This is a genomic window from Microbacterium sp. Root553 (assembly GCF_001426995.1).
Lineage (GTDB): Bacteria > Actinomycetota > Actinomycetes > Actinomycetales > Microbacteriaceae > Microbacterium.
Map to the genome: position 1 here is coordinate 1,699,354 of NZ_LMFY01000001.1, position 114,320 is coordinate 1,813,673.

Consider the following 114,320-nt stretch of genomic DNA (forward strand, 5'->3'; position numbering starts at 1 on the left):
ACGCCGCCCAGGATCCAGGGGCGAGCGCGCTTCATCGCGCATCCTCCGCGGCGACGGTGATGCGCGCGCCGACTTCTGCGGCGCGCCAGCTGACAGCGTTCGACGAGAGGATCACCGTTCCACGACGCACCTCCGCCTCGTGGACATCGAGAGAGACCTCGCCGTCCGAGAGCGCCTCCTCCGGCACGGTCCAGGCGAAGGTGACCTGACTCGGTACGCCCGGCTGGAGGATCACCTGTCCGGCTGAACCGTCGGCGCGCCAGACCGACACGGAGTCGGTCGCCGTCGCATCCGCCAGCTCGAGGAGGGGACCGGCGGTGTTGATGAAGTTGGCCTTCGTGCGGTCGGCGGTGGTGCCGACGCCGATCGGCGCATCCGTCAGGTTCTCCATGCGTGTGGTCATCACGAGGAGCTTTTCGCCCGGGTCGGCGCTCAGATACTCGGATTCGATCTCCGTGGCGACCTCGGCGCCGAGCACCGTGATCGCGTAGGTCGACATGCGTGCCTCGTCGCCGACGCCGAGTTCGGGCGGGTGCACGGTGGCCCGGGTGAAACCGCCCGTCACGCCCACCACGAGCAGGACAGCGGTGGCCGTCGACGCGGCGATCCAGATTCCCCGTGGTACGTCGAGGATCGCCCGACCCCATCGCGCGATGATCGCGCGCGCGGACAGCACGGGCGGGGCGGTGTCATGACCCGCTCCCTCGTGATCCCCCGTCATGCTCACGGGGTCAGCCTACTCACGCCCGTCGCCCCGCGACGATTACGGGCAGGTCTCGAACACGTACCCCTCGACATCCGGAGTGACGAGGTCGCGATCGCGCAGCACCATCGAGGCGGGGGACTCGGGATCGGCGCACATCTCGTCGAACGACCGCGGGAGCTCGTCGCTGTACTCGATGTCGATCACGGCATCGCCGTAGACGGCGGCGTAGACGCCGCATTCCTCGTAGACCGCGCACTCTTCGACCACGGCGAAGTCGAACCCGGCGCGCTCGTGCAGGACCACCGCATCCTCCGCCGCGTTCTTCTGCCCTGCCGCGAGCCCCGAGGCGTGGGCGACATCGACGAGCAGGGTGGCGAGGGCGAGGTTGTCGTCGAGAGTGAGCGCGTCATGAGATCGCGTGTACGAGTCGAGATTGTCGAACTCGACCGCGTCGAAGCCCGACGTCGCACACCCCTCGATCCAGGCCCCGACGGTCTCGGCGATGCGCTGACGCCGATCGTCCGTCGACGTGTCGAGCAGCGCCTCATCCGGCCAGTCCGGATCGAACACCGGCTCGCCGTCGCGCTGCAGCAGCAGGTCGCTCGGCCAGGACTCGAGCTCACCGGGCTGCGTCTGGAACCCGTTGACGTAGCAGACCGAGTACAGTCCGTCCGCCGGTTCGTCCGACCGATCGCGGCCCACGATCCCGACGCCGTCTGCCGGATCGTAGCCGCCGCCGAGCTGGTAATCGGGGGTGGCGCCCGCCGGCGGGAGAGCGGCATCCGGTGCCGCCGGTGGCGCGGCCGCCGCGCACCCGGCGAGAGCGAGGGCGAGCAGGGCCGCGGCCACCGCGGCCGCCACGCGCCTCAGTTGCCGGCCCCGTACAGTGCGGCGATCTCTTTCGAACCCATCCCCTGATCGTACGTGCCGTGCTGTGGCCATCCGGCGGGCGAGTCCTCCCACTCCTCCTGGCGGCCGTAGGGGAGGAGGTCCACCAGGCCGTGCAGGTGGCTGAGCCGCTCGGTGCCGCGGCCGTTCGTGTGCCACGTGCGGTACACGGTGTCACCGTCGCGCAGCAGGACGTTCACCGCGAAGCCCTCGTTCGGCCCGGCATCCATGTCCGTGCCGAAGGTGCTGTCGGCGCTCGAGTACCAGTCCATCCGATTGCCGACCCGGTCGCGATACGCCAGGGCTTCGTCGATCGGTCCGTTCGTCACGATCACGAAGCGCGCGTCGTAGTACCGCTCCAGCACGTCGAGCCGTGTGAACTGCGAGGTGAAGCCGGTGCAGCCGGGGCACTGCCACTCGTTGCCGTCGGACCACATGTGGTTGTACACGATGAGCTGCGGATGCTCGCCGAAGATCTCGGCGAGACCCACCGGCCCGTCGGCGCCGATGAGCGTGTAGGGCGGCAGCTGCACCATCGGCAGACGACGCCGCTGCGCGGCGATCGCGTCGAGTTCACGGGTCGCCGCCTTCTCGCGCACACGCAGTGCCTCGAGATCGCGACGCCACGTCTCGGCATCGACGATGGGCGGAAGGGGAGACGGGGTGCTGCTCATGACGGACCTCCGGATGCTCGGGCGGTGAACTCAGTCTGCGCCCGGCCACCGACACGGTCAACCGATGGGCGTCGAGGCTCCGTCGACCGTCTCGGCGGGCGCGTCTTCGGCCGGGTTGCGACGGATGCCGATCCACGACACCACGCCACCGAGCACGAGCAGGCTCGCGGTGACCAGAGCGGCGTTGTGGAAACCCGCGAGATCGAGGGTGCCGCCGATGATGGTCGACAGCATCGCCACGACGAGCAGGCCCGCGACACGGGACACGGCGTTGTTGACGGCGGATGCGATGCCGGAGCGCGACTCGTCGATGGCCCCGAGGATCGCCGAGGTGAGCGGCGCGACCGTCAGAGACAGACCGAGTCCCATCACGATCATGGCCGGCAGCACCTGCCACCAGTAGTCGAAGCTCTCGGCGACAGTCAGCAGAAGCAGCGCACCCGCGGCCATGACGATCGGTCCGACCGTCATGAAGATGCGGGGCCCGAACCTGCCCGCCCACGATCCGGCGCGTGAGCTGAGGAGGATCATCAGGATCGTCAGCGGCAGGCTGGCGAGACCCGCGGCGGTGGCGGCGAGCCCCGCACCCTGCTGCAGGTAGACGCCGACCACGAAGCCGTTGAGCGAGAGGGCGGCGTACACGAACAGGGTCGCCACGTTGCCCCAGGCGAAGTCGCGCACGCGGAACAGCGAGAGCGGCATGAGGGGAGCGGTCGAACGCTGCTGGCGCACCAGGAACCACGCGAACAGGGCCGCCCCCGCGAGGCCGGGCACCCAGATCGCGGGGGACTGCCAACCGAGGTTCGGCTGCTCGATCAGCGCGAACACGACCGCACCGAGGCCGATCGCGCACAGGGCGCCGCTGAGCCAGTCGACCTTCACGCCGCTCGGCTTCTCGGCGAGCTTCAGACGCGACAGCAGCACCAGCGTGACGGCGATCGGGAGCACGTTGATGAGGAACACGAACCGCCAGGACAGGAAGTCGACGAACAGTCCGCCCAGCAGCGGGCCGACCAGCTGAGCGCCGGTCGTGAACGCCGTCCAGGTGCCGATCGCGCGTGACTGCACGTCGGCGCGCATGGTCGCCGTGATCAGGGCCAGTGAACTCGGCACCAGCAGAGCACCGGCCGCTCCCTGCGCAGCCCGGGCGATGATCAGGATGAGCGGATCGGGCGCTGCGGCCACCGCGACAGACGCGACGCCGAACGCGATCAACCCGATGCGCATCACGAGCACCCGGCCATAGGCGTCGGACAGCGACCCCGCGAGGAGGATCAGGGCGCTGAGGGTGATCAGGTACGCGTCGACCACCCACTGCTGGGTCGTGATGCCGCCGCCGAGCTCCCTGCTGATCGCGGGCAGCGCGACGGTCACCACCGTCCCATCGAGGAACGTCACGAACGAGGCGAGCACGGCGACCGAGATCACCAGACGTTGGAGCGGGGCGAAGCGGGAGGTGGCCACAGCCAGACACTACTCCCGCCCGGGGACGGCCGGGGCGGCGCCGCCGACGCGCGCGTCAGAGCGTGGCGGTGCCCTCGAGGTAGAGGTCGCGCAGCCCCGCGGTGCCGTTCTCGGCGTAGGCGCGCAGCTGCCGCTGCGCTCCGGTGCCGTCCGTCGCGACGCGCGCGAGCCCCTCGGCGACGAGATCGGCGTCGCCCAGTCGATCGAGGGTCGGGGTGAGACGGTCGAGCAGGCCCGCGCTGATGCGTCGGACGGAGGCGACCTCGCCGGTGAGCGGATCGACGAGTCGCGCATCCGGCCCGAATCGTGCGGCTGTCCACAGTGACGCGTCGATCACGTCGAGCGGCATCGGTGCCGCTGCGTCGAAGGCGTCGCTGGTCATGATGCCGCGACACAGGGCGGCGGCGAGAAGGGTGTCTTCGGCATCGAGCTGCGCGTCGAACACCCGCACCTCGACCGTCGGGAAGCGCTCCGACAGTCGCACCGTCCATGACAGCGAGCTCGCATCCGCGATCGCCCCCATCGAGACGAGCTGATCGATGCGGGTGCGGTAGTCGTCGAGGTCCTCGAAATGCGGAGGGCTCCACGACGACGGCAGCCTGTGGATCAGGATGCTGCGCCAGCTCGCGAATCCGGAGTCGCGGCCGTGGGTGAAGGGGGAATTGCCGGTCAGTGCGAGCAGGGTGGGCAGCCAGGCGCGGATGCGGTTGAGCACGCGTACGCGCTCCTCGTCGCCGTCGACCTCGACGTGCACGTGCACCCCGTTCACCTCGTGCTCGCGCGTGATCTCGCCGAGCTGCGCCGAGACGGCGTCGTAGTGGGGGGAGGACGAGACCACGAAGCGGTTGGGGGAGATGAACGGTGTGCCGGAGCAGGCGACGATGGCGCCGTGCATCGCGGCCGCGCGGCCCAGCCGACTGCGCGTTCGCCGCAGATCCGCCCTGGCCTGCTCGGTGGTGGTGACGGGCGCGGTGGCCGACTCGAGCTGGCACGTGAGGTACTCCGCGGTGAGGCCGGGACCGACCTCTCGCAGGATCTCGTCGCGCGCCTCGACGCTCATGCCCGAGGGGACGAGGGTCTGCTCATCGAGCAGTACGAACTCCTCTTCGATGCCGAATCGGGCCACGGGGGTGAACCTAGTGGTCCCTGAGCGTGGAGATCAGCTTCTCTTTGCGCATGCGGCTGTAGCCCGACAGACCCAGCTCCTTGGCGCGGGCGCGCAACTCCGAGACCGTCCAGTCCTCGTAGTCGCCATGCTCTCCGCCGCGTCTGCCGACCGCGCTGCGGCCGTCCCTCGCCGCCGCATTCGAGATGCGCGCGGCCTTCTCCTTCGAGGCGCCGTCGTCTCGGAGCTCCTCGTAGAGCTCCGGATCCTTGAGCGAACTGTTCCTGCGTCCGGGCATGACCTCTACTCCTCTCTCGTCGGCGGGACTGCACCGGCGGGCTCGCGCCCGCCGGTGGGGGACACTCAGTCCTTGAGACCGTCCCGAAGGTTCTCGCCGGCGTTGTGCGCGGCATCCTTCACGTTCTCGCCGGCCTGCTTGGCCGACGCCTTGGTCTGGTCGGAGCGGCCTTCGGCCTCGAGCTTCTCGTTGTCGGTGACCTTGCCGACGCCCTCTTTGATCTTGCCGCCGACCTTCTCGGCCGAGTTCTTGATGTCGTCTGCTCCGCTCATGGCGTGCCGTCCTCTCATCTGTCGATCACTGTCCGACCAACCTCGCACGGGCCACGGATGCTGCACACGGGATTGACAACGAGCGCGGCTCGTGAGAGCCGCGGATCGACCGTCGACGTGGACGTCCGGGCGGACTAGCCTGGCCCTCAGGCGGGTGGTCCTGCCCGTTCTCACCCCGGCTGCGGCCGACGACGGAGGCGGTACAGATGGACTCGATGATGATGGGCGCCATGACGCAGAGCATGAAGTCGATGCCCGACATGGCGGCGATGGACATGTCCGTCCTGCAGGCGTGCATGGACGCCTGCGCGGCATGCGAGCAGGCGTGCACCGTGTGCTCGACGCAGATGATGGACTGCAGCCCCGCGTGCATGAACTGCGCCGACATGGCGGGCACCATGATGAGGTCGATGCTGCGGATGCAGGGGATGACCCCCGCGTCGATGATGGCGATGCTCGACGCCTGCATCGCGATGTGTCAGACCTGCATGGACGAGTGCATGCAGCACGCGGATCACAGCGACGTCTGCCGGATGTGCGCCCAGGCCTGCAAGGACTGCATGGATGCCTGCATGGCAGTGAAGGACATGATGATGGCGAGCGCCTGACGCTCGCTCTCCGAAGGTCTCAGACGAGTGCGATGTTGAACTGCGTCCGCCCCACGGACAGGACGCCGTAGCGCACGTGCAGCGCGACCGGGGTGCCGATGGGAGCTTCGAGAGCGGCCCCCGCCGCACTCCAGATCTCGTGGGCGGTGCCGTCGAGTGTGCGCACGGCGAGGGTTCCCGAGAGCGCGTCGGCGTGCTCCACGACCGCATCGACCCAGTCGCTCGGAGTCGCCGATGCCATGCGCGCCCGGATGAGGTGCAGGGCGTGGCCGTCGGCGAAGGAGGAGCACGCGAAGCCGTGCCGGCACATGCACGCGGAACGCTCACGCACCGAGAGGGGCGGAAGGCTGTTCAGCGGCGTGGACACGGTGGTCTCCTTCGTGAGTGGACGTTCCGGCAAGAGTAGGTCGGTCGCGACACCGAGGGAACCGGGACCGACACGCGGTGAAACAAACGGGCGTAGACTCTCCGGGTGCTGTTGTCGAAGAGTGCTCCCCGGACGCCGGGTAGAGCGCGGAACGGAGCCGTGGGCGCACTCAGCGCCGCGGGCAGAGGCTGACGATCGGCCGGAGGCGGAACATCCGTCCCCGGTGGCCCGTCGTACCCCGCATCCGTCGTGATGCGCTCCCTCTTCTCCTGCCGCCGCTCGGCGGCCCGCCGCTTCGCGCGGCCGACACGAAAGTCTGCACCCTCATGCGTCCCATCGACGAGCGCACCCTGCGCGCCTCCTTCCTCAACGCCTCCCGCAAAGAGGTCTCCGACCTGACCCTGCCCCCGGGCTTCGCCGACCTCGACGTCGAGAAGCTCGACTACCTCGGCTGGGTCGATCCGAAGCTCCCCCGTCGCTCATACGTCGTCGCCTGGGTCGACGACGTCGTCACCGGCGTCATCCTGCAGCGGGCGGAGCAGCGCGTTCTCGCCAGGGCGCAGTGCTCCTGGTGCGAGGACGTGACGCTCCGCAACGACGTGCAGCTCTACGTCGCACGCAAGGCGGGCCCCGCCGGCCGCAAGGGCGACACCATCGGCACCCTGCTGTGCGCGGAGTTCGGATGCTCGCAGAACGTGCGGATGCTGCCGCCCTTGGCCTATGAGGGATACGACCGGGAGCTCGCCCGGGAGATGCGCATCCTCAGGCTGCAGGAGCACGTCGGGTCCTTCATCGCCGCCGTGCGCAGCTAGAGCGAGGCGCTTCCGCGGCCAGGGGGGCGGACGATGTCGGGGGCGATTCGTACGCTGGACGGATGAAGCTCCTCCTCCTCTCCCGCAATCCCGGGGCGATGCGTCCGTTCCTCGACGGCGTGCGCCCCGGGGCACCCCTGCGCGTCGGCTACATCCGCGATGCCCAGGTCGCGTATGCCGGCGCGCCCTTCGTCGCCGCCGAACGTCGCGCCGTCGAGGCTCTCGGGCACGAGATCGTCGACATCACGGTGCGGGATCTCACGTCATCCGCTTTCGCGGCGACGCTCTCCACCGTCGACGCCGTGTATGTCGCGGGCGGCAGCACGTTCGCTCTGCTCGAGGCGCTCACGATCACGGGGAGCGACGTCGTCCTCGCCGAGCGGGTGCGCGACGGGATGCCGTACATCGGATGCAGCGCAGGGTCGATCATCGCCGGGCCCGACATCACCCCCGCCTCGCTCATGGACGATCCCGCCGATGCGCCGTCCCTCACCGAGTTCGCAGGCCTGGGGCTGATCGACCGCACGGTGATCCCCCATGCCGACGGACTGCTCGAGCCCTACCCGTCCTCGCTGATCGACGAGACCATCGCACGGTACGGATCGAGTCACCGGCTTCTGCCGCTGCGCGACGATCAGGCGCTGCTCGTCGACGGCGATCGGGAGACGGTGATCGACTCGGCGGACTGAGGGGACGACTAGGGAGCAGCGCTGCGGCGCGACATCCGTCTCGTCGTGCGTCGGACGATCTCGAAGCGGGCGGGGCTCTCCGTCGCGGCGGTGGGTTCTGACCTGATCGGAAGTTTCGCCGATCGGCGACTCTGGGCGCCGTCGTCGTAGTTCCTGATCTTCGCCCTTGGCGGCGTGATCCACCGGAAGTGCGTCGCCGCTGTTCTCCTGGTCAAACAGGTCCCGCAGGGCTAAATGAGCAGGTGACCGGCGTTCGTGAGTGCGTCCTCTGCACGATCCGCGTCTCCGCGGGGAACCATCAGTACATCGCCGTCGTAGGTGGAGACGACGAACACAGGGCAGCCGATCGCCGACAGCGGAGACACCAGCGATGTCACCACTCCCGTCAATCCGAAGGGGATGGGGCCACCGACGTACAGGGCGGCCCAGGGCCCGTCGATCTCGGCGTCGGGCGGTGCGGAGCCAGCGGGGCACACGATGGATATCTCCTGCGGGGTGCGCGTGATCGAGACGAAGGGGCCTTCGCCGATCACGTCGACCAGGAGGGAACGGACGTCGGACGACACAGGAAAACGCGCGACGACGTATTCGCCCGGGAGGCGCTGCAGCGTGACGGGGGAAGTGGGCATGAATGCGACCCTTCACTACATTGCGCGGAAGGCTCTCAGCTGGAGCCACTGCATTCGCGCGGTCCTACGATACGGCACTGCCCCGGAGTGCTCAGGGTCTCGGAGCACGAGTGGGCGCGCCGAGACTCGATCTCGTCGCGCGTCACACGATCTCGAAGCGGGCCACCGTCTCCTCCTCGTCGCAGGCACCGCCGACCCACAGTCGGATCGTGCCGGGCTCGACGCGCTTCACGCCGTCGAGCCCGGTGAACGCGAGACGGTCGATCGGCACCTCGAAGCGCACGACCACCTCGGCGCCCGGCAGCAGCGCGACCCGGCGGAAGTCCAGCAGCTGGGCGACCGGACGGGCCACGCTCGCGACCTCGTCGTGCGCGTACAGCTGCACCACATCCGTGGCCGCCACCGCACCGGTGTTGCGCACCCGCACGGAGGCGTGGAGTGTCTCGCCGGCGGCGACCGATGCGGGGGCCGTGAGCCCCTCGTGCGCGAAGGTCGTGTAGCTCAGGCCGAACCCGAAGGGCCGCACGGGCGTGGGGTCGGCGCTGGTCACATCGGTGCGACCGCCCAGCACCGCGTGCAGGTACGAGTACGGCTGCGCCCCCGCCGAGCGGGGCAGCGAGACCGGCAGTCGACCCGACGGCACCACGCGTCCGCTCAGCAGACCCGCGAGCGCCGGAGCGCCCTCCTCTCCGGGGAAGAACGTCTGCACGACGGCCGCCGGTCGCCGGGGCGCGGCGGCGGGAGCGGATGCCGGGGCGGTCGCCGGCGCCGGGGCGTTCACGGCCCCGAGTCCGACCATCGTGCCCGTGGCGCCGGCGCGCGCGGGCAGCGCCCAGTCGAGCTCGTAGGGGCGACCGGTCATGGCGATCAGGACCACCGGTGTGCCGGTCGCGACGATGCTCTCGACGAGCTCGCGCTGGATCCCGGGGAGCCCGAGATCCTCGACGTCGTTGCCCTCGCCGACCGTGCCTCGCCCGAACAGCCCGGCGCGATCGCCCACCACGACGATCGCCAGGTCGGCTGCGTGTGCGGCCGCCACCGCGTCGGGGATGCCGGAGCGGTCGGCGCCCTCGACGTCGCACCCGAGGGTCGTGGTGACCTCCGCGAGCGGGAACTCGTCGCGCACGGCGTCGACGACCGTCGGCAGAGCGATGCCGGCGGGCGTGCCGGGGTGGTGCGCGAGCACGTGGTTGACGAACGAATAGCACCCCATCAGCGCGTCGGCGCTGTCGGCGTTGGGGCCGATCACCGCGATGCGCGAGGGGGCGCTCCCTTCGAGCGGCAGCACGCCGTCGTTGCTGAGCAGCACGATGGATTCCTCGGCCAGGCGCCGGGCGAGTTCGCGATGCTCCGCCGGGTCGAGGTCGATGTCGGTCGGGGGCGAGGTGAAGTCGGCATCCAGCAGCCCGAGCTCCTCCTTCTGCGACAGGACGCGTGCGACCGCGCGGTCCAGGTGCACCTCGGAGACTCGGCCGTCGCGCACCTGCGCGGCGAGGGTCAGATAGGCGTCGGGAGAGGGGAGCTCCACGTCGAGGCCCGCGGTGAGGGCGAGTCGCGCCGCCTCCGCCTTGTCGGCCGCGACGCGGTGCATGGTGCGCAGGAAGTCGACGGCGAAGTAGTCCGACACCACCACGCCGTCGAACCCCCACCGGTCGCGGAGGATCTCGGTGAGGTAGTGGGCGTCGGCGGTGACCGGCACACCGTCGATGTCGACGTAGGAGTTCATCACGCTGCGCACCCCGCCCTCGCGGACGGCCATCTCGAACGGGGGGAGGAGCACGTCCTCGATCTCGCGCCGACCGGCGCTGACCGGGGCGTGGTTGCGTCCGGCGCGAGACGCGGAATAGCCGACGAAGTGCTTGAGCGTCGCGTGCACCCCCTCGGACTGCAGCCCTCGGACGTAGGCGGTCCCCACCCGTCCGACGAGCAGAGGATCCTCGGCGATGCACTCGTCGACCCGCCCCCATCGGGGATCGCGGATCACGTCGAGCACCGGGGCGAGCCCCTGGTGCACCCCCAGCGTGCGCATCGACGACCCGATCGCCCGGCCGACCTCCTCGACGAGTTCGGAATCGAAGGATGCGCCCCACGCCAGCGGCGTGGGGAAGGTCGCGGCCTTCCAGGCGGCGAGCCCGGTCAGACACTCCTCGTGCACGAGGGCGGGGATGCCCAGTCTGGTCTCCGTCTGCAGCCGACGCTGCTCCGCCCAGAGCCAGGCCGCCCGTTCGGCGGGGTCGACAGGGCGGGTGCCGTAGACCCTCGTCAGGTGACCGATCCCGTGCGCGGTCGCCTCGTCGTACCGGGTTGAGCTCTGCTTCTCGCCGGCCATCGGGGCGACCACCTCATCGCCCTGATCGACCCAGAAGCCGACCAGCTGCGCCTGTTTCTCGTCGAGCGTCATCTCGGCGAGCAGCGCATCGACGCGGGGGGAGTGGCGTGCTTCGCCAGGGGACTGCGACATCGTGGTCTCTTTCTCGTTCTCTTCGTCGTCGGCGATCGCGCGCTCGACGGGATCAGCCCTTGACGGCACCGGTGAGCCCTCCGACGATGCGCCGCTCGAACAGGCTGAAGAAGATCAGTGCGGGGATCATCGACAGCGACGTGAAGGCGAGCACCTTGGCGGTGTCGACGGAGTACTGCGACGCGAACGACTGCACCCCGAGCGGCAGGGTGAAGGTCGCGGCGTCGTTCAGGATGAACAGCGGCAGCAGATAGCCGTTCCAGCTGCCGATGAAGGCCAGGATGCCGGTCGTGATGACCCCCGGCAGCGACAGGGGCAGGACCATCCGCCAGAAGAAGCCGATGCGACTGCAGCCGTCGATGAACGCCGCCTCCTGGATCTCGTCGGGGATCGCCCGCAGGAACGGCACCAGGATGATGATCGTCGTGGGCAGCGCGAAGGCGATCTGGGGCAGGATCACCCCGCCGAGGGAGTTCATCAGGCCGAGGCTGCGCACCACGATGTACAGCGGGGTGATCGCCACGGTCAGCGGGAACATCAGTCCGGCGGCGAAGAACGCGTAGAGCACGCCTCGGCCCGCGAACCGGTATCTGGCCAGCACGTACGCCGCCATCAGCCCCAGTGCGACGACGCCCACGGTCGTCGCGAGCGCGACGATCGTCGAGTTCAGCACCTGGCGCCAGAAGATCCCGCCGGTGAGCACGTCGAGGTAGTTCCCGATGGCCCACGGCTGGGGCAGACCCGCGGGATCCGTGGTGATCTGCGCGTTCGTGCGGAACCCGCCGACGATGATGTACGCGATCGGCGCGAGCATCAGGCCCACGGCGATCAGCGCCACGAAGTACACCGTGGGGTTCGCCCAGGGAAGCCGCGGCCTGGACGGGCGTCCCGGACGCTGGGTGACGAGCACCGAGGTGGCGGTCATCGGACGGACTCCTTCTCGAGTTCCGGCGCGACCGGCGCGTCGGGGGTCGTGCGCGTGCGGGGCCGACCCGACGCTCCGGTGAGCGCGCCGTCGGTGTCCTTGCGAAGCACGGCGCGCTGGTAGACGAGCGCGACGACGAGCGAGATCAGGAACAGCACCACGGCGACCGCGTTGCCGTAGCCGAAGTTGCCGGCGTTGCGTCCCTCCGAGACCATGTACGTCGCCATGGTCGAGGTGCCCGCGGTCGAGGCGATGTACTGCCCCCAGATGATGTAGACGAGGTCGAACAGCTGCAGCGAGCCGATGATCGACAGGAACGCCCAGATGCGCAGTGTCGGGGCGAGCAGCGGCAGTGTGATCTGCCACTGGATCTGCCAGTAGGACGCGCCGTCGATGGCCGCGGCCTCGTGCAGCTCCTCGGGGATGCCCTGGAGTCCTGCGAGGAAGAGGATGACGGCGAATCCGACGTATTTCCAGGTGATGATCGCCATCAGGGTCCAGATCGCGATGTCGGGGTTCGAGAGCCAGTCCGTGGCGAGGAATCCCAGGCCGATCTTCTCGAGCAGGTCGTTGAACGCGCCGTTCGTCTGGAGCATCAGGCTCCAGCCGGTGCCCACCACCACCTCGGAGATCACGTACGGGACGAAGATCAGCACACGGATCAGCGACTGCCCGCGCATCCGCCGGTTCAGCAGCAGCGCCAGCGCGATGGCCGCGGGTCCTTGCAGCACCAGGGACAGGACGAGGATGAACCCGTTGTGCGCGAGCGCGTCGAGGAACAGCGGGTCCTGCACGATCGTGAGGTAGTTCTTCAGGCCGACGAAGTCGGTCGGCGGCCCGTATCCCTGCCAGCTGAAGAAGCCGTAGAACGCGGCCATCAGCACGGGGAAGATCACGAACGCGAGGAAGACGACCAGGGCGGGCCCGGCCAGAAGGATCACTTCCAGCCGGGCTCCTGCCTCACGCCTTCGCCGCGGCATCCTGAACGGCCTTGACGATGTCTTCGGGGGTTCCCTGACCGGCGAGCATGGTGACGACGGCGACGTTCAGCGCGTTGCCGACGTTCTGTCCGTAGACGGTGTCGAGCCACTGGGTCGCGTAGGGGGCGGAGTTGTACGCCTCGAGGATCGACTGGAGGTAGGGCTCGGTGACGGCCTCCTGGGCGACGGTGTTGACCGGCGGCGCGTTGAACGCCTGGTAGTACGCCGTCTGCACGTCGGAGGTGCCGAGGTAATTGAGGAAGTCGACGCAGGCGTCGGGCGCATCGACCGAGCAGGAGAAGCCGTCGACACCGCCCATCATCGAACCGGGCTCGCCCTCGCCGCCCTCGATCTCGGGGAACGGGAACCAGCTGAGATCGGCGAGCGGCTCCTCGTCAGGGGTCAGCGAGGCGATGACTCCGGGGTTCCACGCACCCATGAGCTCCATCGCGGCCTGGTGGTTCGCGATGAGGCCGGCGGAACTACCGGCGCCCTGCTGCGCGGGGGTGGTCAGGAAGCCGGAGTTGAACGGCTCCGTGGCGGCGAAGGACTCCAGGTCCTCCCCGGCGCGGATCCAGCACTCGTCGCTGAAGTCCATCTCGTCGGCGGCTGCGGCGAGGGTGTCGGAGCTGCACTCGCGCAGAGCCAGCCAGTAGTACCAGTGCGCCGCAGGCCACGCATCCTTCGCCCCGAGCGCGATCGGGTCGATGCCCGCGGTCTTGAGCGTGGCGGCCGTCTTCTCCAGCTCGTCGAGCGTGGTCGGGTTCTCGGTGATGCCCGCCTCGTCGAACAGATCCTGGCTGTAGAAGAGCCCGCCGGGCAGCACGGCGACCGGCATGGCGTAGATCTTGCCGTCGAGGCTGTTGGCGGAGTACGCGGCGTCCGGGATCTCGTCCGCGGCCGCACCCGTGATCTCGTCGGTGAGGTCCTTGAGCTGCCCGGCCTTCACCATCGCGGCCATCTTGCCGCCGCCGCGCTGCAGGAAGATGTCGGGGGCGTCGCCGGAGTTCAGCGCGGTCTGCAGCTTGCCGTCGAGGTCCTCGTTCTGCACGGACTGGATCTCGATCGAGACGCCCGGGTTGTCGGCCTCGAAGTCGGCGACCGTCTTCTCCCAGAACTCCACGCCGGGTCCGGTGGTCGAGTTGTGCCAGAGGGTCATGCTGGTGTCGCCGCCGTCACCGGTGCCGGATGCGTCTGCCGTGCAGCCCGAGAGGGCAAGCGCTCCCACGGCCAGGACGGTGACCGCGGAGGCGAGGGGGAGCCTTCTGCTGTTCATGTGATCGTTCTCCTCATCGAGAGTTGCGCACCGCGTCGCTGCGGGCGCCTGCGGACGCTCGGGGGTGAGACCGCAGTGGGATGCAGTCTTCTGCCGTGCTCGAAGGGCGTCAAACGTTTTCGAAAACAGTTTCCATGCGGGAGCGCGCGGGGCTACGCTGGCGTCTCATGGGGGCTCGCACCACGATCCACGACGTCGCTCGGGCGGCCGGGGTGTCGGTGTCGACGGTGTCGAAAGCGGTGAACGGCCGATACGGCATCGCCGATGCCACCGTGCAGCGGGTCCTCGACGCCGTGAAGGATCTCGGATACGAATCGAGTCTCGTCGCGAGCAGCATGCGGGCCCGCCGCACCGGGGTCATCGGTGTGCTGCTGGCCGACTTCGAGCCGTTCAGCGCCGAGATCCTCAAGGGCGTCGGCACCGCCGTGCACGACACGGCCTTCGACCTGCTGGCCTACAGCGGCTCGCACCGCGGCGCGGGGGACGGCTGGGAGCGACGCTCGTTGAGCCGGCTCTCCGGCACACTCATCGACGCCGCGATCCTCGTCACCCCGACCGTGGTCAGCGCGGGGACCGAGATCCCGGTGGTCGCGATCGACCCGCACACGGGACGCGCCGATCTTCCGACGGTCGAATCCGACAGCTTCGGGGGAGCGCTCACGGCCACCAGGCACCTGATCGGGCTGGGCCACCGCCGCATCGGCTTCCTCGCCGGGCGCCCCGACCTGCGTTCGGCAGGACTCCGAGACGCCGGGTACCGGCGGGCACTGGCCGACGCCGGCATCGTCCTCGACCCGTCGCTCATCGGCATCGGCCGCTACGAACTGGACGCGACCAGGGAGTCCGCGCGGGTGATGCTCAGCGCGACGAACCGTCCGACGGCGATCTTCGCCGCCAACGACCTGTCGGCGATCGCGGTGATCGACGTCGCCCACGAGCTCGGACTGCGGGTGCCGGCGGATCTTTCGGTGATCGGCTTCGACGACGTGCCCGAGGCGACCCGCCGAGCGCTCCCGCTCACCACGATCCAGCAGCCCATGCGCCGGCTGGGGTCGGTGGCGGCGGAGATGGTGTTCACGCTGCTGTCGGGGCAGGCGATCGACGAGATGAACGTCATCCTGCCGACGCGTCTCGTGGTGCGGGCGACGACGGCGCCGCCGTCGCGGTGACCTCGCGCACTCGCCGCCACGCGGCATCGGCCAGCGCTGCGGACAGCCGGGTGAACTCCGCCACGCTCGCGCCGCCGGGCCAGTCCTCCGGCAGCATCGACGGCGGCAGGCCGGGGTCGAGATAGGGCAGCACGCGCCAGCTGTCGATCAGGCGCACGTACCCCGCGAAGGGGTCGTCGGGGAGTGCCGCGAGCGCCGACTGGAAGGCGAGGTGCTCGGCACGCAGCGCATCGAGATCCCACCAGGCCGCGGCGGCCTCGTGTGGCGTACTCGCCATGACCGGACTGTGCGCCTGGAACAGCGTGACCCAGGGGTGCGCGTCGAGATCGGCGACGATCTGCCAGGCCTCGTCCTGCAGGTGACCGGGGCAGATCCAGAGAGCGGGCGACACCACCCCCGCGCCGATCCAGTGCAGTCGGCGGCGCAGCTGATGGCGCACACCGCGGGCGCTCTCGGGGATCGAGAACGAGATCAGGCACCAGCTGTCCGCATCCGTCATCTCGCGCATCTCGAAGATGCGGCGGTCGCCCCGCTCCAGCATCGTCGTGGCCGCCGGGTTCAGGCGATATCCGACGGCGTGCCGACGCTCGGCCAGCAGCAGGCCCTTCTGCTTGAGCCGGGTGATGCCGGTGCGCGCCTGCGCGGCGGGGATGCCGAGGTCGTGGGCGAGCGCGATCAGATCGGCCGTGGAGACCCACTCTCCGAGCGGACGCAGATACAGGCCGATCAGCGTGCGCAGCAGCGAGGCGGTGCTGCCGGGGCGCGCATCGATGTCGTCGAGCACCGCGTCGTCGACGACCCGACGACCGGGGTCAGCGCTCATGCGACTCCAGGGCATCCCGCACCGCGAGCACGCCGGTGATCGTCTCGACGTGCGAGGTGCTGAGGGGCGACAGTCCCAGGCGGATGCCGTCGGGAAAACGGAAGTCGGGGATGATGCCCTGCGCCCACAACCGCTGCGTCACCGCGCGGAAGTCGGGGTGCCCGATCGTGACGTGTCCGCCGCGAAGGGCGGAATCCCGAGGGCTCAGGAGGCGCACGCCCAGGGGTGCGAGAGCCGCGTCGTAGGCGCGGACGGCGAGATCGGTCAGCGAGACCGACTTCTCGCGGACGCCCTCGATCGTCGACAGCTCGAGGAGGTCGAGCATCCCCTGCATGGCGAGCATCGAGGTGATCGGGGGTGTGCCGCTGAGCAGCTGGCGGATGTCGCCGGCCGGCACATACTCAGGGCCCATCGCGAAGATGTCCGCCGCACTCCACCAGCCCTGGATCGGCTGGCGCAGCACGCCCTGGTGGTCGTGGCGCAGGTAGGCGAACGCCGGAGAGCCGGGTCCGCCGTTCAGGTACTTGTACGTGCATCCGACCGCCATGTCGACGCCCCAGGCGTCGAGCTGCATCGGGATGACGCCGGCCGAGTGGCAGAGGTCCCACATCATCAGCGCACCCGCCTCGTGCACAGCGGCGGTGATGCCGGGCATGTCGGCGAGCGCCCCGGAGCGATAGTCGACGTGGCTGAGCGACACGAGCGCCGTGCGCTCGGAGATCGTGTCGCGCACATCGGCGATCTGCACTCCGCGCACGGGGTCGGGCTCGATCCACCGCACGGTCATCCCCGTCTCGGCTGCGACACCGGCGGCCAGGAAGCGGTCGGTGGGGAAGTTCCCGGCCTCGATCACCAGTTCGGTGCGGGTGGCGTCGGCGGTCGCGGCGGCCCGCATCAGTTTGTAGATCAGCACGCTGGTCGAGTCGGCGACGACCGTCTGACCGGCTGCGGCGCCGAGTGTCAGGGCGCCGATCCGGTCGCCGAGCTCCATCGGCAGCGCCATCCACTGCTCATCCCAGGAGCGGATCAACCGCGTGCCCCAGTCGTCGCGCACGAACGCGGCGAGCTTCTCGGGGATGTCGCGCAACGGGCGACCGAGAGAGTTCCCGTCGAGGTATGCGTCGACGCCCGGTGCGTCGGCGAACGCGTCGAGGTGCCTGCGCAGGGGGTCTGCGGCGTCGAGGGCGCGGGCTTCTTCGAGAAGTGCCGTCTCGAGACGGGCGGAATCGCGGGGGTCGGTCATGTCACACCTTCAGATCGGCGGGGGTGAGCGGGCGGGCGGAAGACGGGGTCGCGGTGACGTCGGCAAGGTGCAGCAGCACGGATGCGGGGTCGCGGGGGTCCTGTGGGGCGAGGGAGCGCAGCAGGTCGTCGCCGTCGATGCCCGCGTCACGGAGGGCGTCGAGCTCGGCGGGGTTCAGCCCGACGGGCGTCGGGCCGTTGCCCATGTCGGTGCCGTAGAGCACGGCGCCGCAGGCGGCATGGAAGCGGCGGACGTTGTCGACCGCCGTGGCGAGCGTGTCACCGTCATGGATGGAGAGCGTCGAGATCCAGGCGACGGATGCGGCCTGCGCCGCGATCTCGGAGTCGTCGAGGCGCTCGGTGAAGGGTGCGTGAGCCTGACGGGTGGCGCCGAGGCGCGCGACGCGCTGGGCCTCGCCGGAGCCCTGGGCGTGGGCGACGACGGGGAGTCCGCGGCCGGAGGAGGTCTCGACGATCGCGCGGAACAGGTCGTCGGCGAAGACGGGCCCGGCGTCGGCGTTGCTCGCGACCTTGATGAAGGATGCTCCGGCATCCGCCATCTCGGCGACCGCCGCGTGCGCCGTCTCGGCGTCCGCGAACTCGCGGAATGACCCTGCAGGTGCCCAGTTGCGGTCGCTCGGATACCCGCCGACCGGCGTGAGGAACGCGCCCGCGAAGTCGATCGCGACGCGGTGGGGGGCGCGTTTCGTCTCGCTCCGCTCGCTCAACGAGCGGGTGCTGTCGCCTTCCCGGTCCGCGAGCGTGCAGGCGTCGGCGTGGTCGCCCTCCTGGTCCGCGAGCGTGCCGGTGGGGGCGCGTTTCGTCTCGCTCCGCTCGCTCAACGAGCGGGTGTCCGTGTCGTCAACACCCCGCTCGTTGAGCGAGGGAGCGCCAGCGACCGAGACGAAACGCGCTGCGGCCAGTGCGGCGATGGCCTCCGGGGTCGCGCCCAGATCCACCACGCGTCCGAGCGTCGAGCGGCCGAGAAGGGTGTGGTCGACGAGCTGCAGGTGCACGTGGTGGTCGGTGAAGCCGCCGATGATCACGCCGTCGAGACGAGGCACGCCGGGCGCGGGACGCTCGTCGCGCAGCAGCATCCGTCCGTCGATCAGTTCGACGATGCCCTCGCGCCATCCTTCGCCGTCGAAGAAAGTCGCGGCGTGCATCAGCTGCCGATCTCGGTGCGGACGGTGTAGAGCTCGGGGAAGAACGTCAGATCGAGGGCGCGCTGCAGGAACCCCACTCCGCTCGACCCCCCGGTGCCGACCTTCATGCCGATCGTGCGGGCGACGGTCTTGAGGTGGCGGAAGCGCCAGAACTGGAAGTTGTCCTCGAGGTCGACGAGGTCTTCGCAGGCCTCGTAGAGGTCCCAGTGCTGCTGGTGGTTCTGGTAGATCTCGCGGATCGCAGGCACGAGTTCGGGCGTCTCGCGGTAGGGGAGGCGCACGTCGCGATCGAGGATCTCGGATGGGATCGGCAGCCCGCGGCGTGAGGCGTAGCGCAGAAACTCGTCGTAGAGCGTGGGCTTGTTCCACTCGGCGGTGAGCAGCGCGAGGTTGGCGGGATGGTCGCTGAAGACGCTCAGCATCTTCTCGTTCTTGTTGCCGAGCGCGAACTCGACGGCGCGATACTGCACCGACTGGAAGCCCGAGGAGTTGCCGAGCGCGCCGCGGAACTGCGCGTACTCGGTGGGCGTGAGCGTCGCGAGGATCGCCCACTGCTGGGTCATGACGTCCTGGATGCGCTTGACGCGCGCGACGCGCTTCAGGGCCTCGCGCAGATCGTCGCTGGCGAGGAGCTCGCGGGCGGACGACAGCTCGTGCAGCAGCTGCTTGAGCCACAGCTCGGTGGTCTGATGCTGGATGATGAACAGCAGCTCGTCGTGGTGCTCGGGCACGCTGACCGGGTTCTGCGCGGTGAGCAGCTGGTCGAGCGACAGGTACGACCCGTAGGTCATCCGGCCGGACAGATCGGTGACGATGCCGGCCTCGAGCTCGCGCTCGTTGTTCTCGGTGCTCATGGGTCGCTTCCTGTCGTGACGGACACGGCAAACATATAACAATCATGGCGAGCGTCACAATAATGAAATATGGAGAGCCTTCCTCGACGAGGCGGCGCACGGTGGATACCGTCGGCGTATGGGCGACAGCATCGAGGCGCGGACGTTCACGCGCCAGGACCGCACGCAGTTCCGCGCCAAGGCCGAGCGGTGTCTCGAGGCCCTGGCATCCATGCTGGCGGACGGCCGATTCTCCGCCGTCGACGCCCCGGATTCGCAGCTCGGTCTGGAGATCGAGCTGAATCTGGTCGACGAGCAGGGCGCACCCGCCCGGGGGAACGACGCGGTGCTCGAGGCGATCTCCTCGCCGGCGTTCCAGACCGAGCTCGCGCGCTTCAACGTCGAGATCAATGTGGCCCCGCGGCCGATCGGAGACGGGCATCTGCAGGAGCTCGAGACCGTGCTGCGCGGCTCGCTCGATGTCGCCGATCGCCGGGCGCGGTCGGCCGGCAGCAGTCTGGTGATGATCGGGATGCTCCCGACGCTCGACGAGACGCACTTCACCGAGCGCTGGTTCTCGGCAGACCCTCGATACAGCCTGCTGGGTCAGCAGATCCTCTCGGCGCGGGGCGAGGACATCGAGCTGCAGCTCGACGGCGTCGCCCTGAACGATGACCGACCCGTCGAGCGGCTCGCGATGGTCTGCGACACGATCCTGCCCGAGGCCGCATGCACCTCCGTGCAGCTGCATCTGCAGGTCGCACCGGAGTCGTTCGCCGCGTACTGGAACGCGGCGCAGGCGATCGCCGGTGTGCAGGTGGCGCTCGCGGCGAACTCCCCGTTCTTCGCGGGCAAGGCGCTGTGGCACGAGACGCGGATCCCGATGTTCGAGCAGGCGACCGACACCAGGCCGCAGGAGCTGAAGAATCAGGGCGTGCGTCCGCGCGTCTGGTTCGGCGAGCGATGGGTGACGTCGATCTTCGACCTCTTCGAGGAGAATTCGCGGTACTTTCCTGCGCTGCTGCCGGTGTGCGCGGAGGAGGATCCCTTCGAGGCGCTGGCCGAGGGGCGTGCACCGGAGCTCGCCGAGCTGCGCATGCACAACGGCACCGTCTATCGCTGGAACCGCCCGGTCTACGACGTCGAGGGCGGGACCGCGCATCTGCGTCTCGAGAACAGGGTGCTGCCGGCGGGGCCGAGCGTCGTCGACGTGGTGGCGGACGCCGCGTTCTACTACGGCCTCGTGCGCAGCATGGCCGAGGCGGATCGTCCGATCTGGACGCAGATGACCTTCGACGCCGCGGCCGAGAACCTTCAGGCCGCGGCCCGCGGCGGCATCGACTCGCGGCTGTACTGGCCGGAGGTCGGCGGGATCAGCCCGAGAGAGCTGGTGCTGCGACGACTGCTGCCCGCGGCGGCCGAGGGATTGGACGCGTACGGCGTCGACCCCGAGGTGCGTGATCGGTATCTGGGCATCATCGAGCAGCGATGCCTCACGGGACGCAACGGCGCCGTCTGGCAGCGGGAGAACGTCGCGGCTCGCGAGCGCGCCGGCGCGTCACGGCCCGAGGCGCTGCACGGCATGCTCGCGGACTACCTGGAGCGGATGCAGGCCGGCGAGCCCGTGCACACCTGGACGCACTGACACCCGCCCAGAACGGGAAGACGAACAGCGCGAAAGGAATCGCTCCGTTGTCCATGGGTCAGAGCAGACCGTGGGGCAGGGTGTCGCGCTGGTGCTTGCGCACATAGGTGCGCGCGCTGCGGCCCGCGTGGATCACGGTCAGGCGGTCGACCATGACGCGGATCAGCAGGTTGATACCCGCCACGATGAACCAGGCGAGCGCGAACAGCGCGGGACCGAACAGGATGTAGAAGATCAGCCCGCTGTCCATGCGCTCAGAGTAGACCCACGCCCGAGCGCGTCACAGCCTCGGCGTCCGCGGCGGCGGCGTGCGCCGCGCGCCGGGAGCGCCGATCGTCTCGAACGCCGCAGCGAGACGCAGCAACGCGGAGTCGTCGTAGGCGCGGCCGGCGAACGTCAGACCGATCGGCATGTCGATGTCGGACATGAGGCCCATGGGCACCGTGACGGTCGGGATGCCGAGGTGGCGCACGGTGAGGTTGCCGTTGGCGATCCACGTGCCGTTGCGCCAGCCGAGGTCGGCCGAGGCCTCGTTCACGTCCATGTCGGCGGGGCCCACGTCGGCGACGGCCGGGAAGACGACGGCCTCGAGCTCGTGCTCGTCCATCCACTCCTCGAGGTCGACGCGACGGGTCTCTTCGAGTCCGCGCAGTCCGTCGGGGAGCTCGGCCAAGTCCTCGAATCCGACGCCCGGATTCGCACGCACCCAGCCCGGGTACTCGGCGATGTCGTCATCGAACCCGGTGTAGCGGTCGGGGAGTGCTCCGTCGGGATGCGGGAAGATCGATGCGCCGTCGACCTGCGCGAGCGTGTGCAGCCGCGGGTCGCCGTTCGCCTGCAGGAAGTCCTCCCAGCCCCACGCCGACAGGTCGACGATCTCGCGCTGCAGGTATGCCGGCGACACGAGTCCGCGCGTCGCGATGGTGGGGGCGCCCGGACGGTCGCCCTCGTAGTTCGACACCACGGGGAAGTCGACTTCGACCACCGTCGCTCCGGCGGCCTCGAGGTCGCGGCGGGCCGCCTCCCAGCGCTCGATCACCGAGGCGCGGGTCTCGATGCGCTGCCCGGTGGGGCCGCCGATGCCGGGCGCGTCGGCGGTGCCGGCCTCCGGATCCGCGTTGATGTACATGCGCGGGATGCCGATGCGCACGCCGCGGAGGGCAGCCGTCGCATCGACCGTCAGCGCCGGATACGACTCGGGCCGTACCTCGGAAGACACGGGCAGCGTCACCCACGGCTGGGCGCGCCAGAAGTCGCCGCGCACCTCGGCATCGTCGGCGACGATCACGTCGAGGACCTCGAGCAGGTCGGCCATGGTGCGGGCATGCGGCACGACGACGTCCATGGTCGGCACGAGAGGCCAGTTGCCGCGGGTCGAGATCACCCCGCGGGAGGGCGTGTAGGCGCAGAGGGCGTTGTTCGTGGCGGGACCGCGGCCGCTCGACCAGGTCTCCTCGCCCAGGCCGAACGCCCCGAGACTCGCGGCCGTCGCCGTGCCCGACCCGTTCGACGACCCCGATGCGAAAGGTGCGGTGAGGAAGCCGGGGTTGTACGGACTCTCGGCGCGGCCGTAGACACCGCGCTGCATTCCGCCGTTCGCCATCGGGGGCATGTTGGTCAGACCCAGGCAGATCGCCCCGCCCGCACGCAGCCGCTCGATCGTGAACGCGTCGCGCTGGGCGACCAGCTCGGCGAAGGCGGGGCTGCCGGCGGCGGCGGTGAGTCCGCGCACCAGGTAGCTGTCCTTCGCGGTGTAGGGGATGCCGTCGAGCGGTCCGCGCACGGCGCCGCGCGCACGCCGTGCATCCGCCGCCTCGGCCTCGGTGCGCGCGTCGGGATTCGCGACCACGACCGCGTTCAGCGCCGTCGCGGTGTCGGGCCCGTCATAGGCGGCGATGCGCGCGAGGTACGCGTCGACGAGCTCGACGGCGGTGGCGGTTCCGGTCTCGAGCGCTCGCCGCAGATCGGCGATGGAGGCCTCGACGACGTCGATCATGAGACACCGCCGATGCGCGGCTGCTGCTGGGTGATGCAGTGGATGCCGCCGCCGCGATCGAAGAGCGGGCGGGCGTCGACGGTGACCACGCGCCGACCGGGATAGGCGTCGGCAAGGATCTCCCTGGCAGCCGCATCGGCCGTCGCGTCGCCGAAGCCGCAGGCGACCACGCCGTCGTTCGTCACCAGGTGGTTGACGTAGCTCCAGTCGACCGGGCCCTCGTCGTCGCGCAGGGTCGACGGCGCGGGGAGGTCGATGATCTCGAACGCGCGGCCCGCGGCATCCGTCTGCTGTGCGAGGTGCGCGCGCAGCTCGCGGGACACGGCGTGGTCGGGGTGGTCGGGATTCTGCTGGTCGTGCAGCAGCAGTCGGCCGGGAGAGGCGATCGTGGCGACGATGTCGACGTGCCCGTTCGTGCCGAAGTCGTCGTAGTCGCGGGTGAGTCCGCGGGGCAGCCACACGGCCGTCGTCGCGCCGATCGTGCGGGCCATCTCGGCCTCGACGCGCTGCCGGTCGGCGAAGGGGTTGCGTCGCGGGTCGAGCTGCACCGTCTCGGTGAGCAGCACGGTGCCCTCGCCGTCGACATGGATGCCTCCGCCCTCGTTGACCAGGGTCGAGCTCACCCGCTCGGCACCGACTGCCCCCGCGATGATGCGCGCGTGCTGCGCCGCCTTCTGCCAGCGCGCCCACGCGGGGGCGCCCCAGCCGTTGAAGATCCAGTCGACCGCGCCGAGCACGCCGGGGCGTTCGTCGTCGACCACGAAGGTGGGGCCGGAATCTCGCATCCAGAACTCGTCGACCGGCGCCTCGACGATGTCGATGGCGCGGCTCAGCATGCGCCGGGCGCGGGAGACCTCGGCCGGATCGACGATCATCGTGACCGGTTCGAATTCGGCGACCGCGTGCGCGACCTCGGTCCAGGTGGCATAGCCCTCGTCGCGCTCGGACGCCGTCTCGCCCAGGGTCGGCCCCTCGGCGGGGAAAGCCATCCAGGTGCGGTCGTGCGGTGCCGTCTCTGCGGGCATGTGCCAGGCCATGATTCGTCTCCCTCGCTGTCGATCCCTCTGTCGAGGCTGCGGAGCCGTGATCGCTATTGAACACGTGATCAACGAGTGATACGGTAGCCCGTGATGAAGACCACGTCAAGAGCCGCCGCGCCTCGCCGGCTGCCGCCCGAGGAGCGCGAGCGCTCGATCCTCGACGGCGCCGTCTCGCTCGCCGGCGAGAGCGGACTCGAGGCGCTCACGGTGCGCGCCGTCGCCGCCAGGGTCGGGGTCACGCCTGCGCTCGTGGCCCACTACCGCCCGGTCATGGAATCGTTCGTCGCCGAGGTCTTCACGACGATCGTCTCCGCCGAACGCGACGAGGCCATCGCCTCGTACGACGACGGGGTCGACCTGCGCACCAACCTGCTGCGGCTCATCGAGACGCTGCTCGACGACTCCCGCGACGACGTCGCCATGGTGTGGGTGCAGTCCTGGGCGCTCGGCGCCCGCAACGAAGCGCTCGGTGCACGGGTGCGCGCCGAGATGGACCTCTGGCACAGCGCGCTCGAAGACCTCATCGCCCGCGCCGCCGCCGAGGCCACCGACATCAGGGTCGACCCCGCATCCTCCGCGTGGATGCTGCTGGCCATGGTCGACGGCATGAGCGCGCACTCGCTCGTGCATTGGGCACCCCGCGACCGCACCGATCTCGCCCGCCGCACTCTCGCCGCCGTGCTCGACGCCCCGTCCACGACCACGACCCCCATATCGCCCGCAGGAACCCACAGTTAGGGACAGCTCATGGGAGCAGAACGCATGCACGCGGCCTCGGCCGAATCGACGGCGATCGTCGACGCCGTGCTCGACTACTCGCGACGACGGATGCTCGCGGCCGACGTGCCGCTCGACAAGCCGCAGTCCCCGGCCGAGCTCGACCGTCTCGTCGGCACCACCATCACCGACGGCGGTCTCGGATCGCAGCGGGCACTCAGCGTGTTCGAGCACATCCTCGCGCCCGCGTGTCTGACGACGAGCCACCCGTCGTACCTGTCGTTCATCCCGACCGCGCCGACGATCGCCTCCATCGCCTTCGACCTCGTGGTCTCGGCATCCGGTCTCTACGGCGGGAGCTGGCTCGAGGGAGCCGGCGCCGTCCACGCCGAGAACGAGGTCCTCTCGTTCCTCGCCTCCGAGTTCGGGCTCCCCGACACGGCCGGCGGCGTCTTCGTGCAGGGCGGCACGATCGGCAACCTGTCGGCGCTGGTCGCGGCCCGCGAGGCCGCGAAGGTCGCACTGCTCGAGGCGGGCAGAGAGCTGCCGCGTCGGTGGAAGATCGTGTGCAGCGTCGAGGCGCACTCCTCGAACAAGTCGGCCGCGAAGGTCATGGACGCCGATGTGGTGCTCGTGCCTGCCGGCCCCGACGGCGTGCTGCGCGCGGATGCCGTGCGCGAGGCGCTGCGCGAGTACGGCGACGAGATCTGCGCGGTCGTGGCGACCGGTGGATCGACCAACTTCGGCATCGTCGACGACATCGCCGGCATCGCCGCTCTCAAGGACGAGTTCGACTTCTGGCTGCACATCGACGGGGCCTACGGGCTCACCGCGATGCTGGCTCCCGAGGCGCGGGGCGTCTTCGCCGGTGTCGAGCGCGCCGACTCGGTGATCGTCGATCCGCACAAGTGGCTGTTCGCCCCGTTCGACTGCTGTGCGCTCATCTACCGCGATCCCGATGCAGGGCGCCGCGCGCACACGCAGCACGCCGAATACCTCGACACCCTCACGGATGCGGGGGACTTCAGTCCGTCCGACTACTCGATCCAGCTGACGCGCCGCCCGCGCGGACTGCCGCTCTGGTTCTCCCTCGCGACCTACGGCGTCACCGCCTACCGCGAGGCCGTGAGCGCGACGCTCGCTCTCACCCAGCGCATCGCCGCCGAGATCGCCGCGCGTCCCGAACTGCGTCTCGTGCGCGATCCGCAGCTGTCGGTCGTCGTGTTCGAGCGGGAGGGCTGGGAGCGCTCCGACTACGACCGCTGGTCCGACGAGCTGCTCGACTCGCAGCGTGCGTTCGTGGTGCCGAGTTCGCACGGAGGGCGTCCGAACACCCGCTTCGCGATCCTCAATCCGCTCACGACGTTCGACGACCTCGTGGGCATCCTCGACACGATGAAGTAGGCAGGGCGCTCCTATCCGCCCAGACCTCAGCGGGTCGTGTGCGTGTGCAGGAAGTCGATCGTCTGCTCCAGCGCCGTCTGCGCGTCGGGCATGTCGAGGTGGAACTGATACTCGTGCGGAAGAGCCGGCTCGTGGGGCGCCGGCCAGAACAGGGTCGTGACCTCGACCCCCAGTGCATCGAGGCGCTTGGCCATCGGGATCGACTGCAGCCAGGTGAGTCCGTCGCCGTTCCCTCCCGAGATGTACGTCGTCGGGAAGTCGGCGGTGACCCAGTCGACTGTCGACATGGTGGATCCGGTCGAATCCTCGGCCCAGGTCTTCGTGCCCGCGTATGCCCACATCGACGTCTTGAGCCCCCAGCCGGCGATGCCGTCGAGCTGGGCGAGCGCGGCGAGGTCGTAGACGCCGCAGTTCAGCACGGTCGCCACGACCTGTTCGGGCGTCAGCGACGGCGTGATGTCCAGGATCTCGGCGTAGTCGGTGCTGGTGATCAGCGTCGCCATCTGACTGGCGAGCTGTGCGCCCGCCGAGTCGCCCGCGAGCACGATCCGGGTCGGGTCGACGCCCAGCTCCTCGGCGTTCTCGTCGATGTATGCGAGGGCATCGTTGAGCTGGTGGACGGCGAGCGGATACACGCCCTCCGGGCCGATCGTGTAGTTGACGGCGATGGTCGTGTACCCCTCGGCGGCGAGGATGCGCAGGTACGGATCGACGTTCTCCTTCGACCCGGAGATCCAGGCGCCGCCGTGGATCCACACGACGGTGGGCAGTGGGCCGCTGGCCGATGCCGGGGCGAAGACGTCCATCGTCGTGTCGGCGCCCGCGTCGCCGTAGGCGACGTCGAGCTGCTCGGTGAGCTTCGTGTCGGGCACATGCCGGTCCATCTCGGCGGCGGTGTCGTCTCCGCCCTTCGTGAACACCGCGCGGATCACCATGGCGGAGGGCCAGGGGGTGATCGCGCCGACGGTGGCGATCACCGCGGTGACGGCCACCACGAGTCCCACGGCGATCTTCGCCCGGTGCCACGGGCGCCGGGCCCTCTTCGGGTGTTCGGACTCTTCGGCGTGCGCGCTGCTGTTCACGGAAACCCCTCCTTGGAGATCAGTGTGCCAGTACTCCTTTCAGTGCACTCCAAGGTTGAGAGTGCAATATTGCACTCTATGAACGACAGTGCAGGTTCACTGCGAGATCTCCGCAAGCGCGAGACCATCCGCTCGCTGACCGACATCGCGCGACGACTCACGGTCGATCACGGCTTCTCGGGTTTCACGGTCGAAGACGTGTGCGCGGAGGCCGGCATCTCCCGTCGCACCTTCTTCAACTACTTCGAGAGCAAGGAGAACGCGGTCTTCGGCTTCACCGAGATCGATCCACGGCTGCTCGAGCTCGACGAGGAGTTCGTGACGATGGAGGGCGACCTGCTCGACGACTTCGTGGGGATCATGCTCCGTCGGTGGGCATTGCTCGACCCGCTGTCGGATGCTCCGGCGCTGATGTCGGTCATCGAGAACGAACCGCGACTGCTGCGAGGCGCCTTCGAGCGGCTGGCCGAGAACGAGAGACGCGACGTCGCGCTGATCGTCCGCCGCGTGGGGGAGAGTGAGACGCTGCGCGCCGAGGTCGTCGTGCACATGACCGGCGCGCTCGTGCGCATGGCCGTGGACCAGCTCCTCCACCACCACTCCACGGAGTCGATCGACGAGCTCGTCCTGCGACGGCTCGACATCGCGCGTACCGCGTTCGCGACAGCGCCCGACTCCGCAGCTCTCCCCGCATCCGCGCAGAACTCCGCACCGACCTCCGCCCCGAAAGAAGACTGATGTCCGCCACCGCCACCACGGACGCGCCGTTCCTGCTCACGAAGCGCCGCATCTGGATCATCTTCAGCGCCCTCATCGCCGGGATGCTGCTGTCCAGCCTCGACCAGACGATCGTCTCGACCGCGATGCCGACCATTGTCGGCGAGCTCGGCGGGGTCGACCACCAGGTCTGGATCACCACCGCGTATCTGCTCGCGACCACCATCGTGATGCCGATCTACGGCAAGTTCGGTGACGTGCTCGGGCGCCGCACCCTGTTCCTCGTCGCGATCGCCCTGTTCACGCTCGCGTCGGTCGGCTGCGCCTTCGCCGGCGATTTCTGGACGTTCGTCGTGTTCCGCGCACTGCAGGGTCTCGGCGGCGGCGGTCTGATGATCCTCTCGCAGGCGATCATCGCCGACATCGTGCCGGCCAACGAGCGCGGCAAGTACATGGGGCCGCTCGGTGCCGTCTTCGGCCTCTCGGCGGTCGCCGGTCCGCTGCTCGGCGGATTCTTCGTCGACCACCTGACGTGGCAGTGGGCGTTCTACATCAACATCCCCGTCGGCATCGCGGCCTTCATCATCGCGCTCGTCGCCCTGAAGCTGCCGAGCAAGAAGGCCGAGAAGCCGATCGACATCTTCGGTGTGATCTTCCTCTCCATCGCCACGACCTGCCTCATCTTCTTCACCGACTTCGGCGGCGACAAGGAGTTCGGCTGGTCGTCGACGGCCACCTGGGCGTGGGGTGCGGGGCTGATCGTCGCTGCCACCGCGTTCGTGATCACGGAGTCGCGGGTGCAGGACCCGATCATCCCGCTGAGCCTGTTCCGCAACCCGATCTTCATCAACGCCACCGCGATCGGCCTCGTGCTCGGCATCGGGATGTTCGCCGCGATCGGCTTCGTGCCGACCTTCCTGCAGATGTCGTCCGGCACGTCGGCCGCCGAGTCCGGACTTCTCATGATCCCGATGATGGTGGGACTGATCGGCACCTCGATCTTCTCGGGCATCGCGATCTCGAAGACCGGCAGGTACAAGATCTACCCGATCGTCGGCACGATCCTCACGGGGATCGCCATGGTCTCGATGACCACGCTCTCGGCGGACACCCCGATCTGGCTCATCTGCGCCTTCCTGTTCGTGTTCGGTGCCGGACTCGGTCTGATCATGCAGGTCGTCGTCCTGGTCGTGCAGAATGCGGTCCCCTCTCACGAGATCGGCACCGCGACGAGCACGAACAACTACTTCCGCGAGGTCGGCGCCTCGCTCGGCACCGCCGTGTTCGGCACGCTCTTCACGACGCGTCTGACCGAGAACCTCGTCGGCGTGTTCTCCGGCGCCGGAGCGTCGGCCGACGATGCGGCGCAGTCGGCCGCGACGATCGATCCGGCCACCCTCAATGCGCTCCCCGACGAGGTGCGCGACGGCATCGTGACCGCCTATGCGGATGCTCTGGCACCCGTGTTCTGGTACCTCGTGCCGTTCATCGTGCTGGCGCTCGTGCTCTCGCTCTTCCTGAAGCAGATCCCGCTCTCGGATCAGGCCGGTCTCGTGGCCCGCGGTGAGGCGATCTCGGGCGAAGAGGCGGAGCGGCTCGAGGCCGAGCAGCGGTTCGGGTCGGGCGCCGGCGCGACGTCGACGGCCACGCGACCGAAGACGGCGACCGGAGGCACCGACGACAGCGGTGACGACGGGCAGACGGATCGCTGACGGCATCCGCCGACGCTGACGGAGTCGGCCTCGCTCACTTCGGTGGGCGAGGCCGATCGTCGTTCATGTGCTGAGCCCGGCGATGAGTCGCCGCAGGCCGTAGTCGAACGCCCGGTCGACGTCGCCGCCGAGACGGAAGGCGCCCGACAGCTCCATCTGCAGGAATCCCGTCGCCCACGCGGTGAAGAGGCGGGCGGCGTCGAGCGCGTCGTCCTCGCCGACGAGTGCCGTGGTCGCGCGGATGAGCGGTGCGGCTGAGCGCTGCAGGGCGTCGTGCGGCGCGGCCGTGCTGAACATGAGGCGGAAGGCCTCCGGATGCTGCTGGGCGAAACCGCGGTAGGCCTGCGCGATCTCGGTGATGTCGGCGTCTGTCGCGTCGAGGCGTGCGGTGAGCTCGTCGATCGCGGAAGCGGCGATGGCGGAGAGGAGGGCCTCGCGGTCGCGCACCCGCTTGTAGAGCGACGGGGCGCGAACGCCCACCTTCGTGGCGACGGCCTGCATCGTGACGCTCGCGGGGCCGGTGGCGTCGAGGATCTCGCGGCCCGCGGCGATGATCGCCTCGAGTGAGGTCCGGTCTGGTGTCGGCATGGCATCTCCTTGATGGCTATTGACAATAGCCATGATAGCTACGTAACGTAGCCATCGCAATCTTCCCGAAAGGATCCGCCATGAAGCTCGCACCGCACCTGCACCGACTCGGCAACGACATCGTCGCCTCCTACCTCATCGATCTGCCCGAGGGGATCACCCTCATCGACGCCGGTCTCCCCGGCCACTGGAAAGACCTGCAGCGCGAACTCGCCGAGCTGGGGCGCCCGATGTCCGACATCCGCGGACTCGTGCTGACCCACGGCGACGGCGACCACATCGGATTCGCCGAGCGCCTGCGCCGCGAGGCCGGGGTGCCGGTGTTCATCCACGCCGCCGACGCCCACCGGGTGCGCACCGGCGAGAAGCCGAAGACGCCGATGGGACCGGCTCGGATCGGGCCGATGCTCGGCTTCCTCGCCTACGGGCTCCGCAAGAACGCGATGCGCACCCCGCACGTCGCCGAGGTCACCGAGGTCGCGGACGGAGTCGTCCTCGACCTCCCCGGATCCCCGGTCGTGATCGGCATGCCAGGACACTCGCCCGGGAGCATCGCGGTGCACGTGCCGGCCGCGGATGCCGTGTTCGTCGGTGATGCGCTGACGACCCGTCACGTGCTCACCGGGCGGACCGGCGCACAGCCGGCCCCGTTCACCGACGAGCCTGCCGCCGCGCTCGCATCGCTCGACCGGCTGGCCGCCGTCTCGGCATCCTGGGTGCTGCCGGGCCATGGCGCACCGTGGCAGGGATCGCCCGCCGACATCGCCGCGGCCGTGCGCGCGGCGGGCTGAGCCGACGCCGGCGATCGGGACAGGCGTGTCGGCGGCTCACCGCCCGGCGAGCACCGCGGCGGTGTCGCTGACCGTGATCTGCGGGGGATAGAGCCCCATGATGTGCAGCGCTGCGGCCTGATTCTCGGCGGTCGATCCCGCGCACGCGTCGGCGACGACCGTGACGCGGGCTCCGGCATCCGCGGCGGCCAGCGCTGTCGAGATCACGCAGCAGTCCGTGGCGACACCGGTCAGCACGACGTGTGCGCCGCACCCCACGATGGCCTCGATCTCGTGGCCCCACTTGCCGAACGTCGGCAGATCGAGGGTCGCATGCGGCGAGAGGCCGACCGCATCGGGAACGAGGGCGAACAGCGGATCGTCGGGCGACTGATCCGCGAACGGCCAGGCGGCGAAGTACGCGCCCCACGAGGTGGTGCGGTCCGCCGTCGGCATCCACCGCGTCACGATCACGCGGTCGCCGAAGTGGTCGGCGAGCGCGCGGATGCGGGGCATCGCGTCGGCGAAGGACGGCGACCCCCAGGCGGAGTCCGCAGACGCGAAGATCGCCTGCGGGTCGATCACGACGAGCCAGGGGGCGTCGGCCGGGCGTCGCTCCGCGACATCCGTCACGCGGTGTGCTCCTGACGGCGGATCTTCGCCGCCCGCGCGAAGTAGGTGACGACGAACGACAGCACGAGGGCGAAGAACACGCCCAGGTTGGCGTAGGCCCAGTCCCCGTCGACACCGCCGACGAGGAAGAGCAGGTACCCCTGCCAGTTGTTCCAGGGTGCCGCGTCCGCGAAACCGTTGAGCACGAGGCCCCAGCCGATCACGCTGGTGACGACCATGGTGCCGATCGAGGTCCAGTCCCAGGCACCGTACCGTCCCCGGCTGTCGAACAGGGCGGACTCGTCGTAGTCCTTCCGGCGGCGCAGGATGTCGGCGATCAGGATGCCGGCCCATGAGGCCAGCGGAACGCCGAGTGTGATGAGGAAGCTCTGGAAGGGGCCGAGGAAGTCCGTGGCGAAGAACACGACGTAGATCGTGCCGATCGTGAGGATCACCCCGTCGATGGCCGCGGCCGACGGGCGGGGGATGCGGATGCCGAGGCTCAACAGCGTGAGGCCCGACGAGTAGATGCCGAGCACGGCGCCCGAGACGAGCGCGAGCACGGCGGTGAGCAGGAACGGCACGAGCACCCAGACCGGCAGGATCGTCGCGAGCGCGCCGATCGGGTCGGCCGCGATCGCGCTCATGAGCTCATCGTTCGAGCCCGCGAGCAGCAGCCCGAAGATCACGAGGATCACGGGTGCGACCGAGCCGCCGATCGTGTTCCAGGCGACGATCGCTCCATCGGATGCGGTGCGCTTCTGATACCGCGACCAGTCGGCGGCGATGTTGATCCAGCCGAGGCCGAACCCGGTCATCACCATGACGAGGGCTCCGATCACCTGGCCGATGCCGCCGTCCGGCCGGGACAGCACCGTCGCGATGTCGATCGTCGGCGCGGCGAGCACGATGTAGAGCACCGTCACAGCGCCGGTGACCCAGGTGAGCACCGACTGCATCCGCATGATCGTGTGATAGCCGAGCACGGACGCGGCGACGATCAGTGCCGCGACGATGAGGGCGGCCGTGATCTTCAGGGCGATGCTCTCGCCGTCGCCGCCGAGCTGCGTGATGATCGTCGCGGTCGCCAGCACGGCCGTGATCGCGAGGAACGTCTCCCAGCCGATCGAGGTCAGCCACGAGACGATGCCCGGCACCTTCTGACCCTGCACGCCGAAGGCGGCGCGCGACAGGACCATGGTGGGGGCGGAGCCGCGTTTGCCGGCGATGGCGATGAGCCCGCACAGCAGGAACGACACGACGATGCCGATGACCGACACGAGCGTCGCCTGCCAGAACGAGATGCCGAAGCCGAGCACGAACGATCCGTACGACATCCCGAACACCGACACGTTGGCCGCGAACCACGGCCAGAACAGGTCGCGCGGCGTCGCCGTGCGCTCGGTCTCGGGGATGATCTCGATGCCCGCGCGCTCGATGAGAGCAGGCTTGATGTCCGTCATTCCCTCATCCTGGCACCGACGGGGCGGCGGAGGGGTCAGCCGGCGAAGAACGCCCCCGCGACGCGCGTCAGGTCATGGAGGTCCGAGACGCCGGCGAGCTCCCGCGCGGAGTGCATCGAGAGGATCGGGATGCCCACATCGACGGTGCGGATGCCGAGACGCGTCGCCGTGATCGGGCCGATGGTCGACCCGCACGGCACGTTGTTGTTCGACACGAACTCCTGCGTGACGACACCGGCCGTGTCGCACCACTCGCGCCAGGCGGCGGAGCCGAGAGCATCCGTGGCGTAGCGCTGGTTGGCGTTGAGCTTGAGGATCGGACCGGACCCGAGCACGGGCTGCACCACGGGGTCGTGCTTCTGCGCGTAGTTCGGGTGCACCGAGTGCCCGACATCGCTCGACAGGCACCACGACGAGGCCAGCGCTCGGCGGCGCTGCGACGAGTCGGCGCCGAGCGCGTCGTAGACACGGCCCAGCACGTCCTCTAGGAAGGGCCCGGCGGCTCCGGAGCGCGAGTTCGAGCCGAGCTCCTCGTGGTCGAAGGCCGCGAGCACCGCGATCGGGCCGGATTCGGCCGACCCCGCGCGCTCGAGGGCGACGACACCGGCGTGCACCGAGGCGAGATCGTCGAGGCGCCCCGAGGCGAAGAACGCGTCGTCCCGACCGAACACCGTGCCGCGTGCGGAGTCGGCGATCACGACGTCGTATCCGCGGATGTCCGCTGCCGACACATCGGCCGACGCGGCGAGCTCCGCCAGCACGTCGGCGTCGGACGCGTCGCCCAGCCCCCAGACCGGCTGCGTCTCGGCCTGCTTGTCGAGGGCGAGGCCGTTGTTGTTGACGCCGCGGTCGAGGTGCACGGCGAGCTGCGGCAGGCGCAGCAGCGCGCCCGTGTCGGCGAGCACGACGCGGCCGTCGGCGAGGGCGAGGCGTCCGGCGAGGCGCAGCTCGCGGTCGAGCCAGGAGTTCAGCAGCGGACCGCCGTACACCTCGACCGCGGCCTGCAGCCAGCCTCTCGATCCGGTGGTGGGCTGCGGCTTGAGCTTGAACCCGGGGGAGTCGGTGTGCGCGCCGAAGATGTGAGCGGGGGTGGTCGCGACCGCATCCGCCGGCAGGGTCCAGGCGATGGTCGCCCCGTCGCGCACGACGAGGTAGCGCCCGCCGGGCGTCACCTCCCATGCGTCCTCCTCGCGCAGACGCTCGAAGCCGGCGTCCTCCAGGCGTCGGGCCGTCTCCGCGGCGGCGTGGTAGCTCGAGGGCGAGGCGGCGACGAAGTCGGCGAGATCCTCGGCGTGGATGAGGGCGTCAGGGGTGACGGGCATGGTGCGGCCTTCCTGCAGGGGGCGGTGATTCGATCGTAATCGGGCCTGACGGTGCTCTGCTCGCGCGCTGCTCGCCTCTGCTCGCGCGCTGTTCACCTGCCGGTCACCATCGCCGGGTACCGTGACTCCCGATAGCGCCTAGGGTTCCGGGGTTCGTCCCGTCTGGTCCGAGCGGCGCCACGGCGTCCCTCCGCAGGGTCGCCGTCATCTGACAGGACAAAAGCCCGGAGGACCCTGTTCGTCGCGCCCCGCGACGTACGGATGGGTCTCGCATGTCCGCTCTCGCCTTCGCCCTCGTGTTCGCCGCGGCGATCTCCCACGCCGCATGGAACGTCATCGCCCACGGCGTGAGTAAGGCGGGCCTGCCCTTCCTCTGGTGGGGCGCCGTCGGGGGCACGGTCGTGTGGATCGGCGTCATCCCTTTCACCGGCGGGCTCGGCACCGATGACCTGCGGGCATTCCTGTGGGGCGTCGGGGTGTCCGCCGTGCTCCATGTGATCTACATGGCGGTCCTGCAGCGCGGGTACCGCGAGGGAAACCTGTCGACCGTCTACGCGACCGCCAGGGGCACAGGCCCGTTCCTGTCGGTGATCGTCGCCGTCCTGCTGCTGGGGGAGCGCCCGTCCGCCCTCGCGCTCGTCGGCGTCGCCGCGATCATCCTCGGAGTGGTCGCGATCGGTCTCGTCGACCGTGGACGCGCGTCCCGCTCGCGGCGATCCCTCGACCCCGGGCTCGTGTTCGGACTCCTCACGGGCGTCGCGATCGCGGTCTACACGATCTGGGATGCGAACGCGGTGCGCACCTGGAACCTGTCGCCCGTCGCGTTCATGGTCGGCACCATGCTGCTCGAGATCCCCTTCTATTCGATCGGCGTCCGCGGGCGATGGGCCGCCGTGCGCACACTCGGCCGCACGCAGTGGCGGCGCATCGTGGCATTCAGCATCCTGTCGCCGCTGTCGTACATCCTCGTGCTCACCGCCATCCAGCTCGCGCCGGTCGCGCTGGTCGCCCCGCTGCGTGAGGTCAGCGTCGTGCTGGTCTCTCTGTTCGGCGTCTTCGCGCTGAAGGAGAGCAGACCGGGGTGGCGGATCGCCGCATCCGTCGTCGTCCTCGCCGGGATCGTCCTGCTCGCGCTGTAGGGAGGCGGGCGGCGCGGGTCGCGCGGGGTGCCGGGGAACGTGGTCGGTGAAACGGGTGATTGGATGGATGCTGTGTCGATCAGGTGGAGTCTTCGAGCCAGTGGTCCCTCGGATGCTCCGTGGATGGCAGAGCTGAGGGCGGTCGTCATGCGCCCCGATCTGGAGCGGCTCGGCCGCTACGACCCCGTGCGTGTGCGGCAGCGGTTCCTCGATGCGTATGCGCCGGAGAACACGCGCGTGATCGTCGTCGACGGAGACGACGTCGGGCTCATCGCGGTGCGGGTCGAGCCCGACGCGGTCTGGATCGAGCACTTCTATCTCGACCCGGCGGTGCAGGGGCGGGGGCTGGGATCTGCCGTGCTCGCGCATCTTCTCGCCGATGAGAGGCCCTCGGTTCCGTTCCGCCTGAACGTGCTGCAGGGAAGCCCCGCTCGCCGTCTGTACGAGAAGCATGGATTCGTGCTCGAGAGCGAAGACGACGTCGATGTCTTCATGAAGGCGGAATCGGCGCGGGCCTGACCGCTCGGCCCTCGATCCGTTTCGCGGGATGGTCCTCTCGCTCTGTCTCCGAGAAGCTCTCTCCCGTCCTCGCGGGGCCGGTTTCCCCCCCCTTGGGGGTGGACCCTCCCGTCGGGGCCGGTTCCCCCTACCTCCCAACGGGGCCGGTTCCCCCAACCCCGCGGGGCCGCCCCCCAACGGGGCCGGYTCCCCCTCCCATCGGGCCGGTTCCTCCGATCAGGGGTCGGCCCCCCAAGCGGGCCGGTTCCCCCATCTGTCTCACCGGATCGCTCGGACCGTGACATCTGCCTCACCCTTCGTCCAGCCCCTCCGCAGTCGACCCGCCAGCGCTCTCGCCGTGTCATTCCGGGAGATTGGAATACGCCTCTGGTCTGGGGTATTTGTGGGTGGTTTGGGGTCTCGAATGTCGGTGGTTGCGGGTTGACTTGCGGGTATGGACAGCACGACGGAGCTTTTGGATCGGGTCATCGYCGACCTTGACACGGTGTTGTCTGATGGTGTGCTGGCGGGGTTGGGTGATGCGGATCGGATCCGGGTGTTGTTGGGGGCGGGGGCGGTGTTCCGGCGGGNCGACCTTGACACGGTGTTGTCTGATGGTGTGCTGGCGGGGTTGGGTGATGCGGATCGGATCCGGGTGTTGTTGGGGGCGGGGGCGGTGTTCCGGCGGGCGGAGGCGGTGATCGTCGAGGCTGTCGCGAGCGATGACGGGGGTGAGTTCGCGCATGCGGTGGGGTGYCGGGGKGTGAATGAGGTGGTGCAGCGGGCGGTGCGGGTGGATGTGCGGGGTGCGAGTCGGGTCGACAGGGTCGTCGATCTGGTGCGGCGTCCGCTGAGYCTGTCGGGGGAGCGGATGCCGGCGCGGTGGTCGGAGCTGCGCCTSGCGTTGCTGGAYGGSGTGGTGGGGGTTTCGGGGTTTCTYGCGGCGACGGGCCCGATCGAGAAGGTGTGGGACCGGCTGAGTGTGGATCAACGCCTGGCGGCGGATGTCGCGTTGGCCGGGTGCGCCCGCGGATACGGTGTCGTGGTCGNCCCGATCGAGAAGGTGTGGGACCGGCTGAGTGTGGATCAACGCCTGGCGGCGGATGTCGCGTTGGCCGGGTGCGCCCGCGGATACGGTGTCGTGGTCGACGACGGCGGTGACCCTGATGTCGATCCGGACCTCGACCCGGAGGATGTGGATGGTTCGGGGCCTGCGCCGACGGTGCAGGATCTGGCGATGCTCGCGGAGGATCTCGCGTCGATGTTCGACCCCGATGGGGAAGAACCCAGGGATGAGGTGGCGTGTCGTCGTCGGGGTGTCACGATCGGCCGGTTGGCCGACGGGGTGCATGCGATCCGCGGGTTTCTGACCCCGGACGTCGCCGGGCAGTTCCAGGCGATCCTGGACGCGATCCTCAACCCCAAAGGCGACGGACCACCGATGCCGGGCGTGCATTTCGTGCCGAGTGACGGTGATGGTGCGGACACCGGTTTCTCGGACGTCGATGTCGACGTCGATTCCGGCGCCGGCACTGGCGTGGGCGGTGTGGGTGCCGATGCCGATGTCGATGCCGATGTCGATGCCGAGGGTGAGGATCCGTTCAACTCGGATCCGCGGTGTGTGCTCGATGATCGCACTTCGGCGCAGAAGCGTCACGATGCTCTCGCGATGGTTCTCACGATCGCGGCCCGCCACAACGACATGCCCACCCTCGGCGGTGCGGCACCGGTCCTCGTCGTGAACGTCGACGCGGCAGACCTCGCCGCCCACCTCGGCGCCACAGGTCTCCCCGCTGACGACAGCCACGTCGCCGGAGCCGCCTTCGGAAACGCTGCGCAGGGATCTTCCTTCAGCAACGCCGCGCAGGGGGCCGCCTTCGGAAATGCCGCGGCGTCGGGCGGCGGGAATGGTGGGTGGGCGACGATCACCGGTTCCGGTGCCCACGTGCCCGTGAGCGTCGCTGCCCATGTCGGGTGCTCGGGGACGATTCAGCGGGTGATGTTCGATGAGGGGCGGATCATCGCGATCACGACCACTGATCGGGTCTTCACGGTGCATCAACGGCGGGCGATCATCGCCCGCGACAAGGAATGTCTGATCCCGGGGTGCCATGTTCCGGCGTCATGGTGTGAGATCCATCACGTGATCGAGCACGCGAAGGGTGGTCCGACGCATACGGACAACGGTGTGCCGTTGTGCTGGTGGCATCACCGATCCCTCGGGAAGTCCGGGTGGGAGATCCGCATGAAAGACGGTGTCCCCCAGGTGCGGGGGCCTGTCTGGTGGGACCCCGACCAACGATGGCGCACCCCGAGACTCAGCGCGGCCAGACGGAGAGCCCCCGCGCGGCTCGCCCGCACGGGATGACAGGGGCGAGCGTCATCGACGAGAGTCCGTCATCGCGTCATCGCGTCATCGCATCACCGGTGCGACGGGCGCCGCATCACCGGACGGTGAGCTCGAACCCGGCGACCGTCGGCACGACGGCCACCTGGGTGAGGTCGTCGACATGGAAGGTCGGTTCATGCGAGGTGGCGTGCGAGCCGACCCCGATCACGCGCATGCCCGCGGCGTGAGCGGCCTGAATGCCCGCACCCGAATCCTCGAACACCACGCAGTCGGCCGGGTCGACACCGAGCAGCGTCGCGCCCAGCAGGAAGCCCTCGGGATCCGGCTTCGATGCCGACACGTTCTCTGCGGTCACGGTCAGCGAGGGGACAGTGAGACCTGCCTGCCCCATGCGCGCATTCATCAGCGTGAGATCTGCCGAGGTCACGATCGCATGAGGGTAGGGGTGCAGCGCCGCAAGGAGCACATCCGCGCCCTCGATGGCGACGACCCCGTCGACGTCCTGGCTCTCGTTCGCGAGCATCACGGCGTTCTCCCGGATGTTGATCTCGTGATCCCGCTCCGGCAGCATGATCGCCATGCTCTGATGGCCCTGACGTCCGTGCACGACGCTCAGCACGGTCGCCGGGTCGATCCCGTGCGGCGCAGCCCACGCCAGCCACAGGCGTTCCACGACGGCCGTCGAATCGACGAGAGTGCCGTCCATGTCGAGCAGGACGGCGCGGGCGCTGATGGTCTCGGTCATCTCCCCAGGCTACTGCCGGCGCATCCCGCACCCGTCGGCGACGGCAGAGCCGTGCGCCCGGATGCAGACCAATTCGGCTGCCCCGGCGGTGTCGGCTGCCCCGGCTGCCCCGGCCGGCTCACGTGCCCCGTCATCATCCGCCGAGATACGCACGGTGCAGCAGCTGCGGGTCGGCCGCCAACGCCTCCGCCGTGCCCTGGAACGAGACCTGCCCGCCGGCCACGACGACGGCCTCCCGCGCGAGCCCGAGAGCGAGCTGCGTGAACTGCTCCACGAGGAGGACGCCGACCCCCGATTCGGCGATCGAGGTCACGATCGGCATCAGCCGCATGAAGACGACCGGAGCGAGCCCGAGCGACATCTCGTCGATCAGGAGGATCTTCGGCTTCGCTGCGAAGGCGCGGGCGAGCACCACCATCTGCTGCTCGCCACCCGACAGGAGCGCCGTCGGCGAGTCGATGCGCTTCGCGAGTTCGGGGAACTGCTCGAGCGCAGCATCCAGCTCCGCGGGCGTTCGTGCGGTGAGCGAGATGTTCTCGCGCACGGTCAGCGAGGGGAACACCGCACGGCCCTGTTCGATGTGCACGATGCCGCGGCGGGCCCTCGCCACTCGCGAGAGCTTGTCGAGCGGCTCGCCGTCGAGCATGAGTGTCCCCGCAGAATGCGGCGTCACGCCCGACACCGATTCGATCAGGCTCGTCTTCCCGGCACCGTTCGGGCCCACGAGCGCCAGCACCTCGCCACCTCTGACGGTCAGCGACACGTCGGAGATCACGGGACCCGCTCCACGGCTGACAGCTACCGAGTCCAATACGAGTTCGCTCACTTCAGCAGCTCCGTCTCTCCCATATAGGCCTTCACGACGACCGGGTTCGCGAGCACCTCGGCCTGCGGCCCCGACGCCAGCACCCGACCGAAGTCGAGCACGGTGAGCGTCGGGCAGACCGAGCGCACCAGATCCAGATCATGCTCGATGATGATCAGCGCCACGCCGTAACGGGCAGGAAGCTCGCGCAGTCGAGCCGCGAGGGCCAGGTGCTCCTCGTGCGACAGTCCGGCCGCGGGTTCGTCGAGGATCAGCAACCGCGGTCGGGCGAGCACGTTCGCGGCCACCTCGACGAGCCGGCGGGTGCCGACATCCACGCTCGACAGACGCGAACTCGCGGGCGGGCATCCGAAGAACTCCAGCACCTCGTCGATGTCGGAGGCCGCGAGTCGACGTCGAGCGACGAACCGCACGTACGCACCGACCGTGAGAGCGGGCGGCACTCTGTCCTGCTGGAAGGTGCGCCGCAGGCCGAGCCGCGCACGACGCGTGGGCGACAGGCCGCCGAGGTCACGGTCGCCCAGGAGCACACGCCCGCCGTGCTTCGAAAGGAAGCCGCTGATCGCATCGACGAACGTCGACTTGCCGGCGCCGTTCGGCCCGATGAGGCCCATGATCGACGCCGCGGGAACCTGGAAGGACACGTCGTCCAGAGCCTTCAGTGCGCCGAACTGCACGGTGAGTCCCTCGACCGTGAGCACCGGGGCGCCGTCGAGAGCTCGTTCATCGACGGTCGCGGTCGTCGTGGTGGTGATCGCCGCGGCCTCGGCGTCGGCATCCGGGGGGAGTGCCGTCAGCGTCGCTGTCGTGGTCCGGCGATCCGCGCGCCTCCAGATCAGGTTGCGGATTCCCTGGCCGAGGTTGGTGCCGCTGGTGAGAGCCTGCACACCGAGCACTCCGAAGACCACGAACGCCCAGTCCTGCGGCACGCCCCAGCGCTTGAGCAGCTCGGGGACGAGAACCCAGAGGATGCCGCCGAAGATCGCCATGTCGATCAGATGCGCCCCCGACATGATCGCGAGCACGTACAGCGCGAGCGACTGCAGCGGCGTGAAGCTCGACGCGAACGGCAGCTGCACCTGCCCGGCGAGCAGTCCTCCGGCGATCCCGCCGAGGGCGGCCGAGACGGCGAATGCGGTGAGCTTGGCGGTCTGCACGCTCTGTCCCGCTGCGGCCGTGCCCCTCTCGGAGAACGCGACGGCCTTCCAGCTCGAACCCCACCGGCCCCGCTGGAGGAAGAACACGCCCAGCGCGCAGACCGCGAGAACGACGATCGACAGGAAGAAGAACTCCCGATCGTTCGAGAAGAGGTCCGGACGCTCGATCGCTGTGCCGTCCGCCGAGCCGGGGAATTGGATCTGCACCAGGGTCACATCGGCGGCCGCCGCGAAGCCGAGCGTCACGACCGCGAGGTTGACGCCGCGGAGTCGAAGAGCGGGCAACCCCACGAGGATGCCGACGAGACCCGCCGCGATGCCGCCGAATACGAGCCAGACGACGAAGCCTCCGGGGGCCTGCATGACGTTGAGCAGCGACACGATCCAGGCGCCGACGGCCGCGAACGTGAGCTGGCACAGGGCGATCATGCCCGCGGATCCCGTGACGATCCCGAGACCGAGGATCGCGATCGATGCGATGACAGCGCTGATCGCCAGGAAGACGAAGTAGCCCGGCAGTGCCGTGCTCAGGACGGCACCCACTCCGATCGCGACGGCCGCGACGGCGAAGGGCCAGGACAGACGGAACCAGGGACGGTCAGCGAGCGGCATCCCACACCTCCTTGCGCTGCGTCCACAGGAGGAGGACGACGATGAACAGGAACGGGAGGAAGTTGCGCACGAGGGCGACTTCGTCGATCTGCGCGACCAGACCGCTCAACACACCGAGCACCACGCCGCCGATGACGGCGAGATCGAGGCGACGGAATCCTCCGAGAAGGGCGGCGGCCGCCGCGGGGACGATGAGCATGGCGAGGCTCGTCGCGTCGTTCGACTGCGACGGCGCCACGATGATGATCGCGATCGCGCTGATCACACCCGTGACGAACCACACGGCGATCGAGAGCGGACGGGAGCGGATGCCGAGCAGCTCAGCCGTGGTCGGGCGCTCGGAGAGCGCGCGCAGCTGGGTGCCGACCCTCGTGCGGCGCAGCACGACGCGTACGGCGATCGCGGTGACGACGGCCATGACGACCGTCGCTACCGTGACCTGGCTGATCACCACGCCGCCGAACGAGAAGGCGGGACCCGCGATGATCGGCGTGAACGGCTGAGGCTTGTTGCCGAACAGGATGAACGACAGGGAGATCAGCAGGAGCAGCGGCCCGACGGTCATCGCGGACCGGGTGGTCGTGGACGCCTCGGACAGCCACGTCGCCGCGATCCATCCGATCGCTGCCGAGAGGATCCCGCCGACGAGCACGCCCAGCACGGAGCCGAGCCAGATCGGCACTCCGAGTTCGCTGACGAACCACACCGCGCTGAACGCGCCGAACATCGCGGTCGCGGCCTGCGCGAAGTTGACGACGCGCACGAGGCGGGACATCAAGGTCAGGCACACGCCGAGGACGGCGTAGAGACCGCCGGCGGCGAGGCCGGCTATGGCGCCTTGCAGCATGAGGCGTCCTTTCTGAGTGGGCCCCTCCTCTCGCTTCGCTCCTCGCTCAGGAACCGGAGTGCTTCCGGTCCCTGAGTGAGCGGATCGAGACGAGGGGTGTGGGACCTGGCTCGGTCCCTGAGCGAGCGGAGCGAGACGAGGGGTGTGGAACCTGGCTCGGTCCCTGAGCGAGCGGAGCGAGACGAAGGGCGTGGAACCTGGCTCGGTCCCTGAGTGAGCGGAGCGAGACGAAGGGCGTGGGGGAGGCGTTACTCGCCGATGCGCAGCCAGTCGTCGGCGACCTTCTCCCAGGCGTTCGTGCCGGATTCGAGGATGATGGGCCAGCCGGCGGTGTTCTGCGTGCCGAAGGCGTACGGCGTCCCGACCATCGGGTTCTCGATCGGATCCATGCCTCGCAGCGCCTCGGTGACGCTCTCGCGGGTGATGTCACCGTCCATGCCCTCGAGAACCTCGATGAAGTACTTCGCCGCGAGGTATCCGCCCTGGCTGAAGGAGGTGAGCGCGATGTCGTTCTCCTCCATCAGCGCGCGCCAGTCGGCGTTGATCTCGTCATCGTCGGTGAACGGGTAGAACTCGGCGGGCACGTGGATGCCCGCACCCGCGTTGTCGATCGCGCCGGCGAAGTTCTCGCTGTAGACGCTGGTCAGATACAGCCACGTCACGTCGTCCCAGCCCTGGGCGTTCGCCGCCTTGACCTGGCCGATCGCATCGGGCTCGACCGGGTTGATCGCGAGAGCCTTGCAGCCCTGCTCGCGCGCCTTCACGATGTACGGGGTGTAGTCCGAGGCGCCGTACGGCACGGTGTCGTCGACGTATTTCGGCTCCTTGCCGGTGATCTCGGTCCACTTGTCGATCGCGGCCTGGTACGTCGGACGCGTGGAGCCCGCGATCTCGAGCAGGATGCAGATGTCATCGAGCCCGAGCACCTCCGAGCCGTACTGCAGCGTGAGGGTCATGTCGTTGAAGGGGCCGACGTTCGCAGGCGAGATGTTGTCGCTCGCGAAGCATCCGGTGTCGACGCCGATGCCGGGCATCGAGAGGATGTCCTCCTGCTCGTAGTACTTGGCGTTGATCTCGCACTCGATCAGGCTGGCCGAGCCGACGAGCGCCACTGCTCCGTCGCTCCCCACCAGTTCACGGGCGGATGCCGTGGCCGTCGCCGGGTCTCCCTTGTCGTCGAGCGTCTTGTACTCGATGGTCCGACCGTCCAGGCCGCCGGCGTCGTTGAACGCGTCGAAGACCGCGGCTGCGGCCTGCGAGGCCTCGGGGAAGGTGGCCGGGCCGCTGATCGTGTTCACGGAGCCGACGACGATGGGGGCTCCCTCGCCGCCGCCGCTTCCGTCTCCGCCGGCGCAGCCGGCCAGGGTGAGGGCTGCCACGGCGATGAGCGCCACGCTGCCGGATACTCGCTTGTTCATGTGATTCCTGTCTCTCGAGATCGTGTCGTGCTGTGTGATCGGGTGGTGCTGTGTGATCCGGTGGTGCTGTGTGATCGGGTGGTGCTGCTGTCGGGTGGCGCTGCGGGGTGACGCTGTGGTCGTGCGATCCGCTGCCTCAGTCGCGCAGTGCGCGGTTCACGAGTTCCGTGTCGGTGAACTGCTCGAAGGCGACCACCTTGCCCTCGGCCAGCCGCCACACGTGTGCGACGCGGGCGGCGAAGAATCGACCGGTCGAGCGGTACGTGCCCGAGTAGGTCCCGATGCCGACGACCACGTCGCCGCCGTCGATGACCTCGTCGATCGCGACCGTGTAGTCGTCCCATTCGTCCTGGATGCGCGCGAAGACGTGGGCCGTCACGGCATTCGGACCGATGTAGGTACCGGCGTACGGGAAGCCTGCGGCTTCGGTCCAGCGCACGTCGTCGGCGAACGACTCGAGCATGCCGTCGAGGTCTCCGCGGTCGTTGGCGGCATAGTGTGCGGCGATGATGTCGGCGTTGCGCATGAGGGGTTCCTTCGTCTCGAGTGCGGATCCGGTGGCCGCGTCAGACCGGCTGCGCGTCGGGGTAGGTGACCGAGCCGAGCGGATAGATGTGCCCGCCGCCCCGCGAGTGCTCGGCGTCACCGTCGCCGTTCAGACCGAGGAAGATGCCGGTCGTCATCAGCTGGTAGCCGAGGTCGTGCAGCCAGACGCTGGCGACCGCGATGCGGAACTCGCGGAAGCAGAAGAGGTAGAGGCCGTCGGCGAACTTCCAGACCGTCGACAGATCCATGTCGCCGTGGCCCCGCTGCACGCCTTCGAGGCACTGCCACGCATAGCGCCGACTCGAGATGTACACGTGCTCGTAGAGATGGTGAGGGCTGTAGCGGTAGACATTGCGGGTGCCGATGAGGTCGCGGCTCGGGCCCGGCACCTCACCGGTGGCCGCGCCGCGATCGGTCGCCGCCGCCCAGAAGTCCTGTCCGACCTGCGGAGTGCCCGCGACGGCCGCCGCGGCGATGCGCGATCGCACGACCGTCGCACGGTGCGTCGTGGTCGAATAGACGACGGTGATCGCCTCGCGTTCGCGACTCTCGAGCGGGATGTTGACGAAGACGACGTCATCGCGCACCGTGACGGCGTCGTACGGGTCGATGCCGGTCGAGCCGAGACCCGACCAGGTGACGGCCACGGCGTCGAACGAGAGGGACAGCGTGGAACCGTCATCGAGCGTCAGCGTCATGGCGGTGCCGGAGAGCGAGGCGTTCGGCAGGCGGAACGTGTCGATCCCCGCGGCGAACTCGTCGTAGGTGCGCCATTCGTCGAGCGCGGGATCGGTCGAGACAGGGGCGGTCATGAGGGTCCTGACGTCGCATGCTGCGGAGCATCCTCGCTCCGGGCACCGCGTCCTCGCGGTGTGCTTGCCTCATGCTCCGGCGGCGCACGGCATCCGTTCAAGGGATGCGGCACCATCGCGCGCCGAGAGTCAACCGGCGTGCCCTCCGGGGCAAGGGCATGCCGCAGGGTCAGTGCGCGGCGCGGTACTCGCTGGGGGAGATGCCGAACGCCGTCTTGAACGCGCGGCTGAAGTGCGCGGCATCCACGAACCCCCACCGCGCGGCGACGGCCGCGACAGGACGGTCGGCGAGCATCGGGTCGAGCAGGTCGCGTCGGCACTGCTCGAGGCGCCGGGTGCGGATCCACGTCGAGACCGTGACGCCCTGCTCCTGGAAGAGTCCGTGCAGGTGCCTGGTCGAGATGAAGTGCGCCGAGGCGATCGAGGCGGGGCCGAGGTCGGTGGAGGCGAGGTTGCGGTCGATGTACGAGCGGATGCGCTGCACCAGTGCGCGGTGCGGATCGGCCGACACCTCATCGAGTCCGAGCTCGCGCGTGAAGACCGTCGTGACGAGATCGAGGGCGCTGTGTGCCAGGCGCGCTCCCGTGGTTCCGGCGAGCTGCTCGAGGTTGCCGGCGAGCTGCGTCAGGTAGGGGACGACCATTCCGCCGAGTCCACCCTGTCCCGAGATCCGCACGGCCGTGAGTTGACCGACCATGTCGGCCGGGAGGCTGATGAGGTGCTTCGGGAACATCACGACCATGGTGCGGAAGTCGTCGTCGAACACGAGGGAGTAGGGGCGATCGGTGTCGTACACGGCCAGATCGCCCGGCTGCAGCACGGCTTCGCGGTCGTCCTGGATCAGCATCCCGGTTCCGGCGAGCATCAGGCTGAGCTTGAAGTACGACCGGTCGCTGCGCGCGATGAGCTCGGGGGTGCGCTCGACGACATGCGATGTCGCACGCACCTCGTTCACGTGCACCTCGTCGACGGAGGCGCCGCGGATCACGCCGCGGAAGTGGTCGGCACCCGACGTCGACACCTGCAGCGGGACGAACGACTCGGAGACGGCCGCTCTGAATTCGCTGATGTTGCGCGCGACGAGCGTGGACACCGACTCGGCGGGGGCTGCGGGCACACCGTTCATGACTGACTACCTCGGGTGGTGGAACGACGACTTTGTATACGATCCGTGTCGTGATGCTACCACCGGCTCGTTCAGACCGCGAGGCTTCTGCGATGTCGATGGAGGGCGGCCGTGCGAGGTCGGCGCAGCGTCCTTCGCAGGGCGAGGCTCAGCGCAGCGTCCGGGTGGCGTCGGCCGTGCGCTGCAGGGCGTGCACCGAGTGGGCATGGCGCTTCTGCGCGACCCCCACGAAGAGGCAGTCGACCAGGGCCAGCTGCGCGATCCTGCTGACCATGGCCCCGGCACGCAGGCGGGGTTCTCGCGCGTGGCTGAGCAGAGCGTGATCCGCCTCCGCGGCCAGGGGGGAGTCGGATGCGCCGGTGACGCCGATCGTGGTGCTCGCCGCCGATCGTGCGGTCTGCAGGAAGAGCAGCGTCTCGCGGGTCGTGCCCGAGTGGGAGAAGCCGATCGCCACGGTCTTCTTGGCGCCGAGCGCGGCTGCGGCGCTCGCCTCGTGCGCGTCGGTGAGCACGATCGCCGCATGGCCGATGCGCAGGAGTTTGTGGCCGAGGTCGGCCGCGACGAGACCGCTCGCACCGATGCCGAAGAGCAGGATGCGATCGGCGTTGTCCACCGCATCCACGGCTGCGGCGAGCACGTCGTAGTCGACGCCGGCGATCGTCTCCTCGATCGCGAGCAGCTCGAGCGCCGCCACCTTCGCCGTCGCCTCCCGGAGGGAGTCCGCGGCCGAGATCTCGGCGCCGAACCCGGTCGACGCGGGGAAATGCGCGGACTCTCGCCCGAGCTCGGTGGCCAGAGCCATCCGCAGCGCCGCGTATCCGTTCACGCCGATCGCGCGGCAGAAGCGTACGACGGAGGCGACCGAGGTCGAGCAGGTCGCGGCGATCTCCGTGATGGTGCTGTCGACGACGATCGTCGGATCGTCGGTGATGGTGCGGGCGATGCGCGCGAGCGACGGCGGGAGATTCTCGGCCGCTGTCGCGATCGTCGTCTGGATGCTCATCGCTCTCCTGCGTCCTGGCGTGTCGGGAAGGGGCGTCGGGAGATGCCCCGATGATTCTGAACAATTATTCCATGGCGGGTGCTCATTGCGTAGACTATTTCCATGCCTTCCCCCTCCGCCGTCGTGGCCGTCGATCTCGGCAAGTCGCGGTGCCGTGCGGTCGTCTCGGAGTCGGATGCCATAGCCGGCCGGCGATCCGGCCGTCGTCCCCTCCATGAAGGTGTCGGTGCGCCCGGCCTGGCTGCGACCGGTGGCGTCGCCGCCGCGCTCGAATCGATCCTTCCGCTGAGGGCTCGTCTGGACGTACCGATCTCGTCGATCTCCGTCGGCGCTGCCGGAGCATGGACCGCGCCGACCGCGGCATCCGAACTCGCTCGGCGGCTCGCCGACACCTTCGGCGTCCCCGCCGTCGTGACCTCCGACGTCGTGTCGGCGCACGCCGGTGCCCTCGGCGGCGGCGCCGGAGTGCTCCTGATCGCCGGCACAGGCGCGGCCGCCCTCGGAATCGACGGCAGCCTGGACGACGACGACGACGACGACGGCAATGGCGGCGGCGACGACGACCGCGGGACGGGTAGCGCTCGAGCCGTCCTCGTGGACGGCTGGGGGCCTGAGCTCGGAGACTTCGGCAGCGGCTCGTGGCTCGGTCGCGAGGCGCTGCGCGCGGTGCTTCGAGCATCCGTCGGCCTCGCGCCGAGTACGCGACTCACGGATGCCGTGGCGATCCCGATCGGTGCGCCGTCCGCGATCCACGCCTGGCTCGCAGACGACGGCCCGCTGCCCCGACGACTCGCGACGCTGGCCCCGCTCGTGCTCGATGCCGCGGAGTCCGGTGACGATGTGGCCGCGGATATCGCCGCAGAGGGCATCCGCCTCCTCGCCGCGTCGGCGACCGCCGCCTCGGCGCGCGGCGGGTCATCACCGAACGGTGCGTCAGCATCGGGGGGCGATGCGGTGGCTCTGAACGGCGGACTCACCGAGCACGTCTGGTTCCGTGCCGCGCTCGAGGCGGCCCTGCGCACTGCCGGACATGCCGTGGTCGTCTCTGCCGGCGATGCTCTCGACGGCGCGCTGCTGCTCGCAGACCGCGCCGATCTTCCCCACGAAAGGTTCGTGCATCGTGCCGAATGAACACGCCAGATTGACCACGCTCCTCGACGTCCTGTCGACCCTCGGAACCGAGGCCTCGACGACCGAGCGCGGCGATCTCGACCTGCTCGACACGATCGAGCTGGTGGATCGGATGAACGCCGAGGATCGGCGCGTCCCTGACGCGGTCGCCGAACGTCGCGCCGAGATCGCGGCTGCGGTCGACGGCATCACGGCGCGATTCCGCGAGGGGGGACGCCTGATCTACATCGGTGCGGGCACCGCCGGCCGCGTCGGCGTGCTCGACGCGAGCGAATGCCCTCCCACCTTCGGCACCGACCCGTCGATGGTGGTCGGGCTCATCGCGGGAGGCGAGACGGCGATCCGGTCTGCGGTCGAGAACGCCGAGGACGACGCCGATGCGGCGGGCCTGTCCTTGCGCGAGCTCGGACTGACCGAGCGGGACACGGTGGTGGGGATCTCCGCCTCCGGGCGCACGCCGTATGTCGTGGGGGGCCTGGAGGTCGCTCGGGGAGTCGGCGCGCTCACCGTCGCGGTCGCGTCGAACGCGGCATCCGACATCGGCGCGGTGGCGGACATCGCGATCGAGGTGGTCACGGGGCCGGAGTTCGTCTCGGGATCGACGCGCCTGAAGTCGGGCACCGCGCAGAAGCTCGTCGTGAACATGCTGACGACACTGTCGATGATCAAGCTCGGCAAGACGCATCGCGGGGTGATGGTCGACCTTCTCGCGACGAACGAGAAGTTGCACGCCCGCTCGATCCGCACGGTCACCGAACTCACGGGTGCCACCGTCGACGAGGCCGCGGCGGCCGTCGCCTCGGCGGACGGCTCGGTCAAGCTCGCGATCCTCATGCTCTCGACCGGAGCATCGGCGGACCGCTCGGTCCAGGCGCTCCGCGCTGCGGACGGCATGCTGCGCGTCGCCATCGCCGACCTCTCGCGCTGATTCGCGCTGATTCGCGCTGATTCGCGCTGATTCGCGCTGATTCGAGCTGACGCGCTCTGGCGACCTCCGACGCGGTCCGGCGCGGCTTCGCGAGCTCCCGCGGGTGAGCGCCCGAGGTGGCGATATGGCGACCGGGTCGCTCGGGTCAGTGGCCGCAGGTGCAGGATTCGCCCCCACCGCAGCATCCGGGCTGTGCCGAGCCGTGCGCCTGCGAAGACGGCGGCACGTCCATCGCGGGGTTCTGATCGAGGAAGCCGTTCGGTGTGAACCGGAATCCCGCGTGGTCGACGGGCATGATGGGCCAGTCCTCGGGGCGGGGGAAGTGCGTCAGGCCGAACGTGTGCCACAGCACGATGTCCTCGCCGTCGAGCGATCGATCGCCGGCCGAGTATTCGGGCAGACCGGATCCGCCCTGATGCGCGTTGGGGTATCTCCCGGCGGGCCAGTTCTGACCACGCTCGTGCTGCGTCGCCCACAGATGCTTGGTCGCGAACGTGGCGCGGGCGGCGACGGACGATGCGGGATCGGCCATGAGCAGCGCGGTCGGTTCGGGGATCAGGTGGTACGCGGTCGGGCGCCCGACATGATTCGTGCGCGTCGTGCTCTGCACCTCCCAGGCGCGGGCCACCGAGGTGTCGGCCTCGCGCCGCGCCTCCAGCTCCGTGCGGAGCTGCGTCTCGGACCAGGTGAAGGCGTTGCCGAACGGGTTGTCGGGACCCATCGGGACGCGCTGCGCGTCGATCTCGAAGAGGCGGTTCTCGTCGCCGTCGATCGCGACGTCGAGTCGCGCGCAGAACAGATGCTGATGCACGGGCGCGAACACCCCCGGTGCGAGTTCGGTCGCGTGCTTCTGGCGCACACCGGGTTCTCCGGCGCCGGCGAACACGATGCCGGTCGCCTTGGCCACCACCTCGATCGAGCCGTCGAGCGAGAAGTTCCAGTAGAAGCCGTAGTCGTAGTTGCCGATGGTCGAGAAGTACGAGATCACGAATCGTCGCGAGCGTCGTACGTCCGAGCGCCCCGCCAGGTCGGTGTGCTTCCAGAGGATGCCGTCGTCCTCCTCATGCATGCAGACGACGTTCGGGATGCGCACGGGGTTGCCGTGGTCGTCGGCGACGTAGCCGTCGAGGTAGCGGATCACGCCCAGACAGTCGCATCCGAGCTCGAGGTGGTTCGCGTTCTTGCCGAGCAGGTACTCGCCGGCATCGAAGTAGCTGATCCAGAACCGGCCGGGCGCGGTGTCGCCATAGGGAACGACCATCTCGGGCACGCTCGCCCTGCGCAGCACCGAGCGGCCGTCGAAGGCCACGTCGTGGAGCACGAGCCCCTCGCGCGCGTTGAAGCCCACCCGCATCGACCAGTTCTCCCATTCGACGAGCGACCCGGTGACCGAGAAGCTCGGACCCTCGGGCTGGGTGATCTCGATCGGCTTGAGGGTCGTCCGCGCCGGACCCTGCACCTCGGCGTAGTAGTTGCCGTGGCCCGCGGGCACCGGGACATCGCCCTCGTCGTCGATGCGGATCACGCGTCCCGCGGTCAGGTCGATGTGCACCACGAGGCCTTCGACCGGATGCGCCCAGGGTGAGTCGTTCTCGTCGTACTTCAGGAAGGTGAGCGAGCGGATCACTCGGCGCCCCACCTCGTCGGCACGGCCGGTGTACCCCGGGGCGAGAGGTCCGCAGAACGCGAGATCCCTGTGCTCCGCGAGTCCCCGGCGCGTCATCGCGGCCTGCCATTCGGGGGAGCTCTTGACGATCTCCTCCGCACGGGCGTACTCCTCGAAGAGGTACTGCGGCTGTCCGTACGGCGGGGCGTCGTTCGGTACACGCTCGGCGTGCAGCAACTCGCCGCGCGTGATCGAGACGACGACCTCGGTCGCGATGCCCGTCGCCGTGTCGAGCAGTGTCGCGTCGATGCGTCGGTCGATCGGCGCGCCGGGCCGCCAGGCGGCGAGTTCCTGGGTGGTGGGCTCGTCGGGCAGGAGCATCGGCACCCGCACGGTCTCGCCGAGCAGGCCTGCGGAGTCGAGCACCGCCCGGGCCGCGGCGATCTCCTCGCCGGTGAGCGGGTCGAGCGGGTGCGGCGTGGGGATCCGGTCGATCGTGACGGGCTGGGGATGGGACATCGTCGTACCTCACTATTTCGAGCGAGCGCTCAATAAACGGATGCGCATGATGCTACGCCGATGCCCCCGACGCGCACAAGAGCGTCGGGGAAGAGGATGCCGGAGCGGAGCGGAGCGGTGCGGCGAGGGGCGGGCGGGTGGCGAGGCTGTGTGGTCGGGTCGGGTGTTCAGGCCCGCCAGGGCGAGAGGACGCTGTCGAGCACCGCGAGGTGCGCATCCGCGCCGTGCGGCTCGGTGACCTCGATCACCTGCTGCCCGTAGGTGATCGACCGCAGCAGCGACATGAGCGCATGCTTCGGCGTCGTCGGTGACAGCTCACCGTCGGCGACGGCTTCGTCGAGGGACTCGCTGATGACGTCCTGCCAGGTCGCGAACGTCGGTGACCCCGCATCCGGGCTGGAGGCGAGTGCCGTCAGGCGGCCCCAGAAGCCGACCACCACGTAGGCCTCGGTGCGGGTGCCGTCGTCGACGGGAAGGACCTCGCGCATGAGCGCGTCGAGTCTGGCCAGGCCGCGCAGTCCTGCGGTCGCCGATCGGATCCGCTCGTCGGTGCGGCGGGTGATCTCGGTCGCTGCGGCGCGCACCACATCGTCGAACCCGTCGAAGTAATGCCAGAGCGATCCCGTCGCCACGCCGAGCTCCTTGGCCACCGCTCGTGACGACACGGCCTCGTGCCCGTCGCGTGCCGCCACGGCGAGAAGCGCCTCGGCGATCTGGCGTCGGCGCTGATCGTGATCTACGACACGGGGCACCCGCCCATCCTGCCGCATCGCGCGGGGTCTCGCTATTTTGAGCAACTGATCAATATAATCCGAACCGTGGACCCCCTCCTCCCCGCAGCATCGTGGCTGATGGCGCTCGCCGCCGTCGTGTCGGCTGCGGCATGCCTCGGCGTGTGGCGGTCTGTGCCGTGGCAAGGACGACAGAGCGCCCTGATCATGGCGGCCGCGATGATCATGATCGCGGCCGGCGGCGGCGACGCGATGATCGGTCTCGTGCTCGGGGTCGTCCTTCTCGTGTCGGCGATGCTCGGCACCGCCGGTGTGCGCGGAACGCCTGCGGCAACCGCGTGCTGCCACCGCGCTCTGGTGTCGCTCGTGATGGCGATCTGCTCGTTCGAGAGCCTGTCGACGGGAGGACGGGCGGTCGAGGCGGGCGGTCACGGCGCGCACGGGCTCGACGGGGTGCTGTCCGTGCTCGTCGTGGTCGGGGTGGTCGCTGTGGTGCTGTGGACGGTCGTCTCCGAGTGGGTGCTCGCCCCCGTGCATCGGGGGCGCACCGCCCGCCTGCTCGCCGTCGAGTCCTGGGCGATGGCGGTCGGAGTCAGTGTGATGTGGCTGGGTTTCTGACCGACGGTGTGTGTCGGGACGCGTCAGTGCGCTCCGCCGAGCTCGATCAGCACGACGCCCAGAGCGATCAGCGCGACGCCGATCGCCATCATGACCGAGAAATGATCCGTGAAGATCACCCTGCCCAGGATCGCCGTGATCGCGACGCCGGCGGCGGCCCATACGCCGTAGGCGACGCCCACCGGCATCCCCATCGCCAGGATCGTGCCGAGCAGGGTGAACGCGGCGAGATAGCCGACGACGATCACCGGGATCCATCGACGACGCCGCAGGCCCTCCGATGCGCGCAGGCTGAGAGTCGCGGTGACCTCGCTCGCGATCGCGAGGACGAGGAGCGCCCAGGTCACGAGGCCGCCTCGGCGGGTGTCTCGCGCACGTGGGATCCGAGCTCGACGAGCAGCACGCCGACCACGATCGCGCCGATTCCGATGATCTGCACCGTTCCGAGCAGCTCGCCGAAGAGCACCGTGCCCAGGATGGCGGTGAGTACGACGCCGATGGCCGACCAGATGCCGTAGGCCACGCCCACCGGCATCCCGCGGTCCAGCACGATCGAGAGCAGCCACAGCGAGCCGGTGTAGCCGATCACGACGGGGATCAGCCACAGCGGATGCGCGAAGCCCTCGGCGGCGCGCAGCGACAGGGTCGCGCTGACCTCGAGGACGATCGCGATCAGCAGCGGTGGCCAGGCCGAACGGCGTGGGCGATCTGTCATCGGGGGCCTTTCGACGAGGGCATGCGCGCGGTGTCCGTGGAGGCGTGCGTGGGGGAGAACGCGTCGGATGCTCGCATGATTCCCTGTCGGGCAGGTGAACGGCGGGGTGCGACGCCGCGATTTCGGAACACTCGCGCATGACGCGTACCCTGGACGCATCCCCCGAAGTTCACCCGGCAATCTCGCGCGCCGGCGACCTCGGCGCGCTCACACATGCAAGGACGCAGATGAACGTACCCGCCGCACCCCACGACGACTGGATGGCGCGAGAAGAGCTGGCCGAGCGGATGATCCCGCTCATCGGCGCGCTCAAGCGCGAGCGTGACGTGGTCACCTCGCTTCACGGACACCGCCTGCTGGGGCTCTCCGCCACCGGCATCGTCGAAGTGCACGATCGCGTCGCTCAGCTCGGCCACGGACAGGTCGTCGTCGACGACACCCTGGCGGTGCTCGAGGCCGTGCACGAGCTCGCACCGGGCGCGTCGTCGCTCGACCTCGCGCGTCTCGTCGAGGGGCATGCCGAGAGCGGTCTGCCGCTCGACGCGTATCTGGCCGATGTGCTCGCGCCCGCGGTCGGGGCCGTCGCCGCCGCCCCCACCGACGTCGTGCTCTACGGTTTCGGCCGGATCGGCCGTCTGCTCGCCCGCATCCTCATCGCCCACACCGGCGGGGGCAGCGGCCTGCGCCTGCGCGCGATCGTGGTGCGGCGGGGGGCCGAGAACGACCTCGTCAAGCGCGCGTCACTGCTGCTGCGCGACTCGGTGCACGGCCGGTTCGCCGGCTCCGTGACGGTCGACGAAGACGCCGAGCAGATCATCGCCAACGGCACCCGCATCCAGGTCATCTACTCCGACGACCCCTCGGCGATCGACTACACCGCCTACGGCATCCATGACGCGATCGTCGTCGACAACACCGGACGCTGGCGCGACGAGGCGGGGCTCAGCCGGCATCTGGAGTCGACCGGTGTCTCGCGGGTGCTTCTCACCGCTCCGGGCAAAGGTGCGCTGAAGAACATCGTGCACGGGATCAACGACGTCACCATCGACCCCGACGACCGCATCATCACCGCCGCATCGTGCACGACGAATGCGATCACGCCCGTGCTCAAGGCGGTCGACGAGGCGTATGGCATCGTCCGCGGGCATGTCGAGACGGTGCACTCGTTCACCAACGACCAGAACCTGATCGACAACTTCCACAGCGGCGACCGCCGAGGCCGCTCGGCGGTGCTGAACATGGTGATCACCGAGACCGGGGCGGCCAAGGCCGTCTCCCGGGCGCTCCCCGAGCTCGAGGGCAAGCTCACCGGCTCTGCGATCCGCGTGCCCACGCCCGACGTCTCGCTGGCCGTGCTGCACCTGAGCCTCGAGCGGCCCGCGGTCAGAGACGAGCTCAATGACTACCTGCGTCGTGTCTCACTGCACTCGAAGCTGCGCCAGCAGATCGACTACGTCGAGAGCCCGGAGGTCGTCTCGACGGACTTCGTCGGGTCGCACCGCGCCGGGATCGTCGACGGCCTCGCGACCATCGCCACCGACACGGACGTCGTGCTCTACGTCTGGTACGACAACGAGTACGGATACTCCTGCCAGGTCATCCGCGTGCTCGAGGTCATGGCCGGTTCGCACCCGATCGTGCTGCCGGAGCGGCGAGAGGTCACGCTGCACGGCTGAGCGACGCCGGGTCGCAGCGGGGTGTCGCAGGCCACGGGCATGATGAGGGTATGAAGACCTCGACCCTGCTGTCGGAGCGTCTGCGCTCGCACCGGCTCAGTGCCCCGGCGCGTTCGGTGACCGACGCGGCGGCGCACATGCTCGCCGTGCAGAGCCAGGACCTCCTCGCCGGTCGATGGGCCCTGGCGTGCCGCACGGGAGGAGAGCCCCCGTTGCGCGCGGTCGACCGGGCGTTCGAGCGGGGAGACCTGGTGCGCGCGTGGACGATGCGCGGGACCCTGCACATCATCCCCGCGCGGGATCTCGGCTGGGTGCTCTCCGTGACCGGTCGGCGTCAGCGTCAGCAGGCCGCCACGAGACGACGCGATCTGGGGATCGACGACGAGATGCTCGACGCGGTCACCCGGGCGATCGTGCCTCCGCTCCGAGACGGCGGCGCGACGCGCGCCGAGCTGTTCGACCTGTTCCGCGGGGCGGGGGTCGACCCGACGGGGCAGCGGGGGATCCACCTGCTGGCCGAACTCACACTGCGGGGGCTCCTGTGCCAGGGGCCCGTCGTCGCGCGCCCGGGAATCACGCGCGAGCAGCGGTTCATGCTGGTGGCCGAGCACATCCACGAGCACGGATCGCCCGATGATCCGCTCGCCGAGCTCTTCGTTCGCTTCATCGACGGTCACGGACCCGCCGGGATCGAGGACTTCGCCTGGTGGTCCGGCCTCACCCTCGGGCAGTCTCGCGAGGCCCGAGAGCGTGCGGCGGGTCGCGTCTCCGTGGTCGACGACGGGGTCTTCGTCTCTCTGCGGCGTCCGCGCCGGTCGGCCGCAGCGCCTGACGTGCTCGCTCTCGGAGCCTTCGACGAGTACTACATCTCGTACGCCGACCGTACGGCGGTGTGCCGGCCGGAGGACCTCGCCGCGGTGGGGCCGGGCAAGAACGGCATGGTGCGGGCGACGGTCCTCGCACACGGCAGGATCGTCGGATGCTGGACGCACGCGAGCGCGTCACACGGCTCCCCGGCCGAGCTCTTCGACCCCGTCCCGGGCGAGGGGCCGATCGACGACGCGGTCGACGCAGCGCTCGCCCGCTTCACGCGGTTCGTCGAGGGCTGAGCGGCCGCTCCGGCTCACTCGTCGGCGTGACGGGAGAGGAAGTTGTAGACCTCGTTGTCGTCGACGCCGGGGAACGCGCCGCGGGGGAGCGGAGAGAACATGTGGGTGTGCACGCGCGCGCTCGGCCAGGCCTTGCCGTACCAGCGCTCGGTGAGGTCGGTGGAGGGGCGGCGGCAGCAGGCCTCGTCGGGGCAGGTCGACACCGCACGGTCGGCGGTCTCGCGTCCGCGCCACCAGCGTGCATCGTCGAAGGGCACGCCGACCGTGATCGAGAACTCGCCGTCCGTCGACGCACCGGTCTGGGTCGAGCACCAGAAGGTTCCCGAGGGTGTGTCGGTGTACTGGTGGTGCTCGTTCGTGCGGTTCTGCTGGGTGAACGCCGCTCGCGCCTGGAACCGGCGGCACACGCGCTGGCCCTCCACGGCTCCTGTGACATCCATCGGCAGGGGCAGACCGTCGTTCTCGTAGACGCGGGTGATGGCGCCCGTGGCGTCGACGCGCAGGAAGTGCAGTGACATGCCCAGGTGCTGGGTGAGCAGGTTCGTCATGCGCATCCCCGCGGCCTCGTGGGTCACACCGAACGCGTCGCGGAAGTCCTCGACCGCGAGGTTGCGGTCCTTCTTGGCCTGCTGCAGGAAGGCCACGGACGCGGTCTCGGGCATCAGGCAGGACGCGGCGAAGTAGTTGATCTCGAGCCGCTGCTGCAGGAAGTCGGCGTAGTCGGTGGGCGGGGTGTGGCCGAGCAGGCGGTGCGCCATGGCCTGCAGCGCCATCGACCGCAGGCCGTGACCGCCGGGGATCGACGCCGGAGGCAGGTAGATGCGGCCGTTCTCGACATCGGTCACCGACCTCGTCGAATGGGGCAGATCGTTGACGTAGATGAGCTCGAAGCCGAGCTTCTCGGCCATGATGCTCACGGTGCGGTGCGTCAGCGCACCCTGCACGTGACCCGCCGAGCGCAGCTGCTTCTCGGCGAGCTTCTCGATGTCGCCGAGATAGTTGTGCTGTTCTCGCATGCGCAGTCGCAGCTCGGTGTTCGCGCGTCGCGCCTCCTCCGGGGTCGCGATGGCCTCTCGCTCCCGGCGCTGCAGTTCGCGGTGCAGACCGAGCATCGACTCGATCGTCTCGTCGCTCATCCCCTTCGTCACCCGCACGGGGGCGATCCCGAGCTGACGGAACACCGGGCTCTCCTGGGCGCGCTCGAGTTCGATCTCCAGCGCGGCGCGCCGGTTGGGCGGCTCCGCGGAGATGAGGTCGGTGACCTCGGTGCCGGTCGCCTGCGCGATCGCCTGCAGCAGGGAGAGCTTGGGCTCGCGCTTGCCGTTCTCGATGAGGCTGAGCTGGGATCCGGCCACGCCCACGAGAGCGCCGAGCTCGTCGAGCGTGAAGCCCTTCTCGAGACGCCGATGACGGATGCGGTGCCCGAGGGTCGCGAGATGAATGCCCGATGTCGCCATTCCTTGATCATATCTAAAGAATGCAGTTTCTTATACGCGCAATTGGCCGAAAGTCCGTCGTGATCGCGAAGAAGATGGATGCAACGCCCCCGACATCAAGGAGCAGTCATGGCGATCGCCGAAGTCTTCACCCCCCGAGCAGCATCCGTCGCACCCGTGCGCGCCTTCGGGACGGCACCGACGTATGACACCCCCGCGATGGCGGAGCTCCGCGAGTGGGTCGACGAGATCGCCGCCCTCACGCAGCCGGACTCGATCCACTGGGTCGACGGCTCGCGCGCGGAGAACGACTGGCTGCTGCGCGGCATGGTCGCCGAGGGCAAGCTCATCAAGCTCAACCCCGAGTGGCGTCCCGGCTCGTACCTCGCCCGCTCGCACCCCAGCGACGTCGCCCGCACCGAGGGCCGCACCTTCATCTCCTCGGAGAGTGAAGAGGACGCCGGGCCCACGAACAACTGGGCGCCGCCCGCGCAGATGCGCGAGAAGATGACCGAGATCTTCGAGGGGTCGATGCGCGGACGCACGATGTTCGTCGTGCCGTTCTCGATGGGGCCGGTCGGAGGGCCTCTGTCGCACATCGGCGTCCAGGTCACCGACAGCGCCTACGCCGTCACCTCCATCGGGATCATGACACGCGTCGGCGACGCCGTCACGCGACAGATCGCCGACGGCGCCCCGTGGGTCAAGACCGTGCACTCCGTCGGCGCGCCGCTGGCCCCGGGCGCTGCCGATGTCGAGTGGCCCTGCAACGACGACAAGTACATCGTGCACTTCCCCGAGACGCTCGAGGTGTACTCGTTCGGCTCCGGATACGGGGGCAACGCGATCCTCGCCAAGAAGTGCTTCGCGCTGCGCATCGCGTCGGTGATCGCCCGTGACGAGGGCTGGCTCGCCGAGCACATGCTGCTGATCCGGGTGATCGATCCTGCAGGCAAGGCCTACCACGTCGCCGCCGCTTTCCCGTCGGCGTGCGGCAAGACGAACCTCGCCATGCTGCGTCCGACGATCCCCGGTTGGCGCGTCGAGACGCTGGGCGACGACATCGCCTGGATCCGCCCGGGCGAGGACGGCCGCCTCTGGGCGATCAACCCCGAGGCCGGATTCTTCGGCGTCGCACCGGGCACCGGCGAATCGACCAACGTCACCGCGGTCGAGACCCTGTGGGGCAACACGATCTTCACGAACGTGGCGCTGCGCCCCGACGGCGACGTGTGGTGGGAGGGGCTCACGGATCAGGCCCCCGCGCACCTGACCGACTGGGAGGGAAACGACTGGACCCCGGATTCGGACCGTCCGGCCGCGCACCCGAACTCGCGCTTCACAGTCTCGGCCGCGCAGTGCCCGCAGATCTCGGAGGACTGGGAGGAGGCCGTGCCGCTCGACGTCATCCTGTTCGGCGGACGCCGCGCGACCAACGTGCCCCTCGTCGTCGAGGCGACGGACTGGACGCACGGCGTGTTCCTCGGCTCGAACATCTCCTCCGAGCGCACAGCTGCGGCCGAGGGCACGGTCGGCGAGCTGCGCCGCGATCCGTTCGCCATGCTCCCCTTCTGCGGCTACAACATGGCCGACTACTTCGGGCACTGGCTCTCGGTCGGTCGCGGCCTGCGGTTCGACCGCGCACCGCGCATCTTCCAGGTCAACTGGTTCCGCCGCGGTGACGACGGACGCTTCCTGTGGCCCGGATTCGGCGACAACTCGCGCGTCGTCGACTGGATCATCCGCCGCATCGCGGGAGACGTCTCCACGGTCGACAGCCCGATCGGCCGTCTGCCGATCGTGTCGGATCTCAACCTCGACGGCATCGATGTGCCGCAGGCCGACCTCGACGAGCTGTTCGCCGTCGACGCCGAGGCCTGGAAGCACGAGGCCGACCTCACCGAGGAGTTCTACGACACCTTCGGCGAGAAGGTGCCGGCGGCACTCCGCGCCGAGCTGGCGTCACTGCGCTACCGCCTCGACAAGGCGTGACAGACCGGGCGCCGGTTCGGGGGAGCCGGCGTCCCACCCTTCCCCCGACCCGCGAGGGCGGGACGTCGGAGACGAACCCATGGCTGAGTGGTCTCCGGCATCCCGCCCTCGCGTACTTCTCTGTGCGGGGTCTCGCGATCAGGCGAGCAGCTGGTGCCGGGCCAGGTCGCGGTAGAGCGGCGTCGACTCCACGAGCTCGACGTGCGTGCCCTGGCCGACGACGACGCCGTCCTGCAGCACGACGATCAGGTCGCTGTCGACCACCGTCGACAGACGGTGCGCGATCACGATGAGCGTGCGGTCGGTGGAGACCGCGTCGATCGCTTCGCGCATGCGCTGCTCGTTCACGCCGTCGAGCGATGACGTGGATTCGTCGAGCAGGAGGATCGGTGCGTCCGTGAGCAGGGCACGGGCGATCGCGAGGCGTTGACGCTCTCCGCCCGAGAGCATGACGCCGTCCTCCCCGACCGGGGCCGAGAGGCCGAGCGGGCTGCGTTCGAGCACGTCCCCGAGGTTCACCGCGCGCAGCACCTGTTCGCACGCCGCATCGGAGGCATCGGGCGACGCGAGGCGCAGGTTGTCGGCGAGGGTCCCGGCGAGCGTGGGGGCATCCTGCTCCACATACCCGAACTGCGCCCGCAGCTCATCGCGCGGGTACGTGCGCACATCGTGCCCGTACAGGCGGATCGAGCCGCCCGTAGGGTCGTAGAAACGCTCGATGAGCGACAGGATCGTGCTCTTGCCGGCGCCGCTGGGACCGACGAGTGCCACGCGGGCACCGCGTGGCACGGCGAACGAGACGCCGCGCAGCACATCGTGCCCCGGGCCCGAGGCCTGCGCGTCGGTCGTCTCGAGCGTGTCGGTCCGCTCGAGATGCGCGTCGGCGAGCAGCGTCTTGGCCTCCTTCGCCGCAGCCTGGCGGGCGGCGACGACGTTCTCGGGATAGCGGAAGCGCACATCCCGGAACTCGATGGCGGGAGCCGCGGGGTCCGCCGCGTCGCGGGTGACCGACGATGCGGTCTCGGCATCATGCTGTGTCTCGGTCGGCAGATTCAGCACCTCCTGGATGCGGCCGAGCGCGCCCAGCGCCTGGTTCACCGAGGTGATGGCGCCGAAGGTCGTCGCGAGCGGCATCACGAGCATGAACAGGAACAGGATGAAGGTGATCAGCGACGCGATCGTGATCGTGCCGGCCGCGACCCGGAATCCGCCGACGCCCAGCACGACGAGCATCGACACCTGCAGTGCTACGCCCGCGATCGGCACGACGAGGGAGGAGATCTTCGCGATCCGCACGCCGATCCCGTACGCCTCCGACGCGAGCGTCGACACCGACGCGGTCTCGCGCTCGGTGGCCCCCGAGGCTCGGACGGTGCGGATGGATCCCACGGCCCGCTCCACACCGGAGGCGAGCTCTCCGACCTTCTCCTGCTGGGCCGTCGACGCCGTGCGGATGCGGCCGCTGAGTGCCACCACGACGACCACCGAGACGCCGATGACGACCACGATGAGCAGCAGCAGCACCGGGTCGATCACGAGCATGGCGATCAGCGCGCCGAGGAACAGGATCGCGCTGCCGACGGCATCCGCCAATCCCTGGGTGAGCACGGCGTAGAGCAGCGTCGTGTCGGTGCCCACCCGTGAGACCAGGTCGCCGGTGCGGCGAGCGTCGAATTCGCTGATCGGCAGGTGCAGGATGCGGGAGATCAGCTTGCGCCGGCTGGAGTAGACGACCGCCGTGCCGGTGCGCTGCAGGAGGTAGTGCTGGTACCCCGAGATGATCGACGACACGACCACGAGCCCGATGAGCACCCACACGATGATGCCGAGGCCCTCATCGGACTGCACGGCCTCGATGACCTGACCCACCAGCAGCGGCTGAGCGAGGGAGGTGGCCGCGCCGAACACGCTGAGCACGGCGACGACGATGAGCGTGCGCCTGTGCTCGAAGAGGAAGGGGAGGAGCTGGCGGAAAGTGGCGCGCGGGCCGTCCTGGTGCGCGCCGCGTCCGCGTCGGCGTGGTGTCGCCGTGCTGGACATGCGGGACCTCGATCTGCTGGGGGAGTAGTTCGACCGTACTTCGTGCCGCGGCCGATTCTGTGGATGGGCTGTGCGCGTCTCGTGATGCGAGACTGGGGCGATGCTGGCTGCACCGAGACCCGTCCCCGGCGACCATGTCGCCATCCTCTCACCGGCCTTCGCCGCTCCGGCCGTCGCGCCGCAGATCCACGAGCAGGCGATGCGCCGACTGCGGGACCTCACCGGTCTGATCCCCGTCGAGTATCCGACCACGCGTGAGCTCGATGCGACCCCCGAGGCGCGGGCCGCCGACGTGAACGCGGCCTTCGCGGACCCGCGCATCCGCGCCATTCTCGCCACCATCGGCGGCGACGATCAGATCCTCGTCGTGCCCCACCTCGACGCTGCGCTCGCGCAGGCAGATCCCAAGCCCTTCCTCGGCTACAGCGACAACACGAACATCCTCAACTGGCTCTGGGGGCTGGGTATCCGCGGGTACTACGGCGGATCCACCGCCGTGCACCTCGGCCCCGGGCCCGCGGTCGACGACGTGCATCTGCGGTCGCTGCGCGCGGCGCTGCTCGACGGCGGCGACATCGCGATCACCGAACCCGGGGAATCGGAGGATGTCGGCCGGCGCTGGACGGACCCGCGCGCGCTCACCGAATACGGCGATCGGGTCGCGACCGAGGAGTGGACCTGGTCGGGTCCTGCCGTCCGCGTCGAAGGCCGCACCTGGGGCGGATGCCTCGAAGTGATCGATCAGCTCGCGCTCGCCGACCGGCTGCCGACCTCGTACGACCTGCGCGGCGGGATCCTGCTGCTCGAGACGAGCGAGGAGCGCCCGGCGGCGAGCTGGGTGGCGCGGTGGCTGCGCGGGCTGGGCGAGCGGGGCATCCTCGGCGCTGTCGCCGGGGTGGTGGTGGCGCGACCGCCGGTGAGCGACTTCGACTTCCGGCCGTCAGCGGAGGAGGCAGGCTCCCTTCGTGCGGCGCAGCGCGATGTCGTGATCGAGACGGTGGCGCGATACAACCCGGATGCCTTGGTCTGCGTGGGTATGCCGTTCGGTCACACGCGGCCGCAGTGGATCGTGCCGTACGGCGGCGCGATGGTCCTCGACGGCGCCGCTCAAACGGTCACGGCCTCGTACTGAGCCGCCGGCTGGAACGGGGCATACGTCAGGGGATCTAACGGCGATACTTGACTCTCACACTGTGGAAGGCGAGAGAACGGAGACATGTTATCCATCGGAGCCTTCGCGCAGATCGGCCAGGTGACCCATCGGATGCTGCGGCATTGGGACACCGCCGGTCTGCTCATCCCAGCTCACGTGGACGAGTACAGCGGCTACCGCTCCTATGATCCCTCGCAACTCGAACGCCTGCATCGGATCGTCGCACTGCGCCAACTCGGCTTCGGTCTCGACGACATCTCGTCGATTCTCGACCGCGGAGTCGATGCGAATCGCATCGCCGCTCTGCTGCGCATCCGACGCGCTGAGGTGGAGGAGGAACACCGGATCGCTGCGGACCGACTCGTCGACGTGGAACGGCGGCTCCACCTCATCGAGAAGGAGAATCACATGTCCCGGATAGAGATCGTCGAGAAGCCTCTGCCCGCTGTCCGGCTGGCCGCGCGCTGCGTCATCGTCGCGGATCAACCCGAGGTCGCGCGAGTGCTGGGGCCTGCGTTCGATGCCGTTGCGGAGATCATCGGCGAGGAGTGCGGCTCGCTCTCCACGCCGATCGCCCAGTACGAGACGGTGGAGGACGGTCTGCAGATCGTCGCCGGCTATGCCTACGGCGGACCCGTCCGCGGCGGTTTCGAGGTCGTCGACCTGCCCGCTGTAGACGCAGCCGTCTGCGGCATCCACCTCGGTTCCATGGACCGCATCGCCGAAAGCTGGCAGGCGATTCACGCCGAGATCTTCGCTCGAGGGCTGGTCCACGCAGGGCCGTGCCGGGAACTCTATGTCCGGGCCGTCACGGAGGACCAATCAGACTGGGTGACGGAGCTGCAGCAGCCGGTGCGCCGCGGCTGAGATCCGTCGATGACGCGCTTCCGTGTGCCTCTGCCCATACCGTGTCGCAGCCGAGGGCCGGTCTCGTGAGAGCGCACTGCGCGGCCGTCCCCACTGCGACGTGAAAGGGCGGCACCTCCGAGGAGGTGCCGCCCTTTCGCATCCGATCCGACGTGTCAGCGCCTGGCGGCGGTGACGCCGAGGTCCTCGTCGTAGTCGTTGTCCTTGGTCTCCTTCGAGAGGAACAGTGCGATGAAGGTGAGCACGCCCATCGCCGACAGGTAGAGGCCGACGAGCCAGGGCGCGCCGTCACCGAGCTCCCACAGCCACAGCGCGACGATGGGAGCGAGCGCGGCGCCGAGGATCGACGACACGTTGTACGAGATCGCGGAGCCGGTGTAGCGCACGTTCGTCGGGAAGAGCTCGGGCAGCAGCGCGCCCATCGGACCGAAGGTCGCTCCCATCAACATGAAGCCGAACACGAGGAACGCCTGGGCGAGCGCTCCCGTGAACTTGGGGTCGATCGCGGGCAGCAGGAAGGCGTTGAAGGTGAGACCGAACACGATGATGAGTCCGGTGACCCACATCAGCAGCCTGCGGCGCCCGATCTTGTCGGCGATGGGACCGGAGAGCAGCGTGAAGACACCGAAGAACACCACGCCGATGATCTGCATGAGCACGAAGTCGGTGTAGCCGAATCCGAGGCCCGGGTAGAACTGAGACGCGAAGGCGGCGGCGTCGAAGTCCTTGCCCGTCGCCTCGGCGGCAGCCTGTGCTGCGGCCGACGCGGTCTCGAGCGAGGCGGGCTTGGTGCCGTAGGCGAGGGTGAAGTTCGTCATCAGGTAGAACAGCACGTAGGTCGCCAGCATGATGAACGTGCCGAGGATGAGCTGCCGCCAGTGGTGACGGAAGACGGTGGCGAGTGGCAGCTTGCGGATCGCGCCCTTCTTCTCGGCCTTCGTGAAGGTCTCGGACTCGACGAGCTTCAGTCGCACCCACAGTCCGATGATGACCATCACGGCGGAGAACAGGAACGGGATGCGCCAGCCCCACGACAGGAACGCCTCGGACTTGAGGGCGGGGTTCTCGGAGTGCGGCAGCAGCCAGTTGATCGTGAGGAAGAGCAGGTTCGCGATGATGAAGCCGAGCGGTGCTCCCAGCTGGGGGAACGTCCCGTACCAGGCGCGCTTGCCCTTGGGGGCGTTCTCGGTGGCGACCAGCGCGGCGCCCGACCACTCGCCGCCGAGGGCGAAGCCCTGCGCGAGGCGCAGGAGCAGCAGCAGCAGTGCCGCCCACCAGCCGATCTGCTGGAATGTGGGCAGCAGGCCGATGACGAACGTCGCGATGCCCATCGTGAGCAGGGAGGCGACGAGCGTCGCCTTGCGGCCGAACTTGTCGCCGAAGTGTCCGAAGATCACGGCACCGATCGGGCGGGCGATCATCGCGGCGCCGAAGACGGCGAACGACGAGAGCAGCGAGGTCGTGTCGTTTCCGGTGGGGAAGAAGAGCACCGGGAAGACGAGCACCGCCGCCGTCGCATACGCGTAGAAGTCGTAGAACTCGATCGTGGTGCCGACGAGGCTCGCCGTGATGACGCGCGAACGCGGATTCGCCGGCGCTGTGGTCGTACTCATGCTGCTCCTTAGATCCGAGTGCCCTGGTATACCGGGGCACCGAGAGATCCTACGCCTTCCTGAACGTTTGCTGGGTGCGTATGACATCCCGTCGCAGCGCGTGCGTAGAGTCGAATGCGGATGCCGACGCCCACGGGAGGCGAGAAGATCGTGACGACGAGACTGCTGCTGATCGCCGACACGCATGTGCCCGCCCGCGCCAAGAGACTGCCCGCCGCGGTGCTGTCGGCGGTCGAGGAGGCCGACATCGTCGTGCACGCGGGCGACTGGATCGACGTCGCGACCCTGGATCTGCTCGAGTCACGAGCACGGCGGCTCGTGGGCGTCCACGGCAACAACGACGGCCCGGCGCTGCGCGAGCGGCTGCCCGAGATCGCCCGGCTGACGGTCGAGGGCGTCGAGATGGCCGTGGTGCACGAGACCGGGCAGAAGCAGCGGCGAGAGGAGCGCATGGACGCCGCCTTCCCCGGCACGGATCTGCTCGTGTTCGGGCACTCGCACATCCCGTGGGACACGGTGGCGCCATCGGGCATGCGTCTGCTGAACCCGGGGTCGCCGACGGATCGCCGCCGCCAGCCCGTCTGCACGATGATGACGGTCGCGATCGACGCCCGACGGATCGACGCCACGCTGGTGCCGATCGAGTGAGCGTCGGTCGCGTCTGCCGGGAGCCGCATGGCCCTCAATTTCTCGTCGCCGCGCCCTATTCCTCGGTGTCGCCGAGAGCGAGTTCCGAGACGAAGTCCGCGGTCGGAGCGAGCAGGTGCTCGAGTTCGAGGACGACGAGCCTGTTCGCTCCGGCGACGGTCGCGGGCGCCGGCACGAAGAGCGTGCGCTGCGGACCGTTGCGCCAGTAGCGGCCGAGGAAGAACCCGTTGACGAACGCGTACCCCTTGCTCCACGACGCGGTGTCGAGGAAGAGGTCTGCGGGGGCATCGAGGTCGACGTCCGCGACCCACGCGGACGGTCCGGCGAACGGCGCGCCCGACGGCTCTCCGCCGCGGGCGGCGATCTCCGCGGCGATCTCTGCGACATCGAGCGGTGTCGAGCGCCACCCGGTCAGGGGTGCGCCGTCGATGGTGGGGACGCCGATGAGGCCCTTCTGCTCGCCGAGCCGGTGGTCGTAGTTCACGCGACCCTGCTCTTCGACGAGGATGCTGAGCGTGCGGCCCGCGGGGACCCTCAGAGCGCGGTCGTGGCGGGCGCGCGAGAGCGTCCCGACGGCCTGGCCGTCGACGCTCACCCAGCCGAGGTCGCGCACCTCGTCAGTGACGAGAAGCCCTCCGCGGCCTCCCGGCAGCTCGACGTCGTAGCGGACGAGAGCGCTCAGGTGCTCGAGCTCGTCGAAGGTCGCCGGTGAATCGGTGCTCACGGACGCGTCGACCGCGGCATCCGTCCACGCGCCCGCAGGCGCGAGCGGCACGGAGAACGCCGGCGAGGTCGTCACGGCGGGCGGTCGCTCGTCGGGGACGGGGGCGTATCTGGCGATCACGTCGCGGAAGGCGAAGAACTTCGCCGTCGGATTCCCGGCCTCGTCGAGAGGGGCGTCGTAGTCGTACGAGGTGACGATCGGCAGGTAGCGGCCCTTGTGGTTGGCGCCGTTGGTGAGGCCGAAGTTCGTGCCGCCGTGGAACATGTAGATGTTCACCGACGCGCCGGCGGCGAGGAGCTCGTCGAGGTCGGAGGCCGCAGCCTCCACATCGGTGGTGTGGTGCACGCCGCCCCACCAGTCGAACCAGCCGTCCCAGAACTCGGAGCACATCAGGGGACCGGTGGGCTGGTGCGTGCGCAGTGTGGCGAGGCGCTCGGCGCTGCGCGAACCGAACGAGCCGGTCTTGTGCAGCTCGGGCAGGCTGCCGTCGGCGAGCATCTGATCGGTGGGCTGGTCGACCGTGGTGAGCGGGACGGTGATGCCCGCCTCGCGGGTCAGCGCGACGAGCGCCTCGAGGTAGTCCTTGTCGGAGCCGTAGGCGCCGTATTCGTTCTCGATCTGCACGAGCACGACGGAGCCGCCTCGGTCGATCTGTCGGGGAGCGACGATCTCGTAGACGCGACGCAGGTAGTCGCTCACATCGGCCAGGTAGGAGGGCTCGGAGGAGCGGAGCTCGCGCTCGCCGGCGGTGAGCCAGTTCGGAAGCCCGCCGTTGTGCCATTCGGCGCAGATGTAGGGGCCGGGTCGGACGATCGCATCCATGCCCTCGGCCTGGATGAGGTCGAGGAATCGACCGAGGTCGTTCCATCCCGTGGCATCCCACTCGCCCCGCCGCGGCTCGTGCGCGTTCCAGGCGACGTAGGTCTCGATCGTGTTCAGCCCCATCAGGCGTGCCTTGCGGATGCGGTCCTGCCACTGGTCGGGGTGCACCCGGAAGTAGTGGATGGCGCCCGAGATCACCCGGTGGGGGAGGCCGGCGCGGAGGAAATCGGTCTCGCCGATGGAGAAGGAGGTCACGATGAGGTGCTTTCGATGGGTGGGCCGGACGGGAGGATTCCCGTCCGGCCCAGACGTGCGATTACTTGTTGACGGCGAAGCCCTGCGAGTTGCCGTACTCGACCAGCGCGTCCTGCCAGGTCGTGAGGCCCTCGTTCAGGTCTGTACCGTTCTGGTACGACTGGCCGACCGTGTCTCCGAAGATGCTGTTGCCGTAGACCTGGTAGGGCAGGTAGCTCCAGCCCTCGACGACGTCATCGGCCGCGGCCGCGAGGACCTCGTTGATCTTCTGACCGCCGAAGTACTCCGGGGCGTCCGCGAGGAACTCCTCGCTCGAGAGCTCGGCCGTGGTGGAGGGGAAGCCGCCGGACTCGAGGAAGGTCGAGATGCTGTCCTCCGAGTTGTTCAGCCACCACAGGAAGCCCGCAGCGAGCTCGGGGTTCTTGCTCTGCGAGGTCACGGCCTGACCGCCGCCGCCGTTCTCGGCGGACGCCGGGGTGCCGTCGTAGGTCGGCATCGGCGCGACGCGCCAGTCGCCGGCTCCGTCGGGGGCGCCGGTGATGAGGTTGCCGGGCATCCAGGCGCCGATCACGAGGGTCGCGAGGCTGCCGTCGCCGAGAGCGCGGAACCACTCATCGCTCCAGCTGCTGTACGGGGCGAGCAGGTCCTCCTCGACGAGGCGGTTCCAGTTCTCGGTCCACTTCTTCGATCCGTCGTCCTGCAGATCGATCGTCACGTCAGTGCCGGAGGTGGCGAACGGCTCGCCGCCCGCCTGCCAGATCATCGAGGTGGCGAAGCCCGCGTCGCCGGTGTCGTTGGTGATGTACGCGTCGGGGTTCGCCGCGTGGATCGTCTTGGCCGCCTCGTAGTACTCGTCCCACGTGGTGGGCACGGCGACGCCGGCGGCATCGAACACGGCCTTGTTGTAGAACAGCGCCATGGGGCCCGAGTCCTGCGGCAGGCCGTAGATCGCGTCGCCCTCGGTGACGGAGTTCCATGTCGAGGCGGTGTAGTCGTCCTCGAAGTCGGCGAAGCCGTACTGCGAGAGGTCGACGAACGCGTCGCTGAGAGTGAACTGCGGGAAGGCGTAGTACTCGATCTGCACGACGTCGGGGGCGCCGGAGCCGGCCTTGATCGCGTTCTGGAGCTTGGTGTACTCGTCCTTGTTGGTGCCCGCGTTGACCACGTTGACCTTCACGTTCGGGTACTCCTTCTCGAAGGCCTCGACCTGGGCCTCCGCAGACGGCGTCCACGACCAGTACGTGATCTCGCCGCCCTTCTCGAGAGCGGCCTCGACGGAGTCGAACGAGCCGTCGCCGGCCGCGCCGCCGCCGGAGTCGCCGGCGCTGCATCCCGCCAGCGCGAGCGCCGCGACGGTGCCGGCCGCGAGCACCGTGAGGGTGCGTCGGGCGGCGGGGGAGGGAAGGTGCTTCATTGCTGTGTCCTTTCGGGGGTGCGGTCCTTCATCGGACCGACGTCTTCGGTGCAGAGGGTGCCGGGAGCTACTGCTTGACGCTGCCGGCGGTGAGACCTGACTGCCAGAAACGCTGCAGCAGCAGGAAGGCGATGACGATCGGGACGATCGTGAGCAGCGAGCCCATGATCACGAGGTTGTAGATCGGCTGGGAACCTGCGCCGATGGCCTGCGCGCTCCACTGGTTGAGCCCCACGGTGAGGGGATACCAGGCGGGGTCGGAGAGCATGATCAGGGGCAGGAAGTAGTTGTTCCAGGTCGCGACCACGGTGAACAGGGTCACAGTCACGATGCCGGGAGCGAGGAGCCGCATCGAGATGGTGAAGAACGTGCGGAACTCGCCGGCGCCGTCGATACGGGCGGCCTCGAGCAGTTCGGTCGGCACCGATTCCGAGGCGAAGACCCAGATCAGGTACAGCCCGAAGGGACTGATGAGAGACGGGATGATGACCGCCCAGGGCGTGTTCGTGAGGCCCAGCTCGCTGAAGAGCAGGAACGTCGGCACGGCGAGGGCGGTGCCGGGCACCGCGACGGCACCGAGGACGACGGCGAAGACGGCGCGCCGTCCGGGGAAGCGGTACTTCGCGAGTCCGTAGCCCGCCATGGTCGCGAGCAGGGTCGCCCCGCCCGCACCCACCACGACGTAGAGGAGGGTGTTGCCCAGCCAGCGGAGGAAGATCCCGTCCTGGTAAGAGAACGTGGCGACGAGGTTGTCGAAGAAGGCGAAGTCGTCGGAGAACCACAGGCCGAACGAGCTGAACAGTCCGGACTGCGTCTTGGTCGAGCTGAACAGCAGCCACACGAGCGGCACGAGCGTGTACAGCGCGTAGGCGACCATGACGATCAGCAGAGTCTTGGACTTGCGCGGGGTGAGCAGGTCGTGGCGCTTCTGCGAAGGGCGGGCGAGGGGGAGTGCCATGTCAGCGCACCTCAGACTTCGAGCCGCGCAACTGCACGACGTAGGCGATCACCGCGGTGATGACGCCCATGATGATGGCGATCGTCGCGGCGTAATTGAACTGCTGTCCCGCGAACGAGAGGTTGTACGCGTACATGTTGGGGGTGAAGTACGTCGTGATCACGTTCGGGGCGAGCGGACGCAGGATGTTGGGCTCGTTGAAGAGCTGGAAGCTGCCGATGACCGAGAAGATCGTCGCGATCACGAGGGCACCGCGGACGTTCGGGATCTTGATCGAGAAGATCGTGCGCCACGCTCCGGCGCCGTCGAGCGACGCGGCCTCGTACATGTCGGTCGGGATCGTCTTGAGCGACGAATAGAAGATCAGCATGTTGTAGCCGACGAACTGCCAGGTGACGATGTTGCCGATCGAGACCAGAATCCATTCCCTGGCGAACGGGGTGATGAGGTCGCTGCCGAGGAAGTCGTTGAAGTTCGAGGTCAGACCGAACTGGTCGCCGTAGATGTATCCCCACATCAGCACCGCGACGACGGCGGGCACCGCGTAGGGCAGGAAGATCAGGATGCGGAAGAACGCCGCGCCCCGAAGCCGGGCGCTGTCGAGGGCGAGTGCCGCGGCCAAGGCCAGGACCAGCATGATCGGCACCTGCACCACGAGGAACAGCACGACACGGCCGAAGGCCTCCCAGAACTGGGGGTCGGTGAGTGCGCGCACGTAGTTGTCGACCCCGACGAAGGCGGTTCCGCCGATGAGCTTCTCCTGGAAGAAGCTCAGGTAGAGCGCGTACGCGAGCGGGGTGAGGAACACCAGGGTGAAGACGACCATGAAGGGGCCGACGAAGGCCCATCCCTTCCAGTCGCGCTTGTCGCGCCGGCGGGTGCCGTGAGCCGCCGGGGCGACGGAGTCGTGTGTCGTCATCGACGAGAACCTTCTTACGGATCGGGCGCTCACTGCGCCGTGTGTCAACGTCAACATATTCGACGCGCTGCTAGTGTGTCAACGTCAACACATGAATGGATGATCGATCGTGACTTCGGGACAGCCGGCAGAGCCGCCGCAGCGGCGGAGAGATCCGTCGATGGAGGATGTCGCGCGCGAAGCCGGGGTCTCCGGGCAGACCGTCTCACGTGTCGTGAACGCGCGCGGGTATGTGGGCGCGGCGACGAGGGAGCGCGTCGAAGACGCCATGCAGCGACTGGGCTACCGGCCCAACAGCGCAGCGCGCGCGCTGAGGTCGGGGCGGTTCCGGGCCCTCGGCGTCATCATGTTCTCGTTCAGCTCCTACGGCAATCAGCGCACTCTCGACGCGATCGCCGTGCGCGCATCCCAGCGGGGCTACGCGCTGACCCTCATCCCCGTCGAGTCGACGGCGAGGGACACCGTCGCCGGAGCGTTCCGCCGGCTGGAGGAGCACGCTGTCGACGGCATCATCATCGTGATCGAGGCCCACCAGCTCGATGAGGCGGAGGTCGAGATCCCCGACGGGATGCCCGTGGTGCTGGTCGACTCGAACCGCGGAGATGCGCACCCCTTCGTCGACACCGATCAGGCCCAGGGGGCGCGCCTCGCCACCGAGCATCTGCTCGAGCTCGGGCATGCGACCGTCTGGCATGTGGCGGGGCCTGCGAAGTCCTACTCCGCCGAACGTCGCCGGGAGTCCTGGGCGCAGACGCTCGAGTCACGCGGCGTCGTGGCACCCGAACCGCTGCAGGGCGACTGGTCGGCGGAGTCGGGATATCAGGCGGGGCTCCGTCTGCGCGACGACGAAGGGGTCACCGCCGTGTTCGCGGCGAACGACCAGATGGCGATCGGCGTCGTCCGGGCGTTCCGCGAGGCCGGACGCGACATCCCCGGCGACGTCAGCGTGGTCGGATTCGACGGTCTGCCCGATGCCGCCCAGCTCTGGCCGCCGCTGACCACCGTGCAGCAGCACCCCGAGAAGGTCGGCGCGCTGGCCGTCGACGCGCTGCTCGCCGAGCTCGACGGGGAAGCGCGCGCGCAGACCCCGCTCGTGGGCACCGAGCTCATCGTGCGCGAGAGCACCGCGCCGCCGCGCTGACCGCAGTCTCCGTTCCTCAGCCGCGCAGGTCGCGCACCACGAGGGCCGTGCGCAGTGCCGCATCCGCGGCCTCTGCGCCCTTGTCCTCCTTCGAGCCCTCGAGCCCGGCGCGATCGAGGCCCTGCTTCTCGTCGTCGAGGGTGAGCACGCCGAAACCGACCGGCTTACCCGCGTCGAGCGACACCCGGGTGAGCCCGTCGGTTGTCGCGGCCGACACGTACTCGAAGTGCGGGGTGCCGCCGCGGATGATCACTCCGAGGGCGACGACGGCATCCGCCCCACCCGCGAACGCAGCCTGGGCGGCGACGGCCAGCTCGAACGACCCGGGCACGCGGACGAGCCGGTATGCCGCATCCGCCTCGTCCAGGACGCGCTGCGCCCCGGCGATCAGCCCGTCGGTGATCACGTCGTGCCATGTGCCCGCGACGATGACGACCTTGAGTCCGCCTCCGTCGATCTTCTCGGTCCTGGGTGCTCCTGCGCCGCTCATTGCTCGTCCTTCCGTCCGTCGGCGAGAGCCTCTGCGAGCTCCGCCTCACCGATGATGTGACCCATCCGGTCACGCTTGGTCTCCAGATACTGGTGGTTGTTCGGGCCGACGCCCACGATCAGCGGCACCTGCTCGACGACATCGAGACCGAGGCTGCGCAGCTGGTTCACCTTGTCGGTGTTGTTGGTCAGCAGGCGCACCCTCGAGACGCCGAGATCGGTGAGGATGCCGGCCGCCGCCGCGTAGTCGCGCGCATCGGCGGGGAGGCCGAGCGCGAGGTTCGCATCGACGGTGTCGAGGCCCTCCTCCTGCAGGCTGTACGCGCGCAGCTTGTTGATCAGGCCGATCCCGCGGCCCTCGTGACCGCGCATGTAGATGACGATCCCGCCGTCCTTCTCGATCGCGTCCAGCGCGGCGTCGAGCTGCGGACCGCACTCGCATTTCAGCGAGCCGAAGGCCTCACCCGTCAGGCACTCCGAGTGCACGCGCACGAGGGCCGTCTCGCCCGGCTCCCCGGAGACCACGGCGATGTGGTCGGTGCCGGTCACCCTGTCCTTGTAGGCGAGGAAGCGGAAGGTGCCGTGCGTGGTGGGGACCGTGGCATCCGCACGCAGGCTGACGCGACGGCTCGCGCGCTCGGCGGACCAGCCGGTGGGGTCGCTCTCGGTGAGGTGCGCGATCAGCTGCTCGATCGTGATGACGGGCACGCCGTCGCGTTCGCCGAGCTCCAGCAGCCCGGGTAGACGCATCATGCTGCCGTCCTCGGCGACGACCTCGGCGATCGCGCCGACCGGCCGCAACCCCGCGAGCTTCATCAGGTCGACCGCGGCCTCGGTGTGTCCGCTGCGTTCGCGCACGCCGCCGTCGACGGCGCGCAGCGGCAGCACATGCCCAGGTCGGATGATGCTCGTCGCGGTCGAGGCCGGGTTCGCGAGCACGTTGAGGGTGTGCGCGCGATCGTGGGCGCTGATTCCCGTGGTCACGCCCTCTGCGGCGTCGACGCTGACGGTGTACGCGGTCGACCTGGCATCTTCGGAGGCGGCGACCATGGGCGGGAGGTTCAGGCTGTCGGCGAGATCCGTCGGCATCGGGGCGCAGATGAATCCCGATGACCAGCGCACCGTCCAGGCGATCCACTCGGGTGTCGCGAGCTCGGCGGAGAGGATGATGTCGCCCTCGTTCTCGCGGTTCTCATCGTCCGCGACGAGTACCGGGCGCCCGGCACGGAGGGCTTCGAGGGCCTCGGGGATGGTGGAAAGGCTCATCGTGAGCCTCCTTCCGGTGCTGCCCGGAACGCCAGCAGGCGCTCGACGTGACGGGCGAGGATGTCGGTCTCGAGGTTCACGCGGTCGCCGACCGCGCGGACTCCGAGGGTGGTGGCGGCGAGGGTCTCGGGGATCAGCGAGACCTCGAGCCAGTGCTCTGCCGCGTCGGCGGCGCTCACGGCGCTCACGGTGAGCGAGGTGCCGTCGATCGAGATCGATCCCTTGTCGACGACGAGCGGGGCGAGGTCGTCGGGCAGTCCGATGCGCAGAACGCTCCATTGCTCGCCGGGCCGGACTTCGAGGACGAGGCCGACTCCGTCGACGTGCCCCTGCACGATGTGTCCGCCCAGGCGAGCGCCCACCGGCATGGCCTTCTCGATGTTGACCCGGGTGCCCACGCTCGCCCCGCCGAGGGCCGCGACGTCGAGTGTCTGCTTCATGACGTCGGCGTCGAAGGTGTCGGGCGTCGAACCCACGACGGTCAGGCAGACGCCCGAGACGGCGATGGACTCGCCATGAACGGCGTCGGACGCGGCGCGCGGAGCGCGCACCGTCAGGCGCCATCCGTCGCCGGCGGGCGCGATCGCCGTGATCTCGCCGATCTCCTCGATGATTCCCGTGAACATCAGGCGACTCCTTCTTCGGTGCGCGGATCGGTGTGCGGATCGGTGTGCGGTTCGGTGCCGAGCGTGGATGCTGTGTCGAGCGTCGATGCCGTGTCGAGCTCGGGATGCGCGACGGCCAGCAGGTCGACGCCCAGCGGCACCCACTCGTCGATCGTCAGCCGGTGCGCGCCGCCGATCGACGTGACGCCGATGTCGGTGAGGGCGAGCCGATCACCGCCCAGCAGTACCGGGGCGAGGTAGACGAGCACGCGGTCGGCGAGGCCCGCGGCCACGAAGGCGCTGGCCAGGGTGGGGCCACCCTCGACGAACACGCTCTGGATCCCGCGCTCGTGGAGGTCAGCGAGGACAGCGGACAGATCGTGCGTGTCGTGGAAGATCGGCGGGTGCGGATGGCGGCGGATCGCGGCGTCGTCGGGTGTGGGGCGCGCGCCGATCACGACGGGGACGGGCTGGTGCGCGTACAGCGTCTCGCCGTCGCGTGCCGTGAGCGAGGGGTCGTCGGCGCGCACGGTGCCCGTGCCGACCACGATCGCGTCGGCGAGAGAGCGGCGGCGGTGCACGTCGGCGCGGGCGACGGGGCCGGTGATCCACTGGCTGGTGCCGTCGGATGCCGCGGCCCGGCCGTCGAGCGACTGCGCCCACTTCACGGTGACGTGCGGGCGCCCGAGATGCTGCGCCGTGAGCCATCCGTCGATGATCGCGTGCGCGGTCTCGGCCTGCTCGCCGGAGTCGACGCTCACTCCCGCCGCCCGCAGCCGCTCGGCTCCGCCGCCGGAGACCTCGCCGGGATCGTCGAGGGCGTAGACGACACGGGCGACGCCCGCCTCGATGAGGGCGAGAGCGCACGGCCCCGTGCGGCCCGTGTGGTTGCAGGGTTCGAGAGTGACCACCGCGGTCGCGCCTCGGGCAGCATCCGGTGCGAGCTTCGAGAGCGCGTCGACCTCGGCGTGCGGGGTGCCCGCACCGTGATGCCAGCCCTCGGCGAGCACGTTGCCGTCGGGGGAGAGGATGACCGCGCCCACCTGCGGGTTCACACCGCGGGGGCCGAGCGCCGCGAGCTCGAGCGCTCGGGTCATCGCCCGGCGTTCCGTCTCGTTCACTGCCATCCGTCGTCCTCTCTGAGGCTCCGGGGATTCCCTCGAGGGGAGAGGCAGACAGAACGTGCGCGCAGCCGCGCACCGTGCTGCCTCCCTTCCGGACTAGCGAGGCTGGGCCTCGCACCACCGTCGGTCCCGGAATTCCACCGGATCGGCATCTCGGAGAACCGAGACGCTCGCGGACTGTCACCGCCGGTTCGGATTCTCACCGACCCCGGAGCACGTTGTTGCTCTGAGTGTACAAGGCGCGTCCTGGTGCATTTCATTCCGCGTCGGCGTGCTACTTGAGCAGTCGAGACAGCCGACGATCCGCGAGCGGCTTGCCGCCGGTCTGGCAGGTCGGGCAGTACTCGAGCGAACGGTCGGCGAAGAAGACGCTGCGCACCGTGTCGCCGCAGACGGGACAGGCCTCGCCTCGTCGCGCGTGCACCTGCATCCCGCGCCGTTTGGCGTCTTTGAGGTCGGCCGGCGGCTTGCCCGACGCCTCGGCGATCGCCTCGGTGAGGGTGGACTGCATGGCGGTGAAGAGCCGATCGACCTCCTCGTCGCCCAGCGTGGCGGCCATCGCATACGGCGACATCCGAGCGGCGTGCAGGATCTCGTCGGAATACGCGTTGCCGATCCCCGCGATCACGCTCTGGTCACGCAGCAGACCTTTGATCTGGGTCCGGCGACCGTCGAGCAGCCCGCCGAACACCTCCCGGGTGAAGCCGGTCTCCAGAGGATCCGGTCCGAGGCGGGCGATGCCGGGCACCTGCTCGGGGTCGCGCACCACGTATACAGCGAGGGACTTCTTGGTCCCCGCCTCCGTGAGATCGAAACCGCTCTCGTCGTCGAGCCCCACGCGCACCGCGATCGGCGACTTGCCCGGCTTGATCGGCGTCGTGGGCAGCGTCTCGTACCAGCGCAGCCACCCGGCCTTCGCGAGATGGAACACGAGATGCAGGTCGGTGCCGCACGAGAGCACGATGAACTTGCCCCGCCGCGAGACACCGGTGATCTTCGCGCCGTGCAGTGCGGTGTTCGGCGGGTCGTAGGTCTTGAGGGCGGCGATCGCGCCCACGCTCGTGCGGATGATGGTGCGCCCCACCGCTCGCTCCTCGAGGAACGAGGTCAGGCCCTGGACTTCCGGCATCTCAGGCATGCGCCCATCCTGCCACCCACCGCCGACACCCGGCCAGGGCAGGCGGATGCTAGAGGATCGGCCACTCCGCAGGGGCGCGGTCGTCGGTCGCGAGGAGGCCGCCGAACCAGCCGTCGTCCCGGCCGCGATCGCTGGTGAGAGCGCTCCTCCCCAGGCCCTCGTAGCGGAAGCCGAGGGCTCGCGCCGAGCGGGCCGAGGCGATGTTGCCGGCGACGGCGCGCCACCCGATCCTGGCGAGGCCGAGCTCCTCGAATCCCCAGTCGATGACGGCGCGGGCGGCCTCGACAAGGTAGCCGTGGCCGCGCGCCGGGGCCGCGACCCAGTAGCCGAGCTCGGCGTCCCCGCCGGTGTGGTGCTCGTGGATGTGGTGCAGCCCGATCGAGGCCACCAGCTCGCCGTCGCGATATGCGCACCAGATGGTCTGACTGCCGTCCGCCCACCATTCCCCGATCAGACGGACATATCCTTCGCCGTGCTCCCGCGTGTACGGGCTCGGCACGGTCGTCCAGCGCGGGATCTCGGGGTCCTGGCACGCTGCCGTGATCGCCGCGACATCGGACGCGTCCGGCGTGCGCAGGACGAGACGTTCCGTGGTGAGGATGACCGGTTCCATCCGTGCATCCTATGAGGGGAGAGGCGAGTGCCTGAGCTGCGGACCCCGTGTCGGTGGCCGCGGCTAGGCTTGTCCGGTGACTGTGCCGGGGATTCTGCGCGCCTTGGAAGAGGCCTCTCTTTTTCGTGATGCCCTGACGTGGGCCCAGACCGACGCCGACCTCGGCCTGGTCGACGGGCTCGACGCGCCGACGCTCGCGGGGCTGCTCGACAGGCGGCGTGCCGCGGGGCATCCGGCAGCGCTGCTGACCGTCGTGCCGACGGGGCGACGGGCCGAGAGCCTCGCCGCGGCGCTCGCCGCGTACATCCCCGATGCCGAGGTCGTCACCTTCCCGGCGTGGGAGACGCTGCCGCACGAGCGACTCAGCCCCAGCCCCGACACCGTGGGCCAGCGCCTGCAGACCCTGCGTCGCATCGCCGACTGGTCGGGGGACCACCCGCTGATCGTCGTGGCGTCGGTGCGCGCGGCGCTGCAGCCGATCGCCGGGAACCTCGGCGAGATCCCCCCGCTCGACCTCAGGGCGGGCGGACGCGGCCATGAGCTCGAGCGTGTCGTCGAGCAGCTGGTCGAGCGCGCCTACTCCCGCGTCGACATGGTCTCGCGACGTGGCGAGTTCGCGGTGCGCGGCGGCATCCTCGACGTCTTCCCCGCGATCTCCGAGCACCCGTTCCGCATCGAGTTCTTCGGCGACGAGATCGATCAGATCCGAGCGTTCTCCGTCGCCGACCAGCGCTCCCTCCCCGGGGCGATCGAGGCCGTCGACCTCCCGCCGAGCCGCGAGCTGCTGCTGACCCCCGACGTGCGCGATCGCGCCCGCGCGCTGATCGCCGGGTTCCCCGCGATCGCCGGCATGCTCGAGAAGATGTCCGAGGGCATCCCCGTCGAGGGGATGGAGTCGCTGCTGCCCGCCGTCTCGGGGCCGCTCAAGTCGCTCGCCGAGTATCTGCCCGAGGGCAGCGCGACGGCCGTCGTCGACCCCGAGCGTTCCAGCGCCAGGGCGATCACGCTCGGTGAGACCAACCGCGAGTTCCTCGACGCGGCGTGGAGCGCGGCCACCTCCGGCGCCTCGGCGCCCATCGACCTCGGCGCCGGGGACTTCCTCACCATCGCGCGGCTGCGCGAGGTCGTCCGCGACCGCGGTGGCGTGTGGTGGCGGCTGAGCCCGTTCGCGATGGGCGGCGAAGACGCCGAGACGATCGACGCGACGGTGATCCCCTCGTTCCACGGCAACGTCGACGGCGCGATCTCGTTCGTCGACGCCAAGGTCGCGGAGGGATGGCGCGTCGTCGTCATCGCGACAGGGACGGGTCTGGTCGATCGTGCGCGTGACGTGCTGTCCGACCGCGGCGTCGCGGCCCGCGTCGTGACGGAGCTGATCGCGGCCCCCGATGGCGGCGTCGCGACCCTCGTCTGCGGATCTGTCGAGGCCGGCTTCCAGATCGCTGAGGCGAAGCTCGCCGTCCTCACCGACAACGAGTTCTACGGACGCACGATCGGCGGCGACCAGCGCGTCGTCAAGAAGCTCGCGTCGCGGCGCAAGAACGTCGTCGACCCGCTGCAGCTCACGCAGGGCGACTACGTCGTCCACAACACGCACGGCATCGGCCGTTTCGTCGAGATGACCCAGCGCGAGGTCTCCACCGGGGGCCGCAACGCGACCAAGTCGGTGCGCGACTACCTCGTGCTGGAGTACGCCCCCTCGAAGCGCGGCTACCCGGGCGACAAGCTCTTCGTGCCGACCGATCAGCTCGATTCGCTCTCGAAGTACGTGGGCGGCGAGGGGCCGACACTGTCCAAGATGGGCGGCAGCGACTGGTCGCAGGCCAAGGGCAAGGCCCGCAAGGCGGTGCGCGACATCGCCGTCGAGCTGGTCAAGCTCTACTCGGCCCGCATGAGTGCGAAGGGGTACGCGTTCGGCCCGGACACCCCCTGGCAGCGCGAACTCGAAGAGGCGTTCCCGTTCGCCGAGACCCCGGATCAGCTGCAGACGATCGATGAGATCAAGGCCGATATGGAGCGCCCGATCCCGATGGACCGCCTGCTCTCCGGCGACGTCGGCTTCGGCAAGACCGAGGTCGCGGTGCGAGCGGCGTTCAAGGCGATCCAGGACGGCAAGCAGGTCGCGATGCTCGTGCCGACGACACTCCTGGTGAAGCAGCACCTCGAGACGTTCACCGAGCGCTTCGCAGGGTTCCCGGTGAAGGTGCGTCCGCTGTCGCGGTTCCAGACCGACAAGGAGGCGCGGCTGACCCTCGACGGCCTGCTCGACGGCACGGTCGACATGGTGATCGGCACGCACCGCATCCTCACCGATCAGGTCATGTTCAAGGACCTCGGCCTGATGATCATCGACGAGGAGCAGCGCTTCGGCGTCGAGCACAAGGACACGCTCAAGAAGATGAAGACGAACGTCGACATCCTCGCCATGAGCGCGACCCCCATCCCGCGCACGCTCGAGATGGCGGTGACCGGCATCCGCGAGATGTCGACGCTCGCGACGCCACCGGAGGACCGGCATCCGATCCTCTCGTTCGTCGGGCCCCGCAGCGACAAGCAGATCACCGCGGCGATCCGTCGCGAGATCCTCCGCGAGGGGCAGGTGTTCTTCGTGCACAACCGCGTGCAGTCGATCCAGCGCGTCGCCGCGCAGCTCGCCGAGCTCGTGCCGGAGGCGCGCATCGCGGTCGCTCACGGTCAGATGGGCGAGCACGCGCTCGAGCAGGTCGTCGACGACTACTACGAGCGCAAGTTCGACGTGCTGGTCTCGACGACGATCATCGAGACCGGTCTCGACATCTCGAACGCGAACACCATCATCATCGATCGCGCCGACAAGTACGGCCTGAGCCAGCTGCACCAGCTGCGCGGACGCGTCGGTCGCGGTCGTGAGCGGGCATACGCCTACTTCCTGTACGACGAGATGAAGCCGCTCAGCGAGACCGCCGCGGATCGTCTGCAGACCATCGCGGTGAACAACGATCTCGGCTCCGGCATGCAGGTGGCACTCAAGGACCTCGAGCTGCGCGGAGCGGGAAATCTGCTCGGCGGCGAGCAGGCCGGTCACATCGCCGGGGTCGGCTTCGACCTCTACCTGCGCATGATCGGTGAGGCCGTCGCGACCTTCCGCGGCGAGGACGTCGAGTCGGGTCAGGAGCTGCGGCTCGAGCTCCCCCTGGATGCGCGCATCCCCGAGTACTACATCGACAGCGAGCGGCTGCGCCTCGAGGCGTATCAGAAGCTGTCGGCGGCGTCGGCGGCCACCGCGAAGGACGACGCCATCGACCTCGTGATCGACGAGCTCACCGACCGCTACGGCGCCCCGCCCGCCGAGGTCGAGGGACTCATCGCGGTCGCCCGACTGCGCCGGCGAGCCGCACGCGCGGGACTCGCCGACGTCGTGGTGATGGGGTCGAACCTGCGCATCGCCCCGGCCCGGCTCGAGGATTCGATCCAGATGCGTCTGCGGCGCCTGTACCCCAAGGCCAAGCTGGTCTCGGGCGGCGAAGCGCTGGTCGTGCCGATGCCCACCGTGCCCGCCGCGGTCGGCGTCGGACTCGAGCCGCTGCAGGATGCCGAGCTCCTCGACTGGGTCGGGCAGCTTCTCACGGCGATCTTCCCCGAGCCCGCCCCCGAGCCCGCCCCGGAGCCCGTCCCGGTCTCGTGAGGGGCGGACGAGGCCCTCGTGAGGGCCCGAGGCGTCAGAGCGAGAAGCCGCCGTCCGACGTGAGCACCTGTCCGACGACCCACGAGCCGGCATCGGTGCAGAGCCACCCGATCAGCTGCGCGGGGTCGTCGGGGCGCCCGACCCGGCCGAACGGGGTGCCCGCGATCCAGTCGGCGACCCCGGTCAGGTCGCGGTCGGTGGTGTCCTCGTCGAGGTACCCGGTGTTCACCGGACCGGGGTTGACGGTGTTCAGGACGATCCCGACGTCGAGCAGCTCGGCGGCCGTCGACCGGGTGATCCCCGCGAGGGCGGCCTTGCTGGTCGCATAGGCGATCTCTCCGCGCATCGCGCCGTGCCCCTGGCCCGAGGTCATCCAGATCACGTGTCCGGTGGGGTTCGCGAACGGGCCGAGCGCGTCGATCCGGTCGCCGGGGCGGGCATCGACCGTCGCCGGGCGGCCCAGCTCGGTCCGCTTCCGCCGCGCGAAACCCGCCGTCAGCAGCAGGCTGGCGCGGGCGTTGGCCTGCCAGTGCGCATCGAGGTGCTCGGCCGTCATGTCGAAGATCGAGCCGTCGCCGCCGCTGCGCGCCTGATTGCAGACGACGATGTCGAGCCGACCGGTCAGACTGCAGGCCGCATCCAGGAGCGACTCGACGGCGTCGGCGTCGCGCAGGTCGGCATGCAGGTCGCCCATCGCCGCACCGGGTGCGAGGGACTCCCGGATGCCGTCGCGCACCGCATCCAGATCGTCGCCGCCCCAGGGGTGATCGAGGTCGTGCGGGCGGTAGTGGTGCAGGAAGACGCTGGCGCCGAGGGCTGTGAGAGTGCGAGCGGTCGCGAATCCGATGCCGCGACGGCGCGAGACGCCGGTGACGAGCGCCGTGCGTCCGGCGAGGGGGAGAGGGTGTGCGTGCATGGGCGTGCCTTTCGATCGTGGTGCCGGGGCGCGCGTGAATGCGGCCCGGCGGCAGGGAGAGGATCGAGTCACCGGCATTGCATGGGCGTCAGCGTAGCAGCAGCGATCCCGGGCACCTCCTGCCCCGGCCTTCTCGCGGTGCACGCCGTCGCACTACGCTGGCGTCATGTTGTACGAGCACCTCGGGGCTCGGCCCCGGATCCATGACTCCGCCGTCATCGCTCCCACCGCCGTGATCTCCGGCGACGTCACGATCGGCCCGGGATGCCAGGTGCTGCACGGCGCCGTGATCACCGCCGAGGGCGGTCCGATCTCCATCGGGGCGCACGTCATCGTAATGGAGAACGCGCTGATCCGCGCCACCGCCGCGAACGCCGTGCACATCGGGCCCCATACGCTGATCGGCACCCTGGCGAGCATCGCGGGCGCGACGGTCGGCGAGCAGGTCTTCTTCGCATCAGGAGCCCGCATCTTCAACGGCGCCCTCGTCGGCGACCGCTGCGAGGTGCGGGTGAACGCGATCGTGCATCGGCGCGCGGTGCTGCCCGCCGGAACCGTCGTGCCGATCGGGTGGGTCGCCGTCGGCGATCCGGTGCAGCTGCTCTCGCCCGACCAGGACGAGGCGATCTCGGCCGCCCAGCCCGAGCTCGACTTCCCCGGGCACGTGTTCGGCGTCGACCGGGACACCCCCGACCTCATGGTGCAGCTGACCGAGCGCTACGGCAGCTCGCTGGCGCGACATGCCGACGACATGCGCCTCGACGACGACGTGCGCCTCGACGGCGACGTGCGACATGCCGGCGACGTGCGCCTCGATGGCGACGGACGTGCGGCGGGCCTCGGGTGAGCGAGGAGACGGGGCTCGTCCGACCCGATGTCACCGCGGCCGACGCGGCGCTGATCGCCCGGGAGTGCTACGGCATCGCCGCCGCGGCCACCGAGCTCGGCAGCAACCAGGACCGCAACTTCGTCCTCGTCGAACCCGACGGTGCACGCAGTGTGCTGCGCGTGGACAACCCCGTGTTCGGCGATGAGACGCGTGACGCCCAGCACGCGGCGCTCGACGCCTATCGGGCGGCCGGCGTCGCCGTCCCCGCCGTGCTCCCGGGCCTCGACGGCGCGCTCACTCAGCGCTGGCGCGGCTTCGCGGTCCGGCGGAGCGAGTTCGCCGACGGAGAGGCGCTCGTCGACGCGGGATATCTCGCGCCTGTCGTGCTCGCCGAGTTCGGCACGCTCGCGGCGGCATCCGTCACCGCGCTCGCCGCCCTGGACCATCCCGGCCTCGACCGCGCGCAGATGTGGGACATGCGCGTCGCCGCGGAGCAGGTGCGACGGCTCGCGCCGTCGATCTCGGATGCCGCGCTCCGCACCGCGGTGGTCACGGCGGCCGAGGAGGCGACGGCGGCCCTGGAGCACGTCTCCGCTCGCCTGCCGGTGCAGCCGATCCACGGCGACCTCACCGATGACAACGTCACCGGGCGCCGCGGCGACGACTCGCGCCTGCATCCGCACGTCGTGCTCGATCTGGGCGACCTCGGTCTCGGATGGCGGGTGGCCGAACTGGCGGTGTGCGTCTCCTCGATGCTGCACCACGAGCCCGAGCGACCGCTGCGCACGCTCGAGACGATCACCGCCTTCCACGCCGATGCCCCGCTCAGCGGCGAGGAGGCCCTCGCGCTCTGGCCGCTCGTCGTGCTGCGGTCCGCGCTGCTCGTCGCCAGCGGATGGAGACAGCTCGAGATCGACGGCGACAATGACTATGCGCGCGAGCGCATCGCGGGGGAGCAGGCGATCTTCGATGCGGCGACCTCCGTTCCTCTCGTCGAGGCGACGGAGATCGTGCGGGACGCGGTGGGATTCGGTGCCGCCGGTCCCGATCTGCCCGCGCACCCCGCTCCCGAGCTGTCGATGCTGCTTCCCGACATCGACGGCAGAGTGGTCGTGATCGACCCCGGTGTCGAGTCCGACGAGCTCGCGGCGGGCCTCTGGCAGTCTCCGGATGCGGAGGAGCGGCTGATCGGCGACGCGCACTCGCGCGGTGCGCGCGTCGCCGTGATGCCCTACGGGGTGTACCGACTCACGCGCACGGCGGTGGACAGCGCGGACACCGCGGCGACCTGGCCGACCGAGACGGAGCTGCACGTCGCCCCGGGCCCCTCGGTGCGACTGCTGGCCCCGATCTCGGGTGACCTGCGCACGTCCGACGAGGGCCTTTCGCTGGCCGTGGACGACGACTGGGAGATCGAGCTCCGCGGCGCTCACCTCGAGTCGTCGCGCACGGGCGGGGTCGAGGCCGGGGAGAGCATCGGTCGGCTCGCCGCCTCGTTCGAGAACAGGGTGATCACCGTGGGCGTGCGGCGGAGGGATGCTCCGCCGCAGCCGTCCGACCCCGCGGCGGCACGACGGGTCGCTCCGGAGCGCGTCGCGGCGTGGCGCCGGTTCACCGCCGACCCCGCCCCGCTGCTCGGGCTGCCCTCGCACGCGCAGCGCGATGAGGCCGACGAAGAGCTGCGGCGACGCGAACGCATCTTCGCCGAGGCGCAGGAGCGCTACTACGAGCGGCCCCCGCAGATCGAGCGGGGGTGGCGTCACCACCTCGTCGACACCACCGGCCGCAGCCACATCGACATGGTGAACAACGTCGCGGGTCTCGGTCACGGCCATCCCGCGGTCGCCGATGCGGCCGCTCGCCAGCTGCGGCGGCTCGCGACGAACTCCCGATTCCTGTTCCGCGATCTCGCCGAGTACAGCGAGCGCCTCCTCGCGCTGATGCCGCAGGGAAGCGGCCTCGACACCGTGCTGCTGGTGAACAGCGGGTCGGAGGCGGTGGACCTCGGCATCCGGCTCGCGCAGGCGGCGTCCGGGCGCCGTACGGTCGTCGCGCTGCGCGAGGCCTATCACGGCTGGACGATGGCGACCGATGCCGTGACGACCAGCGCCTACGACAACCCGGACGCACTGTCGACCCGGCCGGACTGGGTGCACGTCGCGGACGTGCCGAACCGCTTCCGCGGGACGTATCGCGGCGAGGACACCGCCGATCGCTATCTCGCGGATCTCGCCGCAGACCTCGACCGCCTCTCCGCCGACGGCCGGGACCCCGCGGCTTTCCTCTGCGAATCCGTGCTGGGCAACGCCGGCGGCGTCGTGCTGCCGGACGGGTACCTGCGCGGGGCCTACGCGCTGATCCGCGACCGCGGCGGGCTCTGCATCGCCGACGAGGTGCAGGTGGGCTTCGGGCGCATGGGCACCAGTTTCTGGGGTTTCGAGCAGTCCGGCGTCGTCCCCGACATCGTGACGATCGCGAAGCCGATGGGCAACGGGTTCCCGATCGGCGGTGTGATCACGTCGAAGCGGATCGCCGATGCGCTGAGCGACCAGGGACAGTTCTTCTCATCCGGGGGCGGCAGCACGCTGAGCTGCCGGGTCGGCCTCGCCGTGCTCGACGCGATGGTGGAGGATGACCTCCAGCGCAACGCGCACGAGGTCGGCTCCCGGCTCGCCGAGGCGCTGCGGGGGCTGGCGCACCGGCATCCGCTGGTCGGCCCCGTGCACGGCGTCGGCCTGTATCTCGGCGTCGAGCTCGTGCGCGACCGGGAGACCCTCGAGCCGGCCGCCGCCGAGGCGGCAGCGATCTGCGAGCGGATGCGCGAACTCGGCGTGATCGTCCTGACGACCTCCGAGCGGTCGAACGTGCTGAAGATCAAGCCTCCGCTGTGCCTGACCGCGGAGAGTGCAGACCATGCCGTCGCCATGCTCGACCGTGTGCTCAGCGAGGGATGGTGACCGCCGAGCGTCTTCGAATATCGCGCACAATCGTCATGTTAAATGCGTATTTCGAATCAGATCTCCTCTTCCGCTGAGGAAACTCCCGGGTCCATACTGATGCTCAACGTCGGACGACCCGAAGTCCGGCCTCTGCGCCGTCCCTGAAGGAGTACACATGGCCGCGAAGACCAAGCCGCTCGCGCAGGGCGGGGGAGCCCTCCGACGCAATCTCGGCCTGTGGGCCATCGTCGGACTCGGGCTGGGATACATGACACCCACCGTCGTGTTCGACACGTTCGGCATGGTGGCACGCGACACCCAGAACGTCGTCCCGGCGGCGTACCTGGTCGCTCTCGTCGTGATGGTGTTCACGGCCATCAGCTACGGCAAGATCGCCAGTGCGATCCCGAGCGCGGGTTCCGCGTACACGTACGTGCGGGAATCGATCCACCCGAACCTCGGTTTCATGGTCGGGTGGACGTCGCTGATCGACTACGTGCTGCTGCCGATGGTGAACTGCCTCATCATCAAGAGCTATCTCGAGGCGATGTTCCCCGACGTCCCCGCCTGGATCTGGGTCGTGCTGTACTGCATCCTCGTCACCAGCATCATCTACATGACCATGCGCGGCACCTCGAACCTGAACATGATCCTGCTGGTCTTCTCGATCATCGTGATGATCGTCTTCGTCGTCCTCGTCGTCGCGCAGCTGATGCGGGGCGAGGGAGCGGCCACGATCCTCTCGGTCGGCGCGTTCCTGCACGACGACGTGACCATGGGAGCGGTGCTGATGGGCGCCACCATCGTCTGCTTCTCCTTCATCGGGTTCGACGCGGTGACGATGTACGCCGAGGAGGCGAAGGACCCGAAGATCATGCCCAAGGCGATCCTGCTGACGGTGATCATCGGCGGCGGCATCTTCCTCGTCGCCTCGTACGTCTCGCAGCTGCGCTTCCCGGACTGGAACGAGTTCGCCCCCGGTGGCGACATGCAGTTCGTCGAGGACTCGACGCTGCCGATCATCGGGCAGCTGGTGGGCGGCAACGTGCTGATGGCGGTGCTGACGGCCGCCGGCTTCTGCGCGACCCTCGCCTCGGGGCTCGCCTCGCACGCCTCGGTGTCGCGCATGCTGCTGGTCATGGGACGCAACAACGTGCTGCCACAGCGGGCGTTCGGCTACATCAACCCCCGCACGCACACGCCGACCTTCAACATCGTGCTCGTGGGGGCGATCTCGCTTCTGGCGATCCCCTTCACGCTCGAGCTGATCGCCGCCTGGATCAACTACGGCGCCCTGATCGCCTTCACGTTCGTGAACATCTCGGTGATCGCGTGGTTCGCGATCCGCAAGGGTCGTCGCAAGACCCCGGCCGACATCGTCAACTACATCGTGATGCCCGCGATCGGCATGCTGCTCACCGGTCTGCTGTGGGTCAATCTGCACCAGGACGCCCTGATCGGCGGACTGATCTGGACGGCCCTCGGGTTCATCTACCTGCTCGTGATCACGCGCGGCTTCCGCAGGAAGGTCGTCGCGTTCGATGAGAACCAGGCGGTCACCGGGTACAACAAGGTCGTGAAGGTGCCTGTCGACGGGCGCTGAGTGCCTGTCGACGAGCGCTGAGTGCCCGTCGACGAGCGCTGAGTCCGGTCCTCCTCCGACCCGTGTCGGAGGAGGACCGGCGCGGGATCAGATGACGCCCTGCGCGAGCATCGCTCCGGCGACGCGTTCGAAGCCGGCGATGTTGGCTCCGGCCACGTAGTCGCCGGGGACGTCGTGGCGCTCGGCGGCATCGAACGCGGCGGCGTGGATGTCGGACATGATCTCGCGCAGCTTGTTCTCGCTGGCGTCGAAGCTCCAGCGCTGCCGGGACGCGTTCTGGCTCATCTCGAGCGCGGAGGTCGCCACACCGCCCGCGTTCGCGGCCTTGCCGGGAGCGAAGAGCACCCCGGCGCTCTGGAAGGCGTCGATCGCGGCGGGCAGACACGGCATGTTCGCGCCTTCGGAGACCGCGCGTACGCCGTTGCCGATCAGCGCGCGGGCGTGGTCGAGATCGAGCTCGTTCTGCGTCGCCGAGGGCACCGCGATGTCCACAGGCACCTCCCAGACGCTGCCGCCCTCGACGAACCGGGCACCCGGACGCCGGGCGGCGTACTCCACGATGCGCGCGCGTTCGACCTCCTTGATCTGGCGGAGCAGATCGACGTCGATGCCCGCATCGTCGACGACGTAGCCGGAGGAGTCGGATGCCGTCACCGGCACGGCTCCCAGCTGCGCCGCCTTCTGGATCGCGTAGATGGCGACGTTGCCCGACCCGGAGACGCCGACGCGCTTGCCGTCGAGCGAATCCCCGTGCACCCCCAGCATCTCCTGCGCGAAGAACACCGCGCCGTAGCCGGTGGCCTCGGTGCGCACCTCGGCGCCGCCCCAGCCGGTGCCCTTGCCGGTGAACATCCCCGACTCATGACGGTTGGTGATCTTGCGGTACTGGCCGAACAGGTAGCCGATCTCGCGTCCGCCCACGCCGATGTCGCCCGCCGGCACGTCCGTGTGCTCGCCGAGGTGGCGGTAGAGCTCGTTCATGAACGACTGGCAGAAGCGCATGATCTCCGCGTCCGAGCGGCCGTGCGGGTCGAAGTCCGATCCGCCCTTGCCGCCGCCGATGCCCTGACCGGTCAGCGCGTTCTTGAAGATCTGCTCGAACCCGAGGAACTTGATGATCGACAGGTTGACGGACGGGTGGAAGCGGAGTCCGCCCTTGTACGGACCCAGCACCGAGGAGAACTGGATGCGGTAGCCGCGGTTGACCCGCAGGCGGCCGGCGTCGTCGACCCACGGCACCCGGAACAGGATCTGACGCTCCGGCTCGACCAGCCGCTCGAGGATGCCGCCGTCGATGTACTCGGGGTGGGTCGCCAGCACCGGGGCGATCGAGCCGAGCACCTCGTGCACGGCCTGCTGGAACTCGGGCTCGTGCGGGCTGCGGGCGAGCACGGTGTCGAAGACGGGCTGCACGGAATCGGCGAGCGGGTGGAAGGCAGGGGAAGACGAAGAGGTCACGCGAAAGGTCTTTCTGACGGGGGAGGACGTACGTGCGATCGTGTCGCGTGAGAGGGGCGTCGGGCCGGGATCACCCGGTGTTCTGGAGTCCGGCCGCGACGCCGCTGACGGAGAGGAGGAGGAGTCGCTTCTGCTCGTCGTCCGCTCCCGAGCCCGACGCGGCGTCGGGATCGCGCAGCGCCCGCAGCGCCCGCAGCTGCAGGAGCGACAGGGCATCGACGTACGGCGTGCGCAGCTGCACGGCGCGCTGCAGGATCGGCTTGTTCTCGAGGAGTCCGACGCCACCGGTGAGCCGGACGACCCACTCGCGGGTCAGCGTCATCTCGTCGAGCACGAGCTGGGCGAGGTCGTCACGGTCGCCGAGCGCGAGATATTGACGGGCGATCCGCTCGTCGGTCTTCGCGAGGCTCATGGCCACGTTGTCGATCATCGTGTGCAGCAGCGGCCAGTCGCGGTAGGCCTCGGTGAGACGGGCCTCATCGCCGACGGCGGCGAGGGCGGTGCCGAGTCCGAACCAGCCGGCGAGGTTGATGCGCGCCTGCGTCCACGCGAACACCCAGGGGATGGCGCGCAGGTCTTCGAGCGACTCGACCGAGAGTCCGCGACGAGCGGGGCGCGACCCCAGCGCGAGCAGGCCGATCTCCTCCATCGGGGTGACCGTCGCGAACCAGGGCGCGAAGCCCTCGGCCTTCACGAGGGAGAAGAACCGCTCACGGGAGGAACGATCCATGACCGCGGCGATGTCCGCGAACCGCGCCGCGGCGTCGCTCGTGCGCTGCTCGACCGACGGTGAGGAGGCGAGCAGGGTCGCCGCGGCGACCTGGTCGATGTGGCGCATCGCGATCGCCGGCTCGCCGTAGCGCGCGAAGATGACCTCGCCCTGCTCCGTGAGCTTGAAGCGTCCGTCGACCGAGTGCGGCGGCTGGGCGAGGATCGCGGAATTCGCGGGTCCGCCGCCGCGTCCGAGCGCACCGCCACGGCCGTGGAACAGGGTCAGCTCGATGCCGGACTCCTGCGCCCACAGCGCGATCTTCGCCTGTGCCTCGTAGAGCGCGAGGTTGGCGGCGACTGGGCCGACGTCCTTCGACGAGTCGGAGTATCCGAGCATGACCTCGAGACGGTTGCCGGTGTCGGCCATCCGCGCCTGGAACTCCGGGAACGTCACGGCCTCGGCGAGGATGCCGGGCGCTGCCTGCAGGTCGGCGAAGGTCTCGAACAGCGGCACCACATCGAGCACGGGGGCGTCGTCGCCGAGGGCGTGCCGCGCGAGACGGTGCACGTTCGCGAGGTCGGAGGCCGCCTGCGTGAACGACACGACATAGCGGCCGGCGGCACGAAGACCGCGGTCGCTCTGGATGTCGGCGATCGCCCGGAAGACCTCGAGCACCTCCTCGGTCTGCGCGCTGATCGCCTCGCCGCCCTCGAGCTCGGCGAGAGCCTTCGTGTGCACCTGGGAGTGCTGACGGACCTCGAGCTCGGTGAGATGGAACCCGTAGGTCTCCACCTGCCAGATCAGATGCTGCACGCCGCCGAAGGCATGGCGCTTCGCTCCGGCATCCGCCAGCGAAGACTGGACCGCCCGCAGGTCGGCCAGCAGGTCCTCGGGGCGGCCGTACCGGGACTCCTCGCCCCGTCGGGTCGCGGAGACCCGGTGCGCGAGAGCGAGCAGCATCCGGCGGTGCGGCTCGCCGGGGGAGCGGGCGCCGAGCTCCGATGCCACGCGCGGCTCGGCGTCGGCGAACGCGTCCCACAGCGACGAGACGGTCGCGCTGGGCGGGGTGTCCTCGGCATCGAGGGTGAGAGTGCGGCCGATGCGCTCGAGCGCACGCTCGAGACCGCGGAGCACGTGGTCCGAGGCGATCTGCGACGCCTCGCGCGTCACCGACGCGGTGACGAACGGGTTGCCGTCGCGGTCGCCGCCGACCCAGGAGCCGATCCGCACGAACGCGGGCACGATCGGGGCGCTGGCGCCGGAGTCGTCTCCGCGCAGCGCATCGTCGATGCGCCGGTACACGTGGGGAACCGTCGTGAACAGCGTCTCGTCGAAGACGCCCATGACCGTGCGGACCTCGTCGGTCGGCGACGGCTTCTCGGCACGAAGCGGCGCGGTGCGCCACAGCGTGTCGATCTCCTCGAGCATGCGTCGGTGGGCGCGGCGCTGCTCGGCACCGTCGTCGCTGGCGGCATCGTGCTGCGTCAGCAGCTCCGACAGGCGGCGGATGCTCGACGACACGGCCCGGCGCCGCGCCTCGGTCGGGTGGGCGGTGAACACCGGGTGGAAGCGCAGACCCTCGAGGCGTCGACGCGCCTCGTCGTCGCCCACCTCGGTCTTCAGACGCGCATAGGCGGACGCGACGGTGTCGGCGGCATCCTCACGACCGGGCTGGCCCGCCCGCTCGCGCAGGACGCGCACACGCTGGTGCTCCTCGGCGAGGTTCACGAGGTGGAAGTAGCACGTGAACGCCCTGGCGACCTCGTCGGCGCGGGAGATCGTGAACGACTCGGCGATCGCGGCGGCGCGCTCGAACGCGTCGGAGGTCTCCTCGTCGTACGCCTGGATGGTCGCGAGGCGCAGACGTTCGACGTCCTCGAAGAGGTCGTCGCCGCCGGCCTCGCGCAGTACCTGGCCGAGGAGGCCGCCGAGCATCCTGACGTCGGAGCGCATCGCGTCGGGGATGCCGCGGCCGGCTTCGAAGCGGCCGATGATGCGGATGGCCGAGGTGTCGGTGGGCTCGGGGAAGCTGTGTTCGGGGGTCACGCTTCGAGAGTAGCCCGGGTGGCGGGCCCGCTCGGAACTCATGACGGCGCGACGCGTTCGCGAGGCATCCGCGACGCGTCCGCGAGGCATCCGCGAGACCGGGCGAACTACCATGGAGGGGACATGCGCATCTCCGTGAACCCCCTTCGTGGACAGCAGTTCCCCGCCGTGCTGCTGCTGCTCGCCGCGGGCCTCGGACTGCTGCTCGCGAACCTGCCCGCACACGACGCGCTCGCCGCGGTGCTGGATCTCCGCATCGCGGTGCCGGGGACCGCGCTGGACCTCTCGATCGAGCACTGGGTGTCCGACGGGCTCCTCGCGGTGTTCTTCCTCGTGGTCGCCATCGAGCTGCGTCACGAGCTGACGCACGGAGAGCTCGACTCGCCGCGCAAGGCCATGCAGCCGGCGATCGCCGCCGCGGGCGGGGTGCTGGTGCCGATCGCCGTCTACCTGCTCATCGCCGGCGACTCGGCGACCGCGACCGGATGGCCGATCCCCACCGCGACCGACATCGCCTTCGCCCTCGGCGTGCTCGCGATGTTCGGGCGGGGCCTGCCGTCGACCGTGCGGGTGTTCCTGCTGGCGCTGGCGATCCTCGACGACATCATCGGCATCATCTTCATCGCCGTGCTCTTCGCGCACGACGTCCAGTGGCCGCTGCTCGTCCTCGCCGTGATCGCGGTGGCGGCGTTCTGGCTCCTCAGCCGCGCGTTGCACGCCACGGGGCACACGGCGATCGCCGTCGCGATGGTCGTGGTCGGAGTCGTGACGTGGGGACTCGTCGCCGCATCCGGCATCCATGCCACCATCGCGGGCGTGCTGCTGGGCCTCGTGATGTCGCCGGTGCCCGCCGCCCGCACCAGGCATGCCCTCGAACCCACGGTCAACGGGGTGATCCTGCCGGTCTTCGCCTTCGTCGCCGCGTTCGTGGTCATCCCCGACGTCGCACTCTCCGAGCTGTCGCCGGCGTTCTGGGGCATCGTGGTGGCCCTTCCCGTCGGCAAGATCGTGGGCATCTCGCTGTTCGGCTGGGTCGCGATGCGCATCCGCCCCCGGGGCGCCGCTCCTGCTCTGCCCTTCGGCGACATCCTGGCGGCCGGAGCCCTGGGCGGCATCGGGTTCACGGTCTCGCTGCTGCTCGCCAATCTCGCCTTCGCGAGCGACGCGGGCGTCCGCGACCAGGCGATCCTCGGCGTGCTCGTCGGCTCGCTGCTCGCCCTGGTGCTGTCGGGGGCCATCGTGTCGCTGCGCGCCCGCTCGTACCGACGACCATCGCACAGAGGCGAGGAGTGACCGTGTCCGGAGAACGTGAATCGGCCCCGCACGAGGATTCGGATCGGCTGAGGGCGGCGGCGGACACCATGCGCGAGGTGCGTGAGCGCTGCGTGTGGTCGCAGCGGATCACCCACCGTGATCTCGTCCCGTATCTGATCGAGGAGTCGCACGAGGTCATCGACGCCGTCGAGAACGGCACGAGGGACGACCTGCGCGAGGAGCTCGGCGACCTGCTCTGGCAGGTGCTGTTCCACGCGGCGATCGCCGCGCAGGACCCGACCGACCCCTTCGACATCGACGATGTCGCCGCGACCCTGACCGAGAAGATGGTGCGGCGGCATCCGCACGTCTTCGCGGGTGAGACGGCGACCACGCCCGACGAGGTGCTCGTGCACTGGAATGCCGCGAAGACGGCCGAGAAGCGCACGAGACGCAGCGTGCTCGACGGCATCCCGCGGGGGATGCCGGCTCTCGCCCTCGCCCAGAAGGTGGCAGGCAGGGCGGCGGGGGTCGGAGTGGATGTCGCCGGTGCAGGTGTCGCAGCGCCGACGGGAGCGGGCACAGCGCCGACGGGGTCGGGCACAGCGCCGGCGGGGTCCGTGCCGACGACGGAGGCCGAGCTGGGTGATGCCCTGCTCGCGCTCGTCGCGGTCGCCCGGTCGGAGGGGTGGGATGCCGAGCGCGCCCTGCGCGAGCGGCTCCGGCGTGTGGAGGATGAGGTCCGCGAGGCCGAATCGCGCCCGTGACGCCACGGGCCACCCCGGCGACCTGGGAAGATGGAGGCGTGGCTACTGTGAACCCGCCGCGCGGCATGCGCGACATCCTCCCCGCCGACAAGGCCCGCCGTGAGCGCGTCCTCTCCGTCATCCGCGACCGCTACCGGTCGCACGGCTTCGACGAGATCGAGACGCCGGCGCTCGAGGAGTACTCGCGACTGCACGCCGGGATCGGCGGCGACAACGAGAAGCTCGCGTTCAACGTGCTGCGCCGCGGGCTCGACGCCGACGCGATCAGGGAGGCGGCCGACGACCAGGGCGCACTCGCCGACCTCGGACTCCGCTACGACCTCACCGTGCCGCTCGCGCGCTTCTACGCGAGCAACCGAGGGCAGCTGCCCGGTGTCTTCCGTTCCATCCAGATCGGCCCGGTGTGGCGTGCGGAGCGCCCGCAGAAGGGTCGCTACCGCCAGTTCGTGCAGTGCGACATCGACATCATCGGCGACGAGTCCGCCCGGGCCGAGTCCGAGCTGATGGTGGCCTCGCTCGACGCGGTCGACGCGCTCGGGCTGGAGGGCGCGACCGTGCGCATCAACGACCGGCGGGCGCTGGACTGGATGCTCGACAGCTTCGGGTTCACCGCCGAGGAGCGACCCGGCGTCCTCATCACGATCGACAAGCTCGACAAGATCGGACCCGACGGCGTCGCGACCGAGCTGCGGGAGAGGGGCGCGGTCGCGTCGGCGGTCGACGCGTTCGAGGAGTTCCTGCGCCGGCCGCAGACCATGGAGTACAACCCGTTCGGCGAACGACAGATCCGCAAGGCGCTGCCCGACGGTGCACCGGACGAGATCGTCGACCACCTCGTCGGGATCGGCGAGGCGGTCGCGGCGGGGCGCGGTGCCGACGACATCCCGCTCGTCTTCGATCCGTTCCTCGTGCGCGGCATGGGCTACTACACGGGCACCATCTTCGAGCTCGCCCACCCCTCGGTGCCGTACTCGCTGGGCGGCGGCGGTCGCTACGACGGCATGATCGGGCGGTTCCTCGGGCAGCAGGTCGCCGCCGTCGGCTTCTCGCTGGGCTTCGAGCGCCTGGTCGATCTGGTGACCGTCGGCGCAGACGCCGGCGAGCGTGCGGTCGTGCTCATCCATGACGCCGACGTGCCTGTGGCCGAGCTCGTCTCGCACAAGGCGGGGCTCGTCGCGTCCGGAGCGCGAGTGCGCCTGGAGCGACGGACGAAGAACGTCAAGGCGCTGCTCGAGCGCTCGGCCGCCGACGGGTACACGGAGTTCGCCACGGTGTCGGCCGGCACGGTGGCGCTGGAGCTCAAGCCCCTCTCCTGAGATCGGGACATCGGGGCCCGGACTCGTTCCGGGTTCCGAATGCAGGGCCGCGGCACGGATGTCGTTCACGCGGCGTTCACGCCCGTCGGGTCGAATCGGCGCATGAGAGGACATCGTCTCGTCACCGTGGTCGGGCTCGGCGTCGCGGCCGTGGGGGCGGCCGCCGGCATCCGAGTCGTGCTCGCCCGTCAGGCGGCCATCGCGCGCCGCCGCATCGGCAAGCCGCTCGGCGAACGGTCGATCGATGCCGACCGCGTCTGGCGTCCCTCACTCGGCGGCGAGCCGATCGAACTGCTCGTGCTCGGCGACTCGCTCGCGGCGGGTCTCGGCGCCGAGCGCCGCAAGCAGACGCTCGGCGGGCGCCTGGCCAAGGGCATGGCTCGACGGATCGGATGGCCCGTGCACCTGCGCACGGGCGCGGTCGTCGGCTCGGAGTCGCCCGACCTGGCGGCCCAGCTCGCGGACCTGCCGGAGGACTACGCACCGCACGTCGCCGTGATCGTGGTGGGCGGCAACGACGTCACGCACCGGATCCCTGTCGCGGTCTCGACGCAGCACCTGCGCGACGCGGTCCTGCGTCTGCGTCGGCGCGGCACCGAGGTCGTCGTCGGCACCTGTCCTGATCTCGGTGCGCTGCGTCCGGTTCCGCAGCCGCTGCGCCGGCTGGTCTCCAGCATGTCGCGCAGACTGGCGGAGGCGCAGACCGAGACGGCTCTCGCCGCGGGGGCGCGCCCTGTCGATCTCCGTCGTGCCGTCGGTCCGATGTTCTTCGACGATCCGGACGCGATGTTCAGCATGGATCGCTTCCATCCGAGCCCGCTGGGCTACCGGCGCACGGCCGAGGCGCTCCTCCCGACCGCGTGCGATGCCGCGGAGGCCGCGCTCCGCTCGCGTCGTCGGACGGTGGGCTGAACCGCAGGCCTCGGCCGCCTCACACCCCGCGCCCCTCACACCCCGCGCCCTCCCACGCACCCCCGCTCTCCTGATCAGCGCGTCAGCCGCAGCCGGATCATCCTGGCGAGTACCCCGATCAGCACCACAGCCGTCCCGACGATCGAGGCCAGCACCGGCAGCGAGTTCACGAGCAGCAGGCAGCCGAGCGCCCCGACGACCTGCAGCGCGCGGGGATGACGGCGCGCGGAGGCCTGCTGACGGAAGGCCGCGGCGTTCGCGATCAGGTAGTACAGCAGGACGCCGAAGGAGGAGAACCCGATCGCGTCGCGGAGATCGGCGACGAGCACGATCGCGACCACGATGACGGCGATCAGGATCTCGGCTCGTCGGGGCACCTGCCGGCGATCGTCGACCTTCGCGAGGAACGAGGGCAGATCCTTCTCCCGTGCCATCGCCAGCGTCGTACGCCCGATCCCGGTGAGGAGTGCGAGCAGCGCCCCCAGCGAGGCGGCCGCCGCCGTGATCCGGACGATCGGGGTGAGCGCGGCCCACCCCGTGGAGGAGAGGACGTCGGCGAGCGGTGCCGTGCTCATCGCCGCCCCGCCGCCGAGGGTGAGGAGCACCGTGACCGCGACCAGCAGGTACACGATGACGGCGCCGCCGAGAGCGAGCAGGATCGCCCGGGGAATCGTGCGCGCGGGATCGACGACCTCCTCGCCCAGGGTGGCGATCCTCGCGTACCCGGCGAAGGCGAAGAACAGCAGACCCGCACCCTGCAGCACCCCGTAGGCCGTGGCATCGGGCAGCGGAACGGGGGACGCCGCGGATGCCGTTCCGAGCCCGACCGCGACGACGACGGCCAGTCCCAGCAGCGAGCACACCACGAGGATGCGGGTGACGAGAGCCGTGCGCGTCACACCGAGGCAGTTGACGACCGCGAGCGCGACCACCGCGGCCACGGCGACCGGAACCCGCCAGCCGTCCGGTGCGGCGTACGCGGCGAAGGTCATGGCCATCGCCGCGCAGCTCGCGATCTTGCCGATCACGAAGCTCCATCCGGCGACGAAGCCCCACCACGGGCCGATCTCGGCACGCGCGTACGCGTAGGTTCCTCCGGCCACCGGATGCACGGCGGCGAGCTGCGCCGACGCGGTGGCGTTGCAGTAGGCCACGATCGCCGCGATCACGAGCGCGATGAGCAGGCCGCTGCCGGCGACTCCGACCGCCGGCGCCCAGACCGAGAAGACGCCGGCTCCGATCATCGAACCGAGTCCGAGGGCGGTGGCGTCGCCGAGAGTCAGGCGGCGGGCGAGGGGCATCCCGTCATCGTGTCACGTGCCGGTGAACGACGGATGTCCCGGTCCATCGACCACGGGGAGCGTGAGCCTGGCGGGTGTCGATCCGCCGACCTGCACCGTCTGGGTGCTGGGGACCAGCCGGGAGTGATCGCGCACCGGGTCGTCCGTCCCCGGGTTGCGCAGGTGCACCGGATGCGCACCGGAGGACACCTGCAGGCGCAGGCGCGATCCCGCGGCGAACCGGTGGGCGATCGGGGCCAGATCGAGGCGCACCCTGCGGGGTCCGTCGGCGCTCGCCTCGGGCTGCAGCCGTCGATACCCGTCGGTGATCGTGCGCGAGGTGCCTCTGGCGTCGACCTCGCACAGCCGCACGAAGACGTCGGCCCGAGGGTTCGTCGACGTGAACGACATCTCGAACCCGGGTGCGCCCATCACGACCAGATCGGCACGGAGGGCATCGCCCGTGAACACGAGCACGTCGTCGCGGCGTTCGCGGGCGCGCTGATCGCGTCGTCCGGCACGGAACGGATTCAGGGTCCGCCCGCCCGCCGCCGGAGTGGGATCGGCGGGGTCGTAACGGTACGAGAGAGCGGATGCGGTCGCCGAATCCCGGCTCGGAGCCAGCCTGTTCGCGGCGGTCGGATCCAGCGTCAGGGGAGAGGAGGTCGGCGGCCAGCTGTCGAGGTCGCGCCACCCGGCACCGCCCGTGATCTCGACGCGCACGCCGCTCGGCCGCGCGTCGGCGAACGCCTCCAGAACCTCTCGCACGCCGATGTCGGTGATCTCGGTCGCCCCGTGCACCCAGTCCCCGACGATCAGACGCACCGCGCGTCCGGCATCCTGCAGTGCCGCGTGGTCGGCGAGCTGGCCGACGAGGAACAGGTCCTGCCAGCCGGCCATCAGCGTCACGGGCGGGATGCTCTCGATGTCCGAGGCGAAGTGCAGCGGATGCCACCACGGGTCTCCGGCATCGCTGTGCGCGACCCAGTCGCGGAAGAAGCCGGGGTCCGCGCCGCGCGCCACCCGCACGGCCTCGGTCGGAGGCACCGCTCGTGCGCCGCGATCGAGCGCGGGCGCCGCGAGCAGCAGTGCCCGCAGGCGGGCGGGCAGCGACCTCTCCTGGATGTCGAGCGCGTACGCCCAGGTGAGCGGGGTGTCGATCGAGAATCCACCGCCGGGATAGAGGATCGCGTCATCGAACCGGCGGGCCGAGATCGCGATCCCCATCGCGTCCGGTCGCTCGTCGCCGTCGCAGTACGCCCACTGCGTCACCCCGAAATAGCTCCCGCCCCAGGAGTGCACGCGGCCCGTGGCCCAGTGCTGTCGGCGCAGCCAGCGCATCGCGGACTGGCCGTCGGCGACCTCGTGGTGCAGCGGGTCGAAGGCGCCTCCCGAGCCGAACGTGCCCCGGCAACTCTGCACCACGACGTGGTGTCCGCGTTCGGCGAGGAACCGCGCGACACCGGCGATCCCGTCGCGCCCGTACGGTGTGCGGATCAGCACGGTGTGGCCGCCCGCGCCCTCGGCGTGCCAGTGGTCGGTGAGCAGGGAGACCCCGTCAGCCGCCTCGACCGGGATGCCTGAGGTGCGGCGCACCGTCGGATGCGTCACAGGCGGCATCCCGTCGACCCTGCTCAGGCGCCGGTGCTCGCGCCGAGCGGCGAGGGTCAGCCGCGGGGAGCCGCTCATCGCACGCCCTTCACCCGCGTGACGGAGAACGCCGCGATCAGCGCCATGACCACCGCGCCCATGTAGAGGGCGGCGAAGTTCTCGCCGGTGGGAGAGCCGATGCGGGTCGCGAAGTAACCGAACACGGGCACGAGAATACCGGGCAGCAGGTACGCGAGCGCCACGATGCCGAGATCCTTGCCCGCGTCCTCGATCGAGGGCAGGCACTCGGTCATGAGAGCGACGTCAGCGGCGATGTAGGCGCCCTGGCCCGCACCGACGATCGCGATGCCCACCAGGAACCACACGATGTCGCCGAACGACACGGCGAGCACGAGACCCGCGGCGCTGGCCAGGGAGCCGATCACGACCGACGGCTTGCGGCGTTTCGTGCGATCCGAGATCACCCCGAAGACGAACGCCATCACGAGGTTCATGAGCGTGAAGGCCGCGGTGGCCTGCGTCTGCACGGCGGCGATCGCCGCGGGGTCGTCGATCGCGAAGCGACCGGAGATCGTCAGATAGAGGTAGCTGGTGACCGACACGATCGACGCCGTCATGAAGAACCGGCACATCCACGCCCACGCGAAGTCGGGGTACCGGCGTGGGCTCAGCCAGAACGTGGCGAGCACTCCGCGCCAGTCCAGAGGAGCGGCGGGCGCGGTGCGCCGGATGTCCTTGAGCGCGAAGAACAGCAGGAGCGCGAGGAGCGCCGACAGCCCGCCGGGGATCAGGAACATCCCCGCCTGCCCTGTCGCCGCGACGACGCCCGAGAGCGAGACCCCGCCGAGGATCCCCAGTGCGGTGGCGGCGCCCGTCACCGCCGACATGATCGCGCGGATGCTGCGTCTGATCTGATCGGCGAACAGCGTGTGGACCGTCATCGAGATGGCTCCCCAGCCCACCAGGACGAGCACCGTGCCGGTGCCGAGCAGCAGCAGCGACGGCGCGGTCGCCTGGATCCCGTAGCCGATCAGCGCGATGACGGCTCCGGAGAGGATCCAGGGACGACGGATGCCGAGGCGGGACATCGACCGGTCGCTGACCCGGCCGAAGATCGGTGTCGTGACGAGGACGGCGGCGCCTCCGAGAGTGAGGACGATGCTGAGATCGCCGGTGGCCTGATCGGGGTTCCACTCCTTGAGGAGCTGCGGGATCGCGACGCTCGCCACCCCCTGGGCGATGCCCGAGCCGAACCAAGCGAGGACGAACGCGACCCAGAACCAGCGACTCTGGCGCTCGCCGGGGATCGCGTCCGACGCGAGCGGAGGTGCGGACGAGGAGGAGGGGAGCACGGGCTCGACTGCATGGGCGGACATCATCGTCTCCAGGTCGGGGTCGGGGTCGGGGTCGGTGTCGGGGTGAGTGTCACGATCGTCGCGAGGGTCTCGGTGAGGGACCGCGGAGGTGCGCCGTCCGGGAGTGCCACGGCGGCGTCGTATGCGCACGCCACCTCGTGGGCGAACACGTCGCGCCACGCGCGCGCGCCGTGCCAGCGGGCGGTGAGCCCGGGGGATCCGTGCACGTGGCCCGCCCCGATGCGCAGCACCACGGGCACGCCGGCGGCCTGCAGCGTGCGCGTGTAGGCGATGGCGCCGTCGCGCAGCGGGTCGTGCTCCGCCGCGAGGATCAGGGCGGGAGCGAGGTGCCGATGGTCCGCGGCGTCCAGGGGCGAGGCCTCCGCGAGGGGAGCCCCGGCGCGGTAGATCGCGACGATCCCCTCCGCGTCCTCCATCCCCGACGCGCGGCGGTACCGGCCCATCGACGCTCCCAGCGGTCGCAGAGCGGTCGGGGGCACCTCGAGCACCTGATGGCGCAGCGGCCTCCCCTCGTCGCGTTCCCGCAGTGCGGCGGAGGCGGCGATCGTGGCTCCCGCCGAGTTCCCTCCGATGCCGAGACGGTGGGGGTCGATGCCCCACTCCTCGGCATGGGCACGCAGATCGGCCAGCGCCGCGACCGCATCCCGGACGGGAGCGGGGAACGGATGCTCGGGGGCGAGCCGGTATTCGAGCGAGATGAGCTGCACGCCGGAGCGGAGCGCGCGGTCGGCGCATATCCGCTCGTTGAGCACCTCGTCGATCGTGCCTTCGGTCCATCCGCCGCCGTGCAGCCACAGCATCGTCGGCTGCGGACCGACGGCTGCAGTGGACCGGAAGCGTCGCGCGCGCAGCGGACCGTCTGCGCCCGCGACCATCAGGTCGTCGACCCGCACGCCGTCGGGGGCGGGATCGGTGAACTCGACCGCGAGGATGTCGCTGACCTCCCTGGCCGCGCGACGGCGGGCGGGGGAGCCGGCGGGACCCGCGTCGGGCAGTGCGGCCGTGAGCTCGACGGTGCGGCGCAGCCAGGCGAGCACCGGCTCGTCGAGCGGGGGGAGGTCGTCGCCGAGATCGATCATCGTGCGCTCTCCTCGCGTCGCGCATCCACCGAGTGCAGGGTGCGCAGTTCGGAGATCAGCAGACGGTGCGCGGCATCCGCTGCGGGGACGAGACCGGTGCATCCCAGCGATCCGTGCGTCTGGCCGATGAAACGCACAGCGGTGACCGCGACCCCCGCATCCGACAGCGCACGGGCGTACGCCTCGCCGTCGCCGCGCAGCGGATCGAGCTCCGAGGTGAGGATGAGGGCCGGAGGGAGGTCCGCGTGGGAGGCCGCGAGGAGCGGAGAGGCGTAGGGGAGGCGCGCGGTGTCCGCATCGTCGCCGAGGTACTGCCGCACCAGCTGTCGCCCCGCCGTGCGGACGATCACGCCGGGCATCGAAGCGGCGATCCCGTCCATGTCGGCGTGCCCGATGGTCAGATCCAGCGCCGGGTTCTCCAGGATCTGCAGGGCGATCGGATGGTTCTCCCTGTCACGGTTCATCAGCGTCACGGCCGCGGCGAGGTCGCCACCCGACGAGGCGCCCCCGACCGCGATCCGCCAGGGTGAGCCGCCGAGCTCGGTCGCGTGCGCGCGCACCCACTCGAACGCCGACCAGCACTGCTCGGGCTGGGTCGGATAGCGCTGCTCGGGGGCGTGGGCGTAGTCGACCGCGACGAGCACGATCCCCGCGTCGTGTGCGCGCTGTCGGAACCGGGCGTCCCAGCTCACCCAGTCGATTCCGGCGATCGTGAATCCGCCGCCGTAGAAGTACACGAGGATCGGCAGGTCGGCACCGCGGGCGGTCGGGTCGGCGTCCGGCCAGTACACGCGCACCCGCACGTCGGGGTGCGCGTCGACCGGCACGAGCTCGTCGCGCGTCGCGGTGTCGAGGGGGACGATGCCCAGTGCGGCGCTCACGCGGGTGTCATTCTCGCTCGCCACTCGTCGGCGGCCGGCGGGGTCCTTCGGCTCGGGAGAGAGCAGCGGTGCGATCCGGCTCTCGTACGTCGCCACCGCGCTGTCGAGCGACGGGCGGCGGAATCGGCGATTCCTCGGTCTGGGCATCTGCATCTCCTTCGCATCTTCTTCGACGGCTGCGCACTAGTCTGAGCAATCGAAGAACTTCGATGAAGCGGGGAATCGGACATGCGAGCGCGACCGGGCAGAGTGACCATCTATGACGTCGCGGAGCGCGCGGGAGTGAGCATCTCCACCGTCTCGCTCGCGGTCAGCGCACCGCACCGGGTGCGGCAGGAGACCAGGGAGCGCATCGTCGCCGCGGCCACCGAGCTGGGCTATCGCATGACCGAGGGGCGGCGGGTCGGCGCGGCGCGGATCGCGGTGGCCGCGCCTTTCACGACCTATCCGTCGTACCTGCGCAGGCTCTCCGGCATGCTGCGCCGCGCCAGGGACGCCGCCGTCGACATCATCCCCTACGACCTGGATTCCGCGGCCGCCGCCGAGGAGCCGTTGCTGGATGTGCTGCCCACCCGCGCCGACGTGGCGGGCCTCGTCGTGATGGGGGTGCCGCTGGGCGGGGCCGCACGCCGCGCGAGCCGTGCGGCCCGCATCCCGATCGTCTACGTCGACGTCGTGCCCTCGCGCGCGGATGCCGGGGGACCGGTGATCCTCGTCGACGACCGTGACGGCGGCGCCCAGATCGGCCGGCACCTGGCGCATCTCGGTCACCGACGGGTGCTGTTCGTCCACGAGCCGCAGCGCTCGCCGTCGTACGTGTCGGCGGGGATGCTGCGTGTCGAAGGGCTCGTGGACCACGTCGAGGTCGTGTCTATCGCGCTCGACGGGCCGGGTGCGGTGGGCGCCGACGTCCCGCGGGAAGCCGCCCGCCGGGGCGCGACCGCGATCGTCGCCAACCATGATCAGTATGCGGTGGCGGTGCTCGCCGAGCTCCGCTCCTCGCCTCCGGCCGCGCCCCTCGCGGTGGTCGGATACGACGACGGGGAGCTCGCCGCGGGGCTTGACCTGACCACCGTGCGCCAGCCGTTCGAGGAGAGCGGGCGGGCGGCCCTGGAGCGTGTCCTCGCCCTGGTCTCGGGCACGGAGGTCTCGCACGAGACGGTGCTTCTGGCTCCGACCCTGATCGAACGTGGCTCGACGCGAGGAAAATTGTTATAGTTCTCCTATAACTAATAGAAATTGAGGCTCCGATGCTGATCCGAATCGATGCCGACAGCTCTCGGCCGCTCTTCGATCAGGTCGCGGCGTCCGTCCGAGCCGATGTCCTGACCGGACGACTCGGCCCCGGCGACCGACTGCCGGCAGCGCGCGAGCTGGCTGAGGCGCTCGAGATCAACCTGCACACCGTGCTCCGTGCGTACCAGCAGCTCAGAGACGAAGGTCTGATCGACCTGCGCCGCGGCAGGGGAGCGGTGGTTTCGGCATCCGCAGCGCCGCTCGCCGACCTCTCACAGGACATCACCGCTCTCGTCACTCGTGCCGCCGCGCTCGGTGTCTCTCCCGCAACCCTGGCCGCCCTCATCAAGGAGACCGACGCATGACCCCTGAGATCCGCAGAGCCCGCACCGCCTTCTGGTGGGTGGGGGTGGTCCTACCGCTCGCCCTGATCGCGCTCGCGAGCATCGTCGTGCTCTCCTGGCTGCCCGATGTCCCCGATCCGGCGGCGACCCACTGGGGACTCGACGGGGTCGACGGCTACGGACCGAGCTGGACCCCTCTCGCCCTGCTGATCGGGCTCGGCGGTGGGACGGTGCTGCTGTTCGCGCTCATCGCACTGCTCTCCCACCGGCTCCCCCAGCAGGGTGCTGCGGCACCGATCGCGCAGCCGCAGTGGTCCGCGACCGCGCGGCTGCTCGGTGCGATGAGCCTCGGCACGGCGGGCCTGATGACGGTGCTCGCCATCGTCACCACCGCTGCGCAGCGCGGTCTCGCCGACGCCGCGGACGCCGCCGACATCACCCCGTGGATCCCGGTTCTCCTCGTCGTGATGATCGGGCTCGCCGTGGCCGGCTGGTTCCTGCAGCCGGCGGTGTCGCGGTCGCCCGAGTCCTCGGGCGACGCGGCGACCCCGCTGCCGCTGGCCGATCATGAGCGCGCGGTGTGGATGAAGACGGTGACGGTCGCGAGAGTCGGCCAGGTCGTTCTCGGCACCGCCGTCTTCCTCATGATCGCGATGAGCGTGCTCCTGTTCGCTCAGGACGTCGTCGCGGCGTGGATCGTCGCCGCGGTCGCGCTGATCGTCGCGGTCCTCGTGTCGACGAGCCTCACCTTCCGTGTCCGTGCGAGCGCCGCGGGGCTCCGAGTGCGTTCCGTCATGGGGTGGCCGCGGATCGACATCCCGTCTGCGGAGATCGCGAGCGTTCGCGCCGTGCGGGTCGACCCGTTCGCCGAGTTCGGGGGATGGGGGTACCGCTTCGGCATGGACGGGCGCCGCGGAGTGGTGCTCCGCACGGGGGACGCTCTCGAAGTCGCCCGCACGAACGGCCGCGTGTTCGTCGTCACGGTCGACGACGCGGCCACGGCGGCATCCGTCCTCGCTGCCTCCGCCGACCCCCGATGACATCGTCCGCGTCCGTCCCGATCAGAGGAGACCACTCATGACCCGCCTCCGTGTCACCGCCATCGCCGTGTTCACCGCCCTCGCCTGCGGTCTCGCCTGGCTCGTCGCCCTGCCGCTGTGGTCGGGCGACGGACTCGCCGAGCCGCTCGCCGGCATCATCCTGCCCGTGATGATGTTCACCCCCGCGATCGCCGCGCTCGTGGTGACCGTGACGATGCGCGTCCCCGCGCGCGGCGAGAGGCTGCGATTCCTCGGGATGTGGCCGCTGCGTCCGGCGAAGCGCGTGATCTGGCTGATGGTGCTGGGGTGGCTCGCGCCCCCGTTGCTCGTCGCGCTCGGCGTCCTCGTCGCTGCCGCGCTCGGATTCGTCCGCCTCGACCTGACGTTCGCCGCGTTCTCGGCCACCATCGCCGGAGCTCTTCCCGAGGGCACCCCGATGCCTCCCATCGGCCTGCTCGTGATCTCGCAGATCGTGATGATCCCTTTCGCCGCGCTGATCAACAGCGTGCTGGCTTTCGGCGAGGAGCTGGGCTGGCGGGGGTGGCTCGTGCCGGCGCTGCGCCCGCTCGGCACCTGGCCCACGCTGCTCCTCAGCGGGGCGATCTGGGGACTGTGGCACAGTCCGATCATCCTGCTCGGCTACAACTTCGGCCGCACCGATGTCACGGGCGTCCTCTTCATGGTCGGCGGCTGCGTCGCCTGGGGAATCCTGTTCGGATGGCTGCGCCTGCGCTCCGCGTCGATCTGGCCCGCCGTCCTGGCGCACGGATCGCTCAACGCGGCGGCCGGGCTCATGCTGCTCGTCGCCGCATCGCAGCCCGATCTCGCCCTCGCGGGGCCGCTGGGCGTCGCGGGGTGGATCGTGGCCGCCGTCATCATCGGGGTCCTCGCTGTCACCGGGCAGTTCCGCCGGCAGCCGGAGTTGGCGGATGCGCCGGGACGCCTGCTCTCCGCCCCGCGCGCGACAGGGGAGCCGCAGCACTCGTCCACCCCTTGACGCCTCGTGCGCCGCGAGGGTTTGCTGAGGGGATGGACGCCACCGCCGATGCCTGGTCGAAGACCGACTCCTATCTCGCCGATCTGCTCGTCGGGGATGATCCGCATCTCGAGGCGGCTCTGGCGGCGCAGCGCGCGGCCGGACTGCCCGAGATCGAGGTGGCACCCGTCTCGGGCAAGCTGCTCCACCTGATCGCGCGGATCAGCGGGGCGCGGCGGGTGCTCGAGATCGGCACCCTCGGCGGGTACTCGACGATCTGGCTGGCACGCGCGGTCGGCGCGGAGGGCCGTGTCGTGACGATCGAAGCAGAGGCCGGCAATGCGGCCGTCGCGCGGGGGAGTCTCGACGCGGCCGGCGTCGGTGACCGGGTCGACATCCGGATCGGGCGCGGCGCGGATGTGCTCCCGACTCTCGTCGGCGGATTCGATCTCGTCTTCATCGACGCCGACAAGGAGTCGAACACCGTCTACCTCGACTGGGCGGCGCGCCTCGGGCATCCCGGCACCGTCGTGATCCTCGACAACATCGGGCGCGAGGGCGAGATCATCCGTGACGACACGACCGATCCGAAGGTGATCGGCACCAGGGACGGACTGCGGATGCTGGGAGAGGACCCCCGCTTCGACGCCACCGCCCTGCAGACCGTCGGGGTCAAGGGATGGGACGGCTTCGCGCTCGCGGTCGTGGTGTCGCCCTCCGACTCGGACCCCGGCGCCGACGCGGCGGCGGGCTAGACTGGCCGAGGATCGACGACGCTCCACACAACGTTTTCTCTGAGCAAGGAGCACATCAGTGGCACTGATCGAGGCTGTAGGCGCACGCGAGATTCTCGACTCGCGCGGGAACCCGACCGTCGAGGTGGAGGTGCTTCTGGATGACGGTGTCGTCCAGCGCGCGGCCGTCCCGTCGGGCGCATCCACCGGCGCATTCGAGGCGTACGAACTGCGTGACGGCGACAAGAGCCGGTACGGCGGGAAGGGCGTCCTCAAGGCCGTCGATGCCATCATCGACGAGCTGGGCCCGGCCCTCGAGGGTGTCGAGGCGAGCGAGCAGCGCATCGTCGACGAGATCCTGATCGACACCGACGGCACCGAGAACAAGCAGCGCACCGGCGCGAACGCGATCCTCGGCGTCAGCCTGGCCGTCGCCAAGGCCGCGGCCGACTCGGCCGACCTGCCGCTGTTCCGCTACCTCGGCGGACCCAACGCGCACGTCCTGCCCGTCCCGCTGTTCAACGTCATCAACGGCGGCGAGCACGCCGACAACGGCATCGACATGCAGGAGTTCTTCCTCGCGCCGATCGGCGCCGAGACCTACTCCGAGGCGCTCCGCTGGGGCGTCGAGACCTACCACGTGCTGCGCGGCGAGCTGAAGGCCGCCGGCTACGCGACCGGACTCGGCGACGAGGGCGGCTTCGCCCCCGACCTGCCCAGCAACCGCGAGGGTCTCGACTTCCTCGTCAAGGCGATCGAGAAGGCCGGCTTCACGCCGGGCACCGACATCGCGCTGGGCCTCGACGTCGCCGCCACCGAGTTCTTCTCGGACGGCGTCTACCGTCTCGACAACAAGGACTGGAGCGGTCCCGAGCTGATCGAGTACTACCGGGGCCTCGTCGCAGACTTCCCGATCGTGACGATCGAGGATGCTCTGGCCGAAGACGACTGGGACAACTGGAAGCTGCTCACCGATGCTCTCGGCTCGCAGGTCCAGCTCGTCGGCGACGACCTGTTCGTCACCAACCCGACGCGTCTCGCCGACGGCATCAAGCGCGGCGTGGCCAACTCGCTGCTCGTCAAGGTGAACCAGATCGGAACGCTCACCGAGACGTTCGACGCGGTCAGCCTCGCGCAGCGCTCCGGCTACACCGCGATGCTCTCGCACCGCTCCGGCGAGACCGAGGACACCACGATCGCCGACCTCGTCGTCGCCACGAACGCGGGTCAGATCAAGGCGGGTGCGCCTGCTCGCAGCGAGCGCGTCGCGAAGTACAATCAGCTTCTGCGTATCGAAGAGGAGCTGGGCGACGCGGCGGTCTTCGCCGGCCGTTCGGCGTTCCCCCGCTACCAGGGCTGAACGCAGCACAGACAGAGGCACGCCGCCTGCGCGGCATCGACGGAGGAGGAGCCGTGGCACGACGACCGGCTCCTCCTTCGGCGTCTCCGGGGTCGTCCCGAGCCGGGGCGGCGAGGAGCTCCGCGCCCCGCGCGACCCGGTCCGGATCGCCGCGCGGGTCGGCCGCACGCGACACGACGGCGCGCAGCGTCGACGTGCGGGAGTGGGCCTCCGGCATCCGCCTGTCCGCGTTCTCGGTCATCATGCTCTCGCTCGTCGTGCTGGGAGCATGGGTGCTGGTGCCGACGCTGGGGACGTTCATCGATCAGCGTCAGAAGATCGCCGCGCTCGAGCAGTCCATCCAGGTCTCCGAGGATCAGATCACCGCCCTGCAGAAGGAGCGCGACCGCTGGAACGACCCGGCGTACATCACCACACAGGCGCGCGAGCGCCTCTACTACGTCAAGCCGGGTGAGGTCGTCTATCTGATCGACGACGATCTCGACCCCGCCGCGTTGCCGCAGGAGCAGGGTCCCGTCAGCGACACCCTCGAAGAGACGCCGTCGGACTGGATGCCGCAGCTGCTGCGCACGCTCACCTCCGCCGGCCTGAGCGACACGGCGGCGGTCACCCGCTGATCCCGGCCGCCCGTCGTCGGGCAGGCGGCGCGTCCGGCACGGCTCCGAGCGAGCTCCCTGGCGTCTCCCGTACGCTGGTCGGGTGACCACGCCGCCTTTCCCCACGCCCACCGCCGCCGAGCTCGCCGTGGTCTCGGCCCAGCTCGGCAGGACCGCTCGCGGCGTGGTGGGCATCGCCGCGCGCTGCGTGTGCGGCAACCCGACGGTCGTCGCGACGACGCCTCGGCTGCCGGACGGCTCGCCCTTCCCCACGTTCTACTACCTGACGCATCCGGCGGCGACGGCGGCGATGTCGACGCTCGAGGCGACGCAGGTCATGCCCGAGCTCGCCGCCCTGCTCGCGGATGACGAGGATGTCGCGGCCGCCTACCTGGAGGCGCACCGGTCGTACCTGCGCGACCGGAACGGTTTCGGCGAGGTCGACGAGATCTCCGGCATCTCGGCCGGTGGCATGCCCACGCGTGTCAAATGCCTGCATGCTCTGGCCGGACACGCCCTCGCGGCGGGTCCCGGCGTGAACCCGATCGGTGACGCGGCGCTCGAACGCTCCAGCTGGTCACCCGATCGGTGCCGGTGCGACGAGCCCGGCGCCGCCCTGCGCGGCGCCGAGGCATCATCCGCATGACGGCGCGTCGGATGCTGCGCAGCGGCGTCGTGCTCGCGACGATCGTGGCATCCGTCCTCCTCCTCGGCGCGGCGGCCACCCCGCCTCCGGTGCCGGACGACCCCGCCGATCCGGTGCGCGCGTCCGAGTACTGGCTCGACGGCGCCCGCATCCGTGACGCGTGGCAGACCACTCGCGGCGACGGCGTGACGATCGCGGTCATCGACACCGGGATCGGCAAGGTCCCGGGGGTGTTCGACGGCGCGGTCACCGACGGTACCGACGTGTCGGGCACCGGCTCGCCGGACGGCCGCACCCCCGTCGGCGCGATCGACGGCAACCACGGTTCATGGGTGGCCTCGCTCGCGGCAGGGCGCGGTGCCGCCGACGGCAAGGGGATGATCGGCGTCGCCCCCGAGGCCGATCTGCTGTCGATCTCGGTCGGCTTCGGCGCGGCCGCGGCAGTGCCCTTCACCGAGCAGGTCGCCAAGGCGATGCGCTGGGCGGTCGACAACGGCGCCGACATCATCAACCTCTCCTTCACCACCAACACGCTCGACTGGGACAAGAGCTGGGACGACGCGTTCCTCTACGCCTTCGAGCACGATGTGGTGGTGGTCGTCGCGGCCGGCAACCGGGGGAGCGGCACCGACATCATCGGCGCCCCGGCCACGATCCCGGGCGTGCTCACCGTCGGCGGAGTCGATCAGACCGGGACCGCCAGCCTCGAGGCGTCGACCCAGGGCATCACGATCGGCATCGCCGCTCCGAGCGAAGGGCTGCTCGGCGTCTCGGCCGACGGCACGGTGGTCTCGTGGCGGGGCACCAGCGGCGCGGCGCCGATCGTGGCGGGGATCGCGGCGCTGATCCGGTCGGCGCACCCCGATCTCGATGCGGCCAACGTGATCAACAGGATCATAAAGACGGCCATCCCCGTCGAGGGGATGTCGAAGACTCCGGATCCCCTGTACGGCTACGGTCTCATCGACGCGGAGGCGGCCCTGAACACCGATCTGCCGTCGGTCGCCGAGAATCCCATGGGCGACCTCGCCGAGTGGGTCCGTCTGTATCGCCGAGCCGAGACCGTTCCTCAGCCGGTGCCCACCGCGACGCCGGTGACGGTGCCGCCGCTGCCCGATGCCGATGCGCCGACAGAGGCCGGTTCACCGCTGCTTCCCAGCGCTGAATCGCTGCGCTACGGTACCCTGCCGCTCATCGCGCTCACAGTCCCTGGTATCCTGATAGCGCTTGGCGTCACCGCAGCTGCCCGGCGTATCCGCTCGGCGCGCATTCGCACGCCACATTCCTGACTCCCGAGGAGTTGTCCCCCTGTGCCTCAGAACAGCACTGTGCCCAAGATTCTGATCGTCGGTGGAGGCTACGCCGGCTTCTACACGGCGTGGAAGCTGGAGAAGCACCTTCGCAAGGGTGAAGCAGACGTCACCATGGTCGACCCGCTGCCGTACATGACGTACCAGCCCTTCCTTCCCGAGGTGGCCGCCGGCTCGATCGAGGCCCGCCACTCGGTGGTCGCCCACCGTCGCCACCTGAAGCGCACGAACGTGCTCACCGCCAAGGTGACGAACATCAACCACGCCGACAAGGTCGCCACGATCACCCCTCCGCTGGGTGAGCCGTACGAGTTCGCGTACGACCAGATCGTCGTCACGGCGGGTGCCGTCTCCCGCACGTTCCCGATCCCGGGAATCGCCGACAACGCGATCGGGCTGAAGACCATCGAAGAGGCTGTCGCCATCCGCGACCGCGTCATGTCGAACTTCGACAAGGCGTCCTCGCTGCCCGCCGGCCCCGAGCGCGACCGTCTGCTGACCGTCGTGGTCGTCGGCGGCGGCTTCGCCGGCATCGAGGTGTTCGCCGAGCTGCGCTCGCTCGCCTCGTCGCTGGTGAGCAAGTACCCGCAGCTGCGCTTCGAGGACACCCACTTCCACCTGATCGAGGCGATGGGGCGCATCATGCCCGAGGTCTCGCTGCAGACGAGCGAGTGGGTGCTCAAGGACCTCGCGAAGCGCGGCGCCAACGTGCACCTCGACACCCAGCTCACCAGTGCCGTCGACGGCAACGTCGAGCTCTCCACCGGTGAGGTCATCCCTACCGATGTCATCGTCTGGACCGCCGGTGTCATGGCGAACCCGACCGTCGTCCGCGGCGGTGACCTGCCGGTCGAGGAGCGTGGTCGCATCCAGACCCGCGCCGACCTCCGCGTGGGCACCCCCGAGGCGTTCGTCCCCGGAGCCTGGGCCGCCGGTGACGTGTCGGCCGTCCCCGACCTCTCGGGTGGTGGCGTCGGCGGCTTCTGCGTCCCCAACGCCCAGCACGCCGTGCGTCAGGCGAAGCTGCTCGCGAAGAACCTCGTCGCCGTGCTGCGCGGTGAGGACCCCAAGGAGTACTTCCACAAGAACCTCGGTGCCGTCGCGGGTCTCGGCCTCTACAACGGTGTCTTCCAGTCCGGCAAGATCGCGCTCAAGGGCTTCGTCGCCTGGGTCGCGCACCGTGGCTACCACGGCCTCGCGATGCCCACGTGGGAGCGCAAGTTCCGCGTGGTCTGGGGCTGGTGGAACAACCTGTGGCTCGGTCGCGACCTGGTGAACCTCGAGACGGTGCAGAACCCGCGCTACGTGTTCGAGGAGTTCGCCGCCCGTCCGCGTCCGGCCGCCGACGCCCCCGCCGCTCCTGCGGCGAAGGCCGCCGAGCCGAAGGCCGCCGAGCCGAAGGCCGCCGAGAAGGCTCCTGCAGCGAAGGCTCCCGCCGCGAAGAAGGCCGCAGCGAAGAAGGCTCCGGCCGAGAAGGCTCCGGCTCCTGCCACGACCGACCCGGCCGAGCACGCCGAGGTGACCGAGAAGGCCGCCGCCAAGTAATCGATCCGTCGGCACGAACGGCCCCGCGCGACTCCGCGCCGGGGCCGTTCGTCGTCTCCCGCCCGGTGGTGCATTCGCACACGATTCATAGGTGACCCCGCTACCGTCGAGATCAGCAAGGGGAGTACTCCCGTCTGCGGTGGAGTCGTCATTACGGGCATGAAGTCGTGCCCCGGCCCACCGGCCCCTCGGGGTGGAGGAGACCTGGCGTCCGTATCCACGGACGGCCATGGCATCCCCTCATCGCCTTCACCGCGTCGAGACTCCGTGGCTGTCCCCTCGCCACCGAAGGAACCACGACCATGGCAAAGTTCTCCCGTCTGATCGGTCTCGCCGCGAAAGCGATCGAGTCGCACGTCTCCTCCGACCGGGGAGGTCAGGCCGCGCCGGGGTCTCCGGCCCGGCCGTCCGCCCATCCGGCTCCCCAGGGCTATGCGCCTCCGGCTGCCCAGGGGTATGCGTCTCCGGCACCGCGCGGCGCGCGCGGGTCCTCGTCGGTCTCGGACGCCGATCGTGCGGCGATCGCCCGCTATGACTATCTCCTGCAGACCGCCGATCCGCACCGCATCGAGCAGATGCATCGCGAGGCATTCGATCGCCTCACACCGGCGCAGCGCGCGCAGGTGCAGGAGCGCATGCAGGCCGAGCTCGCCCCCGGCGAGCGCCCGTCCTCGGCATCGTCTCACGACCTCGCCAGAGCCGCAGGGCGCACCGAGGCGGCGGCTCCGGGGCGGATGCGGTCGCTGCTCTCCCGAGTGCGCGGCGGCGGTGGGGCCGGGGCAGGCCGGGTCGGCGGCATGGCGGTCGGCGGCATGGCGGTCGGCGGCGCGGCGGTCGGCGTCCTCGGAGCCGTCGCCGGGGGAGCGGTGCTGAGCTCGGTGGCCGGTCCGCTGCTCGAGCAGGCCGCGGGTCTCGGTGTCGACTTCGACGCGCTGGCGCAGGGGCTCGACGTCGAATCGCTCATGCAGGGCGTCGACCTGGAGGGGCTCGCCGGCGGAGTGGACGTCGAAGGGATCGGCGGCGCGGCCGAGGGGCTGCTCGGATCCGCGGGGGAGACGGTCTCGGGCCTCGGCGAGACCGCGAGCGGGTGGGGTGAGCGTCTGGGAGACCTCGGCATCCCCGGCATCCGCGATCTCTTCGGCCGATGAGCTGCGCACCGAACGCTCAGGGTCGCCGCATCGGCCTCGCCTAGCATGGGCGCACAGCCACAGACAGAGACGAGCCCGTCATGAGCCCCGCCACTGCCATCGCGAACACGGCCGATCACGGCTTCACCGGTCTGACCGGGTTCGCGGCCGACATCCTCACCGCCCTGGGAGACGTCGGTGTCGGCGTCCTCGTTTTCATCGAGGTGCTGATCCCCCCGATACCGAGTGAGGTCATCCTGCCGTTCGCCGGCTACCTCAGCCAGAGCGGGGACCTCCACCTCGGGTGGCTGATCTTCTGGAGCACGCTCGCGTCATGGATCGGCGCCCTGCTGCTGTACGCCCTGGGCAGGGCCATCGGGATGGAGCGCACGGTGCGCCTGCTCGCCGCCACGCGCCTGGTCAGCAGGACCGACCTCGAGCGCGGTGCCCACTGGTTCGCGCGCAGCGGCGGGTGGACCGTCCTGGTCGGGCGGATGGTGCCGGGCGTGCGCTCGCTCATCTCGATCCCCGCGGGGGCGTCGCGCATGGGCCTGGTCAGATTCAGCGCCTACACGATCATCGGCAGCGGGGCGTGGAACGCGATGCTCATCGGTGTGGGAGCGGCACTGGGGACCCAGCACGAGAGGCTGGAGCACTATCTCGGCTACCTCGACTACGCCGTCTACACGGCCATCGCGGTGGCGCTGCTCGTGCTGGTGATCCGGAGGGTGCGCGAGGCGCGCACCCCGCGGTCGCGGTCCGCGAGGGCGGATGCCGCCGCCATCGACGGCATGGCGGACTGACGGGGCGGATGCCGGGGGTGCCCCCGCTGGGACTCGAACCCAGACTGAAGCGATTTTAAGTCTGTTCAGGCCGGTTCTAGGGGGTGCTGCGTGGTCCTCTGAATGTCCCTCCCGACCAGGAAAAATGTGGTGATGCGTCCCAAGTGTGTACCTCCATCGTTGTCACTGGTTAGTGA

103 protein-coding genes and 1 riboswitch (1 of these 104 running past the window's edge) are annotated in these 114,320 nt (G+C 69.8%); of the genes, 43 read left to right on the plus strand and 60 right to left on the minus strand.

The genetic code is table 11. The features are described from left to right. The 8 genes from ASD43_RS07840 to ASD43_RS07875 all read right to left on the minus strand — a co-directional run. Positions 1–35, minus strand: the 5' portion of a protein-coding gene (locus tag ASD43_RS07840) for a hypothetical protein (RefSeq protein ID WP_056415724.1). 523 nt of this gene lie to the left of the window's left edge; the window shows 35 of its 558 coding nt (coding positions 1–35); it begins with the start codon at positions 33–35; its stop codon lies beyond the left edge, outside the window. Next, positions 32–727 carry a hypothetical protein gene (locus tag ASD43_RS07845; RefSeq protein ID WP_157550894.1) on the minus strand — a complete coding sequence of 232 codons (696 nt, stop codon included), beginning with the start codon at positions 725–727 and terminating at the stop codon, positions 32–34. The genes ASD43_RS07840 and ASD43_RS07845 overlap by 4 nt, the downstream gene beginning before the upstream one ends. Before the next feature lie 36 nt (positions 728–763). Beyond that, complete coding sequence (locus ASD43_RS07850; protein WP_235564075.1) at positions 764–1,567, minus strand: endo alpha-1,4 polygalactosaminidase; 804 nt, start codon at positions 1,565–1,567, stop codon at positions 764–766. 5 nt (positions 1,568–1,572) lie between these two features. After that, on the minus strand, positions 1,573–2,268 hold the full coding sequence (locus tag ASD43_RS07855) for a DUF899 family protein (protein WP_056415730.1): 696 nt from the start codon (positions 2,266–2,268) through the stop codon (positions 1,573–1,575). A 57-nt stretch (positions 2,269–2,325) separates the two neighbouring features. Next, a complete protein-coding gene (locus tag ASD43_RS07860; RefSeq protein ID WP_235564077.1) occupies positions 2,326–3,732 on the minus strand; it encodes an MFS transporter in 1,407 nt (468 codons plus the stop codon). Positions 3,733–3,787: 55 nt separating this feature from the next. After that, positions 3,788–4,858, minus strand: coding sequence for a carboxylate-amine ligase (locus ASD43_RS07865; protein ID WP_056415732.1), 1,071 nt, complete (start codon positions 4,856–4,858; stop codon positions 3,788–3,790). 10 nt (positions 4,859–4,868) lie between these two features. Next, positions 4,869–5,135: a DUF7218 family protein gene (locus tag ASD43_RS07870; protein ID WP_056415735.1), complete on the minus strand. Its 267-nt coding sequence runs from the start codon at positions 5,133–5,135 to the stop codon at positions 4,869–4,871. Between the two features lie 65 nt (positions 5,136–5,200). Next, complete coding sequence (locus ASD43_RS07875; protein ID WP_056415737.1) at positions 5,201–5,407, minus strand: CsbD family protein; 207 nt, start codon at positions 5,405–5,407, stop codon at positions 5,201–5,203. A gap of 251 nt (positions 5,408–5,658) precedes the next feature. On the opposite strand from ASD43_RS07875, the gene ASD43_RS07880 reads away from it, so the two are divergent. After that, entirely contained in the window at positions 5,659–6,015 is a 357-nt protein-coding gene (locus ASD43_RS07880; protein ID WP_235564079.1) for a hypothetical protein, read from the plus strand. A gap of 19 nt (positions 6,016–6,034) precedes the next feature. On the opposite strand, the gene ASD43_RS07885 is transcribed toward ASD43_RS07880, so the two are convergent. Beyond that, complete coding sequence (locus ASD43_RS07885; protein ID WP_056415743.1) at positions 6,035–6,382, minus strand: hypothetical protein; 348 nt, start codon at positions 6,380–6,382, stop codon at positions 6,035–6,037. A 326-nt stretch (positions 6,383–6,708) separates the two neighbouring features. Here ASD43_RS07885 and ASD43_RS07890 point away from each other — a divergent pair, with 326 nt between their 5' ends. Together ASD43_RS07890 and ASD43_RS07895 are read left to right on the plus strand one after the other, a co-directional pair. Then, positions 6,709–7,194, plus strand: a complete 486-nt coding sequence (locus ASD43_RS07890) for an FBP domain-containing protein (RefSeq protein ID WP_056415746.1) — start codon at positions 6,709–6,711, stop codon at positions 7,192–7,194. A 62-nt stretch (positions 7,195–7,256) separates the two neighbouring features. Further along, entirely contained in the window at positions 7,257–7,883 is a 627-nt protein-coding gene (locus ASD43_RS07895; protein WP_056415748.1) for a Type 1 glutamine amidotransferase-like domain-containing protein, read from the plus strand. 230 nt (positions 7,884–8,113) lie between these two features. On the opposite strand, the gene ASD43_RS07900 is transcribed toward ASD43_RS07895, so the two are convergent. From ASD43_RS07900 to ASD43_RS07920, 5 genes are all read right to left on the minus strand, one after another. Continuing rightward, positions 8,114–8,512, minus strand: coding sequence for an ACT domain-containing protein (locus tag ASD43_RS07900; RefSeq protein WP_056415753.1), 399 nt, complete (start codon positions 8,510–8,512; stop codon positions 8,114–8,116). A 142-nt stretch (positions 8,513–8,654) separates the two neighbouring features. Next, a complete protein-coding gene (locus ASD43_RS07905) occupies positions 8,655–10,973 on the minus strand; it encodes a beta-glucosidase family protein (protein WP_082539446.1) in 2,319 nt (772 codons plus the stop codon). Between the two features lie 52 nt (positions 10,974–11,025). Beyond that, positions 11,026–11,898 carry a carbohydrate ABC transporter permease gene (locus tag ASD43_RS07910; RefSeq protein WP_056415754.1) on the minus strand — a complete coding sequence of 291 codons (873 nt, stop codon included), beginning with the start codon at positions 11,896–11,898 and terminating at the stop codon, positions 11,026–11,028. Then, on the minus strand, positions 11,895–12,878 hold the full coding sequence (locus ASD43_RS07915; protein ID WP_056415757.1) for a carbohydrate ABC transporter permease: 984 nt from the start codon (positions 12,876–12,878) through the stop codon (positions 11,895–11,897). Before ASD43_RS07915 ends, ASD43_RS07910 begins: the two co-directional genes overlap by 4 nt. Then, positions 12,859–14,154, minus strand: a complete 1,296-nt coding sequence (locus tag ASD43_RS07920; protein ID WP_056415761.1) for an ABC transporter substrate-binding protein — start codon at positions 14,152–14,154, stop codon at positions 12,859–12,861. The genes ASD43_RS07915 and ASD43_RS07920 overlap by 20 nt, the downstream gene beginning before the upstream one ends. A gap of 167 nt (positions 14,155–14,321) precedes the next feature. Here ASD43_RS07920 and ASD43_RS07925 point away from each other — a divergent pair, with 167 nt between their 5' ends. Beyond that, positions 14,322–15,323 carry a LacI family DNA-binding transcriptional regulator gene (locus ASD43_RS07925; protein ID WP_056415764.1) on the plus strand — a complete coding sequence of 334 codons (1,002 nt, stop codon included), beginning with the start codon at positions 14,322–14,324 and terminating at the stop codon, positions 15,321–15,323. Here the strand turns inward: ASD43_RS07925 and ASD43_RS07930 are convergent. Genes ASD43_RS07930 through ASD43_RS07945 form a run of 4 tightly spaced genes read right to left on the minus strand, consistent with a single transcriptional unit; the run spans position 15,268 to position 19,408 of the window. Then, the gene (locus ASD43_RS07930) at positions 15,268–16,146 is read right to left on the minus strand and encodes a PaaX family transcriptional regulator (protein ID WP_056415768.1); all 879 of its coding nucleotides are present in this window, start codon (positions 16,144–16,146) and stop codon (positions 15,268–15,270) included. The genes ASD43_RS07925 and ASD43_RS07930 overlap by 56 nt on opposite strands. Further along, entirely contained in the window at positions 16,136–17,389 is a 1,254-nt protein-coding gene (locus ASD43_RS07935) for a kynureninase (RefSeq protein WP_056415772.1), read from the minus strand. Before ASD43_RS07935 ends, ASD43_RS07930 begins: the two co-directional genes overlap by 11 nt. Position 17,390: 1 nt before the next feature. After that, a complete protein-coding gene (locus ASD43_RS07940) occupies positions 17,391–18,554 on the minus strand; it encodes a hypothetical protein (protein WP_056415777.1) in 1,164 nt (387 codons plus the stop codon). Then, entirely contained in the window at positions 18,554–19,408 is an 855-nt protein-coding gene (locus ASD43_RS07945) for a tryptophan 2,3-dioxygenase (RefSeq protein ID WP_056415780.1), read from the minus strand. Before ASD43_RS07945 ends, ASD43_RS07940 begins: the two co-directional genes overlap by 1 nt. Before the next feature lie 118 nt (positions 19,409–19,526). On the opposite strand from ASD43_RS07945, the gene ASD43_RS07950 reads away from it, so the two are divergent. Beyond that, complete coding sequence (locus ASD43_RS07950; protein ID WP_056415782.1) at positions 19,527–21,032, plus strand: glutamate-cysteine ligase family protein; 1,506 nt, start codon at positions 19,527–19,529, stop codon at positions 21,030–21,032. A gap of 58 nt (positions 21,033–21,090) precedes the next feature. On the opposite strand, the gene ASD43_RS07955 is transcribed toward ASD43_RS07950, so the two are convergent. Genes ASD43_RS07955 through ASD43_RS07965 form a run of 3 tightly spaced genes read right to left on the minus strand, consistent with a single transcriptional unit; the run spans position 21,091 to position 24,065 of the window. Next, entirely contained in the window at positions 21,091–21,282 is a 192-nt protein-coding gene (locus ASD43_RS07955) for a hypothetical protein (RefSeq protein ID WP_056415785.1), read from the minus strand. A 30-nt stretch (positions 21,283–21,312) separates the two neighbouring features. Next, positions 21,313–23,028 (minus strand): amidase, encoded by a 1,716-nt coding sequence (locus ASD43_RS07960; protein WP_056415788.1) that lies wholly within the window; start codon positions 23,026–23,028, stop codon positions 21,313–21,315. Further along, positions 23,025–24,065 (minus strand): agmatine deiminase family protein, encoded by a 1,041-nt coding sequence (locus tag ASD43_RS07965; RefSeq protein WP_056415791.1) that lies wholly within the window; start codon positions 24,063–24,065, stop codon positions 23,025–23,027. Before ASD43_RS07965 ends, ASD43_RS07960 begins: the two co-directional genes overlap by 4 nt. Before the next feature lie 93 nt (positions 24,066–24,158). Between ASD43_RS07965 and ASD43_RS07970 the strand changes: the two genes are divergently transcribed. Then, positions 24,159–24,806 (plus strand): TetR/AcrR family transcriptional regulator, encoded by a 648-nt coding sequence (locus ASD43_RS07970; protein WP_056415794.1) that lies wholly within the window; start codon positions 24,159–24,161, stop codon positions 24,804–24,806. A 9-nt stretch (positions 24,807–24,815) separates the two neighbouring features. Further along, positions 24,816–26,189 (plus strand): pyridoxal phosphate-dependent decarboxylase family protein, encoded by a 1,374-nt coding sequence (locus ASD43_RS07975; protein WP_056415796.1) that lies wholly within the window; start codon positions 24,816–24,818, stop codon positions 26,187–26,189. Positions 26,190–26,215: 26 nt separating this feature from the next. Here ASD43_RS07975 and ASD43_RS07980 read toward each other — a convergent pair whose 3' ends face one another. Then, a complete protein-coding gene (locus tag ASD43_RS07980) occupies positions 26,216–27,271 on the minus strand; it encodes an alpha/beta hydrolase (protein ID WP_056415799.1) in 1,056 nt (351 codons plus the stop codon). Positions 27,272–27,349: 78 nt separating this feature from the next. Here ASD43_RS07980 and ASD43_RS07985 point away from each other — a divergent pair, with 78 nt between their 5' ends. Then, entirely contained in the window at positions 27,350–28,009 is a 660-nt protein-coding gene (locus ASD43_RS07985) for a TetR/AcrR family transcriptional regulator (protein WP_082539318.1), read from the plus strand. Beyond that, positions 28,009–29,700 carry an MDR family MFS transporter gene (locus tag ASD43_RS07990; protein ID WP_056415802.1) on the plus strand — a complete coding sequence of 564 codons (1,692 nt, stop codon included), beginning with the start codon at positions 28,009–28,011 and terminating at the stop codon, positions 29,698–29,700. Before ASD43_RS07985 ends, ASD43_RS07990 begins: the two co-directional genes overlap by 1 nt. Positions 29,701–29,763: 63 nt before the next feature. On the opposite strand, the gene ASD43_RS07995 is transcribed toward ASD43_RS07990, so the two are convergent. Beyond that, entirely contained in the window at positions 29,764–30,288 is a 525-nt protein-coding gene (locus ASD43_RS07995) for a TetR/AcrR family transcriptional regulator (protein WP_056415805.1), read from the minus strand. Between the two features lie 80 nt (positions 30,289–30,368). Between ASD43_RS07995 and ASD43_RS08000 the strand changes: the two genes are divergently transcribed. Continuing rightward, positions 30,369–31,079, plus strand: a complete 711-nt coding sequence (locus tag ASD43_RS08000) for an MBL fold metallo-hydrolase (protein ID WP_056415808.1) — start codon at positions 30,369–30,371, stop codon at positions 31,077–31,079. A gap of 36 nt (positions 31,080–31,115) precedes the next feature. Here the strand turns inward: ASD43_RS08000 and ASD43_RS08005 are convergent, their stop codons facing one another. Genes ASD43_RS08005 through ASD43_RS08015 form a run of 3 tightly spaced genes read right to left on the minus strand, consistent with a single transcriptional unit; the run spans position 31,116 to position 34,455 of the window. Next, on the minus strand, positions 31,116–31,691 hold the full coding sequence (locus ASD43_RS08005; protein WP_056415811.1) for a cysteine hydrolase family protein: 576 nt from the start codon (positions 31,689–31,691) through the stop codon (positions 31,116–31,118). Beyond that, entirely contained in the window at positions 31,688–33,133 is a 1,446-nt protein-coding gene (locus ASD43_RS08010) for a purine-cytosine permease family protein (protein ID WP_056415814.1), read from the minus strand. Before ASD43_RS08010 ends, ASD43_RS08005 begins: the two co-directional genes overlap by 4 nt. Before the next feature lie 35 nt (positions 33,134–33,168). Further along, positions 33,169–34,455, minus strand: coding sequence for a M18 family aminopeptidase (locus tag ASD43_RS08015; protein WP_056415815.1), 1,287 nt, complete (start codon positions 34,453–34,455; stop codon positions 33,169–33,171). A 272-nt stretch (positions 34,456–34,727) separates the two neighbouring features. On the opposite strand from ASD43_RS08015, the gene ASD43_RS08020 reads away from it, so the two are divergent. From ASD43_RS08020 to ASD43_RS08030, 3 genes are all read left to right on the plus strand, one after another. After that, complete coding sequence (locus tag ASD43_RS08020; RefSeq protein ID WP_056415818.1) at positions 34,728–35,594, plus strand: EamA family transporter; 867 nt, start codon at positions 34,728–34,730, stop codon at positions 35,592–35,594. A 123-nt stretch (positions 35,595–35,717) separates the two neighbouring features. Beyond that, complete coding sequence (locus ASD43_RS08025; protein WP_235564081.1) at positions 35,718–36,113, plus strand: GNAT family N-acetyltransferase; 396 nt, start codon at positions 35,718–35,720, stop codon at positions 36,111–36,113. 1,201 nt (positions 36,114–37,314) lie between these two features. Next, the gene (locus tag ASD43_RS08030) at positions 37,315–38,460 is read left to right on the plus strand and encodes an HNH endonuclease signature motif containing protein (protein ID WP_327044368.1); all 1,146 of its coding nucleotides are present in this window, start codon (positions 37,315–37,317) and stop codon (positions 38,458–38,460) included. Positions 38,461–38,536: 76 nt separating this feature from the next. Here ASD43_RS08030 and ASD43_RS08035 read toward each other — a convergent pair whose 3' ends face one another. From ASD43_RS08035 to ASD43_RS08075, 9 genes are all read right to left on the minus strand, one after another. Beyond that, positions 38,537–39,187: an HAD-IA family hydrolase gene (locus tag ASD43_RS08035; RefSeq protein WP_056415823.1), complete on the minus strand. Its 651-nt coding sequence runs from the start codon at positions 39,185–39,187 to the stop codon at positions 38,537–38,539. Positions 39,188–39,320: 133 nt separating this feature from the next. Then, positions 39,321–40,013 carry an ABC transporter ATP-binding protein gene (locus ASD43_RS08040; protein ID WP_056415826.1) on the minus strand — a complete coding sequence of 231 codons (693 nt, stop codon included), beginning with the start codon at positions 40,011–40,013 and terminating at the stop codon, positions 39,321–39,323. Next, positions 40,010–41,782 (minus strand): branched-chain amino acid ABC transporter ATP-binding protein/permease, encoded by a 1,773-nt coding sequence (locus tag ASD43_RS08045; RefSeq protein ID WP_056415829.1) that lies wholly within the window; start codon positions 41,780–41,782, stop codon positions 40,010–40,012. The genes ASD43_RS08040 and ASD43_RS08045 overlap by 4 nt, the downstream gene beginning before the upstream one ends. After that, positions 41,769–42,629, minus strand: a complete 861-nt coding sequence (locus tag ASD43_RS08050) for a branched-chain amino acid ABC transporter permease (RefSeq protein ID WP_056415832.1) — start codon at positions 42,627–42,629, stop codon at positions 41,769–41,771. Before ASD43_RS08050 ends, ASD43_RS08045 begins: the two co-directional genes overlap by 14 nt. 248 nt (positions 42,630–42,877) lie before the next feature. Continuing rightward, on the minus strand, positions 42,878–44,047 hold the full coding sequence (locus tag ASD43_RS08055; protein WP_056415834.1) for an ABC transporter substrate-binding protein: 1,170 nt from the start codon (positions 44,045–44,047) through the stop codon (positions 42,878–42,880). A 136-nt stretch (positions 44,048–44,183) separates the two neighbouring features. Further along, entirely contained in the window at positions 44,184–44,573 is a 390-nt protein-coding gene (locus ASD43_RS08060; RefSeq protein ID WP_056415837.1) for a nuclear transport factor 2 family protein, read from the minus strand. 40 nt (positions 44,574–44,613) lie between these two features. Beyond that, positions 44,614–45,405, minus strand: a complete 792-nt coding sequence (locus tag ASD43_RS08065; protein ID WP_056415840.1) for a MoaF C-terminal domain-containing protein — start codon at positions 45,403–45,405, stop codon at positions 44,614–44,616. A gap of 169 nt (positions 45,406–45,574) precedes the next feature. Then, entirely contained in the window at positions 45,575–46,531 is a 957-nt protein-coding gene (locus ASD43_RS08070; protein WP_056415841.1) for a helix-turn-helix domain-containing protein, read from the minus strand. Positions 46,532–46,679: 148 nt separating this feature from the next. Next, positions 46,680–47,534 (minus strand): MurR/RpiR family transcriptional regulator, encoded by an 855-nt coding sequence (locus tag ASD43_RS08075; protein WP_056415844.1) that lies wholly within the window; start codon positions 47,532–47,534, stop codon positions 46,680–46,682. A gap of 102 nt (positions 47,535–47,636) precedes the next feature. Between ASD43_RS08075 and ASD43_RS08080 the strand changes: the two genes are divergently transcribed. Together ASD43_RS08080 and murQ are read left to right on the plus strand one after the other, a co-directional pair. Continuing rightward, positions 47,637–48,665, plus strand: a complete 1,029-nt coding sequence (locus tag ASD43_RS08080) for a BadF/BadG/BcrA/BcrD ATPase family protein (RefSeq protein ID WP_082539319.1) — start codon at positions 47,637–47,639, stop codon at positions 48,663–48,665. Further along, complete coding sequence (gene murQ / locus ASD43_RS08085; protein ID WP_056415851.1) at positions 48,655–49,593, plus strand: N-acetylmuramic acid 6-phosphate etherase; 939 nt, start codon at positions 48,655–48,657, stop codon at positions 49,591–49,593. Before ASD43_RS08080 ends, murQ begins: the two co-directional genes overlap by 11 nt. 145 nt (positions 49,594–49,738) lie before the next feature. Here the strand turns inward: murQ and ASD43_RS08090 are convergent, their stop codons facing one another. Both ASD43_RS08090 and ASD43_RS08095 read right to left on the minus strand, forming a co-directional pair. Next, positions 49,739–51,718, minus strand: a complete 1,980-nt coding sequence (locus tag ASD43_RS08090; protein ID WP_056415853.1) for a primary-amine oxidase — start codon at positions 51,716–51,718, stop codon at positions 49,739–49,741. 167 nt (positions 51,719–51,885) lie between these two features. Continuing rightward, positions 51,886–52,470 (minus strand): TetR/AcrR family transcriptional regulator, encoded by a 585-nt coding sequence (locus tag ASD43_RS08095; RefSeq protein ID WP_056415856.1) that lies wholly within the window; start codon positions 52,468–52,470, stop codon positions 51,886–51,888. A 66-nt stretch (positions 52,471–52,536) separates the two neighbouring features. Between ASD43_RS08095 and ASD43_RS08100 the strand changes: the two genes are divergently transcribed. Further along, positions 52,537–53,067 (plus strand): hypothetical protein, encoded by a 531-nt coding sequence (locus ASD43_RS08100; protein ID WP_056415859.1) that lies wholly within the window; start codon positions 52,537–52,539, stop codon positions 53,065–53,067. 23 nt (positions 53,068–53,090) lie between these two features. Here ASD43_RS08100 and ASD43_RS08105 read toward each other — a convergent pair whose 3' ends face one another. Next, complete coding sequence (locus ASD43_RS08105) at positions 53,091–53,414, minus strand: DMT family transporter (RefSeq protein WP_056415864.1); 324 nt, start codon at positions 53,412–53,414, stop codon at positions 53,091–53,093. Beyond that, positions 53,411–53,782, minus strand: coding sequence for a DMT family transporter (locus tag ASD43_RS08110; protein WP_056415867.1), 372 nt, complete (start codon positions 53,780–53,782; stop codon positions 53,411–53,413). The genes ASD43_RS08105 and ASD43_RS08110 overlap by 4 nt, the downstream gene beginning before the upstream one ends. A gap of 227 nt (positions 53,783–54,009) precedes the next feature. Here ASD43_RS08110 and ASD43_RS08115 point away from each other — a divergent pair, with 227 nt between their 5' ends. Together ASD43_RS08115 and ASD43_RS08120 are read left to right on the plus strand one after the other, a co-directional pair. Beyond that, entirely contained in the window at positions 54,010–55,458 is a 1,449-nt protein-coding gene (locus ASD43_RS08115) for a glyceraldehyde-3-phosphate dehydrogenase (protein WP_056415869.1), read from the plus strand. 50 nt (positions 55,459–55,508) lie between these two features. Further along, on the plus strand, positions 55,509–56,567 hold the full coding sequence (locus tag ASD43_RS08120; protein WP_056415872.1) for a winged helix DNA-binding domain-containing protein: 1,059 nt from the start codon (positions 55,509–55,511) through the stop codon (positions 56,565–56,567). A gap of 14 nt (positions 56,568–56,581) precedes the next feature. Here the strand turns inward: ASD43_RS08120 and ASD43_RS08125 are convergent, their stop codons facing one another. Next, a complete protein-coding gene (locus ASD43_RS08125; RefSeq protein ID WP_045252921.1) occupies positions 56,582–58,024 on the minus strand; it encodes a helix-turn-helix domain-containing protein in 1,443 nt (480 codons plus the stop codon). A gap of 108 nt (positions 58,025–58,132) precedes the next feature. Here ASD43_RS08125 and ASD43_RS08130 point away from each other — a divergent pair, with 108 nt between their 5' ends. Next, entirely contained in the window at positions 58,133–59,995 is a 1,863-nt protein-coding gene (locus ASD43_RS08130; RefSeq protein WP_056415877.1) for a phosphoenolpyruvate carboxykinase (GTP), read from the plus strand. A 138-nt stretch (positions 59,996–60,133) separates the two neighbouring features. Here the strand turns inward: ASD43_RS08130 and ASD43_RS08135 are convergent, their stop codons facing one another. Next, a complete protein-coding gene (locus ASD43_RS08135) occupies positions 60,134–62,035 on the minus strand; it encodes an ABC transporter ATP-binding protein (RefSeq protein WP_056415880.1) in 1,902 nt (633 codons plus the stop codon). A gap of 100 nt (positions 62,036–62,135) precedes the next feature. On the opposite strand from ASD43_RS08135, the gene ASD43_RS08140 reads away from it, so the two are divergent. Continuing rightward, a complete protein-coding gene (locus ASD43_RS08140) occupies positions 62,136–63,167 on the plus strand; it encodes a S66 family peptidase (RefSeq protein WP_056415883.1) in 1,032 nt (343 codons plus the stop codon). Between the two features lie 84 nt (positions 63,168–63,251). After that, positions 63,252–64,055, plus strand: coding sequence for a MerR family transcriptional regulator (locus ASD43_RS08145; RefSeq protein WP_056415885.1), 804 nt, complete (start codon positions 63,252–63,254; stop codon positions 64,053–64,055). A gap of 155 nt (positions 64,056–64,210) precedes the next feature. Here the strand turns inward: ASD43_RS08145 and ASD43_RS08150 are convergent, their stop codons facing one another. Next, a complete protein-coding gene (locus tag ASD43_RS08150) occupies positions 64,211–65,668 on the minus strand; it encodes an MFS transporter (RefSeq protein ID WP_056415889.1) in 1,458 nt (485 codons plus the stop codon). Positions 65,669–65,818: 150 nt separating this feature from the next. On the opposite strand from ASD43_RS08150, the gene ASD43_RS08155 reads away from it, so the two are divergent. Continuing rightward, complete coding sequence (locus tag ASD43_RS08155; RefSeq protein ID WP_056419352.1) at positions 65,819–66,316, plus strand: metallophosphoesterase family protein; 498 nt, start codon at positions 65,819–65,821, stop codon at positions 66,314–66,316. Positions 66,317–66,371: 55 nt separating this feature from the next. Here ASD43_RS08155 and ASD43_RS08160 read toward each other — a convergent pair whose 3' ends face one another. From ASD43_RS08160 to ASD43_RS08175, 4 genes are all read right to left on the minus strand, one after another. Beyond that, on the minus strand, positions 66,372–68,117 hold the full coding sequence (locus ASD43_RS08160) for a glycoside hydrolase family 35 protein (RefSeq protein ID WP_056415892.1): 1,746 nt from the start codon (positions 68,115–68,117) through the stop codon (positions 66,372–66,374). Between the two features lie 61 nt (positions 68,118–68,178). Further along, positions 68,179–69,531 (minus strand): ABC transporter substrate-binding protein, encoded by a 1,353-nt coding sequence (locus tag ASD43_RS08165; RefSeq protein WP_056415896.1) that lies wholly within the window; start codon positions 69,529–69,531, stop codon positions 68,179–68,181. Positions 69,532–69,598: 67 nt separating this feature from the next. Beyond that, entirely contained in the window at positions 69,599–70,489 is an 891-nt protein-coding gene (locus ASD43_RS08170) for a carbohydrate ABC transporter permease (RefSeq protein WP_056415899.1), read from the minus strand. Between the two features lies 1 nt (position 70,490). Next, complete coding sequence (locus tag ASD43_RS08175) at positions 70,491–71,408, minus strand: carbohydrate ABC transporter permease (RefSeq protein ID WP_056415902.1); 918 nt, start codon at positions 71,406–71,408, stop codon at positions 70,491–70,493. A 160-nt stretch (positions 71,409–71,568) separates the two neighbouring features. Here ASD43_RS08175 and ASD43_RS08180 point away from each other — a divergent pair, with 160 nt between their 5' ends. Continuing rightward, positions 71,569–72,549 (plus strand): LacI family DNA-binding transcriptional regulator, encoded by a 981-nt coding sequence (locus ASD43_RS08180; protein WP_082539320.1) that lies wholly within the window; start codon positions 71,569–71,571, stop codon positions 72,547–72,549. A 16-nt stretch (positions 72,550–72,565) separates the two neighbouring features. On the opposite strand, the gene ribH is transcribed toward ASD43_RS08180, so the two are convergent. The 6 genes from ribH to ASD43_RS08210 all read right to left on the minus strand — a co-directional run bounded on the left by ribH (position 72,566) and on the right by ASD43_RS08210 (position 77,784). Further along, on the minus strand, positions 72,566–73,039 hold the full coding sequence (ribH, locus tag ASD43_RS08185) for a 6,7-dimethyl-8-ribityllumazine synthase (RefSeq protein WP_056415908.1): 474 nt from the start codon (positions 73,037–73,039) through the stop codon (positions 72,566–72,568). After that, positions 73,036–74,304: a bifunctional 3,4-dihydroxy-2-butanone-4-phosphate synthase/GTP cyclohydrolase II gene (locus tag ASD43_RS08190; protein WP_056415910.1), complete on the minus strand. Its 1,269-nt coding sequence runs from the start codon at positions 74,302–74,304 to the stop codon at positions 73,036–73,038. The genes ribH and ASD43_RS08190 overlap by 4 nt, the downstream gene beginning before the upstream one ends. Further along, positions 74,301–74,930, minus strand: a complete 630-nt coding sequence (locus tag ASD43_RS08195; RefSeq protein ID WP_056415913.1) for a riboflavin synthase — start codon at positions 74,928–74,930, stop codon at positions 74,301–74,303. The genes ASD43_RS08190 and ASD43_RS08195 overlap by 4 nt, the downstream gene beginning before the upstream one ends. Then, positions 74,930–76,036 (minus strand): bifunctional diaminohydroxyphosphoribosylaminopyrimidine deaminase/5-amino-6-(5-phosphoribosylamino)uracil reductase RibD, encoded by a 1,107-nt coding sequence (ribD, locus tag ASD43_RS08200; RefSeq protein WP_082539321.1) that lies wholly within the window; start codon positions 76,034–76,036, stop codon positions 74,930–74,932. Before ribD ends, ASD43_RS08195 begins: the two co-directional genes overlap by 1 nt. A 71-nt stretch (positions 76,037–76,107) precedes the next feature. Next, positions 76,108–76,253: riboswitch (FMN riboswitch) on the minus strand. A 54-nt stretch (positions 76,254–76,307) separates the two neighbouring features. Continuing rightward, the gene (locus tag ASD43_RS08205) at positions 76,308–77,171 is read right to left on the minus strand and encodes an Fpg/Nei family DNA glycosylase (protein ID WP_056415916.1); all 864 of its coding nucleotides are present in this window, start codon (positions 77,169–77,171) and stop codon (positions 76,308–76,310) included. A 49-nt stretch (positions 77,172–77,220) separates the two neighbouring features. Next, positions 77,221–77,784 (minus strand): GNAT family N-acetyltransferase, encoded by a 564-nt coding sequence (locus ASD43_RS08210; protein WP_056415918.1) that lies wholly within the window; start codon positions 77,782–77,784, stop codon positions 77,221–77,223. 76 nt (positions 77,785–77,860) lie between these two features. On the opposite strand from ASD43_RS08210, the gene mfd reads away from it, so the two are divergent. Continuing rightward, positions 77,861–81,448: a transcription-repair coupling factor gene (mfd, locus tag ASD43_RS08215; RefSeq protein ID WP_056415922.1), complete on the plus strand. Its 3,588-nt coding sequence runs from the start codon at positions 77,861–77,863 to the stop codon at positions 81,446–81,448. 34 nt (positions 81,449–81,482) lie between these two features. On the opposite strand, the gene ASD43_RS08220 is transcribed toward mfd, so the two are convergent. Continuing rightward, positions 81,483–82,364 carry an SDR family oxidoreductase gene (locus ASD43_RS08220; RefSeq protein WP_056415925.1) on the minus strand — a complete coding sequence of 294 codons (882 nt, stop codon included), beginning with the start codon at positions 82,362–82,364 and terminating at the stop codon, positions 81,483–81,485. A 166-nt stretch (positions 82,365–82,530) separates the two neighbouring features. On the opposite strand from ASD43_RS08220, the gene ASD43_RS08225 reads away from it, so the two are divergent. From ASD43_RS08225 to ASD43_RS08235, 3 genes are all read left to right on the plus strand, one after another. Continuing rightward, on the plus strand, positions 82,531–83,211 hold the full coding sequence (locus tag ASD43_RS08225; RefSeq protein ID WP_235564083.1) for a gamma carbonic anhydrase family protein: 681 nt from the start codon (positions 82,531–82,533) through the stop codon (positions 83,209–83,211). After that, positions 83,208–86,150: an aminotransferase gene (locus ASD43_RS08230; RefSeq protein ID WP_056415929.1), complete on the plus strand. Its 2,943-nt coding sequence runs from the start codon at positions 83,208–83,210 to the stop codon at positions 86,148–86,150. Before ASD43_RS08225 ends, ASD43_RS08230 begins: the two co-directional genes overlap by 4 nt. 157 nt (positions 86,151–86,307) lie before the next feature. Further along, positions 86,308–87,735, plus strand: coding sequence for an APC family permease (locus tag ASD43_RS08235; protein ID WP_200946578.1), 1,428 nt, complete (start codon positions 86,308–86,310; stop codon positions 87,733–87,735). A gap of 87 nt (positions 87,736–87,822) precedes the next feature. On the opposite strand, the gene gdhA is transcribed toward ASD43_RS08235, so the two are convergent. Continuing rightward, positions 87,823–89,193 (minus strand): NADP-specific glutamate dehydrogenase, encoded by a 1,371-nt coding sequence (gene gdhA, locus ASD43_RS08240; RefSeq protein WP_056415932.1) that lies wholly within the window; start codon positions 89,191–89,193, stop codon positions 87,823–87,825. Positions 89,194–89,263: 70 nt separating this feature from the next. Further along, positions 89,264–91,951: a phosphoenolpyruvate carboxylase gene (locus tag ASD43_RS08245; protein ID WP_056415936.1), complete on the minus strand. Its 2,688-nt coding sequence runs from the start codon at positions 91,949–91,951 to the stop codon at positions 89,264–89,266. 123 nt (positions 91,952–92,074) lie between these two features. Here ASD43_RS08245 and nhaA point away from each other — a divergent pair, with 123 nt between their 5' ends. The 4 genes from nhaA (at position 92,075) to ASD43_RS08265 (ending at position 96,200) form a co-directional block, all read left to right on the plus strand. After that, positions 92,075–93,244: a Na+/H+ antiporter NhaA gene (nhaA, locus tag ASD43_RS08250; RefSeq protein ID WP_200946579.1), complete on the plus strand. Its 1,170-nt coding sequence runs from the start codon at positions 92,075–92,077 to the stop codon at positions 93,242–93,244. Positions 93,245–93,312: 68 nt separating this feature from the next. Continuing rightward, positions 93,313–93,972 (plus strand): MazG family protein, encoded by a 660-nt coding sequence (locus tag ASD43_RS08255; protein WP_200946612.1) that lies wholly within the window; start codon positions 93,313–93,315, stop codon positions 93,970–93,972. A gap of 65 nt (positions 93,973–94,037) precedes the next feature. After that, entirely contained in the window at positions 94,038–95,288 is a 1,251-nt protein-coding gene (locus tag ASD43_RS08260) for a histidine--tRNA ligase (RefSeq protein WP_056415942.1), read from the plus strand. Positions 95,289–95,390: 102 nt separating this feature from the next. Next, positions 95,391–96,200 carry an SGNH/GDSL hydrolase family protein gene (locus ASD43_RS08265; RefSeq protein ID WP_082539450.1) on the plus strand — a complete coding sequence of 270 codons (810 nt, stop codon included), beginning with the start codon at positions 95,391–95,393 and terminating at the stop codon, positions 96,198–96,200. 74 nt (positions 96,201–96,274) lie between these two features. Here the strand turns inward: ASD43_RS08265 and ASD43_RS08270 are convergent, their stop codons facing one another. From ASD43_RS08270 to ASD43_RS08290, 5 genes are read right to left on the minus strand one after another with little or no spacing between them, the layout of a single operon-like run. Further along, a complete protein-coding gene (locus ASD43_RS08270; protein WP_056415947.1) occupies positions 96,275–97,501 on the minus strand; it encodes an APC family permease in 1,227 nt (408 codons plus the stop codon). A 12-nt stretch (positions 97,502–97,513) separates the two neighbouring features. Further along, a complete protein-coding gene (locus ASD43_RS08275) occupies positions 97,514–99,169 on the minus strand; it encodes a CocE/NonD family hydrolase (protein WP_082539324.1) in 1,656 nt (551 codons plus the stop codon). After that, positions 99,166–100,467, minus strand: a complete 1,302-nt coding sequence (locus tag ASD43_RS08280; RefSeq protein WP_056415953.1) for an MFS transporter — start codon at positions 100,465–100,467, stop codon at positions 99,166–99,168. The genes ASD43_RS08275 and ASD43_RS08280 overlap by 4 nt, the downstream gene beginning before the upstream one ends. Further along, entirely contained in the window at positions 100,467–101,546 is a 1,080-nt protein-coding gene (locus ASD43_RS08285) for an alpha/beta hydrolase fold domain-containing protein (RefSeq protein WP_056415955.1), read from the minus strand. The genes ASD43_RS08280 and ASD43_RS08285 overlap by 1 nt, the downstream gene beginning before the upstream one ends. Further along, positions 101,543–102,574 carry an alpha/beta hydrolase gene (locus ASD43_RS08290; RefSeq protein ID WP_082539325.1) on the minus strand — a complete coding sequence of 344 codons (1,032 nt, stop codon included), beginning with the start codon at positions 102,572–102,574 and terminating at the stop codon, positions 101,543–101,545. The genes ASD43_RS08285 and ASD43_RS08290 overlap by 4 nt, the downstream gene beginning before the upstream one ends. 102 nt (positions 102,575–102,676) lie before the next feature. On the opposite strand from ASD43_RS08290, the gene ASD43_RS08295 reads away from it, so the two are divergent. The 12 genes from ASD43_RS08295 to ASD43_RS08350 all read left to right on the plus strand — a co-directional run bounded on the left by ASD43_RS08295 (position 102,677) and on the right by ASD43_RS08350 (position 114,144). Continuing rightward, entirely contained in the window at positions 102,677–103,645 is a 969-nt protein-coding gene (locus ASD43_RS08295) for a LacI family DNA-binding transcriptional regulator (protein ID WP_235564085.1), read from the plus strand. 32 nt (positions 103,646–103,677) lie between these two features. Beyond that, positions 103,678–104,028 (plus strand): GntR family transcriptional regulator, encoded by a 351-nt coding sequence (locus tag ASD43_RS08300; protein ID WP_056415962.1) that lies wholly within the window; start codon positions 103,678–103,680, stop codon positions 104,026–104,028. Beyond that, the gene (locus ASD43_RS08305) at positions 104,025–105,047 is read left to right on the plus strand and encodes a hypothetical protein (protein ID WP_056415965.1); all 1,023 of its coding nucleotides are present in this window, start codon (positions 104,025–104,027) and stop codon (positions 105,045–105,047) included. Before ASD43_RS08300 ends, ASD43_RS08305 begins: the two co-directional genes overlap by 4 nt. Before the next feature lie 37 nt (positions 105,048–105,084). Further along, positions 105,085–106,044, plus strand: a complete 960-nt coding sequence (locus ASD43_RS08310; protein WP_056415968.1) for a CPBP family intramembrane glutamic endopeptidase — start codon at positions 105,085–105,087, stop codon at positions 106,042–106,044. Between the two features lie 32 nt (positions 106,045–106,076). Further along, positions 106,077–106,778 (plus strand): O-methyltransferase, encoded by a 702-nt coding sequence (locus tag ASD43_RS08315; protein WP_056415974.1) that lies wholly within the window; start codon positions 106,077–106,079, stop codon positions 106,776–106,778. A gap of 58 nt (positions 106,779–106,836) precedes the next feature. After that, positions 106,837–108,117 carry a phosphopyruvate hydratase gene (gene eno, locus ASD43_RS08320; RefSeq protein WP_045255593.1) on the plus strand — a complete coding sequence of 427 codons (1,281 nt, stop codon included), beginning with the start codon at positions 106,837–106,839 and terminating at the stop codon, positions 108,115–108,117. 53 nt (positions 108,118–108,170) lie between these two features. Beyond that, positions 108,171–108,734 carry an FtsB family cell division protein gene (locus ASD43_RS08325; RefSeq protein WP_082539326.1) on the plus strand — a complete coding sequence of 188 codons (564 nt, stop codon included), beginning with the start codon at positions 108,171–108,173 and terminating at the stop codon, positions 108,732–108,734. Between the two features lie 82 nt (positions 108,735–108,816). Further along, complete coding sequence (locus tag ASD43_RS08330; RefSeq protein WP_056415977.1) at positions 108,817–109,359, plus strand: DUF501 domain-containing protein; 543 nt, start codon at positions 108,817–108,819, stop codon at positions 109,357–109,359. Continuing rightward, positions 109,356–110,648: a S8 family serine peptidase gene (locus tag ASD43_RS08335; RefSeq protein ID WP_056415980.1), complete on the plus strand. Its 1,293-nt coding sequence runs from the start codon at positions 109,356–109,358 to the stop codon at positions 110,646–110,648. Before ASD43_RS08330 ends, ASD43_RS08335 begins: the two co-directional genes overlap by 4 nt. A gap of 39 nt (positions 110,649–110,687) precedes the next feature. Continuing rightward, positions 110,688–112,214 (plus strand): NAD(P)/FAD-dependent oxidoreductase, encoded by a 1,527-nt coding sequence (locus ASD43_RS08340; RefSeq protein ID WP_235564086.1) that lies wholly within the window; start codon positions 110,688–110,690, stop codon positions 112,212–112,214. Positions 112,215–112,516: 302 nt separating this feature from the next. Further along, complete coding sequence (locus ASD43_RS08345) at positions 112,517–113,362, plus strand: hypothetical protein (protein WP_056415986.1); 846 nt, start codon at positions 112,517–112,519, stop codon at positions 113,360–113,362. An 80-nt stretch (positions 113,363–113,442) separates the two neighbouring features. Beyond that, the gene (locus tag ASD43_RS08350; RefSeq protein WP_056415988.1) at positions 113,443–114,144 is read left to right on the plus strand and encodes a DedA family protein; all 702 of its coding nucleotides are present in this window, start codon (positions 113,443–113,445) and stop codon (positions 114,142–114,144) included. Positions 114,145–114,320: the final 176 nt, after the last annotated feature.

Bases quoted from the DNA above. Each gene is read 5' to 3' on its own strand.
- nhaA (WP_200946579.1), top strand. From the start codon at position 92,075: ATGCGCATCTCCGTGAACCCCCTTCGTGGACAGCAGTTCCCCGCCGTG.
- ASD43_RS08175 (WP_056415902.1), bottom strand. From the start codon at position 71,408: ATGACGACACACGACTCCGTCGCCCCGGCGGCTCACGGCACCCGCCGG.
- ASD43_RS08165 (WP_056415896.1), bottom strand. From the start codon at position 69,531: ATGAAGCACCTTCCCTCCCCCGCCGCCCGACGCACCCTCACGGTGCTC.
- ASD43_RS08120 (WP_056415872.1), top strand. From the start codon at position 55,509: ATGAAGACCTCGACCCTGCTGTCGGAGCGTCTGCGCTCGCACCGGCTC.
- ASD43_RS08235 (WP_200946578.1), top strand. From the start codon at position 86,308: ATGGCCGCGAAGACCAAGCCGCTCGCGCAGGGCGGGGGAGCCCTCCGA.
- ASD43_RS07970 (WP_056415794.1), top strand. From the start codon at position 24,159: ATGAAGACCACGTCAAGAGCCGCCGCGCCTCGCCGGCTGCCGCCCGAG.
- ASD43_RS08195 (WP_056415913.1), bottom strand. From the start codon at position 74,930: ATGTTCACGGGAATCATCGAGGAGATCGGCGAGATCACGGCGATCGCG.
- ASD43_RS07945 (WP_056415780.1), bottom strand. From the start codon at position 19,408: ATGAGCACCGAGAACAACGAGCGCGAGCTCGAGGCCGGCATCGTCACC.
- ASD43_RS07930 (WP_056415768.1), bottom strand. From the start codon at position 16,146: ATGAGCGCTGACCCCGGTCGTCGGGTCGTCGACGACGCGGTGCTCGAC.
- ASD43_RS07965 (WP_056415791.1), bottom strand. From the start codon at position 24,065: ATGGCCTGGCACATGCCCGCAGAGACGGCACCGCACGACCGCACCTGG.
- ASD43_RS08055 (WP_056415834.1), bottom strand. From the start codon at position 44,047: ATGAACAAGCGAGTATCCGGCAGCGTGGCGCTCATCGCCGTGGCAGCC.
- ASD43_RS08130 (WP_056415877.1), top strand. From the start codon at position 58,133: ATGGCGATCGCCGAAGTCTTCACCCCCCGAGCAGCATCCGTCGCACCC.
- ASD43_RS08290 (WP_082539325.1), bottom strand. From the start codon at position 102,574: ATGCCCAGACCGAGGAATCGCCGATTCCGCCGCCCGTCGCTCGACAGC.
- ASD43_RS07880 (WP_235564079.1), top strand. From the start codon at position 5,659: ATGCCCGACATGGCGGCGATGGACATGTCCGTCCTGCAGGCGTGCATG.
- ASD43_RS07905 (WP_082539446.1), bottom strand. From the start codon at position 10,973: ATGTCGCAGTCCCCTGGCGAAGCACGCCACTCCCCCCGCGTCGATGCG.
- ASD43_RS07875 (WP_056415737.1), bottom strand. From the start codon at position 5,407: ATGAGCGGAGCAGACGACATCAAGAACTCGGCCGAGAAGGTCGGCGGC.
- ASD43_RS08300 (WP_056415962.1), top strand. From the start codon at position 103,678: ATGCTGATCCGAATCGATGCCGACAGCTCTCGGCCGCTCTTCGATCAG.
- ASD43_RS08080 (WP_082539319.1), top strand. From the start codon at position 47,637: ATGCCTTCCCCCTCCGCCGTCGTGGCCGTCGATCTCGGCAAGTCGCGG.
- ASD43_RS07935 (WP_056415772.1), bottom strand. From the start codon at position 17,389: ATGACCGACCCCCGCGATTCCGCCCGTCTCGAGACGGCACTTCTCGAA.
- ASD43_RS08115 (WP_056415869.1), top strand. From the start codon at position 54,010: ATGAACGTACCCGCCGCACCCCACGACGACTGGATGGCGCGAGAAGAG.
- ASD43_RS08025 (WP_235564081.1), top strand. From the start codon at position 35,718: ATGGCAGAGCTGAGGGCGGTCGTCATGCGCCCCGATCTGGAGCGGCTC.
- ASD43_RS08280 (WP_056415953.1), bottom strand. From the start codon at position 100,467: ATGTCCGCCCATGCAGTCGAGCCCGTGCTCCCCTCCTCCTCGTCCGCA.
- ASD43_RS08110 (WP_056415867.1), bottom strand. From the start codon at position 53,782: ATGACAGATCGCCCACGCCGTTCGGCCTGGCCACCGCTGCTGATCGCG.
- ASD43_RS07990 (WP_056415802.1), top strand. From the start codon at position 28,009: ATGTCCGCCACCGCCACCACGGACGCGCCGTTCCTGCTCACGAAGCGC.
- ASD43_RS07985 (WP_082539318.1), top strand. From the start codon at position 27,350: ATGAACGACAGTGCAGGTTCACTGCGAGATCTCCGCAAGCGCGAGACC.
- ASD43_RS07915 (WP_056415757.1), bottom strand. From the start codon at position 12,878: ATGCCGCGGCGAAGGCGTGAGGCAGGAGCCCGGCTGGAAGTGATCCTT.
- ASD43_RS08305 (WP_056415965.1), top strand. From the start codon at position 104,025: ATGACCCCTGAGATCCGCAGAGCCCGCACCGCCTTCTGGTGGGTGGGG.
- ASD43_RS08265 (WP_082539450.1), top strand. From the start codon at position 95,391: ATGAGAGGACATCGTCTCGTCACCGTGGTCGGGCTCGGCGTCGCGGCC.
- ASD43_RS08260 (WP_056415942.1), top strand. From the start codon at position 94,038: ATGCGCGACATCCTCCCCGCCGACAAGGCCCGCCGTGAGCGCGTCCTC.
- ASD43_RS08060 (WP_056415837.1), bottom strand. From the start codon at position 44,573: ATGCGCAACGCCGACATCATCGCCGCACACTATGCCGCCAACGACCGC.
- ASD43_RS08145 (WP_056415885.1), top strand. From the start codon at position 63,252: ATGTTATCCATCGGAGCCTTCGCGCAGATCGGCCAGGTGACCCATCGG.
- ASD43_RS08220 (WP_056415925.1), bottom strand. From the start codon at position 82,364: ATGCACGCACACCCTCTCCCCCTCGCCGGACGCACGGCGCTCGTCACC.
- ASD43_RS07900 (WP_056415753.1), bottom strand. From the start codon at position 8,512: ATGCCCACTTCCCCCGTCACGCTGCAGCGCCTCCCGGGCGAATACGTC.
- ASD43_RS07895 (WP_056415748.1), top strand. From the start codon at position 7,257: ATGAAGCTCCTCCTCCTCTCCCGCAATCCCGGGGCGATGCGTCCGTTC.
- ASD43_RS08050 (WP_056415832.1), bottom strand. From the start codon at position 42,629: ATGCTGCAAGGCGCCATAGCCGGCCTCGCCGCCGGCGGTCTCTACGCC.
- ASD43_RS08285 (WP_056415955.1), bottom strand. From the start codon at position 101,546: ATGATCGATCTCGGCGACGACCTCCCCCCGCTCGACGAGCCGGTGCTC.
- ASD43_RS08275 (WP_082539324.1), bottom strand. From the start codon at position 99,169: ATGAGCGGCTCCCCGCGGCTGACCCTCGCCGCTCGGCGCGAGCACCGG.
- ASD43_RS07910 (WP_056415754.1), bottom strand. From the start codon at position 11,898: ATGACCGCCACCTCGGTGCTCGTCACCCAGCGTCCGGGACGCCCGTCC.
- ASD43_RS08135 (WP_056415880.1), bottom strand. From the start codon at position 62,035: ATGTCCAGCACGGCGACACCACGCCGACGCGGACGCGGCGCGCACCAG.
- ASD43_RS08345 (WP_056415986.1), top strand. From the start codon at position 112,517: ATGGCAAAGTTCTCCCGTCTGATCGGTCTCGCCGCGAAAGCGATCGAG.
- ASD43_RS08075 (WP_056415844.1), bottom strand. From the start codon at position 47,534: ATGAGCATCCAGACGACGATCGCGACAGCGGCCGAGAATCTCCCGCCG.
- ASD43_RS07955 (WP_056415785.1), bottom strand. From the start codon at position 21,282: ATGGACAGCGGGCTGATCTTCTACATCCTGTTCGGTCCCGCGCTGTTC.
- ASD43_RS08020 (WP_056415818.1), top strand. From the start codon at position 34,728: ATGTCCGCTCTCGCCTTCGCCCTCGTGTTCGCCGCGGCGATCTCCCAC.
- ASD43_RS08210 (WP_056415918.1), bottom strand. From the start codon at position 77,784: ATGGAACCGGTCATCCTCACCACGGAACGTCTCGTCCTGCGCACGCCG.
- ASD43_RS08255 (WP_200946612.1), top strand. From the start codon at position 93,313: ATGCGCGAGGTGCGTGAGCGCTGCGTGTGGTCGCAGCGGATCACCCAC.
- ASD43_RS08065 (WP_056415840.1), bottom strand. From the start codon at position 45,405: ATGACCGCCCCTGTCTCGACCGATCCCGCGCTCGACGAATGGCGCACC.
- ASD43_RS08350 (WP_056415988.1), top strand. From the start codon at position 113,443: ATGAGCCCCGCCACTGCCATCGCGAACACGGCCGATCACGGCTTCACC.
- ASD43_RS07960 (WP_056415788.1), bottom strand. From the start codon at position 23,028: ATGATCGACGTCGTCGAGGCCTCCATCGCCGATCTGCGGCGAGCGCTC.
- ribH (WP_056415908.1), bottom strand. From the start codon at position 73,039: ATGAGCGGCGCAGGAGCACCCAGGACCGAGAAGATCGACGGAGGCGGA.
- ASD43_RS08070 (WP_056415841.1), bottom strand. From the start codon at position 46,531: ATGAACGGTGTGCCCGCAGCCCCCGCCGAGTCGGTGTCCACGCTCGTC.
- ASD43_RS07855 (WP_056415730.1), bottom strand. From the start codon at position 2,268: ATGAGCAGCACCCCGTCTCCCCTTCCGCCCATCGTCGATGCCGAGACG.
- ASD43_RS08180 (WP_082539320.1), top strand. From the start codon at position 71,569: ATGGAGGATGTCGCGCGCGAAGCCGGGGTCTCCGGGCAGACCGTCTCA.
- ASD43_RS07920 (WP_056415761.1), bottom strand. From the start codon at position 14,154: ATGAACAGCAGAAGGCTCCCCCTCGCCTCCGCGGTCACCGTCCTGGCC.
- ASD43_RS07890 (WP_056415746.1), top strand. From the start codon at position 6,709: ATGCGTCCCATCGACGAGCGCACCCTGCGCGCCTCCTTCCTCAACGCC.
- ASD43_RS07925 (WP_056415764.1), top strand. From the start codon at position 14,322: ATGGGGGCTCGCACCACGATCCACGACGTCGCTCGGGCGGCCGGGGTG.
- ASD43_RS07995 (WP_056415805.1), bottom strand. From the start codon at position 30,288: ATGCCGACACCAGACCGGACCTCACTCGAGGCGATCATCGCCGCGGGC.
- ASD43_RS07950 (WP_056415782.1), top strand. From the start codon at position 19,527: ATGGGCGACAGCATCGAGGCGCGGACGTTCACGCGCCAGGACCGCACG.
- ASD43_RS08150 (WP_056415889.1), bottom strand. From the start codon at position 65,668: ATGAGTACGACCACAGCGCCGGCGAATCCGCGTTCGCGCGTCATCACG.
- ASD43_RS08190 (WP_056415910.1), bottom strand. From the start codon at position 74,304: ATGAGCCTTTCCACCATCCCCGAGGCCCTCGAAGCCCTCCGTGCCGGG.
- ASD43_RS08010 (WP_056415814.1), bottom strand. From the start codon at position 33,133: ATGACGGACATCAAGCCTGCTCTCATCGAGCGCGCGGGCATCGAGATC.
- ASD43_RS08140 (WP_056415883.1), top strand. From the start codon at position 62,136: ATGCTGGCTGCACCGAGACCCGTCCCCGGCGACCATGTCGCCATCCTC.
- ASD43_RS08170 (WP_056415899.1), bottom strand. From the start codon at position 70,489: ATGGCACTCCCCCTCGCCCGCCCTTCGCAGAAGCGCCACGACCTGCTC.
- ASD43_RS08090 (WP_056415853.1), bottom strand. From the start codon at position 51,718: ATGTCCCATCCCCAGCCCGTCACGATCGACCGGATCCCCACGCCGCAC.
- ASD43_RS07975 (WP_056415796.1), top strand. From the start codon at position 24,816: ATGGGAGCAGAACGCATGCACGCGGCCTCGGCCGAATCGACGGCGATC.
- ASD43_RS08045 (WP_056415829.1), bottom strand. From the start codon at position 41,782: ATGCCGCTCGCTGACCGTCCCTGGTTCCGTCTGTCCTGGCCCTTCGCC.
- ASD43_RS08205 (WP_056415916.1), bottom strand. From the start codon at position 77,171: ATGCCTGAGATGCCGGAAGTCCAGGGCCTGACCTCGTTCCTCGAGGAG.
- ASD43_RS08310 (WP_056415968.1), top strand. From the start codon at position 105,085: ATGACCCGCCTCCGTGTCACCGCCATCGCCGTGTTCACCGCCCTCGCC.
- ASD43_RS08035 (WP_056415823.1), bottom strand. From the start codon at position 39,187: ATGACCGAGACCATCAGCGCCCGCGCCGTCCTGCTCGACATGGACGGC.
- ribD (WP_082539321.1), bottom strand. From the start codon at position 76,036: ATGGCAGTGAACGAGACGGAACGCCGGGCGATGACCCGAGCGCTCGAG.
- ASD43_RS08270 (WP_056415947.1), bottom strand. From the start codon at position 97,501: ATGCCCCTCGCCCGCCGCCTGACTCTCGGCGACGCCACCGCCCTCGGA.
- ASD43_RS08315 (WP_056415974.1), top strand. From the start codon at position 106,077: ATGGACGCCACCGCCGATGCCTGGTCGAAGACCGACTCCTATCTCGCC.
- ASD43_RS08125 (WP_045252921.1), bottom strand. From the start codon at position 58,024: ATGGCGACATCGGGCATTCATCTCGCGACCCTCGGGCACCGCATCCGT.
- ASD43_RS07940 (WP_056415777.1), bottom strand. From the start codon at position 18,554: ATGCACGCCGCGACTTTCTTCGACGGCGAAGGATGGCGCGAGGGCATC.
- ASD43_RS08000 (WP_056415808.1), top strand. From the start codon at position 30,369: ATGAAGCTCGCACCGCACCTGCACCGACTCGGCAACGACATCGTCGCC.
- ASD43_RS07870 (WP_056415735.1), bottom strand. From the start codon at position 5,135: ATGCCCGGACGCAGGAACAGTTCGCTCAAGGATCCGGAGCTCTACGAG.
- ASD43_RS08225 (WP_235564083.1), top strand. From the start codon at position 82,531: ATGTTGTACGAGCACCTCGGGGCTCGGCCCCGGATCCATGACTCCGCC.
- ASD43_RS08015 (WP_056415815.1), bottom strand. From the start codon at position 34,455: ATGCCCGTCACCCCTGACGCCCTCATCCACGCCGAGGATCTCGCCGAC.
- ASD43_RS08335 (WP_056415980.1), top strand. From the start codon at position 109,356: ATGACGGCGCGTCGGATGCTGCGCAGCGGCGTCGTGCTCGCGACGATC.